The organism is Emticicia sp. 21SJ11W-3, from assembly GCF_024138715.1.
GTDB lineage: Bacteria > Bacteroidota > Bacteroidia > Cytophagales > Spirosomataceae > Emticicia > Emticicia fluvialis.
The window spans coordinates 3,401,833-3,517,175 of the sequence record NZ_CP092074.1; the positions used below are offsets into that span (position 1 = coordinate 3,401,833).

90 protein-coding genes and 1 pseudogene (1 of these 91 running past the window's edge) are annotated in these 115,343 nt (G+C 43.1%); 46 read left to right on the plus strand and 45 right to left on the minus strand.

The features are described from left to right. Nucleotides 1–55: 55 nt before the first annotated feature. The 7 genes from MB380_RS14480 to MB380_RS14510 all read right to left on the minus strand — a co-directional run bounded on the left by MB380_RS14480 (nt 56) and on the right by MB380_RS14510 (nt 7,585). A complete protein-coding gene (locus MB380_RS14480; protein WP_253525475.1) occupies nt 56–385 on the minus strand; it encodes an MGMT family protein in 330 nt (109 codons plus the stop codon). Nucleotides 386–393: 8 nt separating this feature from the next. Then, entirely contained in the window at nt 394–1,221 is an 828-nt protein-coding gene (locus tag MB380_RS14485) for a hypothetical protein (protein ID WP_253525478.1), read from the minus strand. A gap of 272 nt (nt 1,222–1,493) precedes the next feature. Further along, on the minus strand, nt 1,494–2,063 hold the full coding sequence (locus MB380_RS14490; protein ID WP_253525481.1) for a DUF3109 family protein: 570 nt from the start codon (nt 2,061–2,063) through the stop codon (nt 1,494–1,496). Nucleotides 2,064–2,244: 181 nt separating this feature from the next. Further along, the gene (locus MB380_RS14495) at nt 2,245–4,392 is read right to left on the minus strand and encodes a LysM peptidoglycan-binding domain-containing protein (RefSeq protein WP_253525483.1); all 2,148 of its coding nucleotides are present in this window, start codon (nt 4,390–4,392) and stop codon (nt 2,245–2,247) included. A 210-nt stretch (nt 4,393–4,602) separates the two neighbouring features. Next, nucleotides 4,603–5,241, minus strand: a complete 639-nt coding sequence (locus MB380_RS14500; protein WP_253525491.1) for an O-methyltransferase — start codon at nt 5,239–5,241, stop codon at nt 4,603–4,605. 106 nt (nt 5,242–5,347) lie between these two features. Next, complete coding sequence (aroC, locus tag MB380_RS14505) at nt 5,348–6,427, minus strand: chorismate synthase (protein WP_253525494.1); 1,080 nt, start codon at nt 6,425–6,427, stop codon at nt 5,348–5,350. 741 nt (nt 6,428–7,168) lie between these two features. Further along, nucleotides 7,169–7,585 carry a hypothetical protein gene (locus MB380_RS14510; RefSeq protein ID WP_253525496.1) on the minus strand — a complete coding sequence of 139 codons (417 nt, stop codon included), beginning with the start codon at nt 7,583–7,585 and terminating at the stop codon, nt 7,169–7,171. A gap of 213 nt (nt 7,586–7,798) precedes the next feature. Here MB380_RS14510 and MB380_RS14515 point away from each other — a divergent pair, with 213 nt between their 5' ends. Continuing rightward, nucleotides 7,799–8,239 (plus strand): DUF1579 family protein, encoded by a 441-nt coding sequence (locus tag MB380_RS14515; protein ID WP_253525498.1) that lies wholly within the window; start codon nt 7,799–7,801, stop codon nt 8,237–8,239. A gap of 546 nt (nt 8,240–8,785) precedes the next feature. Here MB380_RS14515 and MB380_RS14520 read toward each other — a convergent pair. Then, nucleotides 8,786–9,466 carry a hypothetical protein gene (locus MB380_RS14520; protein WP_253525512.1) on the minus strand — a complete coding sequence of 227 codons (681 nt, stop codon included), beginning with the start codon at nt 9,464–9,466 and terminating at the stop codon, nt 8,786–8,788. 113 nt (nt 9,467–9,579) lie between these two features. Continuing rightward, a complete protein-coding gene (locus MB380_RS14525; RefSeq protein ID WP_253525526.1) occupies nt 9,580–10,119 on the minus strand; it encodes a hypothetical protein in 540 nt (179 codons plus the stop codon). 1,062 nt (nt 10,120–11,181) lie between these two features. Between MB380_RS14525 and MB380_RS14530 the strand changes: the two genes are divergently transcribed. Further along, a complete protein-coding gene (locus MB380_RS14530) occupies nt 11,182–12,807 on the plus strand; it encodes an IS1182 family transposase (RefSeq protein WP_409014579.1) in 1,626 nt (541 codons plus the stop codon). 215 nt (nt 12,808–13,022) lie between these two features. On the opposite strand, the gene MB380_RS14535 is transcribed toward MB380_RS14530, so the two are convergent. From MB380_RS14535 to MB380_RS14570, 9 genes and pseudogenes are all read right to left on the minus strand, one after another. Next, entirely contained in the window at nt 13,023–13,496 is a 474-nt protein-coding gene (locus tag MB380_RS14535; protein ID WP_101726365.1) for a hypothetical protein, read from the minus strand. A gap of 10 nt (nt 13,497–13,506) precedes the next feature. Continuing rightward, a pseudogene (locus MB380_RS21975) lies at nt 13,507–13,815 on the minus strand (C10 family peptidase); the annotation flags it as partial. 20 nt (nt 13,816–13,835) lie between these two features. Further along, nucleotides 13,836–14,087, minus strand: coding sequence for a hypothetical protein (locus tag MB380_RS14540; RefSeq protein WP_253525544.1), 252 nt, complete (start codon nt 14,085–14,087; stop codon nt 13,836–13,838). Between the two features lie 49 nt (nt 14,088–14,136). After that, on the minus strand, nt 14,137–14,787 hold the full coding sequence (locus MB380_RS14545; RefSeq protein WP_253525547.1) for a hypothetical protein: 651 nt from the start codon (nt 14,785–14,787) through the stop codon (nt 14,137–14,139). 321 nt (nt 14,788–15,108) lie between these two features. Continuing rightward, nucleotides 15,109–16,140, minus strand: coding sequence for a hypothetical protein (locus MB380_RS14550; RefSeq protein ID WP_253525550.1), 1,032 nt, complete (start codon nt 16,138–16,140; stop codon nt 15,109–15,111). A gap of 443 nt (nt 16,141–16,583) precedes the next feature. Continuing rightward, nucleotides 16,584–17,615, minus strand: a complete 1,032-nt coding sequence (locus MB380_RS14555; protein WP_253525553.1) for a hypothetical protein — start codon at nt 17,613–17,615, stop codon at nt 16,584–16,586. A 218-nt stretch (nt 17,616–17,833) separates the two neighbouring features. Then, a complete protein-coding gene (locus MB380_RS14560) occupies nt 17,834–21,049 on the minus strand; it encodes a S41 family peptidase (RefSeq protein WP_253525555.1) in 3,216 nt (1,071 codons plus the stop codon). Between the two features lie 394 nt (nt 21,050–21,443). Then, the gene (locus MB380_RS14565) at nt 21,444–22,634 is read right to left on the minus strand and encodes a PorT family protein (protein ID WP_253525558.1); all 1,191 of its coding nucleotides are present in this window, start codon (nt 22,632–22,634) and stop codon (nt 21,444–21,446) included. Nucleotides 22,635–22,639: 5 nt separating this feature from the next. Beyond that, complete coding sequence (locus MB380_RS14570; RefSeq protein WP_253525579.1) at nt 22,640–23,176, minus strand: RNA polymerase sigma factor; 537 nt, start codon at nt 23,174–23,176, stop codon at nt 22,640–22,642. A gap of 203 nt (nt 23,177–23,379) precedes the next feature. On the opposite strand from MB380_RS14570, the gene MB380_RS14575 reads away from it, so the two are divergent. From MB380_RS14575 to MB380_RS14585, 3 genes are read left to right on the plus strand one after another with little or no spacing between them, the layout of a single operon-like run. Then, nucleotides 23,380–23,805 (plus strand): ubiquinol-cytochrome c reductase iron-sulfur subunit, encoded by a 426-nt coding sequence (locus tag MB380_RS14575; RefSeq protein WP_253525582.1) that lies wholly within the window; start codon nt 23,380–23,382, stop codon nt 23,803–23,805. A gap of 1 nt (nt 23,806) precedes the next feature. Further along, the gene (locus MB380_RS14580) at nt 23,807–24,709 is read left to right on the plus strand and encodes a DUF5777 family beta-barrel protein (protein ID WP_253525585.1); all 903 of its coding nucleotides are present in this window, start codon (nt 23,807–23,809) and stop codon (nt 24,707–24,709) included. Nucleotides 24,710–24,711: 2 nt separating this feature from the next. Continuing rightward, nucleotides 24,712–25,254, plus strand: coding sequence for a YceI family protein (locus tag MB380_RS14585; protein WP_253525588.1), 543 nt, complete (start codon nt 24,712–24,714; stop codon nt 25,252–25,254). A 207-nt stretch (nt 25,255–25,461) separates the two neighbouring features. Here the strand turns inward: MB380_RS14585 and MB380_RS14590 are convergent, their stop codons facing one another. The 3 genes from MB380_RS14590 to MB380_RS14600 form a co-directional block, all read right to left on the minus strand. Then, entirely contained in the window at nt 25,462–25,962 is a 501-nt protein-coding gene (locus MB380_RS14590) for a GNAT family N-acetyltransferase (protein ID WP_253525590.1), read from the minus strand. Continuing rightward, nucleotides 25,916–26,239 carry a DUF1778 domain-containing protein gene (locus MB380_RS14595; protein WP_101726353.1) on the minus strand — a complete coding sequence of 108 codons (324 nt, stop codon included), beginning with the start codon at nt 26,237–26,239 and terminating at the stop codon, nt 25,916–25,918. The genes MB380_RS14590 and MB380_RS14595 overlap by 47 nt, the downstream gene beginning before the upstream one ends. Before the next feature lie 233 nt (nt 26,240–26,472). Then, nucleotides 26,473–28,899 (minus strand): TonB-dependent receptor, encoded by a 2,427-nt coding sequence (locus MB380_RS14600; RefSeq protein ID WP_253525593.1) that lies wholly within the window; start codon nt 28,897–28,899, stop codon nt 26,473–26,475. Between the two features lie 644 nt (nt 28,900–29,543). Here MB380_RS14600 and MB380_RS14605 point away from each other — a divergent pair. The 13 genes from MB380_RS14605 to MB380_RS14665 all read left to right on the plus strand — a co-directional run bounded on the left by MB380_RS14605 (nt 29,544) and on the right by MB380_RS14665 (nt 53,230). Next, nucleotides 29,544–30,143 (plus strand): RNA polymerase sigma factor, encoded by a 600-nt coding sequence (locus MB380_RS14605; RefSeq protein ID WP_253525611.1) that lies wholly within the window; start codon nt 29,544–29,546, stop codon nt 30,141–30,143. A gap of 67 nt (nt 30,144–30,210) precedes the next feature. Then, nucleotides 30,211–31,293 carry a FecR family protein gene (locus MB380_RS14610; protein WP_253525630.1) on the plus strand — a complete coding sequence of 361 codons (1,083 nt, stop codon included), beginning with the start codon at nt 30,211–30,213 and terminating at the stop codon, nt 31,291–31,293. A gap of 324 nt (nt 31,294–31,617) precedes the next feature. Next, the gene (locus MB380_RS14615) at nt 31,618–34,923 is read left to right on the plus strand and encodes a TonB-dependent receptor (protein ID WP_253525633.1); all 3,306 of its coding nucleotides are present in this window, start codon (nt 31,618–31,620) and stop codon (nt 34,921–34,923) included. Between the two features lie 20 nt (nt 34,924–34,943). Then, nucleotides 34,944–36,803 carry a RagB/SusD family nutrient uptake outer membrane protein gene (locus tag MB380_RS14620; RefSeq protein ID WP_253525636.1) on the plus strand — a complete coding sequence of 620 codons (1,860 nt, stop codon included), beginning with the start codon at nt 34,944–34,946 and terminating at the stop codon, nt 36,801–36,803. 71 nt (nt 36,804–36,874) lie between these two features. Continuing rightward, nucleotides 36,875–38,242, plus strand: coding sequence for a DUF1080 domain-containing protein (locus MB380_RS14625; protein WP_253525639.1), 1,368 nt, complete (start codon nt 36,875–36,877; stop codon nt 38,240–38,242). Between the two features lie 41 nt (nt 38,243–38,283). Then, nucleotides 38,284–39,990 carry a hypothetical protein gene (locus MB380_RS14630; RefSeq protein WP_253525658.1) on the plus strand — a complete coding sequence of 569 codons (1,707 nt, stop codon included), beginning with the start codon at nt 38,284–38,286 and terminating at the stop codon, nt 39,988–39,990. A 25-nt stretch (nt 39,991–40,015) separates the two neighbouring features. Next, nucleotides 40,016–42,016, plus strand: coding sequence for an NPCBM/NEW2 domain-containing protein (locus MB380_RS14635; RefSeq protein ID WP_253525661.1), 2,001 nt, complete (start codon nt 40,016–40,018; stop codon nt 42,014–42,016). Between the two features lie 17 nt (nt 42,017–42,033). Then, entirely contained in the window at nt 42,034–44,049 is a 2,016-nt protein-coding gene (locus MB380_RS14640) for an NPCBM/NEW2 domain-containing protein (protein ID WP_253525663.1), read from the plus strand. 29 nt (nt 44,050–44,078) lie between these two features. Continuing rightward, a complete protein-coding gene (locus MB380_RS14645; protein WP_253525666.1) occupies nt 44,079–45,620 on the plus strand; it encodes a hypothetical protein in 1,542 nt (513 codons plus the stop codon). 26 nt (nt 45,621–45,646) lie between these two features. Then, entirely contained in the window at nt 45,647–46,972 is a 1,326-nt protein-coding gene (locus MB380_RS14650) for a Gfo/Idh/MocA family protein (RefSeq protein ID WP_253525686.1), read from the plus strand. Between the two features lie 54 nt (nt 46,973–47,026). Further along, a complete protein-coding gene (locus MB380_RS14655; RefSeq protein ID WP_253525703.1) occupies nt 47,027–49,294 on the plus strand; it encodes an alpha-L-rhamnosidase C-terminal domain-containing protein in 2,268 nt (755 codons plus the stop codon). After that, a complete protein-coding gene (locus tag MB380_RS14660; RefSeq protein ID WP_253525720.1) occupies nt 49,294–50,832 on the plus strand; it encodes an arylsulfatase in 1,539 nt (512 codons plus the stop codon). Before MB380_RS14655 ends, MB380_RS14660 begins: the two co-directional genes overlap by 1 nt. A 25-nt stretch (nt 50,833–50,857) precedes the next feature. Next, nucleotides 50,858–53,230, plus strand: a complete 2,373-nt coding sequence (locus tag MB380_RS14665; RefSeq protein ID WP_253525740.1) for a GH92 family glycosyl hydrolase — start codon at nt 50,858–50,860, stop codon at nt 53,228–53,230. A gap of 59 nt (nt 53,231–53,289) precedes the next feature. On the opposite strand, the gene MB380_RS14670 is transcribed toward MB380_RS14665, so the two are convergent. Both MB380_RS14670 and MB380_RS14675 read right to left on the minus strand, forming a co-directional pair. Further along, complete coding sequence (locus tag MB380_RS14670; protein WP_253525743.1) at nt 53,290–54,069, minus strand: DUF1080 domain-containing protein; 780 nt, start codon at nt 54,067–54,069, stop codon at nt 53,290–53,292. 78 nt (nt 54,070–54,147) lie between these two features. After that, nucleotides 54,148–54,750: a hypothetical protein gene (locus MB380_RS14675; RefSeq protein ID WP_253525746.1), complete on the minus strand. Its 603-nt coding sequence runs from the start codon at nt 54,748–54,750 to the stop codon at nt 54,148–54,150. A 445-nt stretch (nt 54,751–55,195) separates the two neighbouring features. Here MB380_RS14675 and MB380_RS21840 point away from each other — a divergent pair, with 445 nt between their 5' ends. Both MB380_RS21840 and MB380_RS14680 read left to right on the plus strand, forming a co-directional pair. Next, on the plus strand, nt 55,196–55,321 hold the full coding sequence (locus MB380_RS21840) for a hypothetical protein (RefSeq protein WP_256503989.1): 126 nt from the start codon (nt 55,196–55,198) through the stop codon (nt 55,319–55,321). 82 nt (nt 55,322–55,403) lie between these two features. Then, on the plus strand, nt 55,404–57,803 hold the full coding sequence (locus tag MB380_RS14680) for a PAS domain-containing protein (protein WP_253525749.1): 2,400 nt from the start codon (nt 55,404–55,406) through the stop codon (nt 57,801–57,803). 67 nt (nt 57,804–57,870) lie between these two features. On the opposite strand, the gene MB380_RS14685 is transcribed toward MB380_RS14680, so the two are convergent. The 3 genes from MB380_RS14685 to MB380_RS14695 all read right to left on the minus strand — a co-directional run bounded on the left by MB380_RS14685 (nt 57,871) and on the right by MB380_RS14695 (nt 61,867). Continuing rightward, nucleotides 57,871–58,173 carry a putative quinol monooxygenase gene (locus tag MB380_RS14685; protein WP_253525751.1) on the minus strand — a complete coding sequence of 101 codons (303 nt, stop codon included), beginning with the start codon at nt 58,171–58,173 and terminating at the stop codon, nt 57,871–57,873. A 577-nt stretch (nt 58,174–58,750) separates the two neighbouring features. After that, entirely contained in the window at nt 58,751–61,201 is a 2,451-nt protein-coding gene (locus tag MB380_RS14690) for a beta-propeller fold lactonase family protein (RefSeq protein ID WP_253525753.1), read from the minus strand. 393 nt (nt 61,202–61,594) lie between these two features. Next, nucleotides 61,595–61,867 carry a hypothetical protein gene (locus MB380_RS14695; protein ID WP_253525756.1) on the minus strand — a complete coding sequence of 91 codons (273 nt, stop codon included), beginning with the start codon at nt 61,865–61,867 and terminating at the stop codon, nt 61,595–61,597. A 246-nt stretch (nt 61,868–62,113) separates the two neighbouring features. Here MB380_RS14695 and MB380_RS14700 point away from each other — a divergent pair, with 246 nt between their 5' ends. Both MB380_RS14700 and MB380_RS14705 read left to right on the plus strand, forming a co-directional pair. Continuing rightward, complete coding sequence (locus tag MB380_RS14700) at nt 62,114–62,494, plus strand: response regulator (protein ID WP_253525759.1); 381 nt, start codon at nt 62,114–62,116, stop codon at nt 62,492–62,494. A gap of 9 nt (nt 62,495–62,503) precedes the next feature. After that, nucleotides 62,504–65,398: a PAS domain-containing protein gene (locus MB380_RS14705; protein ID WP_253525762.1), complete on the plus strand. Its 2,895-nt coding sequence runs from the start codon at nt 62,504–62,506 to the stop codon at nt 65,396–65,398. 86 nt (nt 65,399–65,484) lie between these two features. Here MB380_RS14705 and MB380_RS14710 read toward each other — a convergent pair whose 3' ends face one another. The 7 genes from MB380_RS14710 to MB380_RS14740 form a co-directional block, all read right to left on the minus strand. Then, nucleotides 65,485–65,757: a hypothetical protein gene (locus MB380_RS14710; RefSeq protein WP_101726334.1), complete on the minus strand. Its 273-nt coding sequence runs from the start codon at nt 65,755–65,757 to the stop codon at nt 65,485–65,487. A 73-nt stretch (nt 65,758–65,830) separates the two neighbouring features. Then, a complete protein-coding gene (locus tag MB380_RS14715) occupies nt 65,831–66,769 on the minus strand; it encodes an alkaline phosphatase family protein (protein ID WP_253525765.1) in 939 nt (312 codons plus the stop codon). 123 nt (nt 66,770–66,892) lie between these two features. Beyond that, the gene (locus MB380_RS14720; RefSeq protein ID WP_253525768.1) at nt 66,893–69,073 is read right to left on the minus strand and encodes a penicillin acylase family protein; all 2,181 of its coding nucleotides are present in this window, start codon (nt 69,071–69,073) and stop codon (nt 66,893–66,895) included. A 197-nt stretch (nt 69,074–69,270) separates the two neighbouring features. Further along, complete coding sequence (locus tag MB380_RS14725; RefSeq protein ID WP_253525787.1) at nt 69,271–70,344, minus strand: macro domain-containing protein; 1,074 nt, start codon at nt 70,342–70,344, stop codon at nt 69,271–69,273. Next, a complete protein-coding gene (locus MB380_RS14730; RefSeq protein WP_253525821.1) occupies nt 70,341–70,919 on the minus strand; it encodes a DarT ssDNA thymidine ADP-ribosyltransferase family protein in 579 nt (192 codons plus the stop codon). Before MB380_RS14730 ends, MB380_RS14725 begins: the two co-directional genes overlap by 4 nt. Before the next feature lie 246 nt (nt 70,920–71,165). Continuing rightward, nucleotides 71,166–73,736, minus strand: coding sequence for a phosphocholine-specific phospholipase C (locus MB380_RS14735; RefSeq protein WP_253525824.1), 2,571 nt, complete (start codon nt 73,734–73,736; stop codon nt 71,166–71,168). Nucleotides 73,737–73,923: 187 nt separating this feature from the next. Beyond that, a complete protein-coding gene (locus MB380_RS14740; RefSeq protein ID WP_253525840.1) occupies nt 73,924–75,015 on the minus strand; it encodes a GNAT family N-acetyltransferase in 1,092 nt (363 codons plus the stop codon). Between the two features lie 262 nt (nt 75,016–75,277). Between MB380_RS14740 and MB380_RS14745 the strand changes: the two genes are divergently transcribed. From MB380_RS14745 to MB380_RS14770, 5 genes are all read left to right on the plus strand, one after another. Beyond that, on the plus strand, nt 75,278–76,390 hold the full coding sequence (locus MB380_RS14745) for a glycosyltransferase (protein WP_253525842.1): 1,113 nt from the start codon (nt 75,278–75,280) through the stop codon (nt 76,388–76,390). A 321-nt stretch (nt 76,391–76,711) separates the two neighbouring features. Continuing rightward, nucleotides 76,712–77,677: an SRPBCC domain-containing protein gene (locus tag MB380_RS21905; protein ID WP_310587331.1), complete on the plus strand. Its 966-nt coding sequence runs from the start codon at nt 76,712–76,714 to the stop codon at nt 77,675–77,677. Between the two features lie 160 nt (nt 77,678–77,837). After that, nucleotides 77,838–78,404: a dihydrofolate reductase family protein gene (locus MB380_RS14760; protein WP_253525844.1), complete on the plus strand. Its 567-nt coding sequence runs from the start codon at nt 77,838–77,840 to the stop codon at nt 78,402–78,404. A 627-nt stretch (nt 78,405–79,031) separates the two neighbouring features. Continuing rightward, a complete protein-coding gene (locus tag MB380_RS14765; protein WP_253525847.1) occupies nt 79,032–79,814 on the plus strand; it encodes a glycosyltransferase family 2 protein in 783 nt (260 codons plus the stop codon). Then, nucleotides 79,814–80,596, plus strand: a complete 783-nt coding sequence (locus MB380_RS14770) for a polysaccharide deacetylase family protein (RefSeq protein ID WP_253525850.1) — start codon at nt 79,814–79,816, stop codon at nt 80,594–80,596. Before MB380_RS14765 ends, MB380_RS14770 begins: the two co-directional genes overlap by 1 nt. Before the next feature lie 84 nt (nt 80,597–80,680). Here the strand turns inward: MB380_RS14770 and MB380_RS14775 are convergent, their stop codons facing one another. Genes MB380_RS14775 through MB380_RS14790 form a run of 4 tightly spaced genes read right to left on the minus strand, consistent with a single transcriptional unit; the run spans nt 80,681 to nt 86,763 of the window. Beyond that, nucleotides 80,681–81,376, minus strand: coding sequence for an ABC transporter ATP-binding protein (locus tag MB380_RS14775; RefSeq protein WP_253525853.1), 696 nt, complete (start codon nt 81,374–81,376; stop codon nt 80,681–80,683). A gap of 12 nt (nt 81,377–81,388) precedes the next feature. Next, nucleotides 81,389–82,753, minus strand: coding sequence for a DUF3526 domain-containing protein (locus MB380_RS14780; protein WP_253525856.1), 1,365 nt, complete (start codon nt 82,751–82,753; stop codon nt 81,389–81,391). Between the two features lies 1 nt (nt 82,754). Continuing rightward, entirely contained in the window at nt 82,755–84,203 is a 1,449-nt protein-coding gene (locus MB380_RS14785; RefSeq protein WP_253525859.1) for a DUF3526 domain-containing protein, read from the minus strand. A 55-nt stretch (nt 84,204–84,258) separates the two neighbouring features. Further along, complete coding sequence (locus MB380_RS14790; RefSeq protein ID WP_253525910.1) at nt 84,259–86,763, minus strand: TonB-dependent siderophore receptor; 2,505 nt, start codon at nt 86,761–86,763, stop codon at nt 84,259–84,261. Between the two features lie 677 nt (nt 86,764–87,440). On the opposite strand from MB380_RS14790, the gene MB380_RS14795 reads away from it, so the two are divergent. The 9 genes from MB380_RS14795 (at nt 87,441) to MB380_RS14835 (ending at nt 100,583) form a co-directional block, all read left to right on the plus strand. Next, nucleotides 87,441–91,145, plus strand: coding sequence for a hypothetical protein (locus tag MB380_RS14795; RefSeq protein WP_253525913.1), 3,705 nt, complete (start codon nt 87,441–87,443; stop codon nt 91,143–91,145). Nucleotides 91,146–91,159: 14 nt separating this feature from the next. Continuing rightward, a complete protein-coding gene (locus tag MB380_RS14800) occupies nt 91,160–94,588 on the plus strand; it encodes a DUF6443 domain-containing protein (RefSeq protein WP_253525916.1) in 3,429 nt (1,142 codons plus the stop codon). 6 nt (nt 94,589–94,594) lie between these two features. Continuing rightward, the gene (locus tag MB380_RS14805) at nt 94,595–95,302 is read left to right on the plus strand and encodes a hypothetical protein (protein WP_253525935.1); all 708 of its coding nucleotides are present in this window, start codon (nt 94,595–94,597) and stop codon (nt 95,300–95,302) included. 77 nt (nt 95,303–95,379) lie between these two features. After that, nucleotides 95,380–97,059, plus strand: coding sequence for an RHS repeat domain-containing protein (locus MB380_RS14810; protein WP_253525938.1), 1,680 nt, complete (start codon nt 95,380–95,382; stop codon nt 97,057–97,059). A gap of 59 nt (nt 97,060–97,118) precedes the next feature. After that, nucleotides 97,119–97,511 (plus strand): hypothetical protein, encoded by a 393-nt coding sequence (locus MB380_RS14815; RefSeq protein WP_253525941.1) that lies wholly within the window; start codon nt 97,119–97,121, stop codon nt 97,509–97,511. A gap of 203 nt (nt 97,512–97,714) precedes the next feature. Continuing rightward, complete coding sequence (locus MB380_RS14820; protein WP_253526026.1) at nt 97,715–98,479, plus strand: RHS repeat domain-containing protein; 765 nt, start codon at nt 97,715–97,717, stop codon at nt 98,477–98,479. Then, nucleotides 98,476–99,318, plus strand: a complete 843-nt coding sequence (locus MB380_RS14825) for a hypothetical protein (RefSeq protein WP_253526029.1) — start codon at nt 98,476–98,478, stop codon at nt 99,316–99,318. The genes MB380_RS14820 and MB380_RS14825 overlap by 4 nt, the downstream gene beginning before the upstream one ends. Before the next feature lie 224 nt (nt 99,319–99,542). After that, on the plus strand, nt 99,543–100,325 hold the full coding sequence (locus MB380_RS14830) for a colicin E3/pyocin S6 family cytotoxin (RefSeq protein WP_253526046.1): 783 nt from the start codon (nt 99,543–99,545) through the stop codon (nt 100,323–100,325). 6 nt (nt 100,326–100,331) lie between these two features. Then, a complete protein-coding gene (locus tag MB380_RS14835) occupies nt 100,332–100,583 on the plus strand; it encodes a hypothetical protein (protein WP_253526049.1) in 252 nt (83 codons plus the stop codon). A gap of 480 nt (nt 100,584–101,063) precedes the next feature. Here the strand turns inward: MB380_RS14835 and MB380_RS14840 are convergent, their stop codons facing one another. Both MB380_RS14840 and MB380_RS14845 read right to left on the minus strand, forming a co-directional pair. After that, nucleotides 101,064–101,588 carry an O-acetyl-ADP-ribose deacetylase gene (locus MB380_RS14840; protein ID WP_253526052.1) on the minus strand — a complete coding sequence of 175 codons (525 nt, stop codon included), beginning with the start codon at nt 101,586–101,588 and terminating at the stop codon, nt 101,064–101,066. Between the two features lie 837 nt (nt 101,589–102,425). Further along, complete coding sequence (locus tag MB380_RS14845; RefSeq protein ID WP_253526054.1) at nt 102,426–104,867, minus strand: TonB-dependent receptor; 2,442 nt, start codon at nt 104,865–104,867, stop codon at nt 102,426–102,428. Nucleotides 104,868–104,994: 127 nt separating this feature from the next. Between MB380_RS14845 and MB380_RS14850 the strand changes: the two genes are divergently transcribed. From MB380_RS14850 to MB380_RS14890, 9 genes are all read left to right on the plus strand, one after another. Further along, nucleotides 104,995–105,612 (plus strand): MarR family winged helix-turn-helix transcriptional regulator, encoded by a 618-nt coding sequence (locus tag MB380_RS14850; protein WP_253526077.1) that lies wholly within the window; start codon nt 104,995–104,997, stop codon nt 105,610–105,612. A 137-nt stretch (nt 105,613–105,749) separates the two neighbouring features. Then, a complete protein-coding gene (locus tag MB380_RS14855; RefSeq protein WP_253526081.1) occupies nt 105,750–106,370 on the plus strand; it encodes a LysE family transporter in 621 nt (206 codons plus the stop codon). Between the two features lie 66 nt (nt 106,371–106,436). Beyond that, nucleotides 106,437–106,889 carry a YHS domain-containing (seleno)protein gene (locus tag MB380_RS14860; RefSeq protein ID WP_253526083.1) on the plus strand — a complete coding sequence of 151 codons (453 nt, stop codon included), beginning with the start codon at nt 106,437–106,439 and terminating at the stop codon, nt 106,887–106,889. 18 nt (nt 106,890–106,907) lie between these two features. Next, the gene (locus tag MB380_RS14865; protein WP_253526085.1) at nt 106,908–107,369 is read left to right on the plus strand and encodes a YHS domain-containing (seleno)protein; all 462 of its coding nucleotides are present in this window, start codon (nt 106,908–106,910) and stop codon (nt 107,367–107,369) included. Between the two features lie 17 nt (nt 107,370–107,386). Further along, entirely contained in the window at nt 107,387–107,794 is a 408-nt protein-coding gene (locus tag MB380_RS14870; RefSeq protein ID WP_253526086.1) for a DoxX family protein, read from the plus strand. A 16-nt stretch (nt 107,795–107,810) separates the two neighbouring features. Further along, nucleotides 107,811–108,827: a hypothetical protein gene (locus MB380_RS14875; protein WP_253526088.1), complete on the plus strand. Its 1,017-nt coding sequence runs from the start codon at nt 107,811–107,813 to the stop codon at nt 108,825–108,827. Between the two features lie 47 nt (nt 108,828–108,874). Next, nucleotides 108,875–109,543: a Crp/Fnr family transcriptional regulator gene (locus tag MB380_RS14880; RefSeq protein ID WP_253526093.1), complete on the plus strand. Its 669-nt coding sequence runs from the start codon at nt 108,875–108,877 to the stop codon at nt 109,541–109,543. A 209-nt stretch (nt 109,544–109,752) separates the two neighbouring features. Next, nucleotides 109,753–110,265 (plus strand): DinB family protein, encoded by a 513-nt coding sequence (locus MB380_RS14885; protein WP_253526095.1) that lies wholly within the window; start codon nt 109,753–109,755, stop codon nt 110,263–110,265. 73 nt (nt 110,266–110,338) lie between these two features. Continuing rightward, nucleotides 110,339–111,049 (plus strand): NRDE family protein, encoded by a 711-nt coding sequence (locus MB380_RS14890; protein WP_253526097.1) that lies wholly within the window; start codon nt 110,339–110,341, stop codon nt 111,047–111,049. A 100-nt stretch (nt 111,050–111,149) separates the two neighbouring features. On the opposite strand, the gene MB380_RS14895 is transcribed toward MB380_RS14890, so the two are convergent. Next, a complete protein-coding gene (locus MB380_RS14895; RefSeq protein WP_253526099.1) occupies nt 111,150–111,500 on the minus strand; it encodes a helix-turn-helix domain-containing protein in 351 nt (116 codons plus the stop codon). A 100-nt stretch (nt 111,501–111,600) separates the two neighbouring features. On the opposite strand from MB380_RS14895, the gene MB380_RS14900 reads away from it, so the two are divergent. Beyond that, nucleotides 111,601–112,233: an NAD(P)H-dependent oxidoreductase gene (locus MB380_RS14900; protein WP_253526108.1), complete on the plus strand. Its 633-nt coding sequence runs from the start codon at nt 111,601–111,603 to the stop codon at nt 112,231–112,233. 537 nt (nt 112,234–112,770) lie between these two features. Here the strand turns inward: MB380_RS14900 and MB380_RS14905 are convergent. From MB380_RS14905 to MB380_RS14925, 5 genes are all read right to left on the minus strand, one after another. Beyond that, nucleotides 112,771–113,412 (minus strand): porin family protein, encoded by a 642-nt coding sequence (locus MB380_RS14905; protein ID WP_253526111.1) that lies wholly within the window; start codon nt 113,410–113,412, stop codon nt 112,771–112,773. A 72-nt stretch (nt 113,413–113,484) separates the two neighbouring features. Beyond that, nucleotides 113,485–113,925, minus strand: a complete 441-nt coding sequence (locus tag MB380_RS14910) for a hypothetical protein (protein ID WP_253526121.1) — start codon at nt 113,923–113,925, stop codon at nt 113,485–113,487. Between the two features lie 23 nt (nt 113,926–113,948). Next, nucleotides 113,949–114,236 (minus strand): YtxH domain-containing protein, encoded by a 288-nt coding sequence (locus tag MB380_RS14915; protein WP_253526123.1) that lies wholly within the window; start codon nt 114,234–114,236, stop codon nt 113,949–113,951. A gap of 117 nt (nt 114,237–114,353) precedes the next feature. Further along, a complete protein-coding gene (locus tag MB380_RS14920) occupies nt 114,354–114,791 on the minus strand; it encodes a hypothetical protein (RefSeq protein ID WP_253526125.1) in 438 nt (145 codons plus the stop codon). 470 nt (nt 114,792–115,261) lie between these two features. Continuing rightward, nucleotides 115,262–115,343, minus strand: partial view of a hypothetical protein gene (locus MB380_RS14925; RefSeq protein WP_253526127.1) — the 3' portion only. The gene runs 71 nt beyond the window's last position; 82 of the gene's 153 nt are visible here — the last part of the coding sequence; the start codon falls outside the window, past its right edge; the stop codon is at nt 115,262–115,264.

The window sequence follows — 115,343 nt, forward strand, 5'->3', positions numbered from 1 at the left end:
TAAAGTTGAGAAATACCCCCGAACTTCGGGGGTTTTTTCTTTATGGGCGGTCTGCTTATAATAACTCTGTTGAGGGGTTCCAGAAAAGAGCAGCATAATCAACCACTTTGTCATTTACCACCTTAATTCCTTCGGCTTCCAGTAGCTCTTGCATGCGGTTGCCGCCAAAATGCGCTTTGCCACTTAATACGCCATTCCGGTTTACTACCCGGTGGGCAGGTACGTCAGGCAGGCCGTGGCAGGCATTCATGGCCCAACCCACCAGCCGCGCCCCCGATTTTGAACCGATATACTGAGCTATGGCGCCATAACTGGTTACCCTACCCTTGGGTATGAGGCGCACTACCTGGTATATAACATCATAAATGTTGTCAGACTGTGCCATTTACCAAACTAGCGATTTTTTTTGTTGCTACGGCCACGATACAAAACAAGCAGCTGATTTAAGCTTTTAGCGTCAGTATCAAAATCTTCAATCTGTAAATGCTCGCTTCCGTTCGGATGGTCATAAACCAGATAGAAATGAGATTTTTTACCAGACCCCTCACTTACTACTTCTTCATTGCTGATTTGCTGCCAGCTGTAAAACTCTGTAGATACGGTTCTGATTCCTTCTTCATTCAAAATAATTTGTGGCTCGGTATTGGTTGCCTCCTTGTATTCTCTAAAACTGTAGTAGGCACCTCCCAGTAGCATAACAGAGCCAATGATATAACTATCTGTTTTAAGAAGTACATAAACACCACCTGCCGAGCAAAGTAGCATAAGTATCATTTGCAGGTAGTTTTTACTTTTCGAATAATAAATAATGGTCTCATTTGGAATTGTCAGGTCGTCAAGGAATAAATCATCATGCCTGAATTTCACCTGCAATTCAGCCCATTTAAGTTTGTCTGCCGCACTTCTGATTTCCGTCTTTTCAAATATGCTGTTATCAGGCCATATCAGTTTTTCTCTGATAGCACGTTTTTTTAGTTCATGTACGTTCCTTACGTTCTCAAATGCCCACAGCCGCCATTTAGTAACCATGAAGCTCCACCATAACCAAGATAAAACGAAGGTAGCGACAAACCCGGCTACCATACCCCACCCAGGTATAAGATTATGCGCAGACAGGTAAACGGTAATCCCAAAACCGGCCAGCATAAAAACCACTGCAGGTAAATTGAGTACCCGATGGCCTTTTGCTATTGCTTCATCTACTGATACATTTCCATTCATATCCATTTAACATTTTGAATTACTTTCAATGAATTTCAGTTCATCTGTATCCTTGAAGGTAGATGAAACTGTGAGAGGTAAATAATGATTTCAGTACCGAATATAAACAATTTTCAACAGCCCATATACATAAGTAAAGAAATAAATTAACCGCTTGGCAAAACCCGGTAATCTGGTGATACATGCTGCTTAAATTAAGGCAGTATCAACAAAAACTGATGCCAAAACCGGAAGATATTCAGGTAACAGCGAATAGAGAACTACCCGCATCCTTATGGTTCCAGATTCTTTATCTCTTTCTCTAATGTATTAAACCAGCTTTCGCCATATTGCCGTATCAGGGGTTCTTTTAAAAACTGATAAACAGGCACGCCCAGTTTATCGCCCAGCTCGCAGGCGTCGCTGCAGATAGACCAGCGGTCATAATTAACGGCGTGGAAACTCTCGTATTTAGTAATTCGTATCGGGTACAAATGGCAGGATATAGGCTTTTTCCAGGTTATCTTCCCGTCCAGGTAAGCCTGTTCAATACCGCATTTCAGAATGCCCTTATCGTCATATACGGCGTAGGCGCATTCGCGGTCTTCAATGGTTGGGGTAGAGAAGTCGCCCTCCCAGTCTTTTATGTATTTTCCCTGTTCTTCTATGGCTTTTATACCATCGGGTGTCAGATAAGGTTTTACGTGTTCGTATATCTCTTCCAGTACAGGCAGTTCCGACTCCTCCAGAGGTGCGCCCAGGTCGCCTTCCACGCAACAGGCTCCCTTACATTTATCGAGGTTACAAACAAAAAATTTGTCAGCTACATCATCGCTGACACAGGTATTCTCAATCAATATCATTGTATATAAAAATTACTGGGTAGTGTTCAATAAGGCTTGTTTTAGGTATCAGACATCTGCACTGCGTAAACCAAAGCATCTTTTTATTACAAAGCCCCTCTACCGTGTTTAAAAGGCAAAGGGGCTTTACTCTATACAACCCGTATGCATTGAAGCCTGAAGGCATACATGCGCCGGGCCACTATATTTTTCTGATAAGCAGCTTCTGCCCTATTTTAACATCACGGCTGGTCATATTGTTCCATTCCTGAATCTGCTTCATGGTAACATCATATTTCTTTGAAATACTGAAAAGCGTTTCGCCCCTTACTACCTTATGCGATTTAACCACCGATGCTCTGGCTGGCTCAGTTTTCTCTTTAGCCGGGTTTTCTTTTACCGTTGTTTCTCTTGTTTCGTAGGCGGGGCTGTCTTTGTAGCCCACTATCAGTTGTTGCCCTGATTTTACTCTCTCCTTCACCGAAAAATTATTCCACTCGGCCAGGTCTCGCACTGAAACATTATACTTGCGGGCTATACTGTATAAGTTCTGGCCCGGCGTTACTCTGTAATAAACCTTTTTAGGCGCTACGCTGGCTCTGGTGCTTTTGTCGGCCTCTGGTTCACGCATAATCACTGTTTTAGGTGTAACAGATGGCTTGCCGGTTGATGTTGACGCCGTATACACAGGTTTTTCGTCTTCTATTTTAATAATCGGCACGGTGTCTGCCTCATCATCTGTCGACTGGCCCGGCAATGGTGTTACTTTGGTTTCTGCTGCCGCAGACGGCTCCGGCTGTTTAGTGGCTGGCCTTTTACTGGCGCGCTCTATTACTACGGTTTCAGAGGCTTGTGGTTCTCTTACCACTTCGCGTTCCGGGGCTTTGGTATTTTTGGCCAGTACTTCTGGTTTGGTGTTTGTTTTCTGGTCAAACTTCTCCATTAGCGGTAGTGGTTGGGCAGGCACTACTTCCTGCGGCTTAGGCTTAGGTTCTATACCGGTTTGCAGCGGCTGGTGTTTCGGCCGTTTTCTTTGCAGATATACTACCTGGCCTTCGCGTATTTCTGCCGGTTCGTTTAAGCGGTTGTATTTCAGCAGGCTATGCAGTTTTACACCATAGGCCTGAGAAAGCTCCCAGGTCGACTCCCCCGTTTTTAAATCTGCCTCTGCCACAGGCCCCCTGCTGTATTTACGTTGCAGGTAATATACTTTACCCGGCACAACCACGTCGGCATCGGTCATGTCGTTATATAATAAAAAGTTCTTCACCGATACCCTGCCGGCTTTGGCCAGCGAGGCCACGTCGTCGCCGGTTTTGGCCAAAATACCTTTCTTCTCGTTTATTTCATAAAAAACAGGGCCGTCATCATTTTTAGCGGGTTTGCCAGCGCGTACCAGCACGGGGTATCCGGCATGATTGGCCGTAGGTCTGGCTATTACAGGTGCAGGCGTTACGGTTTCTTTTTCGGCTGGTTTGGTGTTATTGGGCATCAGTGACGATTGCCCGATGGCCTTAATCTGAACCAGGTCCAGCCTGTTGGCAGGCACAAAAAGTGCCACAGAGTAATCGTCAGGTATGGTAGATGTCTGCAACCATGAATTATGTTTTTTGAGCTCAATAAGGTCTATTTCAAAAACGGCGGCTATTTCGGCCAGGGTTTTGCCTTTGCCCTGGCGGTACTCAAAAAAGGCCCATTCGTTTTGCTTCATCTGGCTTACGCGGTGTTCAAAAGCCAGACGTGCAGCTATTGTTTTAATCAGGTAGCGGTCGGTACGGGCATTAAAAGTTACAGAAGAAGCATTGACCCACTCAGACGGTACAATTTTGCTGATACCGGCAGCACCCAGCAGGTAAGAATATAAAGAGGAAATCCAGTTTTTGTAAATCTGGTTGCTGCGCTTCAGATACCTGGCCGCAGCTTTGGTAGAGGCATAGATATTTTTTCGTTCATCAATGACATTATCGACCCGCAGGCCCAGTTCCTGAGCCGTAGGGGCTTTCATTTGCCAGAAACCAACGGCGTTTGAACTGGAAACGGCATCAGGCAGCAATGAGCTTTCAACAACGGCCAGGTACTTGAAATCGTCAGGCACTTTTTCATCTGCCAGAATACGTTCTATAACCGGAAAATACCACTGAATACGCTGCAATTTATCCTGAACATATCTGTTTTCAGGAATCAACAAGGCAGATACTTCTTTTTCAACAAGTGCCTGGGCGTCGGCATCCAACTGCACTGAAACACCTGCAAACACTACCTTTTTGGGTACCTGCGGTAACGACGACTGCTGCGCCAGCACTGCCTGAAAACCTACCACAAAAAACGAAAGCACAAAAATTCTTTTCATGAGCTAATGAGTTATTAGTAAAAGCACAAATTTTAGGAATGATGAGACGGTCTTTCAAAATCTGCCTGCAGGCAGCAAGAAATTGCATCTTTTTAAATACGGCTTAGCTTAATAAGCCGCATACTCAATTCTAAATTCAGCAAAAGAATATGGCAGCAGTTTGTTTCTCTTCAAATGAGAATATCTGGTAAGTTTATTAAGAGTTATTAATTATTTTTTTCTGAGTACCAGCAACCCATCACGAATGGGCAGCAGGATATTTTCTACGCGGTTATCGTTATGTATAGCATCATTAAACGCCCTGATGTTCAGGGTATCTTTATCTTTGGCAGCCGGGTTGCTTACTTTGCCGCTCCACAATACGTTGTCGGCTATGATATAGCCCCCCGGGCGCACCTTATCGAAAACAATATCATAATACCGCTGGTAATTCAGTTTATCGGCATCAATAAAAACAAGGTCAAACGGACCTTCCATTTCCGGAATAATCTCCAGTGCATTACCGATTCTGAAATCTATCTTGTGATGCAACGGCGATTGAGCAAAGAAATTTCTTACAAAATCTTCCAGCTCTTCGTTTACGTCAATTGTAATGATTTTTCCGTTTTGGGTAAGCCCTTCTGCCAGGCACAACGCCGAGTAACCGGTATAAGTACCGATTTCAAGAATCAGCCCGGGCTGAATCATCTGTGAAAGCATAGCCAGTAAACGCCCTTGCAAGTGGCCCGAAAGCATACGAGACTGCAAGACTTTTGCATGCGTTTCGCGGTTCAATTTGCTCAGCAGGTCATTTTCAGGCGTGGTATGATCCAGACAATATTGGTCAATATCAGCAGGAATAAACTCCATCAGGAAAGCATTTTTATACAAAAATAGAACATATTTCAAAAAAATGAACAAAAAAGGGGCTTTTTTTGCCCCTCAGATGTTTAAAAGTCATTTTGGTACCGTTTAATTAGCGCTTGTTGCTTCTGCTGCGCAGGCTGAAATCGGCCAGCACCAGGGCTGCCATTGCCTCAACAATTGGCACCGCACGCGGCAGCACACATGGGTCATGACGGCCCTTGCCCGACACCACAACGGTTTCGCCGGCTTCATTTACGCTCTCCTGGTCTTGCATGATTGTGGCCACCGGCTTAAAAGCCACTCTGAAATAGATATCTTCTCCGTTCGAAATTCCGCCTTGTATACCGCCCGAATGATTGGTGCGGGTATGTACCTTTCCGTCTTCGCCAACGTAAAACTCGTCATTGTGTTGCGAGCCGAATAATGCTACGCCATCAAAGCCGCTGCCATATTCAAAACCCTTTACGGCATTAATGCCCAGCATAGCCTTGCCTAACTCGGCATGAAGTTTATCAAACACGGGTTCGCCCCAGCCTACCGGCACACCTTTGATAACCCCTGTGATGATACCACCGATAGAATCGCCCTTTTTGCGGGTTTCGTCTATGAACTCAAACATTTTTTGCGCGGTGGCCTCGTCAGGGCAACGCACGGCGTTATCGTCGGTTTTGCTCAAATCCAGTTCGTAATATTCTTTATCCAGTTTAATATTCCCGACCTGCGACACATAGGCCTGCACCGTTATTTGCTGTTGCGCCAGCAGCATTTTGGCCAGTGCCCCGGCCGCTACGCGAGCGGCTGTCTCGCGGGCTGAGCTGCGCCCGCCTCCGCGGTAATCGCGAACACCATATTTGGCGGTATAGGTGTAGTCGGCATGCGATGGTCTGAACTGATGCGCTATGTGGCTGTAATCTTTAGAGCGTTGGTCTTCATTAAAAATAACCATAGCAATGGGTGTACCGGTTGTTTTGCCCTCAAAAATACCCGATAGTACCTGAAACTCGTCGGCCTCTTTGCGTTGGGTGGTAATGCGCGACTGACCCGGTTTGCGGCGGTCTAGTTCGTGCTGAATGTAGGCTTCATCAAAATCTATTCCTGAGGGGCATCCGTCTATTACTACGCCGATGGCTTTGCCGTGTGATTCACCAAATGTTGAAATCTTAAAAATTGTTCCGTAAGTACTACTCATAAGAGAAAACCGAGTTTTGCTATATTTTAAAACGGGTGTAAAATTAAGATAAAATGTTGGTGTGTGGATGATATATTTTGAGTTTTGACTTCAAACTGCTGAGGCAACGGGCCAAAGCGACGAAAATAACTACCGAAGCCTGAACCCCGCATTAAGCTGAAAATACAATTATTAAAAAAATGTTAATTTTTCTAATTCTGAAAAAAAAATCAGATTTCAGCCCGCCTTTGGGCAAAACTAAGGCAATCCGGCCGACTATGGCACAAAAAAAAACCGAGCTCAAAGCGGCCGGTTTTTATTCAATAAACTAAACTAAACTGTATAAAATCTTTTTCTTTGCTAACAGTACCCGGCATGTAGCCCCGGGCTTTTACCGGTTTTTATTCAATTGACAAAAACACACTATCGGCAAAGTTTATATTTTCATTTTCCTGAAACCAAAAACAGATGTTTACAATGTCAGCCAATTTCAATAGATAATTCTGAGGCTGTAAAACTTTTCATCAGGCATCAGGTACTGATTTATTCCTATTTCTTTATCTGCTTGTCTATACAAATACTGGTTTGCCTAACATGCAGTTTTTTGCCTCTGCTGCTGTTTCTTTTCATCCTCCGGGCATTTCATTCCGCAAATTAAATACCTAATTACTATACAAAGCAAACAGACCCAAACAACCCGTAGGGCTCATCAGCCCGAAATCGGCACTTTTTAAGTAAAAATACTTATCTGCACCACATACCTTACCCCCATTGCGGTTTAGAAAAAACTGCAACTGGCATAAACCCTGAAACCGGATTTTCGCTGGTTTGGGTATTACTAAGTATGGCGTTTGTTGGTAAAAGCACCGGAGCCACAGCCCACCCGGCAGGATAACCACCGGAAGCAGACGAAAGCGCTTTTGATGAAGGATACAGCTTTATGATGCTATACGTAACTAACAACGTTGCCTGCGCGGCGTATGTTGCAAGGCTGGCAAAAAAAATTTTTGCTACAGACCACGTATGTACTGCATCAGACCACACCCCCATATAAGTACCCTGATGACTAAACCCGCGATATGAAAAACGATTAAGATAAGATGCAGAACCCGCACCCATGCCCAATGCATAAGGCACACAGGCAACACCATGGCAGCCGTAGGTAAGTAGCTTTTTCATTAAAATGCTTTTCATAATTAATGTTACAAATATAGGCAAAATTGCTTAGAAGTTGTTACCCCAATTGTGGTGATTTTTATGAACGGAAAAAATTAATGATTAACGCACTTATCAAAAAAGTCTCATAGCAGCCCGACTGCCCTGGCACATTGCCTAAAAACACTCTGGCACACTTTTTTTGGGTATTGTTGAAAGATTTTTTTTAATAAGATTATGGAGAACCTTGACGCAAAGCGCACACAACTTGAAAAATTTGTAGGAAAATGGACCACAGTGGGGCAAATTTTACCCACTTCAAACAAGGCTGGCACTGATATCAGGGGGCATGAGAGCTATGAATGGTTGGAAGGTGAGTATTTTCTTCTACACAATTCTGAACTTGAAATGGGCGACCGCCATCAGAGAACACTGGAAGTATTTAGTTTTGAAGAACAGGAGAGCCATTTCATGACTCAGTTTTATGATAACATCGGTAATTCGGGGCAGTTTCAGGTAACGCTAATGGACGACCTGTGGATTTTCAGAGGTGAAACCCTGCTGTTTAAAGGTGGCTTCAGTGAAAATGATACCGTTTTCTCAGGCGTATGGGAGCAACTCAACCAGGAAAAAGTATGGGCGCCGTATATGCATATCAAATTGGTGAAGGAGGTATAGAGAAATAGCGTCCTAATTTGGTAGAGGCATAATGCATTGTGGCTTATCGACGAATTTGCTTACCAAAAATTAAATCTCCTGATTGCAAAAACCATTAGAGCCGTATTGCAATTCGGCTCTACGAAAATTGTCTGTTTTGGTAGAGCCACATTGCATGTGGCTAAAGGCCTGTGTGTTTAGCGGATGATGTGAGGTGTTGGAATTTGATTACTGAAAATTTTTGAACTGTTCTTTTTTGTGTACTAAGAACACAATACACACCGACTAAATATATATTTAGCCGAATAGGAAATCAGTATTTACCCGTACATTGACCAATTCAAAATATTTGGGAGCGCTACTGCCCCAGCCGCAAGCATTGCGGCTCTACGAAAATTGGGTGCTTTGGTAGAGCCACATTGCATGTGGCTCAAGGCCTGTGCGTTCGGTGAGTGATGCGAAGTGGTGGTGATTTGATTACTGAAAATTTTTGAACTGTTCTTTTATGCGTTCAAAGAACGCAATCCACAACGACTAAATTTATATTTAGTTGAACGGAGGATGTAGTTATAATAAATCACTTGCAGACTTTAAATTTTTCTCCCCCTCTTTCATTTTTTGATATTCTTCATCCCTCAGTCTAGCATTTACTTCCATATTGAAGATTTGCAACACTAAATTATATTTGTCTTTAAAATATGCAGAAAGTATTGTTACTCTCTTTTTCCCAACATTCCATCCGGCAATTAAATAGTGTCCTTCGGTTGTATAATCGTTTCTCACAGGAAAATCATATTCCGGCTTTCCATATTTCTTTGTTAATTCCTTTACCAGAGATTCTTTTTGACTTTTAGTTTCATAAACATATTCGTAACGATTGTAGTTATATCCATTTATTTCAACTGACCAAAGTGAGTCTTGATAAAATTCAGGTGTAACTACAATAAATTTAAAATCTCCAATTCTATTATTATACATTATTACCGTTCCATCCAAAGAAGCTGAATAAGGTGTTTTTGTACTTTCTTTAAATTCTTCAAGTTTTTTATCAAAAACTTTCGGTGAAATACCGAAGTATATATTGCCGATAGCTCTATCTTGGTCAGCAATGGCAACACTATCTTTCCAGGCTTGTGCTTTTTTTGTGCTATCCCTAACAGTTTCCATCCGAATTCTCTCCTTTTCCTTTTTGGATGTGCAACTTAAAATAGCAACAAAGCATATTGAAAGAAGTAGAACGTTTTTCATACAATAGATTTATTTTAGTATAAGTTTAAATCTTATTACATTAATAGGTTCGTAGATTTTTTGGTTTCTTATGATGATAATGTTTTTTGTATTGTAAAAAGCAGAATTTAATTTTATTCTTCTTTTTTAATGCTGTCTTCGATATACCATTTGCGATTAAAGTCGTTGAAATCCTCCATTTGCTTATTAAGAACGCCTATTAATCCACCTTCCCATTCGCCATATACGGCATTGCCCTCGGCATCAAGCAAATTCTCAGGCATGGTACGAAGCGTATACATTGGATTTTGGTCTCCAAACTCTTCTCCTAATTTTTGGAAGTAATCACCCTTGAGTATAAACTTTAAATTATTTCTGAATGATAATTCAACTTTATCAAAAGATTTATCTTTAAGTGCATTAGCAGTATGCAAAAGAACTCTGAATACATCAATAGGGGCTTTTTCATCTTTTACTTCTTCTAGGTTGAAGGTAAGTGTTTTTGATTGCGTATAATTTTTGTAGTGGACATCAATTTTTATGCCTTCATTACGAACATCACTATTCAATTTCTCTTTGACGGGTTTGATAATTGTGAAATAGTTGAAACAGTAGATCACTGCTGGAATAGTTATTACTACTAATACAGCAATAAGAAGAATTAGTTTTTTCATTGGTTTAGGTAAAGGTTTTATTAAAAATGACATTATTGACAATTTGTGTTGCCATCTCTTAATTGTGTTGAAGTATTTAATCAAACAGCATATTTAGTGACAGCCAAGCAATAAAAGAAATTATAGTTAATTCAAATAAAATATATTTGTATAACAAAGTAAAGATTTCGATAAATATATTTTCGGCTCTATTTAAAAGGAACTCAGATAGGCTTTAGTGCTTAATCCCTCAATGTCTATTATTATTAGAACAACAATACTTCCATGCGTTCCAAGAACGCAATAAACACCGAATAAATTTATATTTAGTTGAATATTGACCAATTCAAAATATTTGGGAGCGCTTCTGCCCCAGCCGCAAGCATTGCGGCTCTACGAAAATTGGGGGCTTTGGTAGAGCCAAATTGTAGGTGGCTCAAGGCCTGTCTGTTCGGCGGAAGATGCGAAGTGGTGGTGATTTGATTACTGAAAATTTTTGAACTGTTCTTTTTTGTGTTCAAAGAACGCAATCCACAACGACTAAATTTATATTTACCCGAACATTGACCAATTCAAAATATTTGGGAGCGCTTCTGCCCCAGCCGCAAGCATTGCGGCTCTACGAAAATTGGGGGCTTTGGTAGAGCCACATTGCATGTGGCTCAAGGCCTGTATGTTCGGCGGAAGATTTGAAGTGGTGGTCTTTTGATTACTAAAAATTTCTTAAACTGTTCTTTTTTGCGTACTAAGAACACAATACACAGCGGCTAAATAAATAATTAGTTGAATATTGACCAATTCAAAATATTTGGGAGCGCTTCTGCCCCAGCCGCAAGCATTGCGGCTCTACGAAAATTGGGGGCTTTGGTAGGCTGAAGGCCTGTCTGTTTTGTGGGTGATGTGAGATGCGTTTGAGTGATTTTGTATTTGATATTCTTTTTTCATTTATGAGTTTTAAAAACCTTACCCACAGAGGCTGTCTAAAAAGGTCTAAAAAATAGGAATCCCCGGTCAAAAAAGACGCGGGGATTTTTCTTTGTTCCTCTAAAAAGTGTTATCTTAGAGGTGCAACACAAAGAGAAGATGAAGATACATTTTAAATCGTTACCGGCCAATAAATTAAGTCTTTTTCCGGAAGATATATTTTCCAGAATACCACAGAATCACCCGGTTCGCCTCGTGAACGAAGTCGTTGACGGACTGGATATAAGCATGCTTGTTTCCCAATATAAAGGAGGGGGAACCAGCAGCTACCATCCCCGGATGCTACTGAAAGTATTATTCTACAGCTACCTTTCGAATATTTATTCCTGCCGTAAAATAGAGAAAGCCTTACAGGAGAACATTCACTTGATGTGGTTGTCGGGTAACAGCACTCCTGATTACCGGACCATTAACTACTTTCGGGGTAAACGCTTAAAAGGCCATATTCAAAGCCTGTTTGCAGCAGTAGTACGGATGCTTCATGAATTGCAATATGTGAGTTTGGATTTGCAGTATGTGGATGGTACGAAAATAGAGTCCGCCTCTGGCCGCTACAGTTTTGTATGGAAAGGGTCAGTAGAGAAGAACAAAGCTAAACTGGAAGGCAAAATCCAGTCTGTCTTATCAGAGATAGAATCACAGATTAAGCAAGACCAGGGCGAGCTAAATAGAATAGAGACCCCCAAACCCATAGACAGCACCGAACTTAAGAACAAGCTTGCAGAGTTGAATAGTAAACAAAAGGGTAGTACTAAACAGACGCAAAAGCAAATAAAGCAACTGCAAGATGAACACTTGCCCCGCTTAGAGAAGTATGAACAGCAGTTGGAAACGCTTGGCGAGCGGAATAGTTATAGCAAGACCGATGAAGAGGCCACATTCATGCGACTCAAAGATGACCATATGCAGAATGGTCAACTCAAACCAGCCTATAATAGTCAGATTAGTACCGAGAACCAGTTTATTACCCATTACAGCATCCATCAGACAGCAGGAGATACCACCACACTTACCCAACACCTGGAGGGTTTTCAGGAGCAATACGGCAAGCAAAGTACAGAGGTAGTGGCCGATGCAGGTTATGGTAGTGAACAGAACTATGAGTGGCTTGAAGAGAAAGCCATAAAAGCGTATGTGAAGTACAATTACTTTCATAAAGAGCAGAAACGTTCACAGAAGAACAATCCATTTTTGGTTCAGAATCTGTATTACAACAAAGCCTTAGACTTTTATGTATGTCCTATGGGTCAAAGAATGGTATGTGTCGGCCAAGGTAAAAGGACAAGCAGCAATGGCTATGAGTCCGGTGTCAGGTATTATCAGGCCAAGCGATGCGATGGATGCCCCTTAAGAGGGATGTGCCATAAAAGTAAAGTCAACCGAAGAATAGAGGTCAATCCCAGACTTAATGAACTGAAAGCAAAGGCAAGGGCTTGGTTACTCTCAGAAGAAGGGCTTAAACACCGAAGTAAAAGACCCATAGAGGTAGAAGCTGTCTTCGGACAGATGAAAAGTAATAACAAGTTCTCAAGATTTACTTTAAGGGGTCTTCAGAAGGTAGGTATTGAGTTTGGCCTGATGGCTATCGGGCATAATCTGAGAAAGTGGGCAGCAAAACGCCTGTCTGAACAAGAAAATCAACAAAATTCAGTATCTACCGCTCAAAATAGGACTATTTATGTACTTTTTGAATCTTACCAGATAAAATATCGCTACGCCGCTTAGTAAAACCCGAATCATTCCTATCTAAACCAAAAAAAGAAGCTGCCCCTTTTTGGACAGCCTCACGGGGAAGCATATCATAAGTTAAAAATTTGATGAACTTTTAAGCTTGCTTGGCCAAGAATTAAATCCGGCAATATATGAAGTACTTAAAGAGTATATTACTTTTGTGTACTCCATGAATATTTTACAAACAGGGATGATTGAAAATTTCTTAATTATTTTAGAATTGTAATTACTCTTTCGCCATCGGCTTGAGTCCACATTAATTTGTCATTGACCAAAATTTTTTCCGTGATGCTCATGGTCTTGTCGTTTTTTATGTGAAAGGTAATTACATCTACATCGTTGTCAGTCCAATAGATTTTTACTTTGTTTATATCTCCTGGGGATTCATGCATTGAAGCGAAAACTCTCATATAATACTTACCGTTTTGCTGAAATAGTAATGGTTTATTGTAAGGCATCAAGTTAATAGGCCATTTTTGATTATTTGCAGATGCATATTCGAGCGCGATATCTCCAAAAACATAGTGGCCAGGCTGATTTTGATTTAATAAATCTATGTTTGTGTCTTTTTTTAGAACGGATACCTCAATCGCTGTATCAACTATATCGCAACATATTTCCCTGTGCTTATCGCAGGAGGTTAGGAAAAGGGTTAGGAAGAAGAATGTGATTATCGTTTTCATGGTTTTACTGTTAAAATAAATTATAAATCATATAAGGATCAACATTATATGAATGGTAACGCGATGGATCTGGGTTGAAATTGTCATAAGCAAACCATCCATCTTCACCACCTCTCCGTCCCCAAGTCATATGGAGATATAGATATGTACCAGATTCACAAAAATTATACGAATCATAACCATCACATACCCAAGCGTGTCCACCATCAATATAATAAAATATCCACCAGTTGGCAAACCATCCTCCTGATAAATAAACCGAGTGCCCATTATTTAAATTTGATATAACCGTCGGAGCATAATAGTTGGCAAGTGTTGCATAAGTATAACCATAATCATTTACGAAAGCATCTCTCGCGTCGTCATCTCCTGCTCCTGATTTTCAATCTGGTGTTCAACACTGGCTAAAATCTGCTTACTAACCAAATTCTGAGCAGGAGCGAATGTTCGGTATTTTGAATAGCTTTTAGTTTTGGCTATTGGTTGTGAGTTGTTTTTTGATGGATCGTCCTTGTCATCATTGGCGAATGTTGGCAAGCAACTCATCATGATTATTAGCACAGCAATTACTATAGGTAAAATTCGCTTCATTTTAATATTGTATCTAAATGATTGGATTTTTTTTAGATATATTAATTTATTAGTACCAATTATATACTAATCCACAATTTTCTCTTTCTTTTACGGCTTTTAGTAACTCTATCCATAAAAACATAATTCTTCTTTCCATATGATTTTCCTTTCCAAAAACATCCATTTTTTCTTTAAAGTTATGTTCCTCCCATTTTTTTAGAACTGTATCAACCATATTCGGGCTTAAGGTTTTGTTAGCAAATATCTTGCTTGTATACTGTAAAAGTTCATAGTCATAATCTTTAAAAACGTTTTCAATATTAACCTCTAATGGCGCACCCCATCTACCGAATGTTAAATCTTGAATAAGTTCTAAAGCCTCTATGTCTTCTTCTGAAAGAATATGCTTGTTAGCATACACATTATTATCTAATTCAAGTATATAACGGTAATGAGTCAAGTCCATAGGTACTTGTACCAATTCAATCCAATCATATCCTTCCAGAGGAATAGGCTTAAAAAAATATTTTTTAGTATTTTCTGAATAATCTAAGCGAAGGGTATCATCTACAGTTAAATCCAAAACCTCCTTTAAATCGTCATAAGGATAAACCGCTTTATAAGCATTCGTTAAATTATTCAATAGATTATCCCACTTTAAATAAAAATATCTTGCATACATGAGTTTATTTTTTGTGGCACCATTTTGCCATTTCAACTTGCAATTGGTCTTTAGTAATATCTGCTTCAGTATACGTATTGAAAGGGAGAGGTGTAGTTGTAGGGGATGATTTCTGCTTCATTACTACTCCAACCATTTCGAGATTGTCAATATTGGTGTCAGATAAATAAATGTTGCGAAAAGTGCTGACTGGTATATCTGTACCTCTATTAATAGTTACTATATAATTACTACTTGATGGATCTGAATTTTATGTCTCGTCAGGGTCTTCCGTGCGTGTAAGACCACGGTAGGCAGGAGACCCTGTCGTAGTAGTATAGGTATCAATGCCCATATTTTTTATACTTCAACTGGTATTCAGACCGTTTCAAGGCGATATTTATAAATAGTGGGACTTGAATCCATCATGAAAAGGTAATCTTTATAGATCATTAATGGCCTTCTGAATGAATCCCAACCTTTGAAAGGAGGTACAAAACTATCTACGATGGTATTTTTCTCTTTGTCAATGATAAATATTTCAGCTTCATCTGAAAATGAGATGATATAATTTTTATAAAAACAGCCTATACTTGAGGCTAGCCCATAGGAATCTTTATAAAGATTGGTATCAAACCAATTTTCCTGATAGTGTAAAAGTTCTCCTGTGTCACAACTTATTATGCGAATAAATCCTCTATTAAATTGATAGGCCTTTCCCTCTGCCACATCTATTAAATCAGTATCATTTTCGCTTATCCAAGTAAGTTGTCCAGTTTGAATATGAATACATAAAGTGTGACTACCATTGATGCTAAAAATAAGATTGCCTTTGTATTCAGTTACTAAAGATGACATACTGCATCTTTCAATAAAATACTTACTTAAGTCAAAACTCCACAATAGTTTATTTTCATCCAGCTTAAAGCATTTCATTATAAAAGACTCATTCTCCTTAGCATAAAATATTATCCTTTCTTCATCTACATATAGTTCAGTTAACTTTTCCAGATTCTCTATTTCATAAATAACTTCCTTGGAAAGGAAATCATACATGATAATTTTAAGGAATCGTTTTTTTGACAATATCAGAATGGAGATATTCTTATTATTTAAGTAATGGTCATATAATCCATATCCCTCTTCATCAGGAGCATAATTTATTAAATTAAGTTCATTACCTTCCTTACTATTAATATAGAATAACTCCCCTTGAGTTGATACAAATTCAATACTGTTTCCTTTCATTCTAAGAAAACGGAGTTTTAAATTAGGTGGAATTACAATTTCTCTTCTATTATGATAGTCTTCAATATAGAGATTATTATGATGAGAAAATGCTGCCCCTTGAGAGGTAACTAATATATCCCCGGCATTTGAAAATCTACTTTCTTCTATAAATTTTAGCATATAATTATTGATAAATATTTCTGATTTATGTCTCGTCAGGGTCTTCCGTGCGTGTAAGCCACAGGTAGGCAGGAGACCCTGACGCAATTGTTAATGCCAACTTAACCTGTCGGCAACCAAATTCTACGATAAGCCGCAAGCATTGTGGCTTTACGAAAACTAAATATATCGGTAGTTAAATAGTGTCTTTGACGTATTTATATCCCGTCAGGGATAATATATTATTGGCGATATTTAATATACCGTCCCTACGGGACTTCGCTTAATTGATGGTACTTTTTTCTACCAATATATTATCCCGACGGGATTACCAATAAGTAAGAAAATATCAAATTTTCTTATCCAGACAGACGTTTTCCTGTGTGCCGGTTAAAAACAAAGCCGAAGCCCCTGACGTAGTTCGGCTTATACTCAAGTTATATTATTGATAGTTATGATTGTTCTCAGACCATTTCAAGGCGATATTTATAAATAGTGGGACTTGAGTCCATCATGAAAAGGTAATCGCTATACATCATTAATGGCCTTCTGAATGATTCCCTACCTTTGAAAGGAGGTACAAAACTATTTACGATGGTATTTTTCTCTTTGTCAATGATAAATATTTCAGCTTCATCTGAAAATGAGATGATATAATTTTTATAAAAACAGCCTATACTTGAGGCTAGCCCATAGGAATCTTTATAAAGATTCGTATCAAACCAGTTTTCCTGATAATGTAATAGCTCTCCTGAATCACAACTTATTATGCGAATAAATCCTCTATTAAACTGATAGCCTTTGCCCTCTGCCACATCTATTAAATCAGTGGCATTCTCACTTATCCATCTTAGTTGTCCGGTTTGAATATGAATACATATAGTATGAGAACTATTGATACTAAAAATTAGATTGCCTTTGTATTCGCTTACCAATGATGACTTGCTGCATCTTTCAGTAAAATACTTACTTAAATTAAAACTCCATAAGAGCTTGTTTTCGTCCAACTTAAAGCATTTCATTATAAAGGAGTCATTTTCCTTGGTATAAAATATTATCCTTTCTTCATCTACATATAGTACAGTTAACTTTTCCAGATTCTCTATTTCAAATATGACCTCCTTAGTAAGGTAGTTATACATGATAATTTTAAGGAATCGTTTTTTTGACAATATCAGAATGGAGATATTCTTATTATTTAAGTAATGGTCATATAATCCATATCCCTCTTCATCAGGAGCATAATTTATTAAATTAAGTTCATTACCTTCCTTACTATTAATATAGAATAACTCCCCTTGAGTTGATACAAATTCAATACTGTTTCCTTTCATTCTAAGAAAACGGAGTTTTAAATTAGGTGGAATTACAATTTCTCTTCTATTATGATAGTCTTCAATATAGAGATTATTATGATGAGAAAATGCTGCCCCTTGAGAGGTAACTAATATATCCCCAGCCTTTGAAAATCTGCTTTCCTCTAAAAACTTTAGCATAAATTTATTGATAAGTGTTTCTGATTTATGTCTCGTCAGGGGCTTCCGTGCGTGTAAGCCACAGGCAGGAAGGAGACCCTGACACAATTGATAATGCCAACTTAACCTATCGGCAGCCAAATTCTACGATGAGCCACAAGCATTGTGGCTCTACAAAAGTAAAAAAACAGAGTCAAGGCAATGCCTTGGCTCTGTGCAGTATTGGCTATTATCAATAATTATTTCTTCCCGTCTATCTGCTTCAGTAATTCATCTACTGCTGTTTTCAGTTGGTCGTCGGTGTCTTTTGCCAGCCAGTCAGGTTGGTTTTCAACAATAATGTCCGGTACGGCTGGTCCTAATTCCTGATTTTTGTCGGTGGCTTTGGTAAACCAGCCACGACCCGGCAGACGCACAAACGAGCCATCCATCAGACCCTTACCCCCAGTTGAAATCACCGAACCATTGGTAGGTACACCCACCAATTTACCGATGCCTAACGATTTATAAGCATGGGAGAAAATCTCGGCATTTGAGTAGCTACCCTCATTACAAAGCGCAATAGACGGTTTGGTCCAGGCAGCATAAACCAGACGTTCGCCGATAGGGTAGTAATCTTTAAATTTCAGCTTGTCTTTCTCCAAATCTTCACTGGCACCTCTTGGTATGGTGTAGGCGTGTTGTTTGTAGTTCAGAATCGTCATCAGGTAGTCGGTTGTTGAGCCTCCACCATTGTAGCGTACATCAATCACCAGACCTTCTTTTCCATACCCGGCAGCGGTAAACTCTCTTTCTACTACCTCAAAACTCGGGAAGTCCATCCCTTTAATATGGATATACCCCAGGCGACCTTTAGAGAATTTCTCCACCAGTTTTTTACGGTTCTCTACCCATTCGTCATACAAATTATTAAAGATGCTGGCTGTCAGGCGAATCACCACTTCTTTGCTCTTACCATCTGCACCGCGCACATTCAATAATACTTTCTCGTTCACAAGTCCATTCAGTAGGTCATAGAAATTATCGTTATCGCTTACGGCTTGTCCGTTCACGGCGGTAATCACATCACCGGCATTCAGCTTGCTTTTCTCTTTATCGGCAGGCGTACCCGGCACCACGTGTGCTACTTTTACACCACCGCTCACAGGTACTAATTCAGTACCCAACAATCCGGTTGCTTCTCGTTGCGTATCAATGCGGTCGGTTACGGTCATACCCATGTGGCTCGAGTTCAGTTCACCCAGCAAGAGGTTAAACATATCTCTGAAATCGTTGCTGGTGCTGGCGCTAATGCTGCGTTCTTTGTACTTGTCGTGCAGCTTAGACCAATCGTAACCATGAAACTGAGGGTCATAGAAACCATCGCGAATGGTACGCCAGGCCTCTTCATATACCTGCGTGCGTTCGGCAGTGTAATCAATTTTCATTTTTGCCGAATACGGCAGGGCCTCTATTGCGCCGGATTTTATATCAAGCCTGCTCAATGCGCCACCCATGCGTGCAAAATACAGGTATTTACCTTCGCGGTCCATGGTTACACCGGTCGGACTGGTACCACCCTTGGTAATTTCCTTCAAATCTTTGCCATCCCATTTGATGCTGTACAGGTCACGGCCGCGTGCGGTGTTAGAGGTGGTGGTGTAGTAAAAGGTCTCACCGTCTTTTGATATCACCAGCCCGCCTTCATCACCGGGAAAACTGGTTACTCTTACAATGCGTTCATGTATTTTGTCGAAATCAATTTTTACGGGCTTCGGCGCTTTTTTGTCATTCGGCTTGGCCGGTGCGGCAGGTGTTTCAGGTTTATCCTGTTCCTGCCAGTCCTGTGTTTCACGTTCCCAGTCTTCTTTTTTCAGCCATACAAACCACACGTCGTCACTACGGCTGGAACTTCTACCCGAAATGAATCCGAGTTTAGAGCCGTCAGCGCTCCAGAACGGGCTGTAGTCTGCCCGCGGGTGCATGGTTACATTGACAGGCTTAGTTGAGTTATCTGCTGCCTGAATGAATATCTCTTCATTAAAATATAAATCGCTGATGGCATACGCCAGCCATTTACTGTCCGGGCTCCAGGCTATGCCGCCGGGTGCATCCCAGCTATCGCCCAGAATTTTTTCGTTGGTCAGTTTACCGTCCGGGCTTATGTCGGCCACCACAAATGTACCCCTGCCACGTACGTAGGCAATCTTCTTGTTATCGGGTGATACCGTCAGGCTCTTCTCATCGCCGGTGGTTTTGGTGAGCTGCACCACACTGTGCTTCATTGATTTAAACAGGTTGCGCTGGGTGGTATCTGCCGAGCGCACCATGTAAATATCAAAATTACCGTTGGCTCTGTCGCTGGTAAACAACAGGGTAGAGTCGTTCAGCCAGGTTGGTTCCATGTCGCGGTAGGCATGGGTTGATACATTGATACTTCTGGTTTTTTCCTTATCGGCTTCTTTCAGGAAAATCTCACCACGTACCGAAAAAGCCAGCAACTTTCCGTTAGGCGACACCGCATATTCAGACGCGCCACTGGTAAAAGTCTTTTGTTCGGTGGCATCCAGGCGGTCATCGGTGCTGATAACCACATTTAGTTTTTGTGCCGAACCTTTATCGGTTTTAAGGGTGTACAGATTCATGTCTTTCTCGAAAACAATAGAACTGCCGTCAGCCGAAACGCTGAATGCCCGGATGGACTCATCTTTATAGCTGGTCAGTTTTTCAGGCTTGCCGGTGGGTTTGCCGTTGGCATCGAGCTTTAGCCTATAAATATTATACGCGCCTGCCTCACTGCTCAGAAAATAAAGCGTGCTGTTGTTGCCCCATTGCGGGAAAACATCGTTGGTTTCAAAACCCGGTAGCTGCTGATAAGTTTTGTTTTTGGTGTCGTAAATCCATAAGTCGCGGTCTGAGCTGCCCTTGTAGGCCTGACGGGCTACGGGGTTGATGTCGCCCCGGACGAAAGCCAGAAAACGGCCGTCTGGCGACAGCACAGGGTCGAAACCTACGGCATCAAGCACGCGTGATTCGGTGCCACCTTTCGGACTGATGGCGTAAACCTCGCTGGGGCGTTCAATCTGTCTGAACTCACGGTTGGTCGAAAACAGGATTTTATCCGGCTGTGTCCAGCTTGCAATATTGTCGGCACCCGAATGGTAGGTCAGTCGTTTGGGCATGCTTCCTTCGGCCGACATCACGAAGATATCGTTATTGCCGAAGCGTGAACCCGAAAAAGCAATCTGTTTGCCGTCAGGACTAAAAACGGGGTTTGATTCGTAGGCCTCATGGATGGTGAGACGAGTGGCTTTACCGCCCGAAGCAGGCACCGTCCAGATATCGCCCTGAAACGAAAAAGCCACCAGAGAACCGTCTTTGTTAATAGCCGGTTGGCGAAGCAGCAGGTTATTCTGCGCCTGCAGGCACAGCACCGTAAAAAAGGTAATTGTTGAGGTTAAAAGCGTTTTTCTCATGGGCAATAGTTTGCTGATTGATTGACAATCAAATTTAAAAGAAAAACGCTTTGAACCATCAAAAATCAGATGATTTCGGTTTAAGTGGAGATGAATTGGGGAGAGGTGACAGGAGGAGGATGCTCAATTGGCTGTATTTTGCGTTTTAGATGGCTTGGCAGAGTCTCCCGGTGTGCGTTTTGCCTAAGCCAAGCAAGGGGACTCTGCTTCTGAGACAGCAACTCCTGTTAACACGATAACGAATCATTCAAATACCAAAATAAATACACTCCTGTAAAAAACAACTAGCGCAAAAAAACAAGTCCCGTCAGGAAAAATATTCGCCGGACGGGACTAGTTTTTACAGGAAATCAGGCAATTCAACCCAAAACAAAAAATCTGTTAAAGGCAATCATTATTTTTCACGTTTCAGATTTATCAGCACGCTGCCATTTACTCTGAAATTGTACCTGGGGCTCAGGAAATCGGTGTCACGATAATGATAAATATACACTGGTGTGAGCTGAAAAACATATCGTTTGTGCCTGTATTGCAGACCTGTACCCAGCGACAGGTTATGAATGAGGCCTTTTTTCTGTTCTGTATTGAAAGATGAATACAGCTCGTCGCCATCTACATGGGCCTCAAACCTTACGTTCTGGTACAGGCGCAGGTCCAGATTAGTGCCTGCCATAAATTTCATATCCCACCGGCGATTAAGGGGCAGATAATAATTGAGGTTCAGCGGAATACTCAGCATAGATGCCCTGATATGTATATCTTCAATGCGCTCATACCTTTCGGGCAGGTAGTGCTTGTACATATCGGTGAAATTCTGGCGGGTATCCAAATTAAACTCCTTCGGGTTATAATACTCTGCCTCAGGGTTAGTAAGGAACGTTAAGCCTGTGGTAAAACTCAGACTTTTGCCAAAAAACACTTCAAAAACAGGCCCCAGGTCTAGGGTATGATTAAACCCAAGGCCTGTATTTAAGCCCAGGCGGGTATCAATACGCGGCCATCTGAACGAACGCCTTTGTTCGGCAGGCGTAATTACCGGGCGTTTATAGACCGAATCTGCACTTTTTTTAATAACTGAGGGTTCATCGGCCTTTTCAATGGTAGTTGCTCCTTCAGGCTTTGGCTCCTGCGCCTCAGTAACCGAAGTGGTGCCTGCATCAGCAACCGACTTATCGGTTATTGTAACCTGTACAGGGGCCTCATACACCACCGGACGCGGGCTGTTGGCATTGCCTGTTGAGGTAACCGGCGCTTTTTGCACCACATAAATGGTTTTGTTGATATACACGGTATCGCGGTGTACAATTTCCTGTACCTGCGTATTTGTTTTTATTTGTTCAATTGTAGAAATCTTATCATTCAGTATCCGGAATTGCTTTTCGTAATCATATTTGTCTATAAAATTCCATATCAGCAGCACAGTGGCCAGGCTGCCATAGAGCGGCCAGCCGAACCGCCGCCAGAAGTCCAGATACCAGGGCACAAGCATTCTGCCCCTGATGTTTTGCCAGACACCCTCGCTGACTGGCCTGCGGACGGACTCCAGTTTTTCCCTGATTTTTTTATCAAATAGCTCGTTTGCCATAAAGTTTATATTTTTGAAAGTCGCGTCAAATATTCATTTATCCATTCTTGCAATTTAGCTCTTGCTTTAGACAGATTGGCCCTTACGGCACTTTCTGTAACACCCAGCATACCGGCTATTTCGGTATGCGAATAGCCGTCTACCACCGCCAGCGAAAAGACCGTCCGGTAAACGGGGCTTAGTTTCTGCACAAACTCCATTATTTCATCCACCGTCAGCAGGTCCAGATGTTCTTCATCTGCCTGTGTGCGGCTGGCGTGGTCAAGGTCTGTCAATTCAATGCGGGCGTGGTGTTTTCTGAAATAGTCAATGGCGGCATTCACCATTACCGTTCTGAACCAGGCCTCAAACACCTGCCCGGTGTTATAGCGGCTTATGTTTCCGAAAACCTTGATGAATCCGTCGCTCACCATTTCTTCGGCCTCTTCATCATGGGCGGCATACCGCAGGCAGATACTCTTTGCAAAACCGGCGAAGTGGTCAAACAACTGCTTTTGTGCCAGGGGTTTCCCGGCCACACAGCCCTCTATGGTTTTTTGCAAATCAAATCGGTTATTTCTTTTTCTAAAAAACACATTATAACAGGTTAGCTTACTAATCAAAGGCGCCAATGGCATATACGCAATTTATACCAAATATGCTTCCAGAATTGTTTTTTCGAGATTAAAAAAAAAATTAATCTCCGCCAGGAAGCAAAGCCGGGTAATCTGCGTATGTAGTGCTAAATAACCAAACTTTAGTAACAATGAAATTACAGGAAAAAATCAATCGTAATCAGTTTCTGAAACAAGTGGGTTTTACAGGTACGGCACTTTTTGCTTTATACACTGCAAGCAGTTGCAAAAACGAAACCGGCGTAACGCCGATATCATCAAACGGAATAACCATTGACCTGACAGACGCCGCTTATGCCAACCTGAAAAAAGAAGGAGGCTATGTAATAAAAAGCGGAATTGTAATAGCACGCTATAACGGAAACTATGTAGCTGCCACTCTTACCTGCAGCCACGAGGGTCGCCAGCAGATTACTTTTCAGAATAAAGAATGGTACTGTACAGCGCACGGCGCACGCTTTGACACCAGCGGAAAGGGGCTTAACAGCGAAGGCAGAGCCGGGCTTACTGTTTATAAAACCGCAGTAAGCGGCAATACCCTAACCATAACCGCTTAAAATGAAAACCATGCTGAAAAGAACCCTTTTAATTGCCGCACTGCTGGGAGCCCGGCAGATGGCCGCTGCCCAGGATTTACTGAACGAGCTTGACAAAACCGTGCCGCTGGCTAAAACCTACACTACTGCCACGTTTAAATCTACCAGAGTAATTAACGGCCACTCGGTTGAGACTGTTGCCAAAAAACATCTGGACTTCCGTATTTCTCACCGTTTCGGCAGGCTCAACGAAGGTGCGTATAACCTTTACGGCCTCGATGCCGCCACCATGCGCATTGGCCTGGAATACGGACTTACCGACAGGCTAATGATTGGTGTGGGCCGCAGTACCAGCCAGAAAACCTACGACTTCTTTGCTAAATACAGAGCCGTCAGGCAGTCGCCGTCGGGGTCGCCGGTTAGTATTACCGCGCTGGCCGCTGCCGATGCCATTACGCTAAGCACCAGCCCCAACCTTACATTTTATAATAATCAGCAAAGGTTTACTTACGTTGGGCAGTTGCTGATAGCCCGTAAATTTAACGAGAAGCTCTCTTTACAGTTAAGCCCCACCTATCTGCACAGCAACCGCATTGAAGCCAGCTCTGAACCCAACGATATTTTGGCGATGGGCATTGGCGGCCGCATGAAAATAAGCAAGAGAACGTCTATCAACGCTGAGTATTTCTACCGGTTACCGCTTACCACGGGTACTTTTAACCTGCAAAACTCGGTTTATCATAACTCGCTTTCGGTGGGCTTTGATATCGAAACCGGCGGGCACGTGTTTCAGTTGCACTTTACCAATTCGCTGGGTATGATAGAACGCCAGTTTATAGCCCAGACAGATGGAATGTGGAACAAAGGCGATATACACTACGGATTTAATATTTCAAGAACTTTCAGCTTTGATAAAAAAAGATAGCCATGAAAACCCTAATTACAATACTGGCAGGTATGCTGATATCTGCCGGTTCTTATGCCCAGAACCAATGGATTTGCAGCAAAGGCGAAACCAGTTTTTTTTCGGAAACCCCGCTTGAAAACATAGCCGCTGTTAATAAAAATGTAGTATCTATTATTGATTTCAGTACAGGCCAGGTGGCCGTTAAGATGAATGTGGCTGCCTTTAAGTTTAAGAACCACCTGATGGAAGAGCATTTCAATGAAAACTACATGGAAACAGAGAAGTATCCGGTAGCTACGTTTTCGGGCAAAATGCAGGGAAATGCAGACCCCGCCAAAAACGGTACTTATGACATAACCGCAACCGGGCAGCTAACCATGCACGGCGTAAGCCGCGAACGCACCCTGAAAGGCCGCCTGATAATAAATGGCAATGTGATTACCCTGCTGGCAGACTTTGACGTGGCCCTGAAAGACCACAAGATTGACGTGCCAACCTTGGTTATTGCCAAAATTGCAGAAAATATAGCCGTGAAAAATAAGTTTGTTTTTAGCAGAAAGTAGGGGTTTCATACCAACTGCCGGCTCAGCAATGGGCCGGCAGGTATGGAATTTTACAATGAAAAATCTTAGTTAGGTGAATTTCAGGCGGGGCTCCCCGGTGTGGCAGGATGTGGTTTCAGGGGGGCTTTGCCCTTTTTTTGTGCCTGCCCTATTTTGCTGCCAGCAATTAATAACCTGCCAGCCCTGCACCCATTAACCCATGCCTGCCTAAGCAAATAATTCTCTGATGGTTTTCATTGGCAAAAACATTTTGCCCGACGTTGGCAAAAGAATAAATCCATACCTTAAGTAGAAGTTCCTGGCAATGTCATCAATGGGGTCAACCACAATGGCCAATGTTCCCACAGTTTCTGAAATATCAAAACACCTTTTCAAAGCATCAATTAGCAGAATTTCTCCATAACCTTTACCCTTTATAGAAATATCAACGGCTAAACGGCCTAACAGCACGGTGGGTATATCTTGATAATTCGGTGGCCACTTCTTCTGCAAATAATCCGGAAAGTCGCTCTTTTTAATAGCATTTGCCGAAAGTGTATAATATCCCTTTACAATTAAAGCATTGTCGACCAAAACAAAACAGGCAGACAAATCTCTGCCAACATCCTGTTTTGCCTGTCGTTTTAAATAATTATCTAAAAGTTCGTATCCACAGTTAAAGTTACTTTTGTCGCACTGTTTTTCGAGTATCTGTATTTTCAGCTCCATCTAGTTCAGCAAATTTTTCGTAGTTCATGCGTGCTTTTTGAAGGTTGTTGTTAGGCGAAGGATGGTTCATTAATGTTTCTAAAAACACCTTCTTATCTTCAATACTCTTCAGTACGTGGTTATTTTCGTCAATAATTTTAACTGCCTCTTTGTTTATACAAAAAATCACAAATTCTGTCAGACTTTTAAATCCGCTCAGCTCTGATGCATACTTTATCAGTTCCTTCTGTTCTTTACTTATCCGAACATCTAATCTGTCATTAACTGAAGTACCCATATTCAATTTATTTAGAATGTTGCAACCGACTTACCCAATTAAAAGGAGTTTTTAACTTGATATGGTCAGCTCAACAAATGTACGTATATTTTCCGTACAAATAAATTTTTTCCTGAATATAATTGCATTCAAAATAGCCTTATACTACTGGCTAATAGTATCATACCCACAAAGGCCGGAAACAACATTGGGTTGAATCCGGCCTTTGTGGTTTTCTTTGGTTTAAAATTTTATCAACCGCCTTTAATGCGGTTCAGCTCGTCTTCCGAACCGTTACGGCGGTTTCTGGCTGCTTTTATTTCATTGCTACCAAAACGATAGGTGAAATTAACCCTGAGCTGCTGCGACTCCCACTTGAACCGCAGATTGGTGTACACTCCGGCATAATCAGAGTGATACCCTCCCCTACCCGTATGGAAAACATCAGTAAAGCTAACTTTCAGCGTGGCATTGTCCTTCATAAATTTCTTCTGCACCCCGGCATCCACAGTACCCATGGCGCGGTTATAGTCAATCCGGCGGTAAGGCGAATTATACCAGCCCGATAACTCTATGGTCCAGTTTTTTTTCAGCTTAAATGTGCTTTGCGCATTGGCATTGGCGGCAAGGGTACGGTTGTTGAACGACAACCCGTTTTCCAGATCTCCGCGCCATACATTCGTATATCCGCTTACATTTACATAAACATTCCACCATTTGGTTATATCAGTGGCCAGGCTCATATCAAGGCTGAAACCCTGGGTGTAGTCCAGATTTCGCTCAATAAAGTAAGTGCGGCTGGCATCATAAGGCATACGTAAACCCACCGCCGGAAAGCGCGTACGCCAGTAACCCACCGAAGTTGTCAGCTTGCCCTTATACACGTGTGTCAGCTTAAAGTTGTTGGCATATTCAGGGCGCAGAAAAGGGTTACCTTTAGAATACACCAGTTCATCTACCCGGTATTCAAACGGGTTCAGGTTCTGGTAACTCGGGCGGTTAATACGGCGGCTGTAATTCAGATTCAGGTTGTGGTTATCTGACAGCTTGTAAGAAATGGCCCCACTCGGAAAAACGTTCAGGTACGTTGTATCCACCTTATCAAGGTCATTCTGTTTATAGCTGGTCAGTTTTCCTAATGATTTGGTGCGTTCGGCGCGCAAACCCAGCTGTAAATCCCATTTTTTGTTCAGCGAAACATTATAATTGGCATACGCTGCATAAACGCGCTCGGTATAAACAAAGTTGTTGCTTCGTTCTATGTCCCGCACTTCGGCATCATTCAGCACATTGAAGAAATCGAAGGTATTGTCTGACTTCACGTCTGACAGCTTCACGCCATACCCTAGTTTACCTTTTTTCAGGGGCTGCTCATAATCGGCCTTGATTGATTTAATTGTGATATCAACCGGCGTTTTAGTTACAAAATTGCGGCTGAAAGACGGCCTGTCAGAATTTGGGAACTCGTAGGTATTGGGCTGGTAGCTAATCCCCCGTGACGTAAAAATCCCGTAGTCGGCATCTATGTTCAGTTCGCGGCCTGTGGTATCGGCATAACGGTAGTTCAGATTTACGTTCAGGTTTTTGTTTTTCTCGGGGTTCGACGTCCGCGAATCCAGAATGGCCGAATCCGGCACGGCGCTGTATCTTTTACCGATCAGGGTCTGGCTTTCGCCACCGCCGTTGTGGTTGCTCACGCGTCCGTTCACATTAAAGCCAATGGTGTTTTTTGAATTAATGAAATAATCCAGGCCCACTTTGGCATTATGAGAGGTGTCGCGCCAGATACCGCGCCAGGTTTTGTTATAGGCAATGTTGTTCAGTATCTGGTCGTCGAGCGTGCGGTTATGCCATGCCCCTTGATTATAACCGTAATTACCAAAGATATTCACTTTTTTATCGCGGTGGTTCAGGTTAACCGAGCCGTTGTATTTAGGCGTAATACCAAACATACCCCCCAGGCTCAGATTACCGTTGGTACCAATCTTTTTGTTCTTTTTCAGGCGGATGTTGATAATACCCAGGTCTCCGGCGGCATCATATTTGGCCGACGGGTTGGTGATAACCTCAATGGCTTCAATGTCGGCCGAGTTCATGCTTTTCAGGGTTGATGCCAGGTCTTTGCCACTCATGGGCGACGGCCGCCCGTCAATAAAAATGCGTACCCCGGCTTTGCCCTTCACCAGTACGTTTTCGTCTTTGTCTACCTGCACACCGGGCGACTTCTGCAATAGCTCAAGTGCATTTAAACCCGTAGAATTAATGCTGGCTTCAACATTAAAAACAATTTTGTCGTTCTGCACCTCTATCAGTGGTTTGGCCGCTACCACCTTTACTTCGCTCAGCTGCCTGGTATCGGCCAATACCGTAAAGGGCTGAAACTCGATGTCGCGGTCTACGAGTTCAAAAACCGGCGACCGGAACGGATTGAATCCTACTGCACTTATTTTAATGAAATACCTGCCGGCTTTCAGATTACCTATTTTAAAGCCTCCGTTTTCGTCGGCTATGTCGGCCTTGGCCAGTGAAGAATCGCCTGCGGCGTGTACCGCAATGGTAGCAAAAGAAACCACTTCGTTCTGCTGATTTTTTACCTGACCTTTAATAGCATACAAGTTGTTTTGAGCACGCGCAAGCTGCGCCATACTCACAAGGAGTAATACGAGTAATAGATTTTTCATAATTTTTTTAAAGTGCTTTTCAATAATTTTGTAATTGCCAGCCTGCTTTCGCAAAATGGCTGAATTGCCCGTCGCGGTAAATCAACATAAAACTAACTGGTTAAACCAACAGTTAAAAGTTAAGGGGCAAAACTGTTACCAAAACCAACTAATCTGTTTTTAACAACAAGAAACTTAGTTTGGAAGTCTTTACCTACGAACAATTTCGTAGCAAATATATCTGATTTTTTTCACCTGCCAAAAAATATTACGAAATTTTTCGTAGTTGCCGGAATCACCCCTATTCCGGCAGGTAAACTTTTCAAAATCATAAAGGTTACAAAAAATATAATTTTTATTTGAGGCGCTGCCGGCGTTACAATCAGGCGTTTTTCAGAAGCATATACGTAGCATGGCAGACAGGCAAAACAGCAGGCCACATTGCAGATTAAGGCCACTTACCATAGGGCAGCGGGGTCAGGTGTCCTATTTTTTATTAATTAAATACAAAATATAACAAGTATTTTTAGCTACCTTCCCGAATTAATCAGGATTTTAATAATTTTGATTCTGCTTAGCTTAGGGCGGCAATCTCCGTAAAAGTTTTTATTGGCACAGAGCAGGTTTTAACATCGACAGGCAAGGAAAAAATGGACTCCCAGGTAATGAACGTTAACACCCCTAATGATTCTCAACTTTGGCAACAGCTAAAGAATGGCAACGAATCAGCGCTGGGCAAACTCATAAAAAAATATTTTAATCTGCTGCAAAACTACGGCTACAAGTTTATCAGAAACGAAGACTTTGTGAAAGACTGTGTGCAGGAAGTTTTTGTTGAGATCTGGACCCGCCGCAGCACCATTGCCCAGCCCGACAGCGTAAAAGCCTACCTGCTTACTTCGGTTCGTAAAAGAATACTCCGCGAGAGTGTCCGCCAGAAAATAGACCACGACAATAATCTGGAAAACGTTGAAAACGACATCAGCTTTGCTGAGTTTTCGCCCGAGTTGGCCATTATTGAAGAAGAGCGCACGCAGGAAAACGTAAAGAAAATATCGGCTATGCTCAACACCCTGCCCAAACGGCAGCGCGAAGTAATTTACCTGAAATATTACCAGAATCTGGAACGCGACGAAATAGCGCAGATAATGGGCATCAACTCGCAGTCGGTCTCTAACCTCTTGCAGGTGGCATTTAGCGCCATCAGAGAAAACTGGGGAGGCCTGTCAATCAGCTATCTGTTGCTAATGCGATTTATCTTATAAAAAAAACTCTATAAATACAGTATTTACTAACTGCCGTTGGCATCCTACTTTATATACCTTATTACTGATGAATTCAGACTATAAAAACTTTAACCCGGAAGACTTCTGCCATGATGAGTCGTTCCGAAACTGGGTATTGAACCCAGACCCCCCAACCGAGCTGTACTGGAACGAATGGATTTCGCAGAACCCGGCTTCGGCTGGTAAAATAGAAACCGCGCGCGCACTTTTACTGGCTTTGCAGGAAAAAGCCCCGGCCCTGACAGACCAGGAGCTGGACGCCATTACGCAACAGATTCTGAACCCGGCCAACAACAGCACAATCAGCTTCTGGCAAAAACCCTTTTTCAGAATTGCCGCCACCCTGGCCATTATAGCAGGGGCAGGTATGTTGGCATTTAAGCTGTATACCGAAAAAGAGAAACTGGCTTTTTTTGAGACCATATCGCCTAACCTTACGGCAGATTACATAGAAACTGAAAACACCGAAAACCAGACTCAGACCATCACCCTGCAAGACAGCAGCGTGATAACGCTGTATCCGAAAAGTAAAATCAGATACCCGATTCATTTCTCGCCGGAAACCCGCGAGGTGTATCTGGAGGGCCAGGCGTTTTTTAATATTGCCAAAAATCCTAAACGGCCATTCTGGGTGTACACCAATCATATATCTACCCAGGTGCTGGGTACCAGTTTTATGGTAAAAGCCTTTGAAAACGAAAAGAATGTAAAAGTAGAAGTACGTACAGGCAGGGTGTCGGTTTACCGCTATGAAGACCTGCAGAAAGCCAAACGCCTGCAGAATAACGAAATGGCCGGTATTATACTTACGCCCAACCAGTCTATAGAGTACACCGTTAACGAAGCGCGCCTGCTTAAATCAATCAGCAGGCAGCCTGAAATTCTGGTAGCCAAAACACCCGAGAACTTTATATTTGATGAGGCCCCGATATCAAAGGTTTTCAGCCAGATGGAGCGCGCCTATGGTATACAGATTATTTATGACGAAAAAAACATGAAGAACTGCTACCTTACCGCCACCTTCACAGAGGAGTCGTTGTACGAAAAATTAAATATCATTTGCAAGGTTACACACTCAAGCTACGAAATAGTTGATGCTCAGATAGTTATACATAGCAACGGATGCTAGCGTGAAATAATTTGCATTATTTCACAAAAAATTTTCATAATAACAAGTATCTGCATACAGGTTCTGCCATCCATAGATAAAACCACAATTACATTTATCTATGGATGGACTTTTACAATCTGCTTTCTACACTTTTGGGGTCTCTGAACCTACAACAACCCGCGTTTTATCAATGATACCGGCAGGCAACAGTTGCTAATGCTGCCTGATTTTGCTGTGGAAAATAATTATTCCAATTAATTCTTTGATAAAAAACATTTTAACCCTAAATTTTATCTCGTTCTGATGAAAGAATATTTCTCCCCCTTTTTTTTAAAGAAACTTATGAGGGTTTCATTTATACAAGTTTTGTTTAGCCTTATCGGACTGGGTATTTCATACGCACACACCGCTAATGGGCAGGAAGTGCTAGAGCAGCGTATCAGCATCAGGGCCAATAACGACAACCTGAAGGCCATGCTGAGTTTTATTGAACAAAGTGCCAGCGTAAAGTTTGTGTATAATCCGCGCGAAATTAACATTGGCCAGAAAGTCTCATTTGAAGCCCGCAACGAAACGCTTAAATCTGTACTGGCTAAAATCTGCAAGCCATTACAGATATCTTATGAAGTAAAAGGCAAGCAGATAATGCTCTACAAAGAAGTAGCAAGCCTGCTGAAAGAGCCCGAAGTAATAGTAGCCGGGCCAGTAGTTGAAGAAGAAAAACCACTCAGAATAGTAACGGGTAAAGTAACCGACGAAAAAGGCGAAGGTATACCCGGTGTAAGCGTAGTGGTTAAAGGCACCACCAAAGGTGTAACAACAGACGTAGAAGGCATTTATAAGCTGGATGTCCCAAACGAAACCACCATTCTGGTGTTCAGTTATGTGGGTTATGTAACGCAGGAAATTGTAACCGGTAACCGCTCAGCCATTGATGTAAAGCTGCTTCCTGACGATAAATCGCTCGACGAAGTAGTGGTTATCGGCTATGGCGAACAGAAAAAAAGCGACCTTACCGGCGCCGTAGCTTCTATGCAGACCAAAGACATTATCAGGGCTAATCCGGTGCTGGCTTCTAAAGCATTGCAAGGCCAGGTGGCCGGCGCTACCGTTACGAAATCAGACAACCGGCCGGGAAGTTCTTACAACATAACCATCAGAGGAGAAAACACTATTAATAACTCTACTGCACCCCTAATTGTAATAGATGGTTTAATGGGTGGCGATATCAATAACCTGAACCCGAACGACATTCAGTCGATGGACGTACTGAAAGATGCTTCCTCTACCGCCATTTATGGTGCCAGAGGAGCCAACGGGGTGGTTATTATCACTACCAAAAAAGGGTTATCGGGCAAGCCGCGTGTCAATTATGACAGCTACGTGGGTGTAAAAGTACCGGCGCACCTACCCAAACTCATGAACAGCGAGCAGTTTTATAAAGCTACCTACACCGACCGCATTCTGGAAGGAGTAGCTGAAGCCAAATTTACTTCTCTCGAGCTTGACAACATCAAAAACGGCCGCAGTACTGACTGGGTAGACCTGGTTACAGACCCCGGCGTACAAACCAACCACTCACTGAGCGTGTCGGGCGGTAATGAAAAAACTACCTACCGGTTTTCGGGCGGTTTCCTGAACGAAGACGGCAACGTGCTTAGCACCAATTTTAAAAGATACAACCTCAATGCAGGGCTTGACAGCAAACTTGGCGAGCGCTTCAAGGTTGGATTTACTTCTTACGCCACCTTTTCGGTACAGAACCTGGGCTCGCAGGAGTCACTCAGAGGCGCTTACCGCGTCAGACCTACCGGCGTACCTTATTACAGCGACCTAACTAACCCCTCAGAAAACCAGGACATCAACGTAAACGGACTGGCTATCTGGATGGGTATCAACGATAAACAGGTACCTAACCCTTTGAGCGACGTAGACCCTAACCAGTCTAAACTACGCACCAGGGTATCAAACATCATGGCTAATGCCTATGTTGAGTACACACCTGTAAAAGGCCTTAGCATTCGGTCGTCGTTATCATCTACTTACGGCACTACCCAGATTGGCGACTTCCGCGGTATGTGGTCAAAATCGCAGACGGGTAATAAACCAAGAGCCCAGCTCGACAACCGCGTTATCGGCAGCTATACCTTAGACAACATCATTAACTATAACCTTACCCTGGGCCAGCACAAAATAAACCTTACAGGTTTGCAGAGTGCGTTTTATCAGCGTAACGAAGCATCGAGCATTGCCGCCAAAGACCTGCCTTATGACTCAGACTGGTATGCCCTTAACACCGGTACCGTTACGGCATTCAGCAGTTCTCTGGTAGAGCGTTCGTTGTCATCGTACATGGGGCGTATCAACTACACCTTCCGCGACAAATACCTGTTTACAGCCACCGGCCGTTCAGACGGCGCCTCGCAGCTGGCAGCAGGTAACAAGTGGGCGTTTTTCCCATCTGTTGCATTGGCATGGCGAGTAATTGACGAGTCGTTCATGCAAAACATCAAGGCCTTGTCAAACCTGAAATTACGCCTTAGCTATGGCGAGGTAGGTAACTCAACCGTAGCGCCCTACAGCACACAAGCGGGGCTGATCAACACCGGCTACGATTTTGACGGCACTGCAGCCTATGGCTTTGCCCCTTCTAACCTGGGCAACAAAGACCTGCGCTGGGAACGCAGCAAAGAGCTGAACCTGGGCCTTGACTTCGGTTTGTTCGGTAACCGGATATCGGGTACGGTAGAATTATACGACAGAAAAACGCAGGATCTGATACTGAGCCAGAAAATACCAACCACGTCAGGCTTCTCGCAGGTGGTATCTAACGTAGGTAAAATCCAGAACAAAGGTATTGAGATACTCCTGAACACCGTAAACATTGCCACCACCGATTTCAGCTGGAACACCACCCTTACCTTTACCAAAAACAACAACAAACTGCTTGAACTTTACGGCAACGGGCAAATGGCCGACAAAGGTAATAACCTCTTTGTGGGCTACCCTATCAGAGCCAACTTTGACTACAAGTTTAACGGCATCTGGCAACTGGCTGATAAAGATCTTGCCCTCAAATACAATCAGGTGCCGGGTTCGGTACGTGTAGTTGACCAGAACAACGACGGCATCATATCGTCGACAGAAGGAAAAGACGACCGTGTGTATCTGGGCTCAGAGCTGCCTAACTTCCTGATGGGTATGACCAACCGCTTTAAATACAAAAACTTCGACTTCTCATTCTTTGCTTATTACAGAAACGGTACACTATACAACAACAAAACCCTTTCAGGTACATTTGGTGAGGTTAACGCACAACGATATAACAAGCTGGCAGGCCTTGATTACTGGACCAGCGAAAACCCTTCGAACACGTATTTCGGGGTTGCAGTAGCAAACCCATACCGCAGTGCAATCAACTATCAGGATGCCAGTTTCTTAAGAATCTCTGACATCACACTGGGCTATAATGTACCTCGTAATCTGATGGAAAAATGGAAACTCTACAATGCCCGGGTTTATACTCAGGTAACCAATCCGATTATTGTTACCAAGTTTATCGGTTTTGACCCTGAATTCAACTCAGCCATTTATCAGGACGACGTACCATCGGTTACTTTCAGCCTGGGTGTTAATCTTAGTTTCTAATTTATATTAATCGAAAGACAATGAAATCTATATATTCAAAATCAAAATTCTTAATCGCCGCAGGCTTATTGCTTGTATCAGCCGGTTGTAAGGATTCTTTTCTTGACGAAAACCCTAAAACTACCCTTACTACCGATGTTTACTATAAAACCGAAGCAGGGTTTGAAGACCTCGTAAGGGCTTGTTACCCACTGCTGAGAAACATCCATCAGAACCGCATACTGGTACTCAACGGCACAGATATTTTCTCGTCGCAGCCAGGCTGGAACCCCTCAGCAGTAAATGGCAAAGAAACCCCGCCTGTATTGCTTGATGTGTACGACAACCGTTTCAATGCCGCTATTCCGGAAGTACAAACGCTATGGCAGTTGCTTTATGCAGAAATTGCCCGTACCAATACGGCTATCTCACGTGCCGACGGTATCACCACTATGGCACAGGCTTTGAAAGATACCCGCGTGGCCGAGGTAAAATTCCTCCGCGCCTTGTGTTTCTTCTATGCCGTACAACATTGGGGAGACATACCCATGCCGCTGGCTGAAATCACGACGCCTCAGAAAAATTTCCCGCGGGTGGCCTCGGCTGAAGTGTACAAACAAATAATTGCCGACCTGCTTGACTGCGAAGCCAAACTACCGGCTACGGCCTCTAACTATGGCCGTATAACCAAAGGCGCCGCCCAGTTTTTACTGGCACGTGTTTACCTTACCCGCGGCTGGAACTTCAACAATGCGCTGGGTGGCACCAATGCCGACTTTGACATGGCGCTGCAATATGCCGACAAGATTATTGACACCTATCCGCTGGCTTCCAGTTATAAAGATCTTTTCCCAAAAAGATCCGATAACCCCCTTACTCAGTACACAGGTGCACAGAACGACAAAAACGCCGAGATAATTTTTGCCGTGCAGTATAACTCAGATATACTTACCAACAAAACCGACCCGGCCTTTACACAGGATGCCGCCGGTGGAAACGACCTGCACTCGCGCTTTGGCCCAAGTGGAGAGGGTTTCATTGGCAGCAAAGGCCGTACCACAGACTACAACCGCTCGGTAGGTATACACCAGGTAAATACTGCCGCTTACCGCATGTTTGACCCGGATATCGACACCCGCTACGCACATAATTTTGTAAGTGTGGGGTATTCGTTATCGGCGGTTAAAGATTACAAACCATTGCCCTTAAGTAACCCAAACCTGAAAGTGAGTTTCGCCGTTGGCGATACTGTACTGGTATGCCGCCCCTGGAACAACCCTACGAAGTCGACAGCTGAAAGAGGCGTTGACCTGGGCGGCACCAAAAACTACGCCGTAGTGAATACTTACGAATATGGTGGAGGTTACCCGATTGATAATTCAGGCTATAACATTCAGGCCCCTCTGATGTGGAAATTCTGGCAGCCGGGTATTCCTTACGGCGACGCCTACGGTACATTTAACGAAGCTGTTTTCAGAGCAGCTGAAGCCTATCTGATTGCCGCCGAAGCCATTGTAAAAGGTGCAAAAGGTGGCAAACTGGGTGGTGCAGAGGTTTACTACAACAAAGTACTTGACCGCGCCCTGGGTACCAAAAAAGGCACCGACCCTAAATGTGCCGCCGCACCTGAAGACCAGAAATCGCTGGCGGCTGTTTCGTACCGTGCCACAGCGGCCAACATCAGCGTTGACCTGATACTGGACGAAAGAGCGCGTGAACTAATGGGCGAATACAACCGCTGGTTTGACCTGAAAAGAACAGGTAAACTGGTAGAACGTGTGAAAAAATACAATCCCTGGGTGAAGGGACAGGCTATCAGCGATATACATTACCTTAGGCCAATACCACAGTCTGAAATAGACTTGTCATTCCCTAAAATGGCGCAAAATCCGGGCTATTGATTCAGTAATTCTTTGAGTGAGGCGGCCTCGGCTGCCTCGCTCACAATAGCCATCTATTTAACCCTGACACTATGAATAATTTAATAAAAACAGCATTTGTGGCAATGCTGCTGGCCAGCTTTACCACTCATGCACAATGGAAAGACCTCTTTAACGGCGCAGACCTGAAAGGCTGGATAAAACGCAACGGAAACGCCGAGTACAGAATTGAAAACAAGACCATTATCGGGGTTTCGAGGCTCAACACACCCAACACCTTTTTATGCACCGAAACACTATATGCCGATTTTGTGCTTGAAATGGATGTAAAAGTTGACATCGGCCTTAACTCGGGTATTCAGATACGCAGCATCAGCGACCCCGCAGTTATGAATGGCCGCGTGCATGGGTATCAGGTAGAGATAGACCCCGCCCCCCGTGCCTGGAGTGGCGGTATTTACGATGAAGCCCGCAACGGCTGGTTGTATCCGATGTCGGCCAACCCGCAGGGAAGAGTGGCTTTCAGAAACGGGCAATGGAACCGCTATCATATTGAGGCCATAGGGCCCAATATCAAGACCTGGATAAACGGCATACCCTGTGCCAACGTGCTTGACGCCCAAACCGCCCGCGGTTTAATAGCCCTGCAGGTACATCAGATAAAAAGACCCGAACAGGAAGGCCTGACAGTACAATGGAAGAACATCAGAATAGCAACAGATAACCTGAATGAAGTAGTTTTTAAAGGCGAAGAAGCACCCGAAGTAAGTTACCTGCCCAACAGGCTCACTGAAAATGAAATAAGAAAAGGCTGGCGTTTACTTTGGGACGGCAAAACTGCCAACGGCTGGCAAGTTGCCAATGGCAGTGGTTTCCCGGCGGCGGGCTGGGTTATGGAAGATGGTGTATTGAAAGTGCTGGGCTCTAAAAAAGACAGCGTACGTAAGGGCGGAGACATTGAAACCATTCAGGTTTTTTCAGATTTTGAGCTGGAGCTAGACTTCCGGCTTACCAAAGGAGCAAATAGTGGATTGAAATATTTTGTAGTAAATGACCCAAAAAGAAAAGCAGGTACAGGATTAGGGCCGGAGTTTCAGCTTCTGGACGATGATGTACACCCTGACGCCAAAGCAGGTGTAAACGGAAACAGAACTACGGCCTCCCTGTATGACCTCATTACTGCCGAAAACCTGTCGGAAGGCAGTAAAGAAAAACGTATCAATCCGCCGGGTAAGTGGAACAAGCTAAGGATAGTATCCAGAAACGGCCATGTTGAACACTGGCTCAATAACCTGAAAATGGTAGAATACGACCGCCATTCGCAGATTTTCCGTAATCTGGTAGCCAAAAGTAAATACAGCACTTACGAAAATTTTGCGCAGGCGTATGCAGGGCATATCCTGTTGCAGGACCACGGCGATGAAGTGCATTTCAGAAGTATCAAAATCAGAGAATTCTGATGCGGGCAGTTGCACTTCATTAACCCTATTCTTTTAGTATCATGAACAGAAGAACATTTGTCAATACCGGAATCCTCTCGGTTTGTTCAGTACCATTCCTGAACCTGAGCGCAGGCGCCTCTGTGCCTGACCAGAAACCCGCCTGGATTGTGGATTGGATAAAAATAAATGAGGCACAGCTACCCGGTTTCAGGGCGCTGAAAGTAACCGACCCCAACCATAGATACTTTGGTGGCTACACCGACCACGTAGAGATACCTAACCCACACACTACCAGCAGTTTTATTGCCAAAGCCTGTATGCTTATGGCCTGCCCTGAGTCAGTTTATTATCAGTCGGCAGATACCCTGAAAGAAGTAGAGGCCGCCGCCGCGGCCATGCTGAAGTTTCAGCATACCGACGGCACCATTGACCTGCTGGCCACTAATTTTCATTCAACGCCCGACACCGCCTTTATTCTGGAAAACATGATTCCGGCCTGGCAGTTTCTGAAAAAATCACAAACCAAAGGCGCCGGGCAGTCGCTGGCTTATATACAGACATTTCTAAAAAACGCCGGAGAAGGCCTCATCAGAGGCGGCATACATACGCCCAACCACCGATGGGTGGTATCGGCTGCCTTAGTAAGGCTGCATGCGCTTTTTCCGGACAAACGCTACCTGAACCGCATAGACCAATGGTTAGCTGAACACATAGATATTGACCCCGACGGCCAATATACTGAGAAAAGCACCAATAGTTATTCCCCAATCGTTGACCGCTCGTTGATTACCCTGGCCAGGGGCCTCAGTAAGCCGGAACTTTTAGAACCCGTTCTGAAAAATCTGGAAATGACCCTCTATTATGTACATCCTAACGGAGAAGTTGTAACTGAGGCCTCGAACCGCCAGGACAAAGGCACCATCGGTAATATGTTTAAATACTATTACTGTTACCGATACATGGCGCTAAATAAGAATAACGGCCGGATGGCCGCCATGTGCAGACTGATTGAACAAACCAGCACCCCCCAGGAACTGGCCGGGTATCTGGATTATTTTCTGGAAGACCCCACCCTCTGGCAGCCCTTGCCGCCAGACACCCCATTGCCGGTTAATTATGTAAAGGCTTTTCCGTACTCTGGTTTAGTAAGAATCCGCCACGGAAACTGGGACACCACCTTGCTGAGTAACAACCCCGGCTGGCTCACTTTTCATAAAGGCAATGCTGTGTTGCAGGCTATGCGTGTGGCTGCTTCGTTTTTCGGAAAAGGGCAGTTTCAGTCTGAAAAAATAGAGCAGAACGGCAACAAATGGGTACTGAAGCGGCATTTGGAAGGCCCCTACTACCAACCCCTAGATACAGATAAAATATCGCCCGATGGCGACCTCGATAAAATGCCACGCACGCTCAGAAAACAGAGCGAAATACAGGAATTAAACACAACTGTAACCATAACCCCGACTGACAATGGTGTTGATGTGGATTTAAACATAACCGGCACAGACGGTGTGCCGGTTTCACTCGAACTCATTTTCAGGCCGGGTGGTACTTTTACGGGGGTAACGCCTCATGCGTCACAGCCGCATGCTTATCTTTTCGGTGGGCAAAACGGCTCTTATACATCAGGTAAAGATACCATTCATTTTTCTTCAGGCCGGATCGAACACAAAGGTGTGCAGTTGCGCGGTGCATTACCCGCAATGGATGCGCCAACGGTTTATCTGACAGGCTTTACGCCTTTTAAGCATACCATCCGTTTATCCTGAGTCCATACATTCAACTCATTTGCTTATGAACAGAAAATTAGCTCTGCTAGTGTGGCTCGCTATGCTTGCCACTAGCACAATTGCGCAAAATACAAAGCCATTATGGCTCGACGACCTGCCCATTAAGTCGTATTCTGAGGGCATACCGGCAGTTTTACCTAAAACCAATGCCGCCGGCGACCAGATGAAAATAGCCGGTAAAACCTTCTCGCATGGTGTGGGGGTCAGCTCTACAAGTGTGCTGTCGTTTCAGCTGGCAGGGCATGCCGCTTCATTTTCGGCCATGGTTGGGGTTGACGACCTGGGCATAAAAAATCTGCCGCATCGTTTTTACGTAATTGGCGACAAACAGATACTTTTTGACAGCGGCGAAATGCGCTGGGGCGATGCCCCCAAGCCTGTAAATGTAAACCTTGCAGGCATACAACGCCTGGGTTTGCTGGTGCTGGTTGATATATATATAAACCGCACCTTTACCAACTGGGCCGATGCAGCTTTTGTGATGAAAGACAATTTTATACCCGCTACCATACCCAACCAGCAGCAGCGGTACATTCTTACGCCACAACCAGACAAAAAACCGCGCATCAATTCTGCAGGTGTGTTTGGTGCAAGGCCAGGTAATCCGTTTTTATATACCATTGCCGCCACCGGCCAAAGACCGGTAACGTACTCGGTTCAAAACCTGCCCAAAGGTTTGTCGGTAGATACCCAAACGGGCATTATCAGCGGTAAAGTAATGCAGAAAGGCACTTATACAGCTAACCTGAAAGTCCGCAATGCCTTCGGAGAAGCCCAAAAGAAATTAACCATTACCATTGGCGATACCATTGCGCTTACCCCGCCTATCGGCTGGAACGGCTGGAACTCGTGGGCAAAAAACATTGACCAGCAAAAAGTGAAGGCCTCTGCCGATGCAATGGTAAAAATGGGCCTGAACCAGCACGGCTGGACCTACATTAACATTGACGACGCCTGGCAGGGGCAGCGTGGTGGTGCATTAAACGCCATTCAGCCTAATGAGAAGTTTCCGGAGTTCAGAAAAATGGTTGATTACATTCATTCGCTGGGTCTGAAAGTGGGCGTCTATTCAACACCCATGATCACCAGTTATGCAGGGTACATTGGCGGCTCGTCAGATTACCCACACGGCCGCATAACCGATTCCATCAAAAACAACAAAAGGGCGTTCAGGTACATAGGCAAATATACTTTTGAAGAGAACGACGCCCGGCAAATGGCCGAATGGGGCATTGATTACCTGAAATATGACTGGCGGATTGACGTAAAAGCTGCTGAAAAAATGTCGGTGGCACTCAGAAACTCCGGCCGGGATATTGTGTACAGTATTTCAAACTCTGCCCCCTTTGCCTATGCCAAAGACTGGGCAAGGCTCACCAACAGTTTCAGAACAGGCCCCGACATCCGCGATAGCTGGCTTAGCCTGTATCATTCAGCCTTTACGCTCGACAAATGGGCTCCCTACGGCGGCCGTGGCCACTGGCTTGACCCCGACATGATGATACTGGGGAATGTAACCACGGGTTCGGCCCTGCACCCTACCCGTCTGACACCCGACGAGCAATACAGCCACGTGAGCCTTTTCAGTCTGCTTTCGGCGCCTTTACTGATTGGCTGCCCCATTGAACAGCTCGATGCCTTCACGCTGAATCTGTTAACTAATGATGAAGTAATAGAAATAAACCAGGACCCTGCCGGAAAACCCGCCCGGCTGGTTAAAGAAGAAAACGGCGTGCAAACCTGGGTGAAACCGCTGGCAGACGGCTCTTATGCCATCGGGCTGTTTAATATAGCCTACTATGGGCAAACACCGCAGTCTTATTTCAGATGGGACGATGAAAAAGCTATTCATTACAACCTTGATCTGAAGGCACTCGGGTTACAAGGCCGCTATCAGTTGAGAGACGTATGGCGGCAGAAAAACCTGGGTGTTTTCAGCGGGGTTTATCCATGCACTATTCAACATCATGGAGTGGTAATGCTCAGAATTTCGCCCGTAAAATAATCTAACGACCCCCTACTATGTTCAGAATAAATTTTTTCGCCTTAACCTTTACACTATTATGGTCCGTCGCCGGTTTTGCCCAGCAAATACAAACCATCTGGCTCGACGACCTGCCGATTCAATCATTCTCTGAAGGACTCAGACCTGCTGTTGGCAAAAAAAACTATCAGGGAGATACGCTGCGCATCAACGGCCGCAGATACAGCCGCGGTATTGGTGCGCAGTCGCCCTGTGTGTTAGCCTTTGCATTGAATGGGCACGCACGCAGTTTTACGGCCTTAATTGGAGCCGACGACATGGGCAATAAAGACCTGCCCCTGACTTTTTATGTACTGGGCGACGGCAAAGTACTGTTTGAAAGCAAACCCATACGCATTGGAGACACCCCACAGCCTGTTTCGGTAAATCTGCAGGGTATCAAACAACTGGGATTGCTGGTTACCGACCCCGTTGGTGGCATTAACAACAAAAGAACTTACTGCAACTGGATAGACGCCCGGCTGGAAATGGCAGCCGGACATGCGCCGGAACACGTAATAACCCAAGGCGAAAAATATATACTTACTCCCAGGCCGTCGGCTAAGCCGCGAATCAATTCAGCCAGATTATTTGGCGCAACACCCGGCAATCCGTTTTTATACACCATTGCCGCTACCGGCCAAAAACCACTCAGTTTTGCAGCCAGCCCATTGCCTGAGGGGCTGACCATTGACCGCCAGACAGGCATAATTACCGGAAAAGTAACCCAAAAAGGAACCTATCAGACAACCATTTCGGCACGTAATGCGCTGGGGGTATCTACCCGTAACTTAACCATTGTTATTGGCGATACCATTGCACTTACCCCACCCATTGGCTGGAATGGCTGGAACTCGTGGGAGGCTAACATTGACCGCGAAAAAGTGATTGCCTCTGCTGACGCGATGGTGAAATCGGGTCTGAAAGACCACGGCTGGACCTACATAAATATTGACGACGCCTGGCAGGGTGAACACAGCGGCCCGGAATCGGCCTTGCAACCGAACAGTAAGTTTCCGGACATGAAAGGCCTGTTTGACTACATCCATTCATTGGGGCTGAAAGCCGGGCTCTACTCAACCCCATATATATCAAGCTATGGCGGATACGCCGGGGCATCGTCTGACTTTGAGAAAGGTGGCGAGAACCATGAGTCTATCATCGTAAACCGCCGGTCATTTAACCGCATTGCCAAATACAGATTTGAAGAAGCCGATGCCCGGCAAATGGCAGCATGGGGGGTAGATTTTCTGAAATATGACTGGCGGATTGACGTAAACTCTGCCGAAAGAATGCGCAATGCCCTCAACAAGTCGGGGCGTGATGTGGTCTTCAGCCTTTCAAATAATGCCCCGTTCGACAAAGTAAAAGATTGGGTGCGTACCTCAAATATGTACCGCACCGGGCCAGATATTAAAGACAGCTGGACAAGCCTTTATATGACTTCTTTCTCGCTCGACAAGTGGTCGCCCTACAGCGGGCATGGCCATTGGGCAGACCCCGACATGATGATTGTAGGCAAGGTAGCCATTGGCTCTGAGATGCACGATACCCGCCTGACACCCGACGAACAATACAGCCACGTGAGCTTGTTCAGCCTGCTGGCTGCCCCGCTGCTGATTGGCTGCCCCATTGAACAGCTGGACGATTTCACGCTTAATCTGCTATCGAACGATGAAGTGATAGAAATTAATCAGGACCCACTGGGCAAAGCTGCCCGGCTGATAGCCAACAAAAACGGCGTTGAAATATGGAAAAAACCACTGGAAGACGGCTCTTTTGCCATTGGCCTTTTTTACACCGCCGACTTCGGCAAAAGTCCGCAGTCTTATTTTCACTGGGGTAACGAAAAACCCACCGTTTTCACCCTCAATCTGGCTGAAATAGGCCTGAGCGGCAACTATCAGCTTCGCGACGTCTGGCGGCAGAAAAACCTGGGGCGTTTCAGTAGTACTTTTAAAACCCCCATCAGGCATCATGGGGTGGTGCTGCTAAGGGCAACACCTGTCAAATAATTTTATATCTCTATTAATCGGCAGGCACAATGAGCAAAACTATTTTCATACTGGCTTTCGTGCTGGGTTTCATCAGCACACAGGCACAGCAAAGCAGCCCCTTATATAGCAAAAGCTTTACTTACAAAACTCTTTCTGCCTATCAGAAAAAACTATTTGATACTTTTCTGAACAGCGAAATACCCCCCGGTGTAAAGGCAGAAATTACGCTGACAGACCATGCCAGCCTGCGCTCAAAAACCAGAGTGGCACAGGCACTGCTGTTCAGAAACGCACCCGGCGACATTGAACAGGCAAAAGTTATTCTGAAATGGATTTTGCAAAACCAGTATCAGGACGAAACCTCTGAACTGTACGGCATCTGGAAAACCTCAGTGCTGAACGACAGATTCGATAAAAACTGGCGGGAGTTTATCGGCTGCGACCTCATCATCATCCGTCAGAAATACAGACACCTGCTGCCTGCCGACTTGCTGAAAGACATAGATACAGGGCTGCTGCACGCGGCAAAAGGTGCTTTTAAAAGAAACGTAGGCGCCGACTACACCAATATATCTATCATGAGCGCCTTTCTGATGGAATACACAGGCACTGCACTGGGTATTGATTACCTGCAAAAAGCAGGAGTGGCCAAGGCCCAAGCCATATTCAGGCTGTATCAGGCGCACAAAACTTTCAGCGAATACAATTCGCCTACTTATTATGGTGTAAACCTGATTGGCCTGGCCTTATGGCGCGAAATGTCATTTTCGAAAGAACTGCGCGAAATGGCGCATTCGCTTGAAAAAGATTTCTGGCAGGAAATTGTGCTGTTCTATAACCCTGTGCTAAAGAACATGGCCGGGCCGTATTTCAGAGGCTATGGCATGGAAATGACCCGCTACTTGTCCATCACCGGAATATGGATGGCGCTGGCAGTTGACAACGAAGCCCTGGCGCCCATACCTGCCGGAATAGGCCGCAAATATGGAGAAATGAGCAACCTCAGCACTATTTTTCATCTGGGGCTGTCAATCCCCGTTGCGGCGCTTCAATCCATGAAAGCCCAATCGTTTCCGGTATTTGTAAACAGAGACGTACCAAATAATTACACCGGAGACAGTATCAAAGCCGTAAGTGCTGCCATCTATAAGAACTGGATGATGGGCGCCATGTGGGGCAATAAGCGCGTATGGGAACAAATAAAGACCGGAACCATACACTGGAAAAATACCAGCGGCACAACCGGATGGCTGGCCATACAGGGCGACGGCCACACCAATTTAAAAACCACCCGCACCACCATGCAGATTTTCAGCAGCAGCCCGGAGGCGCATCAGCTTGAAGTGCTGGTTTACAGCCCGGCTACGCTGCCCGACCATTTTATGAAACAGAACTGGAACTTATCGGGTTTTGCAATGCAGGTAAAAACCAGCCTGAAGGTATTAAACATAGAAAAAACCGACCCCAAAACGGCCGAGAAAAAATATGCCATAGCAGACGACGTACCGTTTTTCTATAAAATAACGTATGAGGTGCCTGCCATGCAGAACCTGACACAACCCATCATTGAAATAACACCCGGAAAATAATTTATTCAACCCTACATTATATAAAAATGAGTTCTCGCAGAAATTTTATCAGAAACACTGCCGCAACACTAGGCGGATTAGGTTTAATGGAATTGTTGCCCCTTGAAGCGCTGGCATCTATCAGAAAAAAAGTTGCCCCCAGCGACAGAATCAACGTGGGCCTGATTGGGGTAAAAAACCAGGGCTTTAATAACATAAGGGCATTTCTGAAAATAAATGAAATTAACCTGACAGCCATTTGTGATGTAGACGACGAACAACTGGACAAACGCAAAGCCGACCTGAGCAAGGCGGGTTTCCCGAATCTGAAAGTGTATAAAGACTACCGCAAAATGCTGGAAGACAAAGAGCTGGATGCCGTGCTGGTAGCCACACCAGACCACTGGCATTGCCTGCAACTGGTTGACAGCCTGTCGGCCGGTAAGCACGTATATGTAGAAAAACCAGTGGCCAACTCTATTGCCGAAGCCAAAGCTATGGTACGCGCCGTTGAGGCATCTGGCAAGGTTGTGCAGGTAAACCAGTGGCAACGCAGCCAAAAACACTTTAAAGATGCCGTTGCGTTTGTAAAATCGGGCCAGTTGGGTACCATCATCAATACCAAAACCTGGATGTACCGCGGCACTACTCCCCTGCCCAATGTGGCCAACGGCCCCGTGCCTGCAGGTGTAGACTATGATATGTGGCTGGGCCCGGCACTTAAAAGGCCATTTAATTCCAACCGGTTTCATTACGAGTTCAGGTGGTTCTGGGACTACGCCGGTGGCCTGATGTGCGACTGGGGGGTGCACCTGATAGACATTGTTTTGTGGGGCATGGGCGCCAGCGAGCCGCTGTCGGTATCGTCGGTAGGTGGTAAAAGGCTTTTCCCGGACGACCCGCGCGAAACACCGGATTACATTCATGTAACGTATGACTTCGGCTCATTCTCTAACACCTGGGAACACTACATGGGCATTGGTGCCGGGCAATATGGCAAAGGCCACGGCATTGCGTTTATTGGCACCAAAGGAACCCTGGTAGTAACCCGCAACGGCTGGGAGGTAATACCTGAAAAAGACGGTAAGGGATTCAGGATGGAGGCCGTTCCGTTGATTGAGAAGTCTGACAACGGGCTGGAACTACACGCCAGAAACTTTGTGGACGTAATGAAAAACGGCAAACCTGAACAACTGGCCTGCCCTATACACGCCGGAGCCACCGTGGCCATTAATGCACACATGGGTAATGTATCTCTCAGAAGCGGCGACAGAATCCATTGGGATGCCGCCAAAGGAAAATTTGACAACAAAAAGGCCAACGCGCTTATAAAACCAACCTACCATAATGGTTTTGTATTCCCAAAAGTTTAAATTTCTGGTGATATAGATTTGTTCAGTTTTTTCAATCAATCCACCTTTAATTGCATGAGAAGCTTAGCGCCTGCCATTCTGTTATTATTATTATTTTTTGAAGCCCGCTGTCAGGAACCTTTTCGCTTGCGGACAGATAAGCTGCTGAATACCCATCAGGTTTACGAAAGGGGCTTTCTGGTCGACATACCGCTTGATTCGGCCCTAAAACAGCAAAGGTATTATCAGTTTGCCTATATAAGCAACCCAAAACCGGTATTAAGCTGGGAAACACCCCGGGAGGCCGGCGGCGTAACTGCCTGCCAGATTCTGGTAGCCACTGATGACCGGCTGCTGCAAAGCAACCGTGCCGACTTGTGGGATTCGCAAAAAATCAGTTCCCGTAAAAATCAGGTGGTTTATCAGGGCAAACCGCTTAGACCCGGCACTATTATTTACTGGAAAGTGCGCACCTGGAACCAAAAAGGCGTTGCCTCGGCCTATTCGGCAACAGCAGCCTTTTATCTGAGCGAACCTGACCCCGCCGAGCCGTTTGCCCACCAGCCGCTGTTGGCAGAAATGCAACAACCCCGGCAGATAATAAAAACCACGGCAAACAGCTATTTTTTTGACTTCGGGAAAGATGCACTGGCGCAGATATCTTTGCACCTGACAAGCCCTGTAACTGATTCAATCTGGATTGAAGTGGGCGAAGCATTGGAAAAACCCGGAGTAATAAACAAAAACGCCGGTAGAAACATCCGCTATCATCAACAAAGAATACGGGTGAAGGCCGGTAAGCACAGCTACGTGATAAACTGGCTACCCAACGAAAAACGGAATAGCCGGAATCCGGTTCAGATGCCCGCTTATATAGGCGAGGTGTATCCTTTCAGGTATTTGAGCCTGCATAACTTTCAGGGCAGCATCAACCCGCAATCTGTACAAAGAAAAATAGTTTTTTATCCGTTTGATGAAACCGCTTCTTCATTCAGCTCGGCAGATACGGTACTGAACCAGATATGGGACCTCTGCAAGTATTCAATGAAAGCCACCAGCTTTACCGGTTATTATGTAGACGGCGACCGCGAGCGGGTTCCTTACGAGGCCGATGCGCTGATTAATCAGTTGTCGCACTATGCGGTTGATGCCGAATACAGCATTGGCAGGCGGTCGATGAATTACCTTATTTATCACCCTACCTGGCCCACCGAATGGAGCCTGCAAAATGTATTGATAGCCTGGAACGATTATCAATACACAGGCGATGACCTGCTGCTCAGAAAATACTACACCGAACTGCAGCACAAAATACTGATGCCACTTGCCGGTCCGGACGGCCTGATAAGCACCCGAACCAATAAACAAACCGATGATTTTCTGAAGACCATTCATATAACCGCCACGTTTGATAACCGCCGCGGCCTGCATGACAATGTAGACTGGCCTCAAACCGGCGACTACATTGGTACCGAAAAAGAATATAAAGGAGAAACCGATGGCTTTGTGTACAATACCTATAACGCGGTTATTAACGCCTATTATTACCGTAATCTGGTATTGATGAGCCAGATAGCCGCCATACTGGGCAAAACAGCCGACGCACAATTGTATGCCACTAAAGCAGCAGCGGTTTCGGGCGCTTTTCTGAAAACGTTTCAGGATACCCGCACGGGCTTAATAAAAGACGGCGACAGCACCAGCCACACCTCTTTACATGCCAATATGTTTGCACTGGCCTTTGGGCTGGTGCCGCCAAAAGACAAGGCAAAGGTGGTGCAGTTTATTAAAACCCGAAAAATGGCTTGCAGCGTGTACGGCGCACAGTTTCTGATGGATGCCCTCTATGAAGCCGGAGAACCCGACTATGCCCTGCAATTGCTGACATCAACCGCACAGCGCAGCTGGTATAACATGATAAGGGTGGGCTCTACCATTACACTTGAAGCCTGGGACAAAGTCTATAAGCCGAATCTGGACTGGAACCACGCCTGGGGCGCAGCGCCCGGTAATATTATTGTGCGGAAGCTGATGGGTGTAGAACCCCTTGAACCGGGTTTTACTACTTTCAGTATAAAACCACAGCCGGGCAGCCTGGCATGGACATCGCTTAAAACCCCTACCATCAAGGGTCCTGTGCAGGTTTCTTTCAATAGAACCGCCACAGTATTTACCATGAAAGCAGAGGTACCCGGTGGCACGCGGGCCATGATTTACATACCTGCCGATACAACCAAAAAGCAACTGACCATTAACGGGCAAGCAAGCCGCATAAAACCCGGTAACGGTTATTATATAATACCCAATGCAGGCCCCGGCCACTATACATTTGAACTGAAGTAATGCAACAAGAATCATTTTTTCTGACCATGAATAAAAAAAACACCCTCTGCACCCTGCTATGCTTTTTTGTGCTGTCGGCAGGTTTTGCGCAGAAACCCAACATAGTTTACATACTGGCTGACGATCTGGGTATCGGAGACGTATCATCTTACAACCCTAATGGTAGAATTTATACCGAAAACATTGATAAACTGGCGCAATCGGGGGTTCGGTTTACTGATGCCCACACTACCTCGGCCGTTTGCACCCCTACCCGTTACAGTATTATGACAGGCCGTTACAACTGGCGCACCACCATGAAAAAAGGTGTGCTGCACGGTTATGACACCCCATTGATAGACCCAAAACGCGAAACTGTGGCATCTTACCTAAAAAAGCAGGGCTATAAAACGGGTATGGTGGGCAAATGGCACCTGGGCATGACCTGGGGCAACATTGAAGCAGGCGAAAAAAAGGTGGATTTCAGCAAGCAGGTGCGTAACAGCCCGAACAGCAATGGTTTCGACTACTCGTTCATTATTCCTGCGTCTTTAGATATGCCCCCTTATGCCTACGTAGAAAACGGCTTCTGTACAGCTATACCCAAAGATACCTGCGAAGGCCGCAAAGGCATTGAGCTGTTCAGAGCTGGCATAAGCGCCCCCGATTTTAAACCGGAAGATGTCATTGGCAGGTTTACAGAAAAGGCGCTGTCGTTCATCAACCAGAACGCCAATAAAGAAAAACCCTTCTTTTTGTATTTTCCGCTGGCGGCGCCGCATACGCCTGTGCTACCAATCGGCGATTTTGTGGGCAAAAGCAAGGTGTCTCCCTATGGCGATTTTGTACTGATGGTAGATGACGTAGTAAAACAGGTAGTGGCTACTCTGAAAAAGAACGGTATTTACGACAACACCCTTATTGTTTTTACGTCAGACAACGGCTTTGCCAATTCGGCCAACCTGCAGGCGCAACTATCAAAAGGGCATAATCCGTCTATAGATTACCGCGGGCTGAAAACCGACATTTACGAAGGTGGCCATCGTGTGCCTTTTATTGTTCATTGGGGCAAGGTAATAAAAACCGGAAAAGTGTCAGACCAGTTGCTTTGCAGCACCGATTTTTTCAGAACCGTAGCCGAGCTGAACAAAACCAGCCTGAAAGACAACGTGGCCGAAGACAGCTACAGTTTTTTAAGCGAATTAACAGGCCGTAAACCTACCCATGCCCCGCGTGCTTCGGTTATTCATCATTCGTCTAACGGATATTTTGCTATCAGAAAAGGTAAATGGAAACTGATTATGTGTTCGCACTCGGGCGGTAACGGCAAACCCAAAGAAGACAGCGAAGAAGCAAAATCGCTACCGCCGATTCAGCTCTATGACCTGTCGGCAGACATAGCCGAAACCCGGAATGTGTACGCCGCACACCCTGAAGTAGTAAAAGAACTGACCGCCCTGCTTACCAAAAATGTAAAAGATGGCCGAAGCACACAAGGTAAAATACGAACCAACGACGGCCCTGCCTACTGGAGCCAGCTTACCTGGCTGGGTAAATAATATAGATTGAAAAATGTTTCAGAGAATGAATATAAATAAATATACGCTTACTTTTTTTGTAACCCTGGCAGCGTTGAGCGCCGCTTTCGCCCAAAAAATAAGACCCGTTGACCGTGTGAATCCGTGGGTTGATGCCGCCAATTCGCGCTGGTTTTTTTTCAACTCTGCCACCAGACCTTTCGGCATGGTTAACCTGAGCCCGGATACTGGCGTTAATTCAGACTGGGGTTCAGGCTATCGTTATCATTCAGACAGCATCAGGTGTTTCAGCCATTTGCACGACTGGCAGTTGTCTGGCATACCGGTTATGCCAACCGTTGGCGCGTTTAACGGCCATAAAGGTAACCAGCAATATGGGTCGCGGTTTTCGCACCAGACAGAAGTAGTAAAGGCGGGGTATCATAAAGTATTGCTGGATGCCTACCAGATAACCGCCGAACTGACCTCAACCACCCGTGTGGGGTTTCACAGGTACACCTTTCCTGAGTCAGACCAGAGCCATATTCTGTTCGACTTCTCTACTTTTCTGGGGCCGTCAGATACCCAGAAAGGTTATGTAAAAAAAGTAAGTAGTCAGGAACTGGAAGGCTACGCCATTATGGCGCCCACTACCCGCCGACCCAAAACCCTGACCGTATTTTTTGTAGCCGTTTTTGATAAACCATTTGATACCCTGAAAGGATGGCGCAAAGGCCAGTTGGAAGAAGTAGATAAAGTAATAGAAGGAGAAAAAACCGGGGTTTACGTCAGCTTTAAAACCAGAAAAAATGAAGTAAGACGCATGAAAGTGGGCGTATCGCTGGTAAGTGAAGAACAGGCTCGCCTGAACCTGAAAACTGAATTGCCACACTGGGACTTTGACAAAACAGTGGCCGACAGCCAGAATGACTGGAACAGCTGGCTAAGCCGCATTGAAATTGAAGGTGGAACCGAAACAGAGAAAAGCCGCTTTTATACCGACCTGTGGCACGCACTGCTGGGCAGAAGAATTATATCTGACGTAAACGGAAAATATGCCGACATGACAGGCCCCGAACGCCTCATTAAACAAATACCACTGGGTGCCGACGGTAAACCTAAATTTAACCACCATAACTTTGATGCCCTGTGGGGTGCACAGTGGTCGCTTAATACGCTGTGGCATCTGGTGTACCCTGAAGTAACGGAATCGTTCGTTAACTCAATGCTGCTGATGTATGCCGACGGTGGGCTGATACCCCGTGGCCCGGCAGGTGGTAATTATACCTTTGTGATGTCTGGCGCGCCCTCAACCCCGTTTATTGTAAGTGCATACCTGAAAGGCATCAGGGGTTTTGATATTGCCAAAGCATACGAAGGTATGCGGAAAAACCATTTTCCGGGTGGATTGATGAGCAAGGCAGGCTATGAACATAATACCATGAAAGGCGGCGGCATTGAATATTATATTGAGCGCGGGTATGTGCCGCACCCGCTTACGAACATTAAATACGGGTATCATCAGGATGGGTCAACCCAAACGCTTGAGTATGCCTATCAGGATTACACCCTGGCACAAATGGCCAAAAGCCTGGGCAAAACAGATGACTACAACCTGTTTATGAAACGCGCCGGCAACTACCGCAATATATATAATGCTGAAATAGGCTGGATGTGGAACCGCACCCTTGATGGCAAATGGGGCGCGCCGGTTGATATTCTGCGTTATGATAACGGCTGGGAAGAAGGCAATGCCGCACAGTACACCTGGTTTGTACCACATGACGTGCAGGGGCTTATTAACCTGATGGGCGGCCGCGAGGCGTTTACCAACAAGCTGAATACCTCTTTTGAGAAAGCAAGCGAACACGATTTTGTGTCGGGCAAATCTCATGACAAAGAAACCCTTGAACACCTGCGCCGGGTATATATCAACTACGGCAACCAGCCCTGTATGCAAACGCCTTTTCTGTTCAATTTTGCCGGTGCACCATGGCGCACCCAGTACTGGACACGCCAGATTATTGATAAGGTGTATAGTGGCATATCGCCAGACTCAGGGTATAGCGGCGACGAAGACCAGGGGCTGATGGGAAGCCTGGCCGTATTGCTTAAAACGGGTATATTCTCTACCAGCGGCGGCACTACCCCCAAACCTTATTATGAAATCAGCAGCCCGGTTTTCAGTAAAATTACTTTTCACCTAAACCCTCAATATTATAAAGGCAGGCAATTTGTGATTGAAGCCCGTAATAACTCTGCCACCAATGTTTACATTCAGTCGGCACAGCTGAACGGTGCGGCGCTCAACAAACCCTGGGTATGGCACAGCACTGTTACCAATGGCGGCAGGCTGGTGCTGAACATGGGGAAAGACCCCAACAAAAGCTGGGGCAGCAAGCCTGAGGATGCACCGGAATCGATGTCATCCAATCCTTAAAATGCAAATAACCCGGGTTTTCGCCCGGGTTATTTTATTATTTACCTGCATTTATCTGCTTAAAAATCTGTATTGGGTTCTTTCAGGTCAAGGCGTTTTATCCAGATATTTCGGTAAAGCACCTCATGGCCTTCGGCTTGCAGTTTCAGGCCTCCGGGCGTATCAGTAATACCTTTTCCACCATCGTTTCCCCCATCAATACCCGAATTAGGGCCACCCCATACCTGACTAATTTTGTGGTTTACATGCACTTTTTTACCGTTAAAGTAAAGTGTAACCATCGGCTGCTCTACGCGTTTACCGTCTTTAAACCGGGCCGCCCTGAACACAATATCGTAGGCATTCCATTTGCCTACACCCTTGTATGCATAGTAAGGAGACGGGGTTTCGTTGATAACCGCCGCCATACCGTGCGACGTGGTGTCGCCATCAAGCACCTGAATTTCATAACGGTTTTGCAGATACACCCCGCTGTTGCCCCCCGGCTTGCTGATAAAAAACTCAATGTGCGCCCTGAAGTCGCGGAAAGTGTCTTTCGTAACTATATCTGCTGCTCCATACTTGCCACCGGCTCCGGCGGGGTCGTTGGTATTCAGTACAGTGCCTTTACCGGCAGGGTCATTTACAAGGTACCATTTAATGGGCAGCGTGGCCGACAGACGGGGGCCTTCCCAGTAAGTCCATTTGTCATCAAGCATTTTGCGGCTGCCGTCAAAATAAACTACGGCTCCGGCCGGGGCTTTTACACCTACACCCTTTTGCTGCGCATGGGCAGCCCCCACCGCCACAGACAGCAGCGCCAGAGAATTAACTAAACCTTTGTAAATGTTACGTTTCATAGAGTACTGATATATTTTCGGTTGGTTGAATACGTAATTCACAGGTACCTGATTAGCCCGGCGCTCGGTATGAAACTGCTACAAAGCTTTTATTTCTGAGATGTTGATACCAATAAAGCAATCGTCCTGGCATCCGTCGTTTACAAATCCACAGCTTGAAATCATCCCGCTGTTTTTAGCTTCAAAATAAACCGACACCCCTTTTCTTTTTAGCAGCCATTGTGTTTCGGCTTTGGCATATACGTCGTCAAGGGTAATCAGGTCTGCTGCAGAAGTGTTTTTGTGTGCACCCAGGTTGCTGCCGGTTTCGCTCCAAGACAGTACCTCTGCCAGCGACACACCGTTTCTGGCTTTAAATTCTTCGGCCGTGGTTTTCATTAAAGCCAGTATTTTATTTACCTCTGCCTCATCCCATCCGTTTGCCGGCATCCTGATATCATGAAACACAGTATAAGTAAAATGCCGCTCTGTAACTTTACCTTTAGTTACAATCAGATTGGTTTTCCAGCCCGACCCTGCCCAGGTACCTGCGGTAACCGTGTACCTGTAAGAGTTACCCGAAGTTTGCTTAAATGTTTGCCAGGCATTAAGGCTTCTGTCAAAGTCGCGGTTATACGCAATGTTTTCTTTTTCGCAGGCCATTGCTGTCAAAAGTAAGATTATACTCAGAAATCTTTTCATTTTTAATAAGTTTTTTTTATTATCGACTCCCGCATTCAATAAAAGGTTGTAAAAAAATCAAAAAAAATAAACTGGTTTTTCAGGCACCGGCAAGCATATAGGCAAAACAAAAAATGCGTCAAAAAGACACATATTCGCGTTTATTTCATTGAAAAATACAATTTCCGGCCAAATCACTATTCATTCAGCCGCAATTATCAGCCTTTCATAAGTGTCTATCAGCGGTTTAAAACCCTGTTTTCAAAAAAATAATTATTATTTTTTTGATTAAAAGTATTTACTTTTAAAAAATCATACCGGTTAATCACCAAGCGGCAACCCATCAAACCTGTATCACTTCCTTAGGTTACCGCTGCAATGCCATTAAAGCTAATCAGTTTTCCTACAGCCCGGCAGCCGGATAATGATATAACAATTGTGCCAAACCAGAAAAACGTAAAACTGCATGAATGAGCTCTATTATCAGGCGTTTCTGATTGAAAACGCCAAACCTGAAGGTTGCCTGTACCATAAAACAGCCGTTCTGCCGCAGTATCAACCCATAGCCCGGGTGGCTGTAATAATACTTTAAGTATTCCGGTTTTTGCTTCATTGCGCAGCATAGTAGACTGCGGCCCAAAAAATAATTTTTTATAATATTAAAATTCTGAAGCATGTCTCTACTAAAAGACAAGTCAGACACCGAATATTCTGATTATCAGAACATTAACCCTGACGCGTTGAATTTTACATATTTACCTGCCTACGCCGGGTATTTGCTAAAAAACAAACTCCAGGATTTTAGCCGGGCAGTGCTGACCATTTCGCGCGAGGTAGAAGTACCTCTGCTGCGCTTTTTTGACAACATGCCGGAAGACGAACTGCTTAGATTGTCACAGGAAGGTACGCGCGAGTTTCTTACTTACTTTGCAGATAACCGTGTGGCCGAATTTATTGATGTAACCTTAAAGCGGTGGTTAGAAAACCAACTGCCACAGATACAACACCACGAAGTGGTAGCGAAGGATATATCAAGCGTTAACTTTGCACGCCGTAAAAGTCTGCGCCGTTTTCTGGCAGAATACACTCAGAATTTTGAACTCTACGATAACATCCTCAACGAAATAGACCAGTTTATACTGGCCATAGAAGACCGCTCCTATAACACGCTTTTCGACCTGAAACAGCATCGCATTAACGAGCACCTTTATTTTATTGACAAAATAAACAACACCTTGCCGGGTGTTATTTACCTGTATGACCTGGCCGAAAAAAAAGAGGTTTACTCAAACATTAAAGCACAGCATATACTGGGATTCAGCCCCGGCGAGCTGGGTAGTGCCATGTTTATCAATATGCTGCACCCGGACGACGCCCCGAAAAGACTGGAACAGCTGACGGGCTTTGCCGATGCACGCGACGGCGTAATAAAAAGCATTGAATTTAGAATACAACATAAAAACGGCCGGTATCACTGGTTTCGCTCTTATGAGAGTATATTTAAAAGAAACCCTGACGGCCAGCCTGCTCAGATAATCGGGCTGATGCTGGAGATTACAACCGAAAAGGAATCAATGCAAACCCTGCAACTGCGCGAACAGCAACTTCGGGAAGCATACGAAATTGCCGGAATTGGCAGTTTCGAGTGGGATTTGCAAGGCGGGGAGTCTGTGTTTTCTGACCAGATGTTGAAGGTACTTGACCAGGACAGCCCGACGGATTATCTGACGTTTCTGAATTATGTTCACCCGGCCGACCAGACCAAACTGACAGGGGCCATTAATGAAGCCATTGTAGGTGGTGGCCATTATGAATGCGAATACCGCTATAACCGGGGGAAAGATAAGATTATCTGGACGCGCGGGGTGGTTACGTTCTTAAACGACAAGCCATTTAAAATGCGCGGCACAGTAATGGACATAACCGAGCGGCACAAAATAATGCAGAAGCTGGAAGAAACCATAGAACTGCACAAACAGGCACAGGCGCTTACGCACATTGGCAACTGGGCCTGGGACATACCCAATAACATAATAGAGTGGAGCGACGAAATGTATCGCATTTACGGCCTTGAGCCGCAGTCGGAGAAAATTGACTTTGAACGTTTTATGGGTCTTGTGCACCCTGATGACCGCGAAAGACGCCTGAACGAGATTCAAAGCGCGCTGGCCAATCATATTGCCGAAGATTACGTGCTAAAGATTAAATGGGACGACGGCACCATCAGGATTCTGCAAGGCAGAGGAGAGATAATTCTGGACGATAGCAACAAACCGGTAAAACTAACCGGCACCTGCCAGGATGTAACCGAACAATACCACATAAACTGCGAACTTGAGCAAACCAATAAAGAACTGCAACGCCGCAACGAAGAGCTAACGGCCTTTAACTACATTGCCAGCCACGATTTGCAGGAACCGCTGCGAAAAATAAAGCTGTTCAGTAACCGGATATTTGAGAAAGATTATGAGCAGCTGCCAGCCACAGCCAAAGAGTTTCTGCCCAGAATACTGAACTCGGCCAACCAGATGCAGAAACTTCTGAATGACCTGCTGGCCTTTTCAAGAGCTACCCTGACCGACCACATATTTGAAAGTGTCAGCATTGAGCAGGTAATTGAAGAAATAAAGACGTCGCTCAAAGAAACCATTGAAGAAAAACAGGCGGGCATTGTTTATGGCGAATTACCATTGATGCGAGTTATACCTTACCAGTTCAGGCAATTGCTTGAAAACATCATTGTAAATGCCATTAAATACAGCAAACCTGACCTTCCACCGAAGATACAAATTGAATCGGAACAGGTGCAGGGCAAATACCATGTAAAAGAAGGCGCCAGCGCAGGCACTAATTATTACAGGCTGAGTATTAAAGACAATGGCATTGGCTTTGACCAACAGTATGCCGAGAAAATATTTGAGCTTTTTCAGCGCCTGCATAGCAAGAACGAATATTCCGGCACCGGTATAGGGCTGGCTATTTGCAAGAAAATCATTCAGAACCATCAGGGATTCATTACCGCCACCAGTGAGCCAGGCAAAGGCGCAACATTTAGTATTTTTATACCGGTGTAAGTCAGTTATTATCTAAAACCTGCCTTCAAGGGCTAATACCCGCGAAAAGCAGGTTTTAAAGTTACCCTTACCCCAGAATCGGCGTTGTCAGAATCACCTCGCGGCTTTCCAGCAATGGTACAATTTTACCCACTACTATTTCCTGAAAATGGGCTGAGCTGCGGTGTTCGGCAACGGCTTCATTGCTTGTGTATCCTTCAAACAATACAATAGTATTGGCATCAGTATTACTCTGGTGGATATCATAAAACAAATTTCCTTCTTCTTCTCTGCTTTTAACGGCAGCCTGGCTAAGCAGACACAGTACGGTATCTAAATGGCCTTCTTTTACCTCCCATGTGGCAAATACGTGCACTGGTATCTGGTTCATTTCTTATAATTTTTTAGTATCAAACAAAATTTTTATTGCTTTCATCACAAGCTTCTGTCAAATATACGCCAAGGCCCGTGTTTATGACTATCAGGCTTCAGGAACAGCAATCATTTTATCGGCTACGCCTTTTGCTGATGCCGGATTCTGCCCCGATACCGCCCGGTCTTCGGCAATATTATTGGCTGTTCAGATGGCTGTAGTAGTAAAAATGGCTTCTTCACTGGTAAAATCTCTGGCTATGGCCAGGCCTATACCAATAGTGGAACCGTATACCAAAACTTATTTGTTTTTTTTGCAAGTCCATGATTACTGGGTGTCGCCTGGCTGATACACAGACACTCCGCAATCCGTTTTTTGGGTACACATGGGTAAAGTCTTGAAAACGCCTCGTATCGCCGCTGTGGCGGGCCAGATAGCATCAACATAATGCGCTGCGGAAGCGCTACAAAACCATTGTTGAGCTAGACCCGAAAAAAAACGGAAAACAATTACTGAGTTATGCCAATAAAAAAGAGGCATGACCCCGCCATGCCTCAAGTGTTATACAGATACTATAAAGCCCATTGATTACCTATTAATCTTCATCCTCTTCTTCCTCTTCTTTCAATACCAAAAATGCACTTCTTTTGGGTGCAGGCATACGGCTGTTAAGCCCTCTTACCGATTGCCATACAATGCGGCTGAACTCAAGGTCGTTAATTAAATCTGGTCTGGATAAATCAAACTCCGCCGATTTAATGGCATTTCTGTTAACGGCCAGGTTTTTCTCGTTTAGGTCTATGTTATTCTTTAAGGCTGTAAATGGCTGTTTACTGGGGGTTTTACTGAAACAACGCCACATCGGTGTGGCGGCGGCATCATACTGGCTCATAGGGGGTATGCCCAGAATTAACTCCATCGTTCTCAGCATACTTGATGTTGAGTACATGGTATGGTCTACAAAGCCGCGCTTTACATATCCACCGGCTACGTAGGCGGTTGAGCGGTGCGCATCTACGTGGTCGGAGCCGTTCTGGGCGTCATCTTCCAGAATAAATATAACCGATTGCTGCCATATACCCGATTTTGAAAGATGCTCTACCAGTTTTCCTACGGCAAGGTCATTATCAGCCACCATGGCTGTGGTGGTTGGCATGCCAACTCTTGCCCCCGCGGTATGGTCGTTTCCGAGCCGGATAATATTCAATTGCGGCACTTTATTAATGGCCCGCAGCGAGTCAAAATCAGCTTTCCAGGCTTCAAAACGGGTTACATCTTTTATAGCCAGGTTGTAAGACGGGTATTTCAGGCTGCAATTGTTTTTTAGGTTGGCCAGTTTCAGGCGTTGCTCTGCAAACTCGCCATAAGACCTGAAACTTACCCCTGCCCGATGGGCGAAATCCCAGAGAAAACCATTTTTCGGATACGCAATTTCGCGGCTACCTTCGTAATCATAAGTACCACCGCGCCCGCCGTAGCTTGTTACCCAGGTTTTCTCTACGTAGTCATTGGCATAGGCCGCCATTGACCAGTTGTGCCCGTCGGCGCTTACTTCTGCATCAACATAAAAATTATCGAGCAAAACAAATTCTTTTACAAGGGCATGCTGATTAGGGGTGGTACGTTCCGGAAACAAACATAGGGTGGTATCGCCGTTGCCTGCTTTTACGTCGCCCAGAACCTGATCATACGTGCGGTTTTCTTTAATGACATAAAACACATATTTAATTGGCGATTTCTGACCGTATCCGGTAGGAATCGGGTTACCTTTCTGCCCTTCGGTTTCCAGTTCTTTTGCTTTGTTATAAGGCGTATTTTCATATACTATTTCTGAATAATCAGCCAGTGTACGTTCGTCGGGGTAATCAAAAATTGACAGGGTTCCTTTAAACAGCCCCCCGATATATTGTGTACCCCTCACAGCCTCGGGGTTGGCCCCTTTGAATTGCGGACTTCTGGAACTAACCGGATTGGGCCCCCTGGGGTTGGCAGAAGAAGACAGCCCCTTGCCATTGGTAACATATATTTTATTACCGATGGCCTTTACAGAAGTTGGATACCAGCCCGTAGGAATAAAACCCAACGAACGGCTTTTGCCTTTTTCTTCTACCTCAAAAACAGCCAGACAGTTGTTATCTGCATTGGCTATAAAAAGCTTTTCTTCGTCTTCACTTAAAGCAACGCCGTTGGGTGTTGACCCAACGGGTGCATCAGGATACAGCGCACACGAAAGCGTTTCGATACGCAGTTTTTGTCTGGTATCAATCACTGAAACCGTATTGTCGTTCCCATGAGACACATACAGATACTGCCCGTCTCTGGTTAGAGCCATGTCGTTCGGGTTTTTATCAACGGCAATTTCATGGGTAATTTTTGATGTGGCAATGTCATAAATCAGAACTTTTGCCCCACCCCACAACGAAACATACAACAATTGGTTATCAGGAGAAAGCAAACAGGTGTAGGCCTCGGCAGGCAATGGTATTTTTTTAAGGATACTTCTGGTAGCAATGTCCAGCTGATACAGCGTATTGTTATCTTTTGCCACCACAAAAATGTGTTTAGCGGTGGCACAAAGCCCGGCAGGCGATACCTTAACAGGCCAGGGTTTATCGAGTATTATTTCGGCATCTTTTTGCAGTTGCCTGTTTTCAATTTTGTAAATATTGATTTTATTATCATTGCCGGCCGACGCATAAATAAATTTTTCGTCGGGGCTAAAGGCCAGACCCAGCCAAGATTTCCCGATAGGCTCATCATCCAGAATCGTTTCTGTTTCGGCATCAATCAGCGTAATGCTCTGGGTACTTTGGCCGTTGTTGGTAACGGCAAGGTATTTTTTTGATGGCGACACCACCAGGTTCAGGGGTAAATCCTGCAGTTTCAGGCTTTTGCCAATGGGGGTTAACGACCAGCCATTGCTTAGTTTAATTCTTTTTAAACCAAGCCTTTCAATGGCAGGCTTCCTGTCGTTGTCGTCCGGTTTCTGACTTCTGCAAGCCGTTAAAAGGCTCATAAAAACAATAAAAATGGCCAGGTACTTCATTTTTTTAAACTGATTTTGAGTAAAGAAACGTATAGAAAGAAAGCCGGTGGACGGAAAAGGAATGTTATGTGCGTGACGGCAAAAGAAAGTTAAAACCCATCTGAGGCTGAATTTAAGAATATTTTCAGTGATATAATTGATGGGCCAGGCTGATTATTTATTTGGGAAAGCCGTAAAATTAATCTTCACTTTTAAAGTGAACATTAACTAATGATTGCCAATGTATTAACAACAGCAAAAAACGCTGGCATGGGCAACCAAAAAACGTAGATGGGCGAACAAACCGCCTCAGTTTTACTATAAGAATTTAAACGCCCAATATTACGGCATACGCCATGGCATATCGCCCAAAGCGGGTGTATATTGGCTTGGCAAGGTATTGTTCCGGCCGTATTAATGAGCCGTCCTGATTATCCATATACCCACCAGAACGGCAACAGACATAACCGAGCCTACTATTAATAAACGTTTTCTGGGTTCTTCAAAAACAGGTACGCGGCCCAGCATTAGATACAAAGTAACTGTACACCAGATGTAAATGATACTTACCACCATATAACCGGGCAGATAATGATAAGGACTGAAGGGTGTACCGCTTAAATCAATAAACCCCAAAGAATAAGCCATTATAAGCAAACAATTGAGATTCAGCAGGAAGTTTTTCATGGTAGTCAAAGCAATTTCTTTAATAACAGCAAAACGATGCCATAAACTTAGGATATCTGTTCAACTTTTCAAATTTTTGAAACTCTTTTTTTAATACCGTACCAACAAAAATCCATAAGTGGTCATTTATTTTGTGGTTGTTACAATTATCTATATCTTTATGCTCTAAGAAATACTTTTTTATTTTATCTTCGGGGCTAACATCATTTTCCATTTTTTAATTTTTGAGCTTTGTAAATTTGCAAGATGAATTTTAATACAATCCTGCTCATAGATGATGATGATGACGACCAGGAGATTTTTCTTACAGCTGTTAAGCAAATCTCTTCGTCGGTAAGGTACTTCTGCTTTAATAGTGGAAGAGAGGCTTTACATAAACTTTCGCTGGGAGAAATTCAACCTGAAGTAATTTTTCTCGACCTGAACATGCCGCTCATGAGTGGCCAGGAATTTCTTTATAAAATCAAACAAAAAGACACGCTGGCGCATATACCTGTGATTATCTTATCTACTTCAGCAGACCCCAATACCAGAGAACTGACCATAGACCTGGGCGCACACATGTTTATTACCAAGCCCGGCGATTTTGGACAACTGGTAGAAATCCTGACCCCTTTAATCAGCTAACTTTATTTTATGACAACATCAGACAAGGCCCTGAACGATTACCCCTTTTTAAACGGAGGCGGCGAAATGGGCGATTTGATGAGAAAAAAAGACTGGAGCCAGACTGCCATTGGTATCCCGGCAAACTGGCCGGTGCAGTTGAAACAAATGGTGGCCACCATGCTGAACGTGCAGTCGCCGATGCTTATCTGCTGGGGCGATTCTTTTACACAACTCTATAACGACGCCTTCATTACCTTACTGGGTGCCAGGCGGCACCCGAATGCGTTGGGTAGCAGCACCAGCGAAATCTATACTGAGGCATGGGAAAGTTTCATGGCTCCGCTATTTAGCAGAGTTCAGGGCGGCGAACCGGTTTCATTCAAGGATTTCAAGCGTGTAATTAACCGCAATGGCTTTGATGAGGAGGTATATCTTGATTTTTCGTACAGCGCAATAAAAGATGAAAACTGCCAGACACAGGGTATATTGGTAATATGTAACGAAACATCCGACAAGGTTGCGTCAATCAGGAAGCTATCCGAAAGCGAATCCCGTTTCAGAGCCCTGATAGAAGAAGCGCCAATTGCTACGTCGTTGTATGTAGGCCGTGAACTCATAATTGAAGTGGCCAACGAAAAAATGCTGAACCTGTGGGGCAAAGATGCATTTGTAATTGGCAAGCCATTGGCTTATGCCCTGCCTGAACTGGAAGGCCAGCCTTTTCTGGATATTCTTGATAACATATTTGATACCGGCCTGCCTTACGAAGCCAAAGCCATGACCGCCGACCTGGAGGTAAACGGGGTTTTGAGCAGCTATATTTTTGATTTTACCTATAAACCGCTCTTTAATGCCGACGGCCAGGTTTATGCCATTATTAACATGGCTATTGACGTAACGGCGCAGACACTGGCCCAGCAAAAAATAGCCGAAAGCCAGCGCGAGTTGCTGTCGTCGTTTGAAGAATCGCCGGTGGGTATTGCCATTATCAGCAAAGAGAACCTTACTTTCAGAAACGTTAATGCGTTTTATGCCACGCTTGTAGGCCGCGGTAAAACCGAACTAATAAACAAACCTTTGCTTGAGGCGCTACCTGAAATGAAAGGACAGGGTTTTGACCAGCTGCTCAATAATGTCATTGAAACCGGCCAATCTTATAATGCCAAAGAAGCAAGGGTGGAGATTTTCAGGAATGGAAAACTTGAAACCATCTATGTTGATTTAACGTATCAGCCACGAGCCGAAGGTGAAAACGAGATTGTTGGTGTGCTTGTGGTTGCCAATGATATAACCGAGCAGGTGGTTACCCGGAAAAGAATTGAAGAGAATGAAACCAAACTGAGCACCATCATATCGTCAGCGCCTGCCAGTATCGGTTTATATGTAGGCAAAGATCTGATTATTGAAAACCCTAATCAAACGTTTATTGAGCTAATGGGCAAAGGGCCTGCCATTGAAGGCAAACCCCTGAAAGAAGTAATGCCAGAGCTGATAACCGAAAACCAGCCGTTTTTACAAATTCTTGAAGAGGTAATGATAACCGGCAAGGCGTACCATTCTTTTGGCTCATTGGCCAAAATTGTAAAAAACGGGGTAATGACCAGCAGCTATTATAACATTACTTATACCCCCGTATTTAATGCCGACAAAGAAACCAGCGCCATACTTGAAATTGCAGTTGATGTAACTGAACAGATAAAAGCCCAACAGGCGCTGGAAGAAGCCGAAGCAGAATTGCGTGGGGCGGTTGAACTGGCAGGGCTGGCTACCTGGAAATTGGACATAAAAAATATGGAATACACCTTCTCGCCACTTTTTAAGGAGTGGACTGGTTTATCATTAAATTCGGGAGATATAGAAAAAGTTAATGAGTGTATTCCGGAGCCTTACCGCACACAAATGCAAAACCTGAACACCAAAGCTACAGAACCGGGCGGCACAGGTACTTATGAGTATGAACACCCGATTATTAACCTTCAAACAGGGCAGAAACGAATTATACGTGCACAGGGGCAGGTTTTTTATGATTCAGCAGGAGAAGCCGCTTTTATGAGTGGGTCGGCGCAGGATATAACCATGCAGCGGCAAATGCAACTGGCATTAGAGAATCAGGTAAAAGAACGTACCAAAGAACTGGACGAAGCCATTGAAAAACTGCAACTTATTGTGGAAGAACTGGCCGAATCAAACACGAAGCTGACACACTCAAATGCCGAGCTGGCTCAGTTTGCCTACATTGCCTCTCATGATTTACAGGAGCCGCTACGAAAAATTACGATTTTCTCTCAATTACTGGAAAAGTCGCTGGGCGAAAACCTGCCGGCAGAGTCTAGTAATTTTCTGACTAAAATAAAGAATTCTGCCAATCGGATGACAGCCCTTATCCGCGACGTTCTGATGTATTCGCAGCTTGCGAAAGAGAATCAGAATTTTGAACGGGTTGACCTGAATGTGATTCTTGAGCATATTCTGACAGACTATGACCTGCTGATTGAGCAAAAGCAGGCGGTTATACGTAAACAACCAATGCCGGTAATAAAGGCTATTCCGCTACAAATGACCCAACTGTTTGCCAATTTAACGGGTAATGCCCTGAAATTTGTAAAAGCCGGTGTTCAGCCAGTAATAGACATCAGCGCCAGTGTGCTTACCAAAGAAGAAATAATTGCCTGCGGGCTTTCTACAGATTATGGTTACTACAGCATAAGATTTGCAGACAACGGCATCGGGATTCCTGCCGAATATGCTGAAAAGGTTTTTCATATTTTCCAGAGACTACACCGGAAATCGGATTACGAAGGAACCGGTATAGGCCTGGCGATGTGCAAAAAAATTGCACAGAATCATAATGGGGACATCGTTGTGGAGAACAATAGTAATGGTGGTGCAACTTTTAACGTGATACTTCCGGCTTACGCTTAGGCAATCAACAGATACTGATTACTTTCTGAATCAAAAACCGGGTTTGGCCTAATTCCTGCTTCATAAACTTTACTCAGAAGGCATTTTCAGCCCACATTATGAATAACCAGCAAGCCCACAATTAATGCAAACGACATTAATGAGGCTATGGTGATGATTCTTACCTTGATACTTTCAAAGAACGGAACCCGTGCAAACAGAGTATTCAAGGTATAAACACCCCAAACAAAATAAAGGATAAAAAACATCTCGCCGGTAATAAAATTGTAGATACTGAGTTTCGTGCGAGACAACTCATCAACTACAACCGGACAAGCTAAAAATGCAACAAAATTGAGGTTATGAAGCAGATTTTTCATAAGTCACATCAGTTTGATGGTTAGCGTTTAGATTAATTAATTGATTATGGTACAATTCTGATATAAAATTATATTATCTCAAGTACATTTTCAAGTTTTTTGGATTTTTCTTTAAAATATTTTTTGGCAGCACCCCAGACCACGTAACCGGCAGGTTTTTAAGGTTATAAATTCCGGCTATTACCAGGGCCGTATTTTTATTACTGTTGGCAAAATCAACCAGCCCCAGTTTATTGATTTTGGGGCCTGTAACTGCCCAGGGTACCTGCATTTCGGTCATCGACACCCCCCCATGCCCTTCCGGCAGGCCACCGTGGTCGGTTATCAGCATAAAATGTGTATCGGCATACAAATCGGCAGCTTTAAGTTTGGCAAGCAGCTCGCCAATGGCTACATCTGCTTCTTCAATGGCGGTTATGTATTGGGGCGACATCCACTTGTGGTCGTGTCCGGCAAAATCGGTATGCACACTATATAGAAATAGTGTGGTGGGGTAATTCCGGTTTTTTAACAGGTAATCATAGGCTTTGTCGTAATTGGCGCGGTATTTAAACTCTTTCTCAAACGAAATTTCATCAAAGTACTTTTGGTTCATTGAGTTAATCAGCTTGCCCCAATTATAAAAATATCCGATTCTGATGCCCGGCACCTGCTCTTTCAACAGCTTGAATACGTTTGGGTAATAGCCCTCCTGGTCTTTTTCTAAGGCTTGCAGCTCATGGGCATCCAGTTTCCATTCATTATTTACGATGCCGTGTTCTTCAGGCCCTGCGCCAGACAAGTGGCTGGTCCAGTTCGGCAAGGTTATAGAGGGCATAACCGGGCGGGTAGTTAAAGACAGTATGCCTTCGGCCACCAGAGCATCTATATTCGGGTGCCTGGCGGTTTTGTAGCCCTCGGCGCTGAAGCCGTCAAGCCCGATAATTACCAGCCTTTGCGCCTGGCTTTTGACACTGACTAAGCCTGAGAGGCAAAGGATAACGAATAGGATTTTGATTCTTTTAATCATCATTTATTTAGTTTTAAAATACAAAAAAGCCGCAGTGCCAGATGCACCGCGGCAACTGTGGTACATACGGCAGAACAGGCCTGATGTACCACTGGCTGTATGTTAAATTATCTCATTATCAGAAACTTACTCGCCGGGATGATACATTTTTTCGGCGTGTTTCAACACATCTTCTTTATAAAAAAGAACATCTTTAAACTGGCCTTTGGTGTACATTTCGGCCTGGTCTTTAAAATGGGCCGACGCCGGGTCTCCGCTTTGTCCACCGGCCAGCAATGACCTGGCCTTAATTCTTGGCCCGAACTCAACTGCACAAATAAAGCTATTACCGCTGATACCGTATCTCTTTTGCGTACCCTGATACACCCGGCTGTTATAAGAAGGCAACATTCCCCACAGGGCAGAGGCATAACCCATTGGCAGGCTGGGTTGCGCATCATCATATTTCCCCTGAATATCGCCCGCCAGGCGTTGAAAACGGTTTATGTCTCCCCATGGTTTTTGCCAGGTACCAAATCTTTTCTGTAAATCGGCCAGGGTTTGGGCAAAAGGTATCACCAGCTGGTCGGCGGTGGCTACTTCGGCAAATTTTTTAGTGCGTGTAACCTGGTCGTCTTCGCCCTGGTCGATATAAATTTTCTGTATGGCCCCGTTTAATCGCTGCGCCCATTCAATAGCCCATGTGGTTGGTACAGAGCTGGTTGCTGTGCGGTAATCCCATTTTTTAAGCAAAGCAATGGGTTCTGCCAGTTGGCTATATAAAGAATCAACGGGCTTTACATTCGTTTCAAATGACTTAACCAGTGCTGGTACCAGCACTTCAAAAGCAGAAAGGTAGTTGTCGTACCCGGCTTCAATCATTTTATCAACCGTAAAATCCTTGCCCTTACTTAACACACGGGCGGCATTTACCCCTCTGAAATTCTCGCCGTCTGGCGCCATGTAAGGCGGGTAAGCGGCTTTATCGGGGCTATTTACACCAGCCACAGTAAAAGGCGTTGAGTTGCAGTTCTGCAACCAGCCATTTGCAGGGTTATACAAATGAACGGTTTCGCTTACAGCGTGCAGGCCTTTCCATTCTGTGGCGCTGGTGCTGCCGTCAACGGGTTTAGCCCAGTTAAGTCTGGGGTCTCTTACTGGCACGTAGTTGCCATGCCAATAGGCAATGTTGCCTTTGTTATCGGCAAATACGGTATTGTTTGAGGTATTGGCTTTTAAGTCCATCACCTTTTTGTAATCTTCCAGCCCTTTGGCTTTGGTGCGCTGCCAGCTTTGCACCAGGCTAAGCATAGAGCGGTTATAAGACCGCAGGCTCAGCCACTGGTCGTTGCGTTTGGCAATAACCGGCCCATGATGCGTGGCATAAGTGGTGAATGTGCGGCTTAATAACTGGCCGTCTTTCTGGTATTTGATGGTAATTTTCTTTTCTGAAACCGGCTTTAACCGGCCATTGTATTGATAAAAATACAGGTTCCCTTTTTGGGTGATTTTCTCGGCATATAAGTCTGACACATCTACTGCACTTGAAGTGTGCATCCACCCGCAATACGGATTAAAGCCCTGATACACAAAAAACTGCCCCCAGGTTACAGCGCCGTAAACGTTCAGGCCCTCTTCGCTTACCACGTGCACCTCCGGGCGGAAATAGAATGTTACGTGCGGGTTGATATACAAAATGGCATTGCCCGAAGCCGTTTTTGATGGCCCAACGGCAAAACCATTAGAGCCCGTCTGGTTCTCGGGGTCTTTGGGGGCATCCAGATAGGTAACTTTATCGCCCGAGTAAAAATTCTTTAGTTCGGCTATGGTGGCATCAGCCGTGCTAATGGCGCCAATGCTGCCGTCTGTCCAAAGTAGCGTATACCAGGGCTTAAAGCGAGTAAGCATGGCTGGTTTTACCTGCGGGTGTTTGTGCAGGTAATAATTAATGCCGTCGGCATAGGCATTCATCAGTTTTTTCAGCCAGGGCGCTGCCTTGTTGTAGTCGGCAATGGCTTCGGTGGTGTCTATCAGTAATTTTATCTGTAAGTCGTTGTATAATTCGCTTTCGCCTTTCAGTTCGGCCATTCTGCCCAGTTTTTCAATGTAGTTCATTTCAACCCTTTTGAAATCGTCTTCGCATTGGGCATATAGCAAACCAAACACCACGTCGGCATCGGTTTTGCCATAAATGTGCGGTATCCCCCAGTTATCGCGTATGATGGTAACTCTTTTGGCCTGCTGTTCAAAACGGTTGATTTCGGCAGACGAAAACCGCTGGGCAAATAATGAAACCGGCAAAAGAAGCAGGAGAAGAAGACGATTCATAAGGAATAGTTTGTTTAGATGATTCTACCTCCGAAAATAGATAAATTATCTAAGCAAGTCAATCGCACAGAAGGAATATAGACGAACGAGGGGGATTTTGAGAAAGATATAATTGAGCTAAGTTTTTTTATTGTAAGCCTTAAAGTTACCTCATTAAGAGTATAGGGAATACTAACAAATCATTTTCAGAAGTAAAATCAACTGAGTACCTTTTTCATTTCAGATGGATTTATGGGCTTAATCGAATTAAACAATGGTTTTGATAAACTGTATAATTCTTCGACAATTAAATTTTGCTTTATCAGTTTAGTAATACCGTCTAATATGTCTTCATCTTCAAATTCTAAAGCCTTGCGATCTGACCAAGCATTAAATTCTTTAAGAACCTCCTCCTTTGACAAATAATTGTGACTTTCGATAATGAATAAAATCGTTGTCAATAACTCTAACTCTCTATCTGATAAAATTTGATTTACTATATCCACAGCCAATTCTACAAAAGGCAAAAATTGTCTTTCTTTATTTATAGTTGTATCGCTTATTAATGCAGTTTTTGCATGCTCATAAGCCTTCACAGTATCAAATCCATAAAATTGTTGATATTCTTTTATATCTTTACTTAATATTTCTAATGAGTGCGCGTATGGGCCAAAGTGGTGTTTTTCAAATTTAAAATAATTCTCATTTGACAAGTAATTAATAAGAAATGAAGATTTCTGCAATCTAGTCTTGTTGAACTTAGCTAGTCTGTTCTTTAAATTCATTAATAATAAATGAGAGGTATTAAGCTTAGGCGCAGCTTTAGAATTAGCCTTAAAATTTAGATTATTAGAAGGTTCAAAAATAATAATTTCACATTTATCTGAGATATCATTTAAGCTATCCTGGATTAAGTCCTTGACTTGAAACCAATTTAATCCCCCATTCCCACAGCCTAATGGAGGAATTGAAATTGAATCTATTCCAAGATTAATAATCTCTTGTTTTAAATTATTAAGTCCACTTTCAATATATTCATATTTGGAATTTTCCCTCCACTTATTTTTAGTAGGGAAATTAATAATTATTTTACCTTTTTCTTTAACAGAAAGTACTTTACCGACAGTTAAAAAACCAGTATTACACGCTTTTACATACTTTTCATTATTCAGAGGATATTCTAATTTAAACTGATAAGCAATACCCTTACCCATAAATCCCTCACAATTAACTGTGTTAACAAGAGCTTCAGTATCAGAGAATAATATATTTCCAGTTTTAAAGTGTATCATTTTATAAAGAATTGACTAACGGGTGTAATTCTAAAATTAACTTTAACTTTTGACTTTTTGACAAGGCCTTCTATGATTTTTTTGTCATTATCATTTTTGACAAATATAATGTCAATCATACTTATAGGAACTATATTAGGAGTAATGCACTCTGCTAAACAAACTTCCTTGCAGCTATGATTTTTATAATCTCTAACTTTCATTAATTCCCAATCTATACTTTCAAAACCCTCTGAATATGGTAAAGGTTCATCATTATAATTTAAGGGATGAGTAGGAATAATACTAAAATTACCCTCTATTGCCTTTTCTCTATTAACAGCCAAATAAATAAATGACTCCGTTTTAAAAGTTTTTTGAATATTCCCTGCAAATGGCGTTGGAGCAAAAAAATGAAAAGGCACAAATTTATTGAGATTAAATTTAGCTCTATGTTCTAAAATTTCCGTATCTGCAACATCAATGAAACCATCAAGGCCATCTCTTGGTTTTAAACCATTGATTAAAATATTCTCAAAATTTCTAATTGCAGTTATATGATAGATGAGCTTCCCATCCTTTGGAGCTAATGGCATTGACTATTTTAATTTCTGTATCTTCCAATTCACTTGGAAGTAATCACATAACACAAAGTTGGTAATTCCGCTACTTTTTAAGAAGCATCACAATTTAGTCAGGTTTAATAAATATTCAAACTTTCTACACAAATCATTTTCAGGAGAATATTTTAATAGCGACCTATAAAATTTTATAAATATAAAAACAAAATCTCTCCAAATAAATTAAGGAGAGATTTATGTATAATTAAAGCATTTAACACCTTACACCACCCCACCCATTGCAGGGTCGGTAAAGCTGGCTTTTCCGTTTTCTACGTGGCCGGCATAGCGTTTTTCAAATGAGGTGTTACCTTTTATTTTCACGCTGAAATCGTACCAGTTATGATTTTTGGCCAGGTCAAGCACGATGGTAGCACCTGAACCCGCAGCCACAGTTTTGCTATGATTCCCTCTTTTATATGACTGGTCGACAACCTCAATTGTTACTGCCTGAGTGCTGTTGTTCCTGATTTTCAGTTCTACATTGCCTGTCAGTTTTTTAAGACTGCCTTTTACACGCTGGTACTCACAGTTTATCTGTACGTCCGGGTCCTGGGCGTTGCCTTTAAACTCGCGCATGTAGCCGTTTGGCCCGTAGGCTATGAGGTGATACTGCCCGTCTTCAAAGTCTTCTAATAACCACTGGTCGGCCAGTTTGTCGCCCGCTTTCAATGCGTAGTTCCAGGTTCTTACACTTTCAAAGCCTGTTATGCGGTTGCTGGCATCGCGCACGGCATATTTGCCCGGAGCGTAGACTATAAACGGAGCGCCGTCTGTCTTTTTACCAAATACTTCATCAGAGGCATGCAGGTCAATAGCAAATGCTTTTTTATCGGCATTCAGTTTGCCTTCGGCATATAACTGATACGGAATAGGCATGGCTTTTCTGATACCCGGCTCTTGCTTTGGCAAAATGCCCAGGTCTTTGCCTTCGTTCAATTGGGCTATTTCATCACTGTTCAGCTCCTTAAAGTTAGACGGCAGCTTTTTAAATTTAGCATTATAAACCGTTTTGATGAACGGTTCTTTCTGTACAAAGGCCGGTAACTGTATTTTTTCGCCGTTGTATGGCTCAAAAGACGAGGTCAGGTCGCCACAAACGGTTCTGCGCCATTGGCTTATGTTGGTTTCTGATATTTCTTTTCCGGTTTTATGTTTCAGAAATTTCTCCAGAAACTGTAGCACCGACGTGTGGTCAAACACTTCCGAACACACATTACCCCCGCGGCTCCAGGGCGAGGCTATCACCATTGGCACCCGGAAACCCAAACCAATCGGGCTGGCGCGCGAGTCGCGCTCGGGGTTGGCACGTTTGCGTTTCAGCTCCTGAGCCAGACTTACCTGTTCTACCCCGGCATCAATACCGGCTGAAACTTTACCGGTACCGGGTTTATGCGGATTCGGTGGTACAAACGGCGGCACGTGGTCAAAATACCCGTCGTTTTCGTCATACGTTAATATGAAAACGGTTTTCTTCCAGACCTCCGGATTTTTGGTAAGAATCTCCATCACCTCTGATAGATACCAGGCCCCAAACCAGGGTGCACCCGGGTGGTCTGAGAATTTCTCAGGCGCCACTATCCACGACACGGTAGGGAGTTTTCCGGTATTTACATCTTCTCTGAACTGATGCAATACATCTCCCTTGGGCACCTGCAGTTTGCGCTGCACGCCGTTGTCTTCATACTCAAGGGTGGTCAGTTTATGGTAATCAGGGTCTTTACGATTATTGGTAAAGGCTTTTTTATGGATATTTTTATGGAACTCTGACAGTTTTTCGAAATTCTCAGGCTTAAATTCTTCCAGGTCATTGAGAGCTATTGCCAGGTACGCTTCTTTCTGTGCCAGTTCTTTTTTAGCGGTGTTGTATTCATTGCCTCCGGCGCTTAGCCCTGCTATTTTGGTTTTCAGGGTCTCAATCATACCCGGTAATTCTTTCGCTACTTTTTGCAGATACTGGCGGTACTCGGGCGAGAATTTTACATGGTATTGCTCAAACCACTCAATAGGGTTATCGGTAAAATTGGCCAGCCATGAGTCTTCTTCACCCTCAAAACCGGTGTCAATGCTTAGTTCGTTCTGGTAAATTTTCCACGATACATTGTTTTCTTCCAGCCGCTCGGGGAAGGTTTTCCATTTTGCCCATCTGTCATAATCAACGTCTTCGTTTTTTACATTAGCCTTTGCGTTTTCGTTTTGCTCTTCTCTGATGGTTCCCGTCCATAAGTACAGCCGGTTTGGTGTAGTACCCGTGAGCGACGAGCAGAAGTTCTGGTCACAAACGGTAAAGGCATCGGCCAGGGCATAATAAAACGGGATATCCTCGCGGTTATAATACCCCATTGTAAGTGGCATTTTCTTGAAGTCTTTGTTGCCCGACTGCTTCACATCCAGCCATTTATCGTACTTACCTTCGTTGCGGGCATCAACCTGGTTTTCCCAGGAGTGCGGTAAAGAGCTCATCCAGGTAGCTTTGGTATCTTTCAGGTCTAGTCTGAACGGCGCAAAGGTCTGCCCTGCTGAATTGGGTTGCAACCATACTTTATTTTTATTGGGCAGGGTTATGGCGCGAGGGTCATTAAAGCCACGCACGCCCTGAAGTGTACCGTATGAGTGGTCGAAAGAGCGGTTTTCCTGCATCAGAATCACTACGTGTTCGGCATCTAAATAGGTGCTTCCTGTTTTGGGGTCAATGGCCAGGGCTTTTTGAATAACCGGGGGCAACATACCTGCCAGACCCGTACCGCTGGCCAGAACGGCTGCTTTCTGAATAAATTCTCTTCTGGTTTCCATATAGGCTTTAGAAGTGTTAGGGTGAGTTTAGTAAAAAATCCGGTTGTAAATATACGCCTAATAAGTGCTTTCCGGCCAGGCAGGGGGCAATTATTAACAATATCTTTACCTCAGTTACTATTACTTTATAATGCGGTAGATGGACTACTCCGCGTGCTGTAATCGGCGTTGGCTTTCATGGCTGTTTTCAGGCGATACCTTTCATTACCAGCTCAAAAATATAAAATTCGCCGGTTATGTTTTTGCGCAAAGCGGTGCTAATTACCTTTATCATGGTCTGAACCGAGGCAGTTGAAAACAGCACTTTTGAGGTCTGCAATAAATGTGTATTAAAGCGGCTCAGGTCTTTTTGCTCAAACATGGTTTCGTAAATACAATGGTAGGTAAGCAAATGATATCTGGCGTCGCGGTGGTCATAAACCACTATCGGGTTTGCAGTGCTGATACCAAAGCAGAACAAAAACACGGGGAAATCGAAAAGCCGAAGACCATTAAGGGTGTTGATTAAATCGGCATCAAAAAACTCATAATACTGAAATGCACTATTGACAGACTCTTGCGACAGCGCCATTTGGAGTTCGTGCAGTTTTTGCTTCATGATGTCCAGCGGTATGGCATCATAACTGAATTGCTCTATGGGCAGCCATTGTTCGGTGGCCTGATCCATGAATTCGAGATTGTCTTTTGATAAGCCCAGCTTGTAATCAAACAACGGATAACCGGGGGCAAAATAACCCAGATAAAAATATTGTAGCCCATGCCTTTTCGAAAATTCCATTTTCAGAAACATCAGGTATTTGCCCAGGCTATGCTTTTTGTATTCGGGGTCGTAAAAACATGAAATCCCCGCCGATGTTTTCTCGCCCAGGTCAAAAAAACCACAGGCTATCAGCTTTGAATCATCATAAATGCAAATCTCAAGGGTTTCATAGATGTCATTATCGCCGTAGCCGAAAAGTAACTGTTGCAGGTTGGGGGCGGTGTCAAAAGCTACGTGGCTCTGATACCGGGCAAAGAGGTCTTCTTTGGTTTCGTCAATAAAGGCCTCACGTATAATTACATTGAATCCGGAGTTAAGTTTCCTGAGTTTTTTTTGAGTAGATGATTCACTGAAAGAGCGAAGGTTGATTCTTAGCCAGATAGCACTATAAATAATATCTTTAAATTTCAGGAAACTGGTGGTAAAGATAGCCTGCCCCATTCTGAACCAACCGTCTTCCAGATGTGCATCCAGGTCTGCGGGTTCTAATGATGGCGGGTAATATAATTCTGCTAACATGGGCTGTAATACTTTCTGACCGAAAACTAAGCATAAAGCCAAAGATTTCAAACCCGGTAAACGTATTTTTAATGCTTGCTAAATGGTTTTTTGCTATTGCCAGGCGTAAATGGTTAAGAATCAGACACTCGGCTGTGCCGTGCAAAGTAGCCCGCCCACAACAGTTTGAAAATAAATATTTGTTACTTTTGCCTTTAACTATTAAAATCGGCAGCCGTATGGGTTTTACAGCAACAATAACCAGATTAAAAAAGGCAATAATATGATAAGAATACTACACGTAATAGGTGGAATGGACAGAGCTGGTGCAGAAACAATGGTAATGAATATTTACAGAAATATAGACCGAACCAGAATACAGTTTGATTTTATTTACTTTAAAGCAAAAGCCTGTGATTATGATGAAGAAATACTAAGCCTGGGTGGTAAAATTTTTAGGATTGTGGAGGGGAATAGTTTTAAGCGCATTTACAGCTTATACCGGTTTCTTAAGCACAATTCACAATATCAGGTAATTCATGCGCATACGCTGCTTAATATCGGATTTTGTTTTCTGGCAGCCAATCTTGCCGGTGTGCCAATCAGAATTGCTCATTCGCACAGTATTACTAATGCATCAGATAATTCTCTGGCCAACAGAATTTATCAGCAATTATCCATTTTTCTAATCAAAAAGTATTCAACAAACGCGATTGCTTGTAGTACTGAAGCCGCAGAATTTTTATTTCCTGAAAACAAAAAAGCTCTTGTTCTGTATAACTCTATCGATATAGACCAGTACTTTGAAACCGGTAAAACCCATAAAGATTTTTTGCGTGAAACATTTCTACCAGGTAGTAATAGTAGAATATATGTTCAAATTGGCAGACTTGAGAATGTTAAAAATCACGCGTTTTCTTTACAGATAATGTATGTTCTAAAAAACAAAAAAATCGATTTCCATTTCTTTATTATAGGCCAGGGTACCTTAGACTCTTTTATTAGAAACGAGGTTTCAAGGCTCGGGCTGTCTGGTAACGTAACTATGCTTGGGATAAGAGATGATGTACCACAACTAATGGCCGGTGCCGATGTAATGCTAATGCCCTCTTTGTATGAAGGATTGCCTATGGTGCTGATTGAAAGCCAGTGTATAGGTTTGCCAGCCCTTATTTCTGATAATGTACCAGCCGATGTAGACATGGGTGTCTCTCTGGTTAAAAAGCTAAGCTTGAGTGACACCCCTGAGGAATGGGCGGAAGTTCTTTTTAATATTAAAAGAGAAGCCCCGAAACAACAAAACATTGAAATACTGCGCAGCAAAGGCCTTGATATACAAGATGCCGCTAGAATTTATACTGATTTGTATCTTCAAAAAATAAACACTGCCAACTAGCCAATTCGGTTACGCCCCATTATAAGGTAATTTAAAAAAATTAAAAATAATTTGCGAAACCAATTAGTTGCACATAAATTTGCAACCGTTCGGTTTCGTACATAACTTTGAATCTGAAAAAGTGCTTAGAATCTGTCTTCTGTTTTTTTCTAGTATCCTGATAACGGTTATAGCGCATACGCAGCTAAAAAAGAGCTTAATTGAAATGGCCACAGAAAAGGCGGTGAGATTTGTAAAATTAGAATTACAGAAAAAAACGCAACAGATAAATGAAAAAACAACTTGAAAAGATATTTTTAACTATACAAAATTTGAAGAATAATGAGACAAAACCTGATATTTGATTTTACAGTAAACAAAGAAAACAATACAGTTGAAGTAAAACGCGAATTTGCCGCCGACCTGGACCTGGTGTGGGAGGCCTGGACCAACCCCGCAATACTAGACCAATGGTGGGCGCCCAAACCTTACAGGACAGAAACGAAGTCGATGAATTTCAGAGAAGGTGGGCGCTGGCATTATGCCATGATAAGCCCGAAAGGCGAAAAACACTGGGGCGTAAACGACTACCTGACCATTGAAACACAGAAAGGTTTTTCTTGCATGGATGCGTTCAGTGACGAAAACGGAACCATAGACCCTAACTTACCCAGAACGTACTGGAACAACGATTTTAAACAAACCGGCAGCACCACTTTTGTAACCATTAATGCCCGCTATAATAGCCTCTCAGACCTGGAAAAAGTGATAGAAATGGGCTTTAAGGAGGGTTTCAGTATGGCACTGGAAAACCTTGACCAATACCTGGAGGCACAGTTTATGCTACGCCGGCAAAACAAAACCAACAATAAGGCAAGGGTTTGCACGTACCTTAACTTTGCTGGTAATACAGAAGAAGCTTTTTTGTTTTATAAATCTGTTTTCAGAACTGATTTTGTCGGCAAAGGCATTCAGAGGTTTGGCGATATTCCGGCTGTGCCAGGTAACCCACCTGTAGCAGATGCCGTAAAAAATATGATTCTGCATGTAGAATTACCCATTACCGCCCATCATATACTAATGGCTACCGACGCACCCAAAGAAATGGGTTTTACTCTAACACTGGGCAACAATATGCACATCAGCATTGAACCAGACACCAGAGAAGAAGCCAAACGGATATTTGATGAACTATCGGCAGGTGGCGTAGTCTCCATGCCTTTAGAAGATATGTTCTTTGGGGCTTACTTTGGGTCATTTACAGATAAATTTGGCATTAACTGGATGATTAACTACCAGAATGATTAAGCACTTACCTGCCCCTCTGTTGTTCAGCAACTACTGTTGCCGCAGAGGGGCATTTAATTTTAACCACAGCACATAGCCGGGTCGCTTTCACCCCCTCAGATTGTCTATCCTCCCCCCTGTCAAAACGCGAAATCTCTGCTATATTTACCAATAAAAACCTATGCGAAAAATTATAGTTACTGAGTTTATAACGCTTGATGGCGTTGTGGAAGCCCCCGGAGGTGATGAAACCGCGCACCCGCATGGTGGCTGGCAGGCCCGCTACAGAAGCCCGGAAGGTGGAAAGTATAAAATGGACGAGCTAAAAAGTGTTGACTCACTTTTGCTTGGCAAAAATACTTACAGCGGGTTCAGGAACTACTGGCCTACCCAAACCGGCAACGATTTTGCCGACAGAATGAACCACTACCCCAAATATGTGGTATCTGCAACCTTGCCAAATGCCGATTGGAACAACAGCCACATCATTAGAGATATGGCAACTGAACTGGCAGCGCTCAAAAATACCCAGGGCGGCAATATACTGGTTTATGGTAGTGCCACGCTGGTAAAAAGTTTGCTACAACATAACCTGATAGATGAATTACACCTGATGCTGATACCCGTAGTAGTGGGCGGAGGGTTGAAGTTGTTTGATGACAACCTGCAATTAAGAAATTTTTCCCTTAGCCGCTCGCAGGCATTTGAAAACGGAGTAGTAGTATTAGAATATCAATTGCTTCCATAGCTTAGCAGGTTTCAAAAAACTTAATTATATGTGCAAAGCCTTACAAAATAGTCATTTCGTTTTCGTAAAGGCAGGGTCATTTTTATACCCATGGCAGCCGGGCTATAGATGCTTCTCTAAATTTTTCTAATCATAAAACTGCAGGCCTTTGGTTATGCCATGCCGGCCGTTTTACCAGATAAAACGCAAGCCCTTGTACCTACAAATTATTAAGAAATTATTAATAATTTTTCTTAGACAAATTCAATTCGGTGCATTAATTTTGTCTGGTATTATTACTAATTCTATTATTTAAACGTACAATGAAAAACCTAACCATCACCACATCTGCCTTAGCCATCAGGCACAGCCATTTTCTGCTTTTACCTCTAAACATCTGTATTAATCCTGCCTGAAAAACAGTTTTATCGGTTTGTTTACAAATTACTTATCAGCAATAATACCGGCTTAAAATTGCAGTTGTTTACAAACAACCCATGCTTATGCTCGCCTTATTGCCTCTGATAAGGGCTTTACTCTGTATCCGTATTTCAGTGTTTACGTGTCTGTCTTTTTTTTAAAGACAGGGCGGCTGTGTACCCCTTAAAAAATACGAGCTTATGTCCAATCCTAAATGTAATTGTAAAAATGCAGAAGAAAACCACTAAAATTCCTTTGTCTATTGTTACCCTGACCCTTAATAACCAGCGGACTCTGGATAGCGTATTAAAATCTGTTGCAGACTGGGCCGACGAACTGCTGGTGCTTGATTGCGGCAGCACCGATGAAACCGAATCGATTGCACGTAAATATGAGGCCAATTTCTTATATCGGAAATTTGACAACTTCGGAAAACAAAAAGCCTATGCGGTTTCGAAAGCTAAAAACGACTGGGTTTTTATTGTGGACTCTGACGAGGTAGTGAGTGACGAGCTGCGGGAAGAAATTCTTGATGTTTTTCAGAACGCCAGCTTTGAGGGCTACATGATACCCAATACGTTGATATTTCTGGGTAAACCCCTGCGTTATGGGCGCGAATACAAAATGCCGCACCTGAGATTATTTAACCGTAAACACGGCAACTATAACGATAAGGAGATACATGAAGATGTGATTCTGAACGGCAAAAGAGGCTCACTTAAAAACCATGTGTTGCATAACAGCTATGCCGATGTAACCGATTTCCTGAACAAAATAAACAACTACACCACCAAAGGAGCTGTTGAATTGCACCGGGCAGAGAAAAAAGTCTCGGTATTCAACATCATCATCAAGTTTCCGTTGAAATTTTTTATAGAATATCTGTTCAGATTAAACTTTCTGAACGGTTACCGTGGTTTTGTGTGGTCTTTCGGGCAGGCATTCGGGTCTACCATGAAGTACATCAAACTTCATGAAATTAATCAGAACAATTTTAAATCCAGATACTGATGTTATCTATTTTTATTGCCCTGCTGATAGCAGGCGCCCTCTGGCTTTACCTACTTGATGCCTCTGGCAGAGGTATTCCGGTATTAATGTATCACAAGGTATCGCCTGAACACGCCGACGAACTGACCGTAACTACAACCCAGCTGGAAGCGCACCTGCAATACCTGCAGGCCAATGGCTACCATATTTTGCCTATGCAACGCCTGCTTACCTATGTAACCACCGGCGAAGCCTTACCTGCCAAACCGGTTTTTATTACATTTGATGACGGATACCTTAATAATCTGCATTATGCATACCCTTTGCTTCAAAAATACAAAGCCCCGGCCACTATTTTTCTGCCTACCGCCTACATAGGCCAAACAAGCAGCTGGGACCATAAAGCTGATGATTTAATGAATCTCGACCAGCTAAAATCGCTTGACGAAGCACTTGTTTCCTTTGGCTTGCACTCGCATTTGCATCAGAGTTATCAGGCCTTGAGCTTAGACGAAATAACCACAGACCTGCAACAGAACATGGGCTTTTTTAAAGACAATGGCTTATCGTTTTTGCCGGTATTTGCTTATCCTTACGGAAAAAGGCCTAAAAACCGAACCGTACTGAAGCAAATGAAAGCCCGGATTCAAAATACGGGCGTTGTTGCCGCTTTCAGAATTGGCAACAGACTGAACAGATTTATGAAGGATGTATATGAATTACAGCGGTTGGATATAAGAGGAACAGACACCCCGGAGGCATTTCAGAAGAAATTGAAAGGAAGAGCAAAACTGCCTTTTTAATAATAAAACCCGAATGGTTTGGCTGGTTAATCAAAAAGCACGTGTTACTTCGTGCTTTTTGATTAATTTCTGACCCTGTTGATGTTAAACCGTTTGCAGATAAAGCTTTTCAAGCTCGTTGGCGGTTATGTCGGCGGCATTGATGACCGACACCAGGTTACCTTCTTTCATGATACCAATTCTGCTGGCTACTTCTTTGGCTCTGAAAATATCGTGCGTGGCCATCAGAATAGCCGTGCCGCTTTGCGAGAGTTCTTTTAGTATCTCTGAAAATTCGTTCGAGGCTTTGGGGTCCAGGCCACTGGTGGGCTCGTCTAACAATAAAACTTTGGCTTTTTTGGCAATAGCAATGGCTATACCTACTTTTTGGCGCATTCCTTTAGAATACCCCCCTACCCTTTGTTCATGAGCGGTTTGCTGCAAACCGGCTTTACTTAAAAAAGTACCGAGTTGCTCTTTTGAATAGCTGAACCCCGCCAGAGAAGAAAAAAAGCTCAGGTTTTCTATGCCCGTCAGGTTAGCATACAGCATTACGGTTTCGGGTATGTAGGCCAGGTCTTTTTTGGTTTCTGTTGCATGGCCCACAACCGACTTTCCGTTAATGAAGGCCTCGCCCGAGGTGGGTTCAATAAACCCTAAAAAACAATTAATGGTGGTGGTTTTACCAGCGCCATTCTGCCCCAGCAGAGCAAAAACCTCGCCAGGTAAAATAGTTAGATTGAGCTGATTGAGGGCTGTATGCTCACCATATTTTCTGGTTAAGTTGGTTGCAGTTAGCATGGATATCTTTGTTTACAGAGAATGATTATTTGAATACAATTTTTTAAAATTTCTTTGCGCCCACAGCAGGCAAAGCCCGGCGGCAATCAATAAAGGCAACAGCACATTTGCCCACTTTACATTTACCTGGTCATGAAAGTACTCTAACTTAAAAACCTGCCAGTTTTGCTTTAGCACTGGCTCGTTGTTGAAAATCTTCGGGTAGAAGTACAATTTTCTGCGTTCGTGAAATTGCTCCAGTTTGTCGGCGAAATTCATATAGTTTTTCATGTCAGACAAACTCAGTGAATTGAGCATCAACTGGGTATGAATAGTAGGCACAAACCAGCTTACAGCCAGACCTGCATTATTGCGTTTCTGTAGTTTTTCTTTCAAAGCTGCCACCTGTGTGGCCGACTCGTCGTCTCCCATTTGTTGCATGGCATAATACCAAAGCCAGCTGTAGTCGGCACCGGCCGGGTGGGTGTAGTTACTGAATTGCGGATAATGCCTGTGAAACTTTGCAATGGTAGGTTCTTTGGGTTTGTCCCATTGGGTATGGTAACCGTCGCGGCTTTCAAGAACGGTGCTGAAAGCCTCCGGCACCGGATAAAGGTTGGCAATAGCTGCATTGACAGATGCCGGGATAACGATGGTAAGTAATACCCATGAGATAAGCAGCATGAGCGCATTCTGACTAGAATTTTTTTGAAAAGATACCACCAGCCAGACCAGACAAAACCAGAAGCTGACATATAGCACCGCACTGACAATAAAAGCGCCAAAAGCGGCATCGGGCGGTATAGATAAATAGAACCACGCTACCAGAAACAGCAGCAATAGCACCAGCAGCACACTGGCATAGCGGATACCCAATTTGGCACGGAGTAGCTTTGCGGGTGAAGCCGTCTGGCTCAGCACCAGGCTCCAGGTGCCTTCTTCTTTTTCTTCCGATATCAGATTGAAACCAAATGCGATAATAATAAGCGGAAACAGATATATGAGTACAAAGCTGAAATCAAGATTACCAATCAGCTGGTACATGGGGTTCATCAGGTCGGTATTATACTTTTGTTCCTGAAGGCTTCTGATGGTTACGCTCATTACAGCCGGGTTGATGTCTCGCTGCCCCACAGATAGCCCCGACAACTGCGTGCCTGAGTTGGCCAGCCCGAAACGGACATAGTAAAGCAGCAAGCCCATTTCTTTGTTAACGTTCTGCACGTAACGGTCAATGTTTTCCTGCTGATAATGAGCGGTTTTCTCAATGATTTCGCGGTTTCGTTCCAGAAAATGCTTTCCTATATACAAACTAAGCAAACCTGAGGCAAATAATATAAAAAGACCGGTGATAAAGCCTCTGGACCGTAAAAAGTTCTTTATTAGTAGGGCTGTCATATCAAAAGGCTTTAAAGTGTTTTGAACTGATTTTTATGAGCAGAAATAAACCTGCCGCCCATAAAAGGATTGATAAAACTGAAATGATTTCGTTGCTGAAAACCCTGGCAAACGGAGGGAATCTATGCGCAAAATCCGGAAATTCTTCCCAATACTCATGGCTGATGATGGCTCTTTTATCGGCAGAACTCTTAACCTTGTTGCTAATGTGCTTTATCTGTAGCTCGTTAAGCGTTTGTGCCATTTTATACCGGTAGGCTTCAACCTGATTCTGGAAATCGTTATAAGTGGCATAGTCTGTACCTGCCAGCGCCATTGAAAGATTTTTAATAGCTATAAATGGGTTAAACAAGGCCGTTATACGCACCGCATTCTGTTGTTTTTCATAAATACCAACCAGTTGCGCCTGATGCCTGCCGTAGGTTTCGGCACTGAGGCGTTCGCCTTCACGCATGACGTATCCGCTGTAATTAAATGGCAGCTTATGAGTTGAGTCTACCCCATAGGATGTCAGCAACGAGTCTTTCAGCGCTTTATAATGAGGGTCGTTCGGATTATGGCTGTCTCCGTGTTTTATCAGCTCTGCTTCAACGGCCGTATCAAACGCTATCTTGGAAGGCGAAGGAAACAGATTCTGCCCGGCCACCTGCGACACCTTTGGCAGTATAAGTGTAAATAACAACCAGACACCTATCAGCTTTATCAGTGCCGACTTGGTATTTTTGCTTTTGGCAGACACATAAACTGCCAGTAAAGCAATAATAAAGCAATAAACGGCATAGCCAAAACCCAACACTACAAAACGCCACACCGCCTGCGGCGATTGCCACGTTTGCTCATTGCTAATCAACAGCAGCCCGCCAGCCACAAAAGCAGGCACAAGCACGCACAATGACAAGCCAAATAGCCCCAGCGCCTTACCTGTTACAAGCTCGGGCCAACTGATGCCCTGCGTTAATAAAATGCGTAATGTGCCGTTTTCACGTTCGCGGGCAATCAGGTCAAAGCCCCAGAAAAACAATAAAAGAGGCAGCAACATTTGCAGAATAAGACCGGCTGAAATTTCGCCGAACCTCAACAAACCATTTGAAAGGCTGGCTTCAGAGAAATTGACGGTGTTCTGGCGGTGCGCTTCTAAAAAAACGGCATTGCCCAGGTAACTGTCCATGCCGGGGTCGAAGAAACTCAAGGGAAATTTCTGTCTGAAAACCACGTAGCCGTAGTGGGCCATCCGGTGCGGGTGTTTGTCGGGGTTGTTTTCCCAGCGTTCGCGCACCTCGTGGCTAAAATCATTTACCTCTGTTTGCTGCTTGTGCATGTGGCTGTAGCCCGACAACAGGGCGGCCAGCAGCATACAGTTAAAAATAGCAATCAGAATAATCGTGCTCCGGTTTTTTATGGTGCTCTTCCAGACCTGCGCCGAGAGTATTTTTATAATGGGGTATCGCATAATTTATAGATTTTTCAGCAAGTCCGGATTCGGTGACATTGCATTTGCGCGTGTATCAAAAAGCATAAGTTGCCGTTAACATGAAGTTTCTGGGTGCCCCCGGAAACAAACGTGTGTAATTTTGGGCGCCTATCCAGTAGGTTTTATCAAAAACGTTGTTGAGGTTAAGGGCCACCTGAATATTACTTCTGGCTGGCTTATAATAAACGGCGGCATCAACGGTAGCAAAACCAGGCACTTCAAAAGCCCTGCTGAACCACGGGATACGGCTACTTTGTGCCTGCAACCCAAGGCCCACGCCCAGGTCTTTCAGCGCCGATGTACTGCCGAAATTGAAGCGGGTCCATAAGTTACCGCTATGGCGCGGAGTATTCTCTTTGCGCTGGCCGATAAGTTTTTCGTCTTTGTCCATTCTTATTACTGCATCTATAAAACTATAAGAAGCATTGATTTGCCATTGTGGAAGGATATACCCCGCCACATCGGTCTCAAAACCACGGCTGCGGTCGGCGCCACGTTGCACCAGCAGGTCGGGGTTGGCAGGGTCATTGGCATTCATCAGAATGTTTTTCTGGTTAATTTCATAAACAGCTGCACTTAAAGTAAACAGGCTCCCCCCTAGTGTAGATTTTACTCCGAGTTCTTTCAGGTCGCTTATCAGCGGTTTAAACTGAGCTGCCGACTTGTCGGTTCCGAAGTAATTACCGGTGCTGGGCATTAACGTAACCGTGTTAGACTGCGGCTGATACCCTTTAAGATACGTAGCGTATATGTTTACGCTGCTGCTTAGCTCATAAGTTAAACCCACACGCGGTATTAAAGCCGTGTTTTTAAATGAAGCTTCTTTGGGTGCATTGTAGTTGGTTATGTCTTGAAACCACTCGTTTCTGAGGCTAAGCAGGGCCGCAAACTTACCGGCCTTTATTTGTTCCTGCGCATAAAGGGCATTTGTGCTTGTAAGTGCCGCCGGAAACGCCGTACGAACGTTCATAACGTAATCGTTCAGGTTTCTGATGGTATAAACCGGATTGTTGAGGTCGAAATAATTAACGTTGGGTTTAGGCAGGGTTTTGCCGTCTATGGTAGTAGTCTGATAATTGGCTGCATTGGCTACCACAAAGCTATTGCTTGTGGTACCGTCTTTGAGCAGAAACCCTCGGGCCGAATTCTGGCCGCCGCCCTTCAGTTTATACCAGTTTTGCAGGTCATAGCCTAACACCAGTTTGTGCGTGGTTTTGCCGAGGTCAAAATTGAAATTAAAGTACGCATTCAGGTTATCGGTGTTCCAGTGCTGTTTGCGCTGCAGCAGTTGCATCATAACCAGACTGGTAACGGGTGCCCCGCTGATATCGGTAGCAAAAGCGTTGGTAGTGCGGTGTTCCTGGAGGTCTTCTGTCCAGGTTTGTTTCATATAAGCCGCATTAAAACTGATATGCTGACTAAATTTATGTGAAAGATTAGCGGTCAGAATCAGTTCTTTCGATTTAAAGAAGTCGTTAGGTGCACCCAGATTAAGGCTTATAGGCGTGCTATTGAGATTTGTTTTACCGGCTACGGCGCCAAAAATCGGCTGGCCTCTGTCCAGGTTGCCAATCATGTTGCTGAAAATCAGCTCCGTATTAATGGCGGTTCTGCTGTTGGGAATATAGCTGAAAGAAGGCGAAACAAGCACTGATTTATTGCCGATTAAATCGCGGAAGGAACCAGCCTCCTGATAGGCCGCATTCAGGCGGTAAAGCAAGGTTTTTGATTCATTGAGCGGGCCGGTGAAATCAAGCGTTCCGCGAAGCGTGCTGAAACTACCTGCACTCAGGCTTACCTCTCTTCTTTTCTCTGTCAGTGGCTTTTTGGTTATCATATTAATACTGCCACCGGGGTCAACACTCGAAAACGTAACCGACGCAGGGCCTTTCAGAACCTCTACCCGCTCTATATTGGTAGTTAGTGGTTGTAAAAAATAATATTGTCTGGTGCGCATACCGTTGATAATCTGGCCTTCTTCGTTCTGGCTTATACCTCTTATATTATACTGGTTATAATAACTGGACGGAATAACCCCGCTGGCAATTTTAACGGCATCAGCCAATTGAAAAGCCTGTCTGTCGGCTATCAGTTCTTTGGTAACCGTACTCATGGCCTGCGGCAGCTCTTTATTTTTTATGGCAATTTTTGTAGCCGAGAAGCTGTAATCGCTGGTATAGTCTTTTCTGGCGCGCCCTACAATTTCAACATCCTGTAACTGGTTGGCAGCCGGCAAAAGCAGCACGTTAAAGGTTTTGTTTGCATTGCTGAGGGTACCTTCCACTATTTGGGTATCGTACCCAATTGAACTGAACACCAGTTTAAATTTTCCGTTGGGCAGGTTTTCAAAAATAAACTCCCCCTTACTATTGGTGAGTGATCCCTTTTTAGCCGCCCCGACCTCCAGATTGACAGTAACACCGGCTGCGGAAGTCTGGTCTTCATATTTCACCAGCCCTTTTATCTGGCTTTGCGCCCGGCTGCTAAAAGTGGCTCCCAAAAAAAACAAGGTAAAAAAGAGTAAATGTTCAGGTTTCATTAATGATTAAGTTTTGTGTAAATTCAAAATTCTTGTTTTGCAATATTGTTGCAAATGTACACATGATTTTTGTTTTTGCAATAATGTTGCAAAAACAAAAGCCATAAAAATCTTAGTCGGCGCAATACCTGATGCCCATTTGTGGCATGGCATATAACCGGTTTACAAAAACCTAAAAGGTGTAACTGCCGGATATTTGAGAGATGCACTACAAAACCCGATGTAAAGTAGTTATCAGCAAGGGGTGGCCATGTTTGGGCAGCCAGCCTGAGGGGATGAAAACCTAAACCGCTATCTTTGTACTGAACGAAGGAGTGACTATTAGCAGAACCCGGATAATGAAATTGACTAAGTAGAATTGAGTTGCGTATATCTACTATCGGCAGTTTCGTTTAGAGCCGCGCATTTAGTCTGATTAGCCTGAATAATCAAAAAATCCAACACTTTAAAACCCGCTTTTGCAAATGACAATCAGAAAAACAAAACTTATCTCCTGTTCCGGTTCAGAAGGTTATAGAATCTTCTGACGTCTGGTCTTTTTTATGTTCCATAACCGTTAACGCTCTCCGGTTTCGAAGAATCCTATTCGATAATCCCCGATAATCATCGGGCAGGCATTGCCATGCCTTATTTGTTCATATTCTTTTTAACACTAAATCAAACACGCAGGAAATTCAATGAGAAAAACAATCTTTTTTGCTTTGTTTATTTGCCTCTCGCTTAGTGCAGCGGCTCAGCAAGGCTCATCACTTGTAGCACCTTTTGAGGGGCTATCAAGCAGGCTAAGGCTATTACCTCCCAATGCTGCCAAAACGCAGGAATTTGGCAATGTGCCGATCAATTTCAGCACCGGGCAACTCAATTACAACCTTCCTATTTATCAGATTCAGGTAGACGAAAATTTAACTATTCCTATTCAGTTAGCGTATAACAACACGGGGCTTAAACCTCAGGATGTACCCACATGGGTGGGCAATGGCTGGAACCTGGATGTTGGCGGAACCATTGTTCAGAATGTTAATGGTATTCCTGATTTTGGCACTAACGGATTACAACAGCCGGACATTCGTAGTGAAATGCTGAATTATCTGAACGGTACAGTCGTTGAACCAACCAGATATGAATATTTGAACGATGTAATGAATAGTGTTAAAGACTCTCAATATGATTTGTTCTCGTTCAATTTTCTGGGCAGAAGCGGTAAGTTTTACTTCCATGCCGACAGTATCATTCTAATGAACAAAATGCCTGTTAAAATTGCATACGCATCCAATTCATTCACTATTACTGACGAAAAAGGCTACCTGTTTGCTTTCACATTGCGTAAAGCCAATTTCGGAACATTTTATGAGGGAACCGCTTTAAATCCAAATGGTACTCCCACAAATATGAATAGTGCTACATGGTATCTTACGAAAATTACATCTCCTAATGGAGTTGAGGTAAATTTCAATTATATCGAAGACATTACCTATCAGACTTATGCTCCGAGTGTTTCTTTCTCCACAGGAGCTGTTGCAGACCCTGACTGTAGAAACAAAGGCTCATATGATAAGAGCGTAACCTATACTGATACAAATATCGGGCAGTACCTGCTGGATAATATTACATGGAAAGGTAAGACGGTAGATTTTCAATTCTTTAGCCGAAATGACCTGATAGACATTGTAGGAACCAAAGCCAAGGGTCTTTCAGCAATTTTGGTGTATGATGAAGCGAGCCTGGAAACTAACCGGATTGGGTTCAATTATGGCTATATAGGAATAAATGACCGTCTTCAACTGAATTCGGTGTCTTTCATTGAAAACAAAACGCCGTTTGCTGCAGTGCAGACTACCTCTTTTGAATACTTTGAAAAAGTAGGCGGAGATATTCCCATCCCCTCTCTAAAGACACCGAGTGGCTTTCGTGAGCCTAACAATTCTGTAGACCATTGGGGTTATTACAACGGGAAATACAACCCTAACAGTAAAGTTCCGGATGTAGATTATTCTCAGATTACCACTACTCCTTTGACCACAGAAACATTAGCCAACAGACGGGCTGATAATACTTATTCCAAGATAGGTTTGCTCAAAAGGATAAACTATCCTACAAAAGGATACACAGAAATATACTATGAACCAAACATGGTTAACTTCAAAACTTCGGCTATTCCCTTCTTTTTACAAACGCAAACACCTGAAGCAGTTGTAGATGATAGCAGCAGATTTCAGATAGGTGGCAACCGGGTCTCGCGTATTGTAGATTATACAGGTACTTTAAAATCGAACGAAAGAATTATTACTTATGAACAGGCTAAACTTTGGGCAGAGCCTTATTATATTTCAGAAATTGAGGTGGGAAAATTATCTAACTCCACGGGACCATGCACGTCCTGTGGAAAGAAATATATCGTTTCTGACAATATTTTATACAATTGGGATGGGTATCAGGTAGAGTACCGAAAAGTAACCGAGACGTATGGAGGCACAGGTGAGAACGGGAAAAAAGTTTATGAATATATTAGCAATTTTTATGCCGGAGATCCGATTGAAGTACCGCCCCACGCTGCTACTGTTAATTTAAACTGGCGAAGCGGAAATCTGAAAAAAGAACAGACTTATGAGAGAACCGGGTTAACATATACACTCGCTCAAGAGTCGACTAATACTTATAATACTACTCCCATTTATCCAATAACAAGATATGGATTTAAAGCAGGTAGAATAATGGCTTGTGACCAGCAAGCTCTTTCTTCATCAGAGGTTTATAACTATTTCACACATGTAAGAACTCCGGTATTCACCGATCAATACAAGTTGGAGTCAACTACTACTGCAGAATACTCCGGAGGTGTGGCTTTAAGCAATACTGTCAGTTACGCATACACGTCGGAGATGCTTCAGAGAGCCACCAGAACAACCAACAGCAAGAATAAGGTAGACTCAACGATTACTTACTACGCGAATGACTACAACAACATTGCAGGCACCAACATTGACCAGCTGAAAAGCAAGAATATCATTGGCTTGCCTTTGAAAGTTATCCGTAAGGTAGACAACTATGTAATTGACGGTGTAATGATTAAAAGTGATACCAAGGGGAATCCGATTGAAATTTACCGTTACGAAAACGCTTCTCTTGCTACGCACACGCATAACAAAGCGCAATACATTCTGCCTCAGTTTAAATTACTGGAAACCAGAAAATATAGCAGCAAGGGTAACCCGATAGAAATACAAAGGCTCAGCCAGCCGCCAACTACTTATGTTTGGGCATATAAGCACTCCTACCCCGTTGTGTCGGTTCAGAATGCCAGCGTGGCCAACGTTGAGGCTGTAATTGGCAGCCTTGAAACCGCAGCCGATACTTACAGTGCAGCCAATGTTGAAGCCCTTGGCACTAACCTGAGAAGCAATCTGCCTGCTGCTCTGGTAACATCAGGCGTTATGAAGTCGGGTGCAGGTTTTAGCCAGATTACGGCGCCCAACGGTTTAAAAACCAACTTTGAGTATGACGGCACCAACAGGTTAAGCTCTATAAAAGACCACAGAGACTACCTGACCGACCACTACCGCTATTTTTATGCTACGGCCTCTGAGGCTTGTACCGCACCGTCGGCACCCACTATTTCAACAACAGCCACCACGCTTTGTTCTGTCACGTTAACAGCTTCAGGTTGTTCAACAGGAACGGTACAATGGTCGAACGGAGCCACGGGTACTTCTATATCTGTTGGTACTACTACCACCACTTCTTACACTGCTAAATGTAAAGTGGCAACCTGCGAAAGCGCCGCTTCTAATACCATTACGGTACCGGGCTTGCCAGCTACCTGGAGCGCAATGGATGTGGGAACGCCTGCATCAGCCGGTTGTACGCAAAATAGTTCAGGAAACCTGACTATGCTTGGCAATGGCATTGTTGGCAGTACTTCTGATACCTTCCACTGGATATACAAAGCTTTTACCGGAAATGTAACCATCATTGCTAAAATCAATTCTATTCCTGGTGATGATGGCGACAGATCTGGAATCATGATAAGGAGTAACCTTAATGCCAATGCCAAATTTTACACCCTGATTCAGGATGGCAATGCAAATGTTGGCGAACTCAAACGTGATTCTGACGGTGCAACGGGTGGTCTTTACAGCTATGCCCCATCTGCCGTGAACCAGACCTGGATAAAGGTGGTAAAGACCGGAAGTACCATTAAGGGCTATTATAGCACCAACAGTAATCCTGAAGCCAACAATGCATGGAACGACTCGTTCAGCCTGACAGGTACGGCCGCCACTACGCTCGACTTCGGCACTAATTTCTATCTCGGTTTTGCCTTATGGGGTAATGCCAACAATACAACTTTTACCAACATTACCATTAACGGGGTAGCACTTTAAATCCACAGATACCAATGAAAAAAACCATTTTCTTATGGCTTTTGCTTCCGCTATGCGGCTGGGGGCAAACCATTACCAATCATAAAAATGCGGTGGCGCACAGCGCTTTCCGTATCAGTGGCGCAAGCACTGCTGATGCCGGCGACGCATCTAAGGCAGTTATTTCAATACAGTATATGGACGGCCTCGGCCGTCCTTTACAAACGGTGGGTTATAAACAGTCGCCGTTAGGGAAAGACATAGTATTTGAAGGGAAAGCCTACGACGGATTTGGCCGTGCCGTGAAAACGGCGTTGAATGCGCCCGCTACCGTACAAACCGGAGAGTATCAGAGCAACCCTTTTGGGCTTGCCACCACTTTTTACGGAGATAATTACGCTTACAGCGAGGCGACTGCTTTTGACAACTCGCCGATGAACCGCCTGAGAGAACAATATGGCCCCGGCCAGGCCTGGCGTACCAGTACCAAAAGAACCCAGACTTTTGATGAGTTAGCCGGTAGTGCGGTGCATCTGTACAATGCCGATGCCACCGGGAATATTACTCTTAACGGCACGTTCCCGAGTAATAGCCTTTTTAAAACCCGGGTGGTTGATGAACAGGGCAATACTACTGTTGAAATTAAAGATAAAGCAGGCAACCTGATACAAATAGAAAAGCCTGTGGGTGGCGCTACTTATATTACTTATTATGTGTATGACGAGTGGCAGCGGTTGCGGGCGGTGCTGCAACCGGAAGGCAAAAACCTGGTGGCAAGCATTGCCAAAAACTCTGATGCCTTTACCAAATGGGTGTTTGCCTATAACTATGACGCTGCCGGAAGGGTGATTGAAAAACACGTACCCGGCGCGGGCTGGTCGTCTATTGTCTATGACAAAAACGACATGCCGGTTCTGGCTCAGGACGCCAGCCAGGCGGCATTAAACAAATGGTCGTTTACAAAATATGACGCACTTGGCCGCGTGATTGTGATGGGTGAATTAACCAATGCTTCAAGCAGGGCCACCTTACAAACCGCGTTTGATGGGGCAAGTGCCACTTATGAAACCTGGGTGAGCGACTTTATAGGATACTCAAACGTCAGTTTTCCGATTAGTTATGTCTCTACTGACGAAAAAATCTACAATTTATATGACAACTATGGCTGGATAGCAGGCGAATGGGCATTCAATGCCAGCAGCGCCTTTAATTCGGGCGATTATTACAGTAATAGCAAAGGATTACAGACGGGTTACTTTGCCCGCAGTCAGGATGACCTCAACAAGGTTTATCATAACGTTTATTATTACGACTACAAAGGACGGAAAATACAAACCTACCGTGTACATGATAAGGGCGGAGCCACCCCCTGGGCCAAGGCTGTAGTTACCAACCTGGGCTATAATTTTGCAGGTGAGGTTATCAACGAAAAAGTGCTGTATCAGGCAGATGGTATGGCCAATACGGAATCGCTTACTACTTATGAATATGACAACACCGGCCGACAAACGAAAGTATCGCATGGTATCAACACGGCAGCATCCGAAATCAGAAGGTCGGAGTATGATGAGGCCGGACGTTTGAAACAGGCTAAAGTAAGAGCCACAGGGTCTTATACTGCCAATGGCACTGCTATCAGCGGTTTGCAGACTACCGATTATACCTACCACCTGCGGGGGCAACTACGGGGCATTAATCTGGATGGTTCGGGTAACCCTGTCCCCAATGCCAGCCAGGGTGATTTGTTCAGCTATAAGCTGGATTATGAAACAGCCGGGTATTATGATGGCAACATTGGCAAGCAATACTGGCAGGCCAGTAACAACAATGCTCCGTCGGGGCTGCGCACTTATACCTTCAGCTATGACAACATCTCGCGCCTCAAATCGGCCACTTATAGTGGCTTAGGCTCTGAAAGCTATGGGTTGGCGGCCATTAATTACGACAGAAACGGAAACATCACCAGCATGCAGCGGAATGGTAAGATAAGCAGCACCACCTATGGGCTGATGGACAACCTGACTTATACTTACGCTGGTAACCGTTTAACAAAGGTTGAAGACGCCGTAACAGGTAATTATGAGGTTGATTTTGTGAACCGCAACTCAGGAACAGACGACTACACCTATTATGCCAACGGCGCTTTGAAGGCTGATAAGAATGAAGATATAACCGATATTATTTACAACACTTTTGTTAATCAGCCAATTGAAATTCAGCTGACGGGTGGCCGATGGATAAAGAACTTCTATGATGGTGCCGGGCGATTGTACAAAACGAGTTATTCTACCGGTGAATACTGGGAGTATCTGGACGGGATGGTTTTCAAGAACGGCGCTTTTTATCAGCTTACCACACCTGAAGGCAGAGCGAATTATGAAAGCGGAGCCTGGTCTTATGAGTATTTTATAACTGATCACTTGGGTAACACCCGTGTAGCCTATAAAGCAAACGGCAGCGCATTGACTAAGACCTCTGAAACTTCTTTTGACCCTTGGGGGATTGTGTTAAAAGATGTAGGTTTAGTGAATGGTTTTCAAAATAAATTTGAATATCAAAATAAAGAAAAGGAAAGTACGTTTAATTTGCGAAGAATTAGCTTTGGCGCAAGGACTTATAATGCCAGTATAGGGCGGTTTGATGGGGTGGATGCATTAGCCCATAATTCATTATCTTTTAGTTCATATAGTCATGTATTCAATAATCCTATTCTTTTTGTTGACCCTGATGGTAATGAAGGTGATTATTACACGGAAAATGGCGGCTATTTAGGGAATGATGGCATAAATGATGACAAAGTTTATGTTGTAGAAGATGGTGGAGTTAAATCAACAAGAACAGAGAACGGTGTTACTACTAACACAATACTTAATAGTAAACGGCATGATCTTGGGATTTCTCATACTACTTTTCTTGCTTTCGCTGCCGTGATTCACGCTGAATCAAGCGGTAATCTAAATGAATCAATGGCAATTGGCAATGTAACTATGAATTTCCTTTCAAACGGAGGTTCGTCTCAATTAAAAACTTTAGAAGATGTGTCATTATTCGATAATACTTTTGCTCAGGGGGCAACTCAGTCAAATTATAATGAATTTATGGAATTAACACCTAGCAAAAGAAACTCTAAATTTGCTTTAAGGGCTGCCATTAATGCAATAGGATATAATAGTGGATTATCTGGAACTTTTGATTACTCCAATGGAGCTAACTCTTGGGATGGAATAGATTTGATTTCGACTGGTAATAAAAACAATCATCGAAATTATACTTGGAGTTCAGATTCAAAAGACTTATTAAAACAATACAAGAAAGCAAATAATGGAGGGGTAAATGTTGAAGGATTTACTTATAAAGACTCTGGATATCAAATATCAGCTACTTCAATAATTGGTAAAACATTATATACAAGTTTAAGAGGCGGTAGAGGAGAAAGAAAACAAAGTACTTCAAAATTCAAATGAGCAAGTATGAAAAAGAAAAGATTTATGTCTATTGCAGTTAGTCTTTTGTTTACTGTACACGGTTTCTTTACTGGTGGCTGCGAAACTTCAAATAAAGAAGACAGGAGTACAAAAGACTCTATACAAAATGAGAAACTCATAAAACCTGAGGATGCTATATTAACTCTCGATACTTTAATAGTTAATCAAGAACCATTAATTAAATTTTCAGAAGACAATGAGTTTAGATGTTTATTAAGGGCTGATGGTGATACTATTGTAAAATTTAACGATTACTATAATAGCATTAGATTTTTAGACATCAATCAAGATGGTTATAGTGATATTCGTGTGTTTGTGAATAGTAATAGCCCAAACCAATGTATTAACTACTTTTTTGATAATCAATCTAATGGCTATAAAGAGATTACGAATTCTTATCTGGATATTGAATTAATCAGAGACTCGAATCTTTTTTATTCTTACAATTCAACTGGCTGTGGAGATATGAATTGGGTAAGCCATATTAGTAAAATCGAAAATTTTGAAGAAACTAATATTGGTTCTATAGAAGTGAATGCATGTGGAAATAAGGATGAGAAAATAAACATCTATAAACTCAATAATTCAAATAAAGTGCGAATTGATTCAAATCCAATAACAGTTTTAGAAAAACAGAATAAATTCGATTTTATTCGAGAATATTGGCGAAGAAATTATGCTTTATTCCAATAAAGTTAATTGTTTTATCCTGAAAAATTGACTGATTTTAGTAAGAGCATTTAATTTAAGGCCATCCAATAGATTATTCATTGGGTGGCCTTTTCTTATTGTTTAGTTCATTTAAGAGGACAACGGCCGGATATTATGATGGCAACATCGGCAAGCAATACTGGCAGGCCAGTAACAACAATGCTCCGTCGGGGCTGCGCACTTATACCTTCAGCTATGACAACATCTCGCGCCTCAAATCGGCCACTTATAGTGGCTTAGGCTCTGAAAGCTATGGGTTGGCGGCCATTAATTACGACAGAAACGGAAACATCACCAGCATGCAGCGGAATGGTAAGCTAAGCAGCACCACCTATGGGCTGATGGACAACCTGACTTATACTTACGCTGGTAACCGTTTAACAAAGGTGGAAGACGCCGTAACAGGTAATTATGAGGTTGATTTTGTGAACCGCAACTCAGGAACAGACGACTACACCTATTATGCCAACGGCGCTTTGAAGGCTGATAAGAACGAAGACATCACCGATATTATTTACAGCACTTATGCCAATCAGCCCATTGAAATTCAGCTGACGGGTGGCCGATGGATAAAGAACTTCTATGACGGTGCCGGGCGGCTCTACAAAACCAGTTATTCTACCGGAGAATACTGGGAGTATCTGGACGGGATGGTTTTCAAGAACGGTGCTTTCTATCAACTGGCAACCCCTGAAGGCAGGGCGAATTACCAAAGTGGAGCCTGGTCTTATGAGTATTTTATAACAGACCACCTGGGCAACACCCGTGTAGCCTACAAAGCAAACGGTACAGCACTAACCAAGACATCAGAAACAGCATTTGACCCGTGGGGAGTTGTGTTAAAAGATGCTGGATTAGTGAATACTTTCCAAAATAAATTTGAATATCAAAATAAAGAAAAGGAAAGTACGTTTAACTTGCGAAGAATTAGCATTGGTGCCAGGACTTATAATCCGAGTATAGGGAGATTTGATGGGGTGGATGTGTTGGCGGATAAGATTAGAAGGTACAGTCCTTATAATTATTCGTTTAATAGTCCATTGAGGTTTATTGACCCTGATGGGAGGTACCCATATCCAATAAATATTCGAGCTTTTGCACCATTTAAAGAATTTGGTGGTAGGTTTGCGGGAGATAATAGAAGTTTTTCTACTTCTCAAAATGTAACATCACGACTTGCTCAATCTTTTACAATGAATACAGATAATCATACTTATAGTGGTTTACAAACTTCATCAAGCCCTTCTTCACACCCAATATTAGGGACGGCCACGGCAACGGATGATAAAGGAAGCATATCAAATTTTGTTTATTCAAATAACAAAGATGGAAGTACTACAACTTCGTGGACTTCAAAAATGTCTGGACATAATCCGTTAATCCCAGGTTCTTCAGACATAGATGTTACTACTAATTTTACTTTGTCGGAAAACAAACAAGCAGGGACTTTGGGTGTAAATGTAACTCAAACAGGAGATGCTTTCCCATCTGCCGAGACAATGATAGGAGACACCAAGGGAAACCAACTTATGATAGGTGTTAGCCCCGCTGTTGGCAATCCTTATACAAGTTTACCAGGAGACAATAACAGACCGATGATGAGTGCTAATTTTACCGTTACAATGGATAAAAAGGGAGTATTTACGGGCGTAGTTGTAGGAAGCGGGAAAAATGCAACTACATATAGTATTTCAGATTGGAATAAAATGATGCAATCTACCCCTGCAGTAAAAAATTAACCTTCAACAATATATACCTGAAGTTTCAGGCATATCTTTTTCTATAAAATAAAAAGTTCATGAAAATCATACTAACAAATTGGATAAACATAGTATGCGTGTTTGTAGCAGTATTTTTGTATTCTGTTATTTATGGCCTTACTAATGATGACGGCGTATCAAGAAACTTTCTTCAAGCCATTTTAGCTAGTATAATTTTAATTGCTTTATATGGAATAATACTTTGGATAGGTTTTATAGTTGTACTGGTTGCGCTGGATTTACTTTTAATTGTTTTAAATCAGAAACATTTAATGCTAAAATTAGTTATCGAATGGTTTATTATTAGTAGCCCATTTATTTATTGTGCAATTATCTACGAGCAACAGCGCTGGATTTACCTTGTTACTGTAGCTGCTTTTTTGATTAGTCAATTATTGCGACAAAACCTGATAATTAAAGTAATAGGGTAGTTAGATTTAACTAAGCCAACTGCAAAGCGTTGAGATGAGTCTCATTCTGAAATAATTTAACAAATTTAAGGATATATTTAGTTCAAGGCCATCCAATAGCTTATTCATTGGATGGCCTTTTTATTAATGAAATGATGATTAAAGGGCCCCCTTAATCGTACAAATTTGAATACCAAAATAAAGAAAAGCAAACCACGTTTAACTTGCGAAGAATTAGCTTTGGTGCAAGGACTTATAATGCGAGTATAGGGAGGTTTGATGGGGTGGATCCGTTGGCGGAGAAGATGAGAAGGTACAGCCCTTATACTTATTCGTTTAATAATCCTTTACGGTTTGTTGACCCTGATGGGATGGCTTCACAAGATTTTACTTATTCTGATGGCTATAGTAATATGAGCGTTAGGAATAGTACGGGGAGTATTAGCGTTAGTGGAGGTTTTGAACCTTTACAAGGTAGTCAACCAACTCCAAAAAATTCAATAAACCCTGTTACTCCGACCAATAAAGGAAATGTCAGTAAAGTATCTTGGGGAGAAACGAGTGGCATATACCCTACCAAAACACTAAATCCAACAGAAAAAGAATTAAACGACCCTACAAAGTGGGATATGAATAAAGTTCAACAATTAATGGAAGCAAGAGCAAGTATAGATTATATTTACAATAATGTCAATAAAGATGCTCATACCAATGATATTGACGCAGTAGGTAAAGATAAGTTGTTAGCTCCATATCATTTAAAGGACAATTTCCCGGAAGTACCTAAACAGATAAAAGATTTAGTAAAGGGGCGAGGCTTTTTTTATTTAGCATCAAAAGCTGATGTTAAAACGCCAAGTATCTCTGACAAATATTGGGATCAAACAATTGTGAAATCTTATGGCCCTTTTTACAATAGAGGGGGAGGGGATGCTGCAAAAGGTGAAATTTATATTATTTTTTATAGTGCTAATCCAAAAAAGAAATGAAAATAAATAGACACATTTTTACCATAGCTTTATTGTTAGCAATAATATTTAATTATTGCTGGGTATATTCCCAAAATAAAAATAATGCTTCAAATTATTTAGGCATTCCTTCAAAAGCTATCATTCGCAGTCAAAATGATTTTGTTACCTATAGTGATACGGTTAGTTTAAAAGAAGAAATTCCACCTGCTGTTAGAAGTAAGATGAAGTCCTTAATTAAGGGTAGTGATTATTCAGAGAATAACCTTGTTTTTAAAGTTACCTACTCTTCAAGCGTCTTCATTTATATTTTTAAGACCTATTCATTTAGCATCGTTAGGTTTTACCTCATAGCATACGATGCAAAAAACGACAGGGTATCAACCATATCGCCATCTATTAATGGTAAATGGATGGAGAATAATGAACAAGGGTTTTCAACGCGTCTTTTGTCTGAGCCACTTGTTGAGTTTCAAGACTTTGATAATGACAATAGAAATGAAATAATTATAAAAGAGAGAGTTCATAATGGCACTTTTTATAATGCGGTCATTAGTAATTACTTTAAATTTGATAAAGATCTAGAATTTAAAAAAGTGTTTGCTTTGGAATCATATTATAAAACACCAATAGATGATTGTATTATAAGACGTACTTTAAAAGGGAAAAAAGTAATTTCTGAATTAAAATGTGATTCCCATGATTTTAGTCCTGTTGGTGAAGCAGATTTGGAATTTTCAAGGAATGTTCGGATAAAATCTAAAAATAGTATTGATGAAAAATACAAAGGATTACTCATTACAGGTAGTGGACTGAATGAGACAGTTTTCATCAACAAAGGTTATAGTATAGCATATTAGCCTTTTTTAATACTGAACAAGTGTGAAGATTTAAGTATTTTAACTCTACGGTCTCACCCTGAAATAAGTTGACAAATTTAGGTACGAGTATTTAGTATAAGGCCATCCAATAAGTTATTCATTGGATGGCCTTTTTATTAATCAGTTAATGAAATGATGATTAAACTGAACCTGCCTCGAACCAATTTGAATATCAAAATAAAGAAAAGGAAAGTACGTTTAATTTGCGAAGAATTAGCTTTGGTGCTAGAACTTATAATGCGAATATCGGGAGGTTTGATAGGGTTGACCCGTTGGCGGATAATTACTATTCTTTATCTCCATATAACTATGTAGGGAATAATCCTGTTAAGAATACAGACCCAACAGGAATGTCTTGTAAGGGTTGTGGTAAAGATGGAGAAGATATAACCCCTCTTGAAATAAATGGTCATTATGCTTATATCGGGACTTGCCCTATTTGTCCTAATAGCAAAGAATATGATATTTTTAGGGATAGTAAAAGTTTATTTACTTACGATAGTCCAACAGGTATAGATTTTAATGGAGAAGGAAGTGCTATTGTTACTCTTAGTCGTCAAAATAATCCGGCAAGTTCTATACTAGCTGGCGGTATGATGATAGCAGGAGCTTTGGCTGCCGATGATGTTACAGGTATAGGTGTACTAGATGATCCAGCGATTCCTGTCGTTCTAGCAGGAACAGCTATTGTTGAGGGGATAACATATATTGGTTATGAAATTTATCAAAGTTACAACCCTGACAATTCTCCAGTCAATTATCATGTTCCACCCAAAACATTACCTGGTTTCCCTGATGCCAGAAGAGATAAGCCAAAAAGCGGCAGAGCCAGATGGGTATTACCAGACGGAAAAATATTAGAATGGGATTATCAACATGGGGATGTTGAAGTTTATAATAATAAGGGTAAACACCAAGGTTCAGCCGATCCTAACACCGGTGAAATGACAAAAGAACCTGTACCTGGAAGAACAACTCAAAAATAAAATCTAATGGAAAAAGTACAAAGAATTATTGCATATTATAATAAAGAAAGCGAAGAATTAGTAGGTGAATATCCAATAAATTTATCTTTAGATATTTTAAATACTATTTTTGTTCCCTCTCCGGAGGATGATATTTATCTTTATTTCGTTTATGAAATAAAAGAAAATCAAGCCACAGTCTTAAAAAAAAATACTAACATAGAATTTGATTTTTCAAATTACAGTTATTTTTTAGAATGCTATAATGTCTCGTCATAAATAAAGGTTTTATCATTTAAAAACTATCCTCTTAAGAAAGCCCATACGATAATTTTTATTGGATGGGCTTTCTTAGTATGGGGACTTAACTCGTAGAGTCTATAAAGCCAATCTTGGCTATAACTTTGCTGGCGAAGTGATTAACGAAAAAGGTTTGAGTTAACCCATTGAGATACAGCTCACCAACAACAGATGGATTAAAAACTTCTATGATGGCTCGGGGTGCTTATAAAAAACCACTTATTCGAAAGGAGAATACTGGGAATACCTTGAGGCTTGGTTTTTAAGAATGGTGCTTTCTATCAACTGGCTTCTCCAGAAGGCAGAGCGGTTTATCAAAGTGTAGCTTGGTCGTATGACTATTTCCACACCGACCATCTGGGCAATACCCGTTTAGCTTATAAAGCTAACGGCACAGCACTGGCTAAAACCTCTGAAACTTCTTTTGACCCTTGGGGGTTAATACAAATTTAGTCCTATTTACATTAAAAGTTTAGAATAGATTTTATAGTTTTCTTCATCAAAGCATACAAAGAAAACCTTTTCAATATTATCTGAAGTAGGCAAAAAGTCAGACACTGTTTGAATGGCAATTCCAGCAGCTTTTTCCTTAGGAAATTTATAAATACCCGTGCTAATATTGGGAAAAGAAATTGTCCTTACTCCGTTGTCTAATGCCAATTTAAGGCTATTTAAATAGGCCAATGACAACAAGTACTCTTCATTACTTTTGCCATTATTCCAAACTGGCCCTACAGTATGAATAACAAATTTAGCAGGCAGTGCTCCGGCATTTGTTATAACGGCTTCACCAACTTTACAGCCCCCTTGCTTGCTCCGTATTTTTTGACATTCTTCAAGTATAGCTTTACCACCAGCCCTATGAATTGCACCATCCACCCCTCCTCCTCCCAGCAAAGATGTATTGGCCGCATTTACAATAGCATCAACCTGAATTTTTGTAATATCACCTTTTAAGACCTCTATCATTAGATTATTTTGCATTATTTATGAAAAAGTAACAAAAACAATTATCAAATCCATTCAAACGCAGATAAAGTGAGTTTTATTACACTCGCAGCAATTACAATATAATGCTTTTAGATTTCACCTTTCTGCCATTGATAACAAAATATTACCGTCAATGAATTTAATATTGAAATTAAACATATTGTTGAATTAGATAAAAGTAAAATGGTTATAAATCCAACTGATTTAATTAGTAGATTTACAGTTAGTCCAGATGTAAGTCTGGTGAGTTCTATTTCAAATTATATTCCGTTGCTTCCAAAATATATATTATTTTAATAGTTTAAAAATTGTAACAGCAATTAAAAAATATAAGGTAAGGACAGGAAATTTATTTGATTCTTATTGGTTTCCCAGCAGTCTTTAAAAATATCTTTTCAATTTGAATAGAAGATGGATATTAACATATTTATTCACCAGTTGAATAATTTGAAGCTCACACAACCCCTGCTCCAACCTTTTCTGAATACCAAAATAAAGAAAAGGAAAGTACGTTTAATTTGCGAAGAATTAGCTTTGGCGCTAGAACTTATAATGCGAGTATAGGGCGGTTTGATGGGGTTAGGCTATGCTACGGCACCGATGCATTGACAGGAAAATCATGTTGAAAAAACATGGTATCAGTTGAAGATCCTAAATTGTTTGTTGCTGTTTTTAAAAGATTTTACTGAAACCTTTTGAAACAGCAACAAACATTCAATCTGATGTTTGCCAATGGTTGGTTTGTATTTTATGTTGCCTGGGTGGTATTTTCTTAACTCGGCGTTTAAATTATAAAATCAGAACGCCAACAATACAAATGCACCGCCAGATCTAAAACTCAACAATAAACCCAAGGCTTGGGGTTGGCCTGCCCGACAAGTTATCTAATATAACCGGAATGGCATTTAAGCCGTCGGGCCTGATCGATTGCCCGTCGCTCGACTCAAAGTCGGAATTATCGGCCTTGCGTTTAAAGGTAAAATAAGGCATAGACTCATTTTTAAAGGCAAGTACGTTCTGTACGTCCAGAAATAAATCCAGGGTCCAGCGCGGGTAATTCCATTTTTTATCCACGCGTATATCTACCTGATTAAAGGCTTTTAGTCGAACCGAATTTAAACGGGTGTAATCAAGAATCCCCTGCCCTAATGTCAGGTAATTCTGCTGCGATGCGGCCAGGTCATAAGGTGTATAGGGGCTACCGCCTGCAAACCTGTATTTCAGGCCTATCTCCCACTGTTTGTTTAGTTTTAGGCCATAAATAAAAGACACCAGATGCCGTACATCCCATGCCGATGGCCTTAGTGCGGTATTCTGCCCACCAAACTTGCTTCTCACAAAGGTGTAAGAGAGTGTCAGAAAATTACGTTTTACCAGTTTTTGCTGTACAAAAAATTCAACTCCGTATGTTTCACCTCTGCCCACAGACCTCACCGCTTCATTACCAATGGCGCCAAATTCGCCTCCCAGGTTAGCCAGCGAAATATTGTTAAGCGTAGTTACCGGATAATTTCTGTAATCTTTATAAAAACCTTCAACCGTGAACCTCAAATCGGGCTTGGGCAGATACTCCAACCCTAGTGCATAATGCAGGGTGTTAATGTATTTCTTGTTGCGGTTGGTATAGCTACCCTGCGCATCTTTAAAGCCCAGCACCGTATAAATAGGTATTTTGTAATAGCTTCCCCAGGCGGCATTAAGTCTGAAATTACTGCTTAAAGGTGCCGAAACCGAGATGCGGGGCGAAAGCGTTCTGAGTGGATTCTGCCCCTCATCAGTAAAGCTGTTCATATCGGTTCTTAGCCCGCCTGATACACTCACCTGATTGGCAAATGTCTTACCAACCTGTGCAAAAGCGCCATATTTCCAGAAGTTAAGGTCGGTCATAAACCGATACGCTACTTCCGGCTGTATTACATTCCCGTTTTGGTCGGTTACGCTATTTCTTATTTTCTGAAAGAAATCGTTCCGGTAATTCACATACTGTATTACGCCGCCAAAGCTGTAAGTAAAACCATTGCTCGATTTTTTAAGGTATGCCCTGAGCTTGGTTTCCACCTCTTTTGATTGTGAAAACAGGTTCTGCGACTGCGGCTCGGGGTTATTGTTGTCTTCGTAGCGCTCTAATGAGTTGTTCAGGTGATTCCGGCTGAGCGCCACATGAATGAAACCTTTGTTAATGAGGTGCTTGACAGACGCCCCGGCGGTATAGTTCCACTGATTAATCAATGAAGAATTTCTGAATATATAGATATTTTCGGGGCTGGGGTCTTTGGGTAACGCAAACTTAAAGTCGTCTATGGCGCCTATGCCTATCAGATTCAACGTGGTTTTTTCTCCGAGTTTATGTGTAATTTTTGTCTGGAAATCCCAGTAATTGGGTCTGATGGGCAGGTCTATCAACTTAAACAAAAGTTGCAGATAAGACCTACGCCCCGAAAGAAGAAAATTGGTTTTGTCGCTCAGTTTGCCATCAAAGGTTGCGGCCAGTTCGGTTGCGCTTAAGCGGATATTGCTTTGTAAGCGTTCTGAATTACCCACTTTCTGGTTAATTTCAAAAACACCCGAAAGGGCATTATCAAATTGCGCATTAAATGCCGAGGTACTCAGCTTAATATCGTCTACAAAAGCGGTATTAATTATACCTGCGGGTCCACCGGCGCTACCCTGCGTTGAAAAGTGGTTAAGCACCGGTATTTCTATGCCATCAAGGTAATAGATGTTCTCGTTGGGGCCGCCGCCTCTCAATATTATATCGTTTCTGAAACCCCCGCTTCCTGTGGTTCCGGCTACACCCGGCAGCGCCTGAATCACTTTTGAAACATCAAAGTTTCCACCCGGATTACTCCTGATTTCTTCAACTGTAAGGGTCTGCACCGACAGCGGTGTCATTACGTCTGAAGCAAGGGCTGATTTTGCCCGTTGATTTTTCACCGTTACCTCCCCCAGTGTAGCTGTTTCGGCCTGTAATTCAAAATTGACAGACTGCGCATTACCAGAGGTAAGGTTGATATTATATTTAACAAGTGTCTGATAACCAACATAAGTTACTTTCAGGTTGTAGCTGCCAACGGGTAACAATAAACGAAAGTTACCTTCCAGGTCTGTTGTGGTACCCTGCGATGATTGCTCTACACCCACGGTGGCTCCTATTAGTGGTTCCTGCGTGTTTTTATCAATTACTTTACCGTAAATGGTACCTATATTCTGTGCAAAACCCGAAAAACTAAAAAATAACGACAAAAAAAAGAAGTAGAGTTTAATGGTTTTCATACCAAATAAATTAGATTAGTTTTACATAAAACAATTTCAGGTTTTAAATGTTTTATGTAAAACAAAATATTTTTTAAATGAATGGTATAATACCATTTTGCGTTTCAAATATTGTTAACAATAGTATATGGACTACAGTATTTTAAAAGAAATTATAGCGTTGGCAGAGGCGTATCAGCAGCAAACAAACGCCCAGCGTTGGCAAAAAGAGCAATTTGTGTCCTGGATTATCAACGAAGCCAATAAAACACAGCCAAAGCCACAAAGCATGATACCGTCGCAAGACGGGCTTATTTCTATGTTTTTAGGAATTGCCTACAAGTATGCTCAATTTTATGCCAAACGGGTTTTCAGAAATACTGAAATCTACTCGCTTGATGACTTTGCCGTGCTGGTATCTCTTTTTCCTGACAAAGAGTTTAAGAAAATAGATGTGCTCAGGATGTGCATACAAGAAAAATCGTCGGGCAACGAGGTACTAAAAAGACTGCTCCGCGACGGGATGCTACAGGAAAGAGAAAATCCAGCCGATGCCCGGTCAAAACTATTATCACTGACAGACAAGGGGCGCACCCAATTTGGTCTGATTCAAAACGGAATCCAGAAGATGTCGGGCCACATTGTAGGCGATCTGAGCATTGAAGAAAAAAATCAGTTGTTGCAAGCCTTGATGAAGCTGCACCATTATCATCACCCCTATTTTGAAGAAAACAATGAAGACGTATTGAAGCAATTGCTTAACTAAGGGTTTGTGCAGACAAATCCGGTTAGAATTTAGTTTACTGCATACCCGCTCTGGCCGGGTTTTGTCTCAAATGTCGGCAGGCAGACAATTCATCCGGCACGCTTGCTTTAGGTTTGTTGCATACAAACCAATTATGTATGCCAGAGCCATTAGCCATTTTATTACTCACAGCCCTCATCAGTTTTTTGGGTTCTGTACAACCGGGGCCGGTAAACCTGGCAGTGGTACAGGCCACACTTTCGGGCAGTTTTAAAGATGGTGTTTACGTGGCTGTAAGCGGCTCACTGCCTGAGGTAATCTACACCATAGCTGCACTTAAAGGAAGGTTATTGTTGATGCAAAACCAGATACTGCTTGACGCCCTGCAACTGGCCGCCATTCCGTTTTTTTTAATAACGGGCCTGTTTAGCCTTTTTACAAAGGCTAAAACCACTACAGCAATAAAAACCACAAAAATACACAAAGAAACCCTTGGTGGCTTTGGTAAAGGGATGCTCAACCCGCAACTTTTGCCTTTCTGGCTGGTTGTGCTGGTTTATCTTCATTCGTTTTACAGTTTGCAATCGTTCAGCTCGCAACTATCATTTGTATTAGGGGCAGCCTTAGGCTCATTTGCCATTCTGCTGCTTTTTGCCTGGCTGGCCAAACGTTTTCAGGGTCAATTACACGGTTTATTTCTGAGGTTTTCGTTCAACAAAGCCATTGGTTTGCTATTTATTTCAATGGCAGTTGGCCAAACGCTCAGAATCTTTCTCTGAATTGTCATTGAGCCGACAATCCGTCAGTTACAATTCTGCCAATTTTGTAAAAAAAACTTCACGAAAATGAAAAACACCCGCATTCAAATCATCATCCTTTTTCTTCTTCTTTTTGCAGGAAGCGCCTTTGCGCAAGATAATGCCATTTACCAGAAAAATGGCATTGCCATTAACGGCTATGACCCCGTAGCTTATTTTACAGAAAACAAGGCCGTAAAGGGTTCAGAAACTTTTGGGTACCAATGGCATGAAGCCACGTGGCTTTTTAGTTCGCAGGCCAATTTAGATGCCTTCAAGGCAGACCCTGCCAGATACGCGCCTCAGTTCGGCGGTTTTTGTGCCTTTGGGGTGAGCGAGAATCACAAGTCGCCCACTGACCCTGATGCCTGGACAATAGTTGAAGATAAACTTTACCTGAACTACAGCCCCAAGGTAAAACAACTATGGTCGAAAGACATTCCGGGTCGCATCAAAAAAGCCAACGATTACTGGCCTGCGCTAAACAAGCCCAATAACTAACCTTAAACCACCGTACAGATGAAACGCAGTTATTTAATTATCATTATACTGGTTGGGTTAATTGGCCAGGCCTTGGCACAACCCAATGCCAGACCCAGGCAGTTTAATCTTGAAAACGGCCTTGCCATTCAGGGTTATGACCCCGTAGCCTATTTTAATGAGCACAAAGCCATTAAAGGCAACAAGCAATGGATCACCAATTATGAGGGCGCAAACTATTGGTTTGGCAGTGCCGCAAACAAAGAAATTTTTTTAAAAGACCCGAAAAAATATGAGCCGCAGTATGGTGGCTGGTGTGCCTACGCTATGGGAGCCACGGGCGAAAAAGTAGAAATTGACCCCGAAACTTTCAAAATTCTGAACGGGAAACTCTATCTTTTCTATCATTCGTGGGTAAATAATACCCTGCCCAAATGGAATAAAGATGAGGCGAATCTGAAGCAGAAAGCAGATAAAAACTGGATGAATTTTATACGCTAACCCACATTGCAAATCAGATGAAAACACAGAAAATCATTTCGTTGGGCTTACGTATCATAGCTGCCGTTATTTTTATTCAGACACTTTATTTTAAATTTACGGCACATCCTGAGTCTGTGGTGTTGTTTTCCAAACTGGGTGCCGAACCTTGGGGCCGCATAGGCACCGGCGTTTTAGAACTGGTAACTGCTGTGTTATTGCTGCTACCGGCCACTGCATTTGTTGGGGGGCTGCTGGCCATGGGCTTAATGCTGGGTGCAATTGCTGCTCATTTAATGGTTATAGGCATTGAGTCAATGGGCGATGGCGGACAACTGTTTATATTGGCCATAGTAGTTTTGTTTTGCTCGGTAGTGATTCAGGTTATACACCGGCAACAGGGCCTGGCATTGGCCAGAAAATTCTTTCCCAATGCTTTTAGATGATTTTACGCGCCTTATTATGAAACTCCCGCTTTTTGTTATTAAAATTTTCAATTATGAATACTGGCCCTGGTGGTTATTTTATTTACCAATGGCTCCGTACTGGCTGTATCTGGCTATCAGAACGCGCTCGTTTACCTTTTTTACGGCGGTTAACCCGGGTATAAAAGCAGGTGGTTTTTATGGCGAAAGCAAGATTGAAATTCTCAGGAAAATCAACCCCGATTTTCTACCTAAAACCATTTTCGTAGAAAAAGAAAAAGAACCGGGCAACCTTATCGATTTAATTGAAGCTGCAGAGATGGGCTTCCCTGTGATTGCCAAGCCGGATATAGGCGAGAGAGGCACCCATGTTGCCAAAATTGAAACAGCCGAACAGTTGCATAACTACCATGTGGCAACACAGGGAAATTACATAATTCAGGAATTTATCAGCTATCCTATTGAATTGGGCGTACTTTTTAGCCGCGTGCCTACGGAGCCAGCCGGAATTGTTTCTTCCATAACCATAAAAGAATTTCTGACGGTTACGGGTGACGGTAAATCTACCATACGGGAGTTGATTGGCAGGTCTACCCGTGCGCGGTTCCAGCTGGTGGCGCTGGAGTCAAAATTAGGTGAGCAGATAAACGAGCAGCTACCGCTAAACGAAAAACGCCTGCTTGAACCCATTGGGAATCATTGCCGGGGAACCAAATTTATAAATGCCAACCACTTGATTAACGAGAAAACACATGCCGTATTCAGCAGCATTGCCGATAGTTTTGATGGGTTTTATTATGGCAGATTTGACCTGAAAGTGCCCAGCATTGAAGATTTGTATAATGGCAAAAACATAAAAATAATGGAACTGAACGGGGTGAGCTCTGACCCCGGGCATATATACGACCCTGCCTACTCTTTACTGAATGCCTACAAAGATTTACGCTGGCACTGGAGCCGCAGCGCCGACATAAGCATTAATAACCAGAAAAGAGGTCATCTGCCTTTATCGCTTGCCGAAGTTTGGGTAATAATTAAGAAGCATTTTAGTTAAAAATTGCCTGCAATCTGTATATTAGCATAGAATTTTTCCGGAACCTGATGAATCTTGATACAAAATACTGGTATCTGCGAGACCATAAACTTTTTAGTGTACTATCGTCGTCTGAATTGAGGTCGATATGTATGATATCAAATTTCAAAACTGCGCGGAAAGGCGAAATCATTTTGTTTTCGCATGATGAAAACACCAGGGTTTACTTTCTTAAAAAAGGGACGCTAAAAATTGTAGAGACAGACGAAAACGGCAACGAAATTGTAAAAGATGTGATTCAAAAAGGCGATATTTTTGGCGAGTTTACCCTAACCGAAACACAGTCTGACGAATACGCGGTGGCGGTTTCTGACAACGTAATTTGTTGCAGCTTCAGAATGGACGACTTTGAACAACTGCTGGAGAAGAATCCGCAACTGGGTTTATCCTATACCAAATGGATGGGGTTCAGATTCAAACGGCTTCAGAGCAGATACGCCAATCTTATGTTTAAAGATGTGCGGACGCGCTTCATGATTTTCTTAAAAGATTGGGCTACTAAAGAAGGTACACCGGCTGACACAGACATTATTCTTAAAAACTACCTTACCCATCAGGACATAGCCAGCCTTATCTGCAGCACCCGGCAGACAGTTACCCAACTATTTAATGAGTATAAAGAAAAAGGCATTTTAGACTATAACCGAACGGAAATCATCTTGAAAAAAGATGCATAAACTACCTTCATTTTCTTAGTTAGGTCGTCTGGCCGACAAACCGGGTCAGGTCAAATCATCAAATTTGTAAGGTCAATAAAGCATGTAATAATGCCAATACAAGGCCAGACAGGCCCATTGGATTGTTACGCAATTTGAACAATTAAATGATTTGCATAGTCAGTTTAAGGCTCAGTTACTGCTACAGGCATATAAAACCTACAAAAGAAATGACAAGCCAGGCAACCACAGAAGTATTTAATCAACTGAAAGATTTACTCAATCAGCTAAACCCGCAAACCTACACAGAACATCTGCCGGTTTTAAACAATAGCAGTATAGGGCAGCATGTGCGGCACACATTAGAGTTTTTTCAGTGTTTAATTAAAGGAGCGTCAACAGGCATAGTAGATTACGATGGCCGCGAACGTAATCTTTTAATTGAAACCGAGTTAATATATACACATAAAAAACTGGCGGAGATTGAAACCGCCATTAAAACAGAAACGGATCTGAACAGGCCGCTTCTGGTAATGGTGAGGTACAGCGAAAAAAAACACGAACTTGTTGAATCTAATTTTATGCGCGAGCTGGTGTATATGATTGAGCATTCTATTCATCATTTTGCGCTTATTCGTATTGGTGTGCAGGAGCATTTCAGCCATATAACAATAGACCCGACCTTTGGTGTGGCCTACTCTACCATCAGATACAAACAGCAGCTGGAGGCCTTAGAAAATTGAACCGCCGACCTGATGATTATTTTCAATCGCGAAATGATTACGGGCCGATTAATGATGAAAAACTTTTGATACCATGTGCGTTCTGACATATATACCAACCGGCAACAAAGGATACATTCTTACATCGAACAGAGACGAAGCCGTAGCTCGTGAAACGGCCACTCCACCCAGAAAATATACCATTAACGGGCATCAGGTTTTTTATCCGAAAGACCCACTCAGCGATGGCACCTGGATAGCCGGCAGCAAAGCCTTAAGCCTATGTCTTTTAAATGGCGGGGTTAGCAGGCATATCCCCCACCCGCCTTACCGGCAAAGCCGGGGTAGAATTATCCCTGATTTCTTCGAGTTCGGCTCGGTAACCACATTTGTTGAAAGATATGATTTTGACGGAATTGAACCCTTCACGCTTGTAGTTATTGAAAACAGCCATGAACTTTTTGCCCATGAATTGAGATGGAACGGCAAACAAATCAGTACAGAAAAAATAGATGTGTCAAGGCCGCAGATATGGTCTTCAGTTACTTTATATACACCTCAGGTAATTGAGGCAAGAAAACAATGGTTTACAAATTTTTTACAACAGCCCGTAAGTGCAGACAGTGTACTTGACTTCCACCAGAATGGTGGTGTTGGAGACATCAGGAATGACTTAAGAATTAATCGTGATAATGTGCTTAAAACCCTTTCAACCACCCAGTATGTTATCAATGAATACTATTTTACCATCTACTATGAAGACCTGTTAAACCAAAGAAAATACAACTACAGGGTAATTGAGTAAGCTGCCACTGCCTTAAGTACTATTTGCAGCAGATTAATGATAGGCTAATCAAGAAAATGGAAGGCAGATAAGCAATTATTGAAACATAACCGCCGGTACATCATTTACCTATAATTTCTTTCCGGTGTTCTTTTCCCCATTCTGCTAAACTGCCGATGACAGACTTCAATTTCCGCCCGTGTTCGGTCAATTCATATTCAACGGTTATCGGCTGGGTGTCCAGTACGGTTCGTTTCACAAGATTATTAATCTCCATCTCTTTTAGTTCTTTGCTCAGCATTTTGTTCGATATCCCGCTTACATCTCTCAGAATATCCGAAAACCGCCGTTTATCATGATAGCAAAGCACGGCTATAATAGATATCTTCCATTTGCCGTTCAAAGCGTCCATAGCATCATAAACCGCCATCATATTGCTTTTGCAATGTCTGGTAAATTCGTCGTTTCTCATGGGTTACATGGTTACTTCAATGTTACTGTTACTTTTTGTTACCTTGTTACAAATATAAACAATAACATTTACATTTGCCACACAAAACCAAAAATCAATTATGACACTTATAGATAATTTGAAATGGCGCTATGCCACCAAAAAAATGAATGGGGCGGCTGTTCCGCAAGAAAAACTGGACTACATACTGGAAGCAGCAAGATATGCGCCCTCATCTTCTGGTTTACAACCTTACAGAATCTTTGTTATCAGCAATAAAGAAAAACTTGAGCAAATACGCGAATTTGCCTATAACCAGAGCCAGATTACTGATTGTTCGCATCTGTTGGTTTGGGCCGCATGGGATGAGTACACACCTGAAAGGATAAAGGAGGTATTGACCAAAACATCTGAAGCAAGAGGCCTGCCTGCTGACAGCTCGGAAGGGTACCAAAAAATGCTGTGGGGGTTATATGAGCCTTTGGGTAAAGAATGGCACAAGAATCATTCGGCCAAACAAGCCTATATTTCGTTCGGACTAGCCATTGCCGCCGCCGCCGAGCAAAAGGTAGATGCTACACCCATGGAAGGTTTTAACACAGAAAAAATGGATGAATTACTGGGGCTGGCAGAACAAGGCCTGAAAAGCGTGGTTATTTTACCCATTGGCTACCGCGAGCAAGAAGGCGACTGGCTGGTGAATCTAAAAAAAGTAAGAACCCCAAAAAATGCGTTTGTAACCGAACTGGTTTAACAGGCATCACAAGCAAAACAAAAGAACTGATTAGCCGGGCGGTGGTCAGTTCGGCTTTCTTAAGAAATTCCTTTGTTTAAGACTTCATAAAGACAAGACACTCGTATTTTTGGGTGTCTTGTTCATTTTCAAAAAAACAGGCAATCTGTAAAAAATCAGAGAATCAAAGTTTATTCAGCTATGTGTCCTCCGCTTTGGTGGTCTGCTGTATTTCAGTTATTTCGCAGGATTAAAACACCCAAAAACCCCCATAAAATCCCGAACATTTGCTTTTCGGGGGTTTGTTTATCAGCTAAAATATTGACAATAAACCCATTAAAGAAAAACTCAATCATCAATCTACAAACCCGGTAACCGATGTTTTTTTGTTTAACCCATCCAATAAGTAGTTGAATGGGACGTAAAAAAGAAAAATTCAAGATGGTATATCTTGAATCTGTCTCCCGGGCATTTAATACAACAGCTCATCGAATTGATTTTTAATCAATTACTTCTGCCTATTTAAGTTTCCGGCGCATTTAATTATACTCTAGCGTATTAAAACAATCTATACCCCAACGTTGCCTGCACCAGTGCATTTTTGTAACGTGGGTTGGTAGAGGTGCCGTCGCCATTATTATTTTGGAGGTCCCAGCTGGCTCTGGTGCCTAAAACAACGCGGTTAAAATTAAAATCAAGCCCCACTACGGCCCCTAATGTATTTTTACGGATGTTATCGTTGGCAAATTGGCTTTCCTGAACAACACTGCCTGCACCTGTGTTAAAATCAGTTTTTTGTTTCAACAGATACGAGAACTGTGGGCCAAGCTGCAAGGTAACAAAGTTGGCCGGCTTTATTGAAATCAAAAGCAGCACATCAATAAAGTGCATGGTGCGGGTAAGGTCATAGTTACTACCTAAAACTGAACCCGTTTGCTTGTACCCTTTCTGAGAATACATTACTTCAGGCTGAATACCCAGAAACCTGCCAATAGGAATACCCAGAAATACCCCACCGGCTGCGCCAAATCTGGCCTCGGCATCAAATGACTCGCCTTTGGTGTCGTAAATGTTTGAATAATTTGCGCCTGCCTTTAACCCGACCTGAATTTTTGTGCGGGCATTAGAGCGGCTATCTTGTGCGTGGGCATTCATGGCTAAAAAAGCCACGGCGGCGGTAATTAAAAATATTTTTTTCATGATTTTTTGTAAAGTTTGTGAATTTATAGTTTTCAAATGGGGCCAGATAACCCGGCCCCGGCAATAATATTGTTAATTGGTATTTTTTATGGCAATGCCTTTAAAGGCCTTTCCGAGTTCGTCCATATCATGGCTGAACTCCGTTTTAAATTTCTCCCAGTTCATTTTACCATCTTCTTTGTAATTATCCATTTTCTTCTTCATTTCTTTGTTTTTCAGATTCAATTCGGCAATTTTCTGCTCGTATTTCATCTCTGTGTCTTCATTTTTGTCGGCCATTTTGGCGTTAAACTCCAGAATGGTTTTTTCATTGGCGGCAATTTTTTCAGACGTTTCTTTTCTAAAGCTGGCCATGTCTGCTCTATAAGCTGCATTGGCTTTGTCTAAATCTTTTTGTGCTTCTGCCACTTCGGCTTTGGCGTTGTCAACTTTCTTTTTGTTAGAAATACAACCGGTAAACACAGTGGCCAATATCAAAGCTATACCCGAAACTACGATGATTCTCTTTTTCATTTTGATAAATTTATATACTTAAACTAATTTTTCGCGTCCGTATTCCCGGCGCTTTCAATTTTTACTTCCGGTGTTTCCACCATTTTGTCTTCTTTTGTGCTGTCTGTTTTTTGTGCAATGTGCTGGTAATTTTTATTGAACGCCTCAACAAAATCATCCAGTTTATCTTTCAGGTCTCCGGCCAATTCTTCGCCTTTCCTTAAAATTTTCTTTCTTGAATCTGAGCCCTTTTCAGGAGCAAACAAAACACCTATTAAGGCACCTACTGCAAAACCTGCCAGCATACCTGCCAATAATTTACCTGAATTCATATTTATTTATTTCTCCTTTTAATGATATTGATTGACTGTTTTCTTTAAATCAGGTTCTTACCTGCACTTTTAAAGCCCATACCTGATTGCTGCCGTAATTTTTTACGGCTTTTTAAATCAGAAGTTATTGGTGGTTAAAACCACCTGCCCGCCTGCATATTGGGTATTGGGGTCGTCTTCGGCTGTAATGAAAACCAGTACTGGTCTGAAAGAAGTGACGGTTTCGAAAGTAGCTTTCAATTGTTTAGACATCATATTGCCAGAACTTTTTATCTGCCCCATGTTTTTTGTTAACTCCTGGTCGGTTTTCATCCATACAATGTAGGTTTGTCTGGCGGGTTGCAACCGCTGTACTTCTGCCAAATTGGTTAGGTGTATCTGAATTACGTTGTTTTTGTTCTTGTCTGACTTAATCTCAACATAACCGCGAGCCGCCGGCACAACCGACGAATTAAGAAACGCTATTTTTTTGGTACATGAGCTCATTGAAACTGCAAGCACAATGCCTAGTGTTATCAATAGCGTTTTTTTCAGTTGTAATAAAATGTTTTGCATAGTTTTAATTATTTATGATTGATGTTTTGTTTAATTATCAGAGAAATGCAAGCATAATAAGCCTGCTATCTGATAGCCAGGCGTTAAAGATGTAGATACGTGATTAGCAACCGGGAAAAACAAACCCGTGTACTGGTTAGATAACTGAAGTTTTCTTTTTCTGGCTTGTAATGAACTGATACAAAAGTCGGCATTAAATGCCCGGTTATCATTACACAATTAGTAGTATTACTTGCATGATTCACACACTTGTAACAGAAGCCCTGAAGCGGATGAGTGAGACCGGCCATGCCGGATAAACTGCTGTTTGCACGGTAAATAAAAGCCCTTCAACCCGGCGGATTTGGCATTCAATTTTACCTGCAAAACGTTGGCCATTGCATTAAAAGCAACCCTGGCCGGAACAACAAAAAGGCTATTGCCATGCAACTCAGCCTAGGGGTATATTCCGGCCAACGGCTCTGTATTTTCTAAAGAACTACCTTTTGATTTTTAAATTTCGGAAGCACAGTAATGGCTGAAAACTTACTACTGTCTTCCATTTTATAGGCA

What these genes read in the sequence shown, in the direction of transcription:
- MB380_RS14485 (WP_253525478.1), bottom strand. Translation starts at nt 1,221, where the DNA reads ATGAATGGAAATGTATCAGTAGATGAAGCAATAGCAAAAGGCCATCGG.
- MB380_RS14770 (WP_253525850.1), top strand. Translation starts at nt 79,814, where the DNA reads ATGTTATCTATTTTTATTGCCCTGCTGATAGCAGGCGCCCTCTGGCTT.
- MB380_RS14910 (WP_253526121.1), bottom strand. Translation starts at nt 113,925, where the DNA reads ATGAAAAAGAGAATCATCGTAGTTTCGGGTATAGCTTTGATATTGGCC.
- MB380_RS14840 (WP_253526052.1), bottom strand. Translation starts at nt 101,588, where the DNA reads ATGCAAAATAATCTAATGATAGAGGTCTTAAAAGGTGATATTACAAAA.
- MB380_RS14725 (WP_253525787.1), bottom strand. Translation starts at nt 70,344, where the DNA reads ATGATACACTTTAAAACTGGAAATATATTATTCTCTGATACTGAAGCT.
- MB380_RS14510 (WP_253525496.1), bottom strand. Translation starts at nt 7,585, where the DNA reads ATGAAAAAGCTACTTACCTACGGCTGCCATGGTGTTGCCTGTGTGCCT.
- MB380_RS14530 (WP_409014579.1), top strand. Translation starts at nt 11,182, where the DNA reads ATGAAGATACATTTTAAATCGTTACCGGCCAATAAATTAAGTCTTTTT.
- MB380_RS14900 (WP_253526108.1), top strand. Translation starts at nt 111,601, where the DNA reads ATGACACTTATAGATAATTTGAAATGGCGCTATGCCACCAAAAAAATG.
- MB380_RS14540 (WP_253525544.1), bottom strand. Translation starts at nt 14,087, where the DNA reads ATGAAGCGAATTTTACCTATAGTAATTGCTGTGCTAATAATCATGATG.
- MB380_RS14765 (WP_253525847.1), top strand. Translation starts at nt 79,032, where the DNA reads ATGCAGAAGAAAACCACTAAAATTCCTTTGTCTATTGTTACCCTGACC.
- MB380_RS14915 (WP_253526123.1), bottom strand. Translation starts at nt 114,236, where the DNA reads ATGAATTCAGGTAAATTATTGGCAGGTATGCTGGCAGGTTTTGCAGTA.
- MB380_RS14710 (WP_101726334.1), bottom strand. Translation starts at nt 65,757, where the DNA reads ATGAAAAATCTGCTTCATAACCTCAATTTTGTTGCATTTTTAGCTTGT.
- MB380_RS14555 (WP_253525553.1), bottom strand. Translation starts at nt 17,615, where the DNA reads ATGCTAAAGTTTTTAGAGGAAAGCAGATTTTCAAAGGCTGGGGATATA.
- MB380_RS14700 (WP_253525759.1), top strand. Translation starts at nt 62,114, where the DNA reads ATGAATTTTAATACAATCCTGCTCATAGATGATGATGATGACGACCAG.
- MB380_RS14790 (WP_253525910.1), bottom strand. Translation starts at nt 86,763, where the DNA reads ATGAAACCTGAACATTTACTCTTTTTTACCTTGTTTTTTTTGGGAGCC.
- MB380_RS14660 (WP_253525720.1), top strand. Translation starts at nt 49,294, where the DNA reads ATGCAACAAGAATCATTTTTTCTGACCATGAATAAAAAAAACACCCTC.
- MB380_RS14735 (WP_253525824.1), bottom strand. Translation starts at nt 73,736, where the DNA reads ATGGAAACCAGAAGAGAATTTATTCAGAAAGCAGCCGTTCTGGCCAGC.
- MB380_RS14605 (WP_253525611.1), top strand. Translation starts at nt 29,544, where the DNA reads ATGAACGTTAACACCCCTAATGATTCTCAACTTTGGCAACAGCTAAAG.
- MB380_RS14520 (WP_253525512.1), bottom strand. Translation starts at nt 9,466, where the DNA reads ATGAAAAACGTTCTACTTCTTTCAATATGCTTTGTTGCTATTTTAAGT.
- MB380_RS14890 (WP_253526097.1), top strand. Translation starts at nt 110,339, where the DNA reads ATGTGCGTTCTGACATATATACCAACCGGCAACAAAGGATACATTCTT.
- MB380_RS14535 (WP_101726365.1), bottom strand. Translation starts at nt 13,496, where the DNA reads ATGAAAACGATAATCACATTCTTCTTCCTAACCCTTTTCCTAACCTCC.
- MB380_RS14635 (WP_253525661.1), top strand. Translation starts at nt 40,016, where the DNA reads ATGAACAGAAAATTAGCTCTGCTAGTGTGGCTCGCTATGCTTGCCACT.
- MB380_RS14850 (WP_253526077.1), top strand. Translation starts at nt 104,995, where the DNA reads ATGGACTACAGTATTTTAAAAGAAATTATAGCGTTGGCAGAGGCGTAT.
- MB380_RS14595 (WP_101726353.1), bottom strand. Translation starts at nt 26,239, where the DNA reads ATGGGTACTTCAGTTAATGACAGATTAGATGTTCGGATAAGTAAAGAA.
- MB380_RS14565 (WP_253525558.1), bottom strand. Translation starts at nt 22,634, where the DNA reads ATGGCAAACGAGCTATTTGATAAAAAAATCAGGGAAAAACTGGAGTCC.
- MB380_RS14730 (WP_253525821.1), bottom strand. Translation starts at nt 70,919, where the DNA reads ATGCCATTAGCTCCAAAGGATGGGAAGCTCATCTATCATATAACTGCA.
- MB380_RS14615 (WP_253525633.1), top strand. Translation starts at nt 31,618, where the DNA reads ATGAGGGTTTCATTTATACAAGTTTTGTTTAGCCTTATCGGACTGGGT.
- MB380_RS14855 (WP_253526081.1), top strand. Translation starts at nt 105,750, where the DNA reads ATGCCAGAGCCATTAGCCATTTTATTACTCACAGCCCTCATCAGTTTT.
- MB380_RS14905 (WP_253526111.1), bottom strand. Translation starts at nt 113,412, where the DNA reads ATGAAAAAAATATTTTTAATTACCGCCGCCGTGGCTTTTTTAGCCATG.
- MB380_RS14625 (WP_253525639.1), top strand. Translation starts at nt 36,875, where the DNA reads ATGAATAATTTAATAAAAACAGCATTTGTGGCAATGCTGCTGGCCAGC.
- MB380_RS14680 (WP_253525749.1), top strand. Translation starts at nt 55,404, where the DNA reads ATGTCTCTACTAAAAGACAAGTCAGACACCGAATATTCTGATTATCAG.
- MB380_RS14825 (WP_253526029.1), top strand. Translation starts at nt 98,476, where the DNA reads ATGAAAATAAATAGACACATTTTTACCATAGCTTTATTGTTAGCAATA.
- MB380_RS14665 (WP_253525740.1), top strand. Translation starts at nt 50,858, where the DNA reads ATGAATATAAATAAATATACGCTTACTTTTTTTGTAACCCTGGCAGCG.
- MB380_RS14875 (WP_253526088.1), top strand. Translation starts at nt 107,811, where the DNA reads ATGAAACTCCCGCTTTTTGTTATTAAAATTTTCAATTATGAATACTGG.
- MB380_RS14870 (WP_253526086.1), top strand. Translation starts at nt 107,387, where the DNA reads ATGAAAACACAGAAAATCATTTCGTTGGGCTTACGTATCATAGCTGCC.
- MB380_RS14920 (WP_253526125.1), bottom strand. Translation starts at nt 114,791, where the DNA reads ATGCAAAACATTTTATTACAACTGAAAAAAACGCTATTGATAACACTA.
- MB380_RS14620 (WP_253525636.1), top strand. Translation starts at nt 34,944, where the DNA reads ATGAAATCTATATATTCAAAATCAAAATTCTTAATCGCCGCAGGCTTA.
- MB380_RS14490 (WP_253525481.1), bottom strand. Translation starts at nt 2,063, where the DNA reads ATGATATTGATTGAGAATACCTGTGTCAGCGATGATGTAGCTGACAAA.
- MB380_RS14670 (WP_253525743.1), bottom strand. Translation starts at nt 54,069, where the DNA reads ATGAAACGTAACATTTACAAAGGTTTAGTTAATTCTCTGGCGCTGCTG.
- MB380_RS14550 (WP_253525550.1), bottom strand. Translation starts at nt 16,140, where the DNA reads ATGCTAAAATTTATAGAAGAAAGTAGATTTTCAAATGCCGGGGATATA.
- MB380_RS14815 (WP_253525941.1), top strand. Translation starts at nt 97,119, where the DNA reads ATGAAAATCATACTAACAAATTGGATAAACATAGTATGCGTGTTTGTA.
- MB380_RS14860 (WP_253526083.1), top strand. Translation starts at nt 106,437, where the DNA reads ATGAAAAACACCCGCATTCAAATCATCATCCTTTTTCTTCTTCTTTTT.
- MB380_RS14865 (WP_253526085.1), top strand. Translation starts at nt 106,908, where the DNA reads ATGAAACGCAGTTATTTAATTATCATTATACTGGTTGGGTTAATTGGC.
- MB380_RS14650 (WP_253525686.1), top strand. Translation starts at nt 45,647, where the DNA reads ATGAGTTCTCGCAGAAATTTTATCAGAAACACTGCCGCAACACTAGGC.
- MB380_RS14495 (WP_253525483.1), bottom strand. Translation starts at nt 4,392, where the DNA reads ATGAAAAGAATTTTTGTGCTTTCGTTTTTTGTGGTAGGTTTTCAGGCA.
- MB380_RS14645 (WP_253525666.1), top strand. Translation starts at nt 44,079, where the DNA reads ATGAGCAAAACTATTTTCATACTGGCTTTCGTGCTGGGTTTCATCAGC.
- MB380_RS14655 (WP_253525703.1), top strand. Translation starts at nt 47,027, where the DNA reads ATGAGAAGCTTAGCGCCTGCCATTCTGTTATTATTATTATTTTTTGAA.
- MB380_RS14690 (WP_253525753.1), bottom strand. Translation starts at nt 61,201, where the DNA reads ATGAAGTACCTGGCCATTTTTATTGTTTTTATGAGCCTTTTAACGGCT.
- MB380_RS14705 (WP_253525762.1), top strand. Translation starts at nt 62,504, where the DNA reads ATGACAACATCAGACAAGGCCCTGAACGATTACCCCTTTTTAAACGGA.
- MB380_RS14515 (WP_253525498.1), top strand. Translation starts at nt 7,799, where the DNA reads ATGGAGAACCTTGACGCAAAGCGCACACAACTTGAAAAATTTGTAGGA.
- MB380_RS21840 (WP_256503989.1), top strand. Translation starts at nt 55,196, where the DNA reads ATGAATGAGCTCTATTATCAGGCGTTTCTGATTGAAAACGCCAAACCT.
- MB380_RS14885 (WP_253526095.1), top strand. Translation starts at nt 109,753, where the DNA reads ATGACAAGCCAGGCAACCACAGAAGTATTTAATCAACTGAAAGATTTA.
- MB380_RS14715 (WP_253525765.1), bottom strand. Translation starts at nt 66,769, where the DNA reads ATGATGATTAAAAGAATCAAAATCCTATTCGTTATCCTTTGCCTCTCA.
- MB380_RS14610 (WP_253525630.1), top strand. Translation starts at nt 30,211, where the DNA reads ATGAATTCAGACTATAAAAACTTTAACCCGGAAGACTTCTGCCATGAT.
- MB380_RS14800 (WP_253525916.1), top strand. Translation starts at nt 91,160, where the DNA reads ATGAAAAAAACCATTTTCTTATGGCTTTTGCTTCCGCTATGCGGCTGG.
- MB380_RS14695 (WP_253525756.1), bottom strand. Translation starts at nt 61,867, where the DNA reads ATGAAAAACTTCCTGCTGAATCTCAATTGTTTGCTTATAATGGCTTAT.
- MB380_RS14585 (WP_253525588.1), top strand. Translation starts at nt 24,712, where the DNA reads ATGAAAACCCTAATTACAATACTGGCAGGTATGCTGATATCTGCCGGT.
- MB380_RS14760 (WP_253525844.1), top strand. Translation starts at nt 77,838, where the DNA reads ATGCGAAAAATTATAGTTACTGAGTTTATAACGCTTGATGGCGTTGTG.
- MB380_RS14895 (WP_253526099.1), bottom strand. Translation starts at nt 111,500, where the DNA reads ATGAGAAACGACGAATTTACCAGACATTGCAAAAGCAATATGATGGCG.
- MB380_RS14480 (WP_253525475.1), bottom strand. Translation starts at nt 385, where the DNA reads ATGGCACAGTCTGACAACATTTATGATGTTATATACCAGGTAGTGCGC.
- MB380_RS21905 (WP_310587331.1), top strand. Translation starts at nt 76,712, where the DNA reads ATGAGACAAAACCTGATATTTGATTTTACAGTAAACAAAGAAAACAAT.
- MB380_RS14785 (WP_253525859.1), bottom strand. Translation starts at nt 84,203, where the DNA reads ATGCGATACCCCATTATAAAAATACTCTCGGCGCAGGTCTGGAAGAGC.
- MB380_RS14590 (WP_253525590.1), bottom strand. Translation starts at nt 25,962, where the DNA reads ATGGAGCTGAAAATACAGATACTCGAAAAACAGTGCGACAAAAGTAAC.
- MB380_RS14805 (WP_253525935.1), top strand. Translation starts at nt 94,595, where the DNA reads ATGAAAAAGAAAAGATTTATGTCTATTGCAGTTAGTCTTTTGTTTACT.
- MB380_RS14500 (WP_253525491.1), bottom strand. Translation starts at nt 5,241, where the DNA reads ATGGAGTTTATTCCTGCTGATATTGACCAATATTGTCTGGATCATACC.
- MB380_RS14675 (WP_253525746.1), bottom strand. Translation starts at nt 54,750, where the DNA reads ATGAAAAGATTTCTGAGTATAATCTTACTTTTGACAGCAATGGCCTGC.
- MB380_RS14780 (WP_253525856.1), bottom strand. Translation starts at nt 82,753, where the DNA reads ATGACAGCCCTACTAATAAAGAACTTTTTACGGTCCAGAGGCTTTATC.
- MB380_RS14775 (WP_253525853.1), bottom strand. Translation starts at nt 81,376, where the DNA reads ATGCTAACTGCAACCAACTTAACCAGAAAATATGGTGAGCATACAGCC.
- MB380_RS14745 (WP_253525842.1), top strand. Translation starts at nt 75,278, where the DNA reads ATGATAAGAATACTACACGTAATAGGTGGAATGGACAGAGCTGGTGCA.
- MB380_RS14640 (WP_253525663.1), top strand. Translation starts at nt 42,034, where the DNA reads ATGTTCAGAATAAATTTTTTCGCCTTAACCTTTACACTATTATGGTCC.
- MB380_RS14630 (WP_253525658.1), top strand. Translation starts at nt 38,284, where the DNA reads ATGAACAGAAGAACATTTGTCAATACCGGAATCCTCTCGGTTTGTTCA.
- MB380_RS14740 (WP_253525840.1), bottom strand. Translation starts at nt 75,015, where the DNA reads ATGTTAGCAGAATTATATTACCCGCCATCATTAGAACCCGCAGACCTG.
- MB380_RS14835 (WP_253526049.1), top strand. Translation starts at nt 100,332, where the DNA reads ATGGAAAAAGTACAAAGAATTATTGCATATTATAATAAAGAAAGCGAA.
- MB380_RS14720 (WP_253525768.1), bottom strand. Translation starts at nt 69,073, where the DNA reads ATGAATCGTCTTCTTCTCCTGCTTCTTTTGCCGGTTTCATTATTTGCC.
- MB380_RS14685 (WP_253525751.1), bottom strand. Translation starts at nt 58,173, where the DNA reads ATGAACCAGATACCAGTGCACGTATTTGCCACATGGGAGGTAAAAGAA.
- MB380_RS14880 (WP_253526093.1), top strand. Translation starts at nt 108,875, where the DNA reads ATGAATCTTGATACAAAATACTGGTATCTGCGAGACCATAAACTTTTT.
- MB380_RS14580 (WP_253525585.1), top strand. Translation starts at nt 23,807, where the DNA reads ATGAAAACCATGCTGAAAAGAACCCTTTTAATTGCCGCACTGCTGGGA.
- MB380_RS14560 (WP_253525555.1), bottom strand. Translation starts at nt 21,049, where the DNA reads ATGAGAAAAACGCTTTTAACCTCAACAATTACCTTTTTTACGGTGCTG.
- MB380_RS14575 (WP_253525582.1), top strand. Translation starts at nt 23,380, where the DNA reads ATGAAATTACAGGAAAAAATCAATCGTAATCAGTTTCTGAAACAAGTG.
- MB380_RS14795 (WP_253525913.1), top strand. Translation starts at nt 87,441, where the DNA reads ATGAGAAAAACAATCTTTTTTGCTTTGTTTATTTGCCTCTCGCTTAGT.
- aroC (WP_253525494.1), bottom strand. Translation starts at nt 6,427, where the DNA reads ATGAGTAGTACTTACGGAACAATTTTTAAGATTTCAACATTTGGTGAA.
- MB380_RS14845 (WP_253526054.1), bottom strand. Translation starts at nt 104,867, where the DNA reads ATGAAAACCATTAAACTCTACTTCTTTTTTTTGTCGTTATTTTTTAGT.
- MB380_RS14525 (WP_253525526.1), bottom strand. Translation starts at nt 10,119, where the DNA reads ATGAAAAAACTAATTCTTCTTATTGCTGTATTAGTAGTAATAACTATT.
- MB380_RS14600 (WP_253525593.1), bottom strand. Translation starts at nt 28,899, where the DNA reads ATGAAAAATCTATTACTCGTATTACTCCTTGTGAGTATGGCGCAGCTT.